Source organism: Streptomyces sp. NPDC017095, assembly GCF_044332325.1.
Lineage (GTDB): Bacteria > Actinomycetota > Actinomycetes > Streptomycetales > Streptomycetaceae > Streptomyces.
In genome coordinates, this window is the sequence record NZ_JBIROU010000004.1 from 57,154 (window position 1) to 171,457 (window position 114,304).

Annotated in this window: 97 protein-coding genes, 2 tRNA genes, 1 pseudogene and 1 riboswitch (1 of these 101 cut by a window edge); of the genes and pseudogenes, 42 read left to right on the forward strand and 58 right to left on the reverse strand. The window is 73.0% G+C overall.

The genetic code is table 11. From position 1 onward, the window contains the following. The first annotated feature begins 599 nt into the window (after nt 1-599). The 4 genes from ACH4OA_RS09425 to ACH4OA_RS09440 are packed head-to-tail and all read left to right on the forward strand — an operon-like array spanning nt 600 to nt 2,691. On the forward strand, nt 600-983 hold the full coding sequence (locus tag ACH4OA_RS09425; protein ID WP_365877379.1) for a hypothetical protein: 384 nt from the start codon (nt 600-602) through the stop codon (nt 981-983). Continuing rightward, on the forward strand, nt 980-1,795 hold the full coding sequence (locus ACH4OA_RS09430) for a transcriptional regulator (protein ID WP_397938025.1): 816 nt from the start codon (nt 980-982) through the stop codon (nt 1,793-1,795). The genes ACH4OA_RS09425 and ACH4OA_RS09430 overlap by 4 nt, the downstream gene beginning before the upstream one ends. A 31-nt stretch (nt 1,796-1,826) precedes the next feature. Further along, complete coding sequence (locus ACH4OA_RS09435) at nt 1,827-2,306, forward strand: roadblock/LC7 domain-containing protein (protein ID WP_397968405.1); 480 nt, start codon at nt 1,827-1,829, stop codon at nt 2,304-2,306. Between the two features lie 10 nt (nt 2,307-2,316). Further along, nucleotides 2,317-2,691 (forward strand): hypothetical protein, encoded by a 375-nt coding sequence (locus ACH4OA_RS09440; protein ID WP_365877373.1) that lies wholly within the window; start codon nt 2,317-2,319, stop codon nt 2,689-2,691. Between the two features lie 7 nt (nt 2,692-2,698). On the opposite strand, the gene ACH4OA_RS09445 is transcribed toward ACH4OA_RS09440, so the two are convergent. Both ACH4OA_RS09445 and ACH4OA_RS09450 read right to left on the reverse strand, forming a co-directional pair. Continuing rightward, a complete protein-coding gene (locus ACH4OA_RS09445; protein ID WP_397946043.1) occupies nt 2,699-3,286 on the reverse strand; it encodes a hypothetical protein in 588 nt (195 codons plus the stop codon). Nucleotides 3,287-3,489: 203 nt separating this feature from the next. After that, nucleotides 3,490-4,332, reverse strand: a complete 843-nt coding sequence (locus ACH4OA_RS09450) for a MurR/RpiR family transcriptional regulator (protein ID WP_365877369.1) — start codon at nt 4,330-4,332, stop codon at nt 3,490-3,492. Between the two features lie 130 nt (nt 4,333-4,462). Between ACH4OA_RS09450 and ACH4OA_RS09455 the strand changes: the two genes are divergently transcribed. Next, nucleotides 4,463-5,881, forward strand: a complete 1,419-nt coding sequence (locus tag ACH4OA_RS09455; RefSeq protein ID WP_397968408.1) for a purine-cytosine permease family protein — start codon at nt 4,463-4,465, stop codon at nt 5,879-5,881. A gap of 5 nt (nt 5,882-5,886) precedes the next feature. Beyond that, nucleotides 5,887-6,399: a hypothetical protein gene (locus ACH4OA_RS09460; protein ID WP_397968411.1), complete on the forward strand. Its 513-nt coding sequence runs from the start codon at nt 5,887-5,889 to the stop codon at nt 6,397-6,399. A 26-nt stretch (nt 6,400-6,425) separates the two neighbouring features. On the opposite strand, the gene ACH4OA_RS09465 is transcribed toward ACH4OA_RS09460, so the two are convergent. After that, nucleotides 6,426-7,187 (reverse strand): SDR family oxidoreductase, encoded by a 762-nt coding sequence (locus ACH4OA_RS09465; RefSeq protein ID WP_397968413.1) that lies wholly within the window; start codon nt 7,185-7,187, stop codon nt 6,426-6,428. Between the two features lie 148 nt (nt 7,188-7,335). Here ACH4OA_RS09465 and ACH4OA_RS09470 point away from each other — a divergent pair, with 148 nt between their 5' ends. Beyond that, nucleotides 7,336-8,172: a helix-turn-helix transcriptional regulator gene (locus tag ACH4OA_RS09470; protein ID WP_365877363.1), complete on the forward strand. Its 837-nt coding sequence runs from the start codon at nt 7,336-7,338 to the stop codon at nt 8,170-8,172. Between the two features lie 396 nt (nt 8,173-8,568). On the opposite strand, the gene ACH4OA_RS09475 is transcribed toward ACH4OA_RS09470, so the two are convergent. Further along, nucleotides 8,569-9,489 carry a transcriptional regulator gene (locus ACH4OA_RS09475; protein WP_397968416.1) on the reverse strand — a complete coding sequence of 307 codons (921 nt, stop codon included), beginning with the start codon at nt 9,487-9,489 and terminating at the stop codon, nt 8,569-8,571. 192 nt (nt 9,490-9,681) lie between these two features. Then, a complete protein-coding gene (locus tag ACH4OA_RS09480; protein WP_397968418.1) occupies nt 9,682-10,869 on the reverse strand; it encodes a helix-turn-helix domain-containing protein in 1,188 nt (395 codons plus the stop codon). A gap of 1,327 nt (nt 10,870-12,196) precedes the next feature. Between ACH4OA_RS09480 and ACH4OA_RS09485 the strand changes: the two genes are divergently transcribed. From ACH4OA_RS09485 to ACH4OA_RS09495, 3 genes are all read left to right on the forward strand, one after another. After that, complete coding sequence (locus ACH4OA_RS09485; RefSeq protein ID WP_397968421.1) at nt 12,197-12,658, forward strand: DUF6082 family protein; 462 nt, start codon at nt 12,197-12,199, stop codon at nt 12,656-12,658. A gap of 58 nt (nt 12,659-12,716) precedes the next feature. Beyond that, complete coding sequence (locus ACH4OA_RS09490) at nt 12,717-13,571, forward strand: radical SAM protein (RefSeq protein WP_397968749.1); 855 nt, start codon at nt 12,717-12,719, stop codon at nt 13,569-13,571. A gap of 67 nt (nt 13,572-13,638) precedes the next feature. Beyond that, a complete protein-coding gene (locus ACH4OA_RS09495; protein WP_397968424.1) occupies nt 13,639-14,379 on the forward strand; it encodes a protein kinase in 741 nt (246 codons plus the stop codon). A gap of 280 nt (nt 14,380-14,659) precedes the next feature. On the opposite strand, the gene ACH4OA_RS09500 is transcribed toward ACH4OA_RS09495, so the two are convergent. Beyond that, nucleotides 14,660-16,054, reverse strand: a complete 1,395-nt coding sequence (locus tag ACH4OA_RS09500) for a cystathionine beta-synthase (protein ID WP_397938004.1) — start codon at nt 16,052-16,054, stop codon at nt 14,660-14,662. 163 nt (nt 16,055-16,217) lie between these two features. Here ACH4OA_RS09500 and ACH4OA_RS09505 point away from each other — a divergent pair, with 163 nt between their 5' ends. The 3 genes from ACH4OA_RS09505 (at nt 16,218) to ACH4OA_RS09515 (ending at nt 19,777) form a co-directional block, all read left to right on the forward strand. Then, nucleotides 16,218-17,237 carry an SGNH/GDSL hydrolase family protein gene (locus tag ACH4OA_RS09505; RefSeq protein ID WP_397938002.1) on the forward strand — a complete coding sequence of 340 codons (1,020 nt, stop codon included), beginning with the start codon at nt 16,218-16,220 and terminating at the stop codon, nt 17,235-17,237. Nucleotides 17,238-17,462: 225 nt separating this feature from the next. Then, nucleotides 17,463-18,683, forward strand: a complete 1,221-nt coding sequence (locus tag ACH4OA_RS09510) for an acetyl-CoA C-acetyltransferase (protein WP_397938000.1) — start codon at nt 17,463-17,465, stop codon at nt 18,681-18,683. Between the two features lie 284 nt (nt 18,684-18,967). Beyond that, nucleotides 18,968-19,777, forward strand: a complete 810-nt coding sequence (locus ACH4OA_RS09515; protein ID WP_397937998.1) for a hypothetical protein — start codon at nt 18,968-18,970, stop codon at nt 19,775-19,777. A gap of 32 nt (nt 19,778-19,809) precedes the next feature. Here the strand turns inward: ACH4OA_RS09515 and ACH4OA_RS09520 are convergent, their stop codons facing one another. Then, on the reverse strand, nt 19,810-20,121 hold the full coding sequence (locus ACH4OA_RS09520) for a hypothetical protein (protein ID WP_365874626.1): 312 nt from the start codon (nt 20,119-20,121) through the stop codon (nt 19,810-19,812). 98 nt (nt 20,122-20,219) lie between these two features. Here ACH4OA_RS09520 and ACH4OA_RS09525 point away from each other — a divergent pair, with 98 nt between their 5' ends. Then, a complete protein-coding gene (locus tag ACH4OA_RS09525; protein WP_365874624.1) occupies nt 20,220-20,450 on the forward strand; it encodes a DUF4287 domain-containing protein in 231 nt (76 codons plus the stop codon). A 57-nt stretch (nt 20,451-20,507) separates the two neighbouring features. Here the strand turns inward: ACH4OA_RS09525 and ACH4OA_RS09530 are convergent, their stop codons facing one another. From ACH4OA_RS09530 to ACH4OA_RS09540, 3 genes are all read right to left on the reverse strand, one after another. Then, a complete protein-coding gene (locus ACH4OA_RS09530; protein ID WP_397968427.1) occupies nt 20,508-21,362 on the reverse strand; it encodes a Bax inhibitor-1/YccA family protein in 855 nt (284 codons plus the stop codon). Nucleotides 21,363-21,509: 147 nt separating this feature from the next. Beyond that, nucleotides 21,510-22,685 (reverse strand): 4-hydroxybenzoate 3-monooxygenase, encoded by a 1,176-nt coding sequence (locus tag ACH4OA_RS09535; protein WP_397968429.1) that lies wholly within the window; start codon nt 22,683-22,685, stop codon nt 21,510-21,512. A 311-nt stretch (nt 22,686-22,996) separates the two neighbouring features. Next, a tRNA-Leu gene (locus tag ACH4OA_RS09540) sits at nt 22,997-23,080 on the reverse strand. 411 nt (nt 23,081-23,491) lie between these two features. On the opposite strand from ACH4OA_RS09540, the gene ACH4OA_RS09545 reads away from it, so the two are divergent. Both ACH4OA_RS09545 and ACH4OA_RS09550 read left to right on the forward strand, forming a co-directional pair. Continuing rightward, nucleotides 23,492-24,262, forward strand: coding sequence for an ABC transporter ATP-binding protein (locus ACH4OA_RS09545; protein WP_397946051.1), 771 nt, complete (start codon nt 23,492-23,494; stop codon nt 24,260-24,262). Then, on the forward strand, nt 24,262-26,790 hold the full coding sequence (locus tag ACH4OA_RS09550; RefSeq protein WP_397968432.1) for an ABC transporter permease: 2,529 nt from the start codon (nt 24,262-24,264) through the stop codon (nt 26,788-26,790). The genes ACH4OA_RS09545 and ACH4OA_RS09550 overlap by 1 nt, the downstream gene beginning before the upstream one ends. 54 nt (nt 26,791-26,844) lie before the next feature. Here ACH4OA_RS09550 and ACH4OA_RS09555 read toward each other — a convergent pair whose 3' ends face one another. After that, a complete protein-coding gene (locus ACH4OA_RS09555; RefSeq protein ID WP_397968435.1) occupies nt 26,845-28,137 on the reverse strand; it encodes a class I SAM-dependent methyltransferase in 1,293 nt (430 codons plus the stop codon). 165 nt (nt 28,138-28,302) lie between these two features. Further along, a complete protein-coding gene (locus ACH4OA_RS09560; RefSeq protein ID WP_365874612.1) occupies nt 28,303-29,682 on the reverse strand; it encodes an NAD(P)/FAD-dependent oxidoreductase in 1,380 nt (459 codons plus the stop codon). Nucleotides 29,683-30,190: 508 nt separating this feature from the next. Here ACH4OA_RS09560 and ACH4OA_RS09565 point away from each other — a divergent pair. Both ACH4OA_RS09565 and ACH4OA_RS09570 read left to right on the forward strand, forming a co-directional pair. Continuing rightward, on the forward strand, nt 30,191-30,463 hold the full coding sequence (locus ACH4OA_RS09565; protein ID WP_397937989.1) for a type II toxin-antitoxin system Phd/YefM family antitoxin: 273 nt from the start codon (nt 30,191-30,193) through the stop codon (nt 30,461-30,463). Then, the gene (locus tag ACH4OA_RS09570; protein WP_365874610.1) at nt 30,460-30,729 is read left to right on the forward strand and encodes a type II toxin-antitoxin system RelE/ParE family toxin; all 270 of its coding nucleotides are present in this window, start codon (nt 30,460-30,462) and stop codon (nt 30,727-30,729) included. The genes ACH4OA_RS09565 and ACH4OA_RS09570 overlap by 4 nt, the downstream gene beginning before the upstream one ends. A 4-nt stretch (nt 30,730-30,733) precedes the next feature. Here the strand turns inward: ACH4OA_RS09570 and ACH4OA_RS09575 are convergent, their stop codons facing one another. The 12 genes and pseudogenes from ACH4OA_RS09575 to ACH4OA_RS09630 form a co-directional block, all read right to left on the reverse strand. Then, nucleotides 30,734-31,675 carry a Ppx/GppA phosphatase family protein gene (locus ACH4OA_RS09575; RefSeq protein WP_365874608.1) on the reverse strand — a complete coding sequence of 314 codons (942 nt, stop codon included), beginning with the start codon at nt 31,673-31,675 and terminating at the stop codon, nt 30,734-30,736. Next, entirely contained in the window at nt 31,672-32,265 is a 594-nt protein-coding gene (locus ACH4OA_RS09580) for a DUF501 domain-containing protein (protein WP_365874606.1), read from the reverse strand. Before ACH4OA_RS09580 ends, ACH4OA_RS09575 begins: the two co-directional genes overlap by 4 nt. Nucleotides 32,266-32,315: 50 nt before the next feature. After that, a complete protein-coding gene (locus tag ACH4OA_RS09585; protein ID WP_365874604.1) occupies nt 32,316-32,792 on the reverse strand; it encodes a septum formation initiator family protein in 477 nt (158 codons plus the stop codon). Between the two features lie 99 nt (nt 32,793-32,891). Beyond that, complete coding sequence (gene eno, locus ACH4OA_RS09590) at nt 32,892-34,172, reverse strand: phosphopyruvate hydratase (protein ID WP_365874602.1); 1,281 nt, start codon at nt 34,170-34,172, stop codon at nt 32,892-32,894. A 313-nt stretch (nt 34,173-34,485) separates the two neighbouring features. Continuing rightward, nucleotides 34,486-35,238: a transglycosylase family protein gene (locus tag ACH4OA_RS09595; RefSeq protein ID WP_397968438.1), complete on the reverse strand. Its 753-nt coding sequence runs from the start codon at nt 35,236-35,238 to the stop codon at nt 34,486-34,488. 5 nt (nt 35,239-35,243) lie between these two features. Continuing rightward, nucleotides 35,244-35,417: riboswitch (cyclic di-AMP (ydaO/yuaA leader) on the reverse strand. A gap of 183 nt (nt 35,418-35,600) precedes the next feature. Then, nucleotides 35,601-36,707: a transglycosylase family protein gene (locus ACH4OA_RS09600; protein ID WP_397968440.1), complete on the reverse strand. Its 1,107-nt coding sequence runs from the start codon at nt 36,705-36,707 to the stop codon at nt 35,601-35,603. A 191-nt stretch (nt 36,708-36,898) separates the two neighbouring features. Next, a complete protein-coding gene (locus ACH4OA_RS09605; protein WP_397937977.1) occupies nt 36,899-38,170 on the reverse strand; it encodes a cytochrome P450 in 1,272 nt (423 codons plus the stop codon). A gap of 128 nt (nt 38,171-38,298) precedes the next feature. Continuing rightward, nucleotides 38,299-39,375 carry a nucleoside triphosphate pyrophosphohydrolase gene (locus tag ACH4OA_RS09610; RefSeq protein WP_397968441.1) on the reverse strand — a complete coding sequence of 359 codons (1,077 nt, stop codon included), beginning with the start codon at nt 39,373-39,375 and terminating at the stop codon, nt 38,299-38,301. Nucleotides 39,376-39,605: 230 nt separating this feature from the next. Next, nucleotides 39,606-40,253 (reverse strand): SurA N-terminal domain-containing protein, encoded by a 648-nt coding sequence (locus ACH4OA_RS09615; protein WP_365874592.1) that lies wholly within the window; start codon nt 40,251-40,253, stop codon nt 39,606-39,608. 220 nt (nt 40,254-40,473) lie between these two features. Then, complete coding sequence (locus ACH4OA_RS09620) at nt 40,474-41,967, reverse strand: protein kinase (RefSeq protein WP_397938110.1); 1,494 nt, start codon at nt 41,965-41,967, stop codon at nt 40,474-40,476. A 38-nt stretch (nt 41,968-42,005) separates the two neighbouring features. Continuing rightward, nucleotides 42,006-42,656: a hypothetical protein gene (locus ACH4OA_RS09625; protein ID WP_397968443.1), complete on the reverse strand. Its 651-nt coding sequence runs from the start codon at nt 42,654-42,656 to the stop codon at nt 42,006-42,008. A 157-nt stretch (nt 42,657-42,813) separates the two neighbouring features. After that, nucleotides 42,814-43,984: pseudogene (locus ACH4OA_RS09630) on the reverse strand (N-6 DNA methylase); the annotation flags it as partial. Nucleotides 43,985-44,257: 273 nt separating this feature from the next. Between ACH4OA_RS09630 and ACH4OA_RS09635 the strand changes: the two are divergent. Beyond that, complete coding sequence (locus ACH4OA_RS09635) at nt 44,258-44,404, forward strand: hypothetical protein (protein ID WP_397937971.1); 147 nt, start codon at nt 44,258-44,260, stop codon at nt 44,402-44,404. Nucleotides 44,405-44,453: 49 nt separating this feature from the next. Here ACH4OA_RS09635 and ACH4OA_RS09640 read toward each other — a convergent pair whose 3' ends face one another. Further along, nucleotides 44,454-45,170 carry an HNH endonuclease family protein gene (locus tag ACH4OA_RS09640; RefSeq protein ID WP_397968446.1) on the reverse strand — a complete coding sequence of 239 codons (717 nt, stop codon included), beginning with the start codon at nt 45,168-45,170 and terminating at the stop codon, nt 44,454-44,456. Between the two features lie 194 nt (nt 45,171-45,364). On the opposite strand from ACH4OA_RS09640, the gene ACH4OA_RS09645 reads away from it, so the two are divergent. Next, a complete protein-coding gene (locus ACH4OA_RS09645; protein ID WP_397968448.1) occupies nt 45,365-46,141 on the forward strand; it encodes an SDR family NAD(P)-dependent oxidoreductase in 777 nt (258 codons plus the stop codon). Nucleotides 46,142-46,533: 392 nt separating this feature from the next. Here the strand turns inward: ACH4OA_RS09645 and ACH4OA_RS09650 are convergent, their stop codons facing one another. The 7 genes from ACH4OA_RS09650 to ACH4OA_RS09680 all read right to left on the reverse strand — a co-directional run bounded on the left by ACH4OA_RS09650 (nt 46,534) and on the right by ACH4OA_RS09680 (nt 59,943). Next, the gene (locus ACH4OA_RS09650) at nt 46,534-46,890 is read right to left on the reverse strand and encodes a MerR family transcriptional regulator (RefSeq protein ID WP_365883883.1); all 357 of its coding nucleotides are present in this window, start codon (nt 46,888-46,890) and stop codon (nt 46,534-46,536) included. Between the two features lie 28 nt (nt 46,891-46,918). Next, nucleotides 46,919-50,449, reverse strand: a complete 3,531-nt coding sequence (gene mfd, locus ACH4OA_RS09655) for a transcription-repair coupling factor (protein ID WP_365941542.1) — start codon at nt 50,447-50,449, stop codon at nt 46,919-46,921. Between the two features lie 262 nt (nt 50,450-50,711). Further along, nucleotides 50,712-53,291, reverse strand: a complete 2,580-nt coding sequence (locus ACH4OA_RS09660) for an ABC transporter permease (RefSeq protein WP_397968450.1) — start codon at nt 53,289-53,291, stop codon at nt 50,712-50,714. Then, on the reverse strand, nt 53,288-54,076 hold the full coding sequence (locus ACH4OA_RS09665) for an ABC transporter ATP-binding protein (protein WP_397937961.1): 789 nt from the start codon (nt 54,074-54,076) through the stop codon (nt 53,288-53,290). The genes ACH4OA_RS09660 and ACH4OA_RS09665 overlap by 4 nt, the downstream gene beginning before the upstream one ends. 953 nt (nt 54,077-55,029) lie before the next feature. Beyond that, nucleotides 55,030-55,917 (reverse strand): cellulose-binding protein, encoded by an 888-nt coding sequence (locus tag ACH4OA_RS09670; protein ID WP_397968451.1) that lies wholly within the window; start codon nt 55,915-55,917, stop codon nt 55,030-55,032. Nucleotides 55,918-56,108: 191 nt separating this feature from the next. After that, entirely contained in the window at nt 56,109-58,892 is a 2,784-nt protein-coding gene (locus ACH4OA_RS09675; RefSeq protein ID WP_397968452.1) for an SUKH-4 family immunity protein, read from the reverse strand. 10 nt (nt 58,893-58,902) lie between these two features. Beyond that, nucleotides 58,903-59,943: an SMI1/KNR4 family protein gene (locus tag ACH4OA_RS09680; RefSeq protein ID WP_365876307.1), complete on the reverse strand. Its 1,041-nt coding sequence runs from the start codon at nt 59,941-59,943 to the stop codon at nt 58,903-58,905. A 320-nt stretch (nt 59,944-60,263) separates the two neighbouring features. Here ACH4OA_RS09680 and ACH4OA_RS09685 point away from each other — a divergent pair, with 320 nt between their 5' ends. Next, the gene (locus tag ACH4OA_RS09685) at nt 60,264-60,779 is read left to right on the forward strand and encodes a YwqJ-related putative deaminase (RefSeq protein WP_365876309.1); all 516 of its coding nucleotides are present in this window, start codon (nt 60,264-60,266) and stop codon (nt 60,777-60,779) included. A gap of 46 nt (nt 60,780-60,825) precedes the next feature. Then, nucleotides 60,826-61,320 (forward strand): SUKH-3 domain-containing protein, encoded by a 495-nt coding sequence (locus ACH4OA_RS09690; RefSeq protein ID WP_365876311.1) that lies wholly within the window; start codon nt 60,826-60,828, stop codon nt 61,318-61,320. Between the two features lie 50 nt (nt 61,321-61,370). Here the strand turns inward: ACH4OA_RS09690 and ACH4OA_RS09695 are convergent, their stop codons facing one another. Beyond that, on the reverse strand, nt 61,371-62,684 hold the full coding sequence (locus ACH4OA_RS09695; RefSeq protein ID WP_365876313.1) for a histidine kinase: 1,314 nt from the start codon (nt 62,682-62,684) through the stop codon (nt 61,371-61,373). A gap of 217 nt (nt 62,685-62,901) precedes the next feature. Between ACH4OA_RS09695 and ACH4OA_RS09700 the strand changes: the two genes are divergently transcribed. From ACH4OA_RS09700 to ACH4OA_RS09725, 6 genes are all read left to right on the forward strand, one after another. Next, a tRNA-Gln gene (locus tag ACH4OA_RS09700) sits at nt 62,902-62,973 on the forward strand. Between the two features lie 115 nt (nt 62,974-63,088). After that, nucleotides 63,089-64,537: a bifunctional UDP-N-acetylglucosamine diphosphorylase/glucosamine-1-phosphate N-acetyltransferase GlmU gene (glmU, locus tag ACH4OA_RS09705; protein ID WP_397937950.1), complete on the forward strand. Its 1,449-nt coding sequence runs from the start codon at nt 63,089-63,091 to the stop codon at nt 64,535-64,537. A 154-nt stretch (nt 64,538-64,691) separates the two neighbouring features. Further along, nucleotides 64,692-65,672 (forward strand): ribose-phosphate diphosphokinase, encoded by a 981-nt coding sequence (locus ACH4OA_RS09710; protein ID WP_365876318.1) that lies wholly within the window; start codon nt 64,692-64,694, stop codon nt 65,670-65,672. A 206-nt stretch (nt 65,673-65,878) separates the two neighbouring features. Then, nucleotides 65,879-66,466 (forward strand): 50S ribosomal protein L25/general stress protein Ctc, encoded by a 588-nt coding sequence (locus ACH4OA_RS09715; RefSeq protein WP_397937948.1) that lies wholly within the window; start codon nt 65,879-65,881, stop codon nt 66,464-66,466. 69 nt (nt 66,467-66,535) lie between these two features. Further along, nucleotides 66,536-67,138: an aminoacyl-tRNA hydrolase gene (pth, locus tag ACH4OA_RS09720; RefSeq protein WP_365876322.1), complete on the forward strand. Its 603-nt coding sequence runs from the start codon at nt 66,536-66,538 to the stop codon at nt 67,136-67,138. A 120-nt stretch (nt 67,139-67,258) separates the two neighbouring features. After that, nucleotides 67,259-67,765, forward strand: a complete 507-nt coding sequence (locus tag ACH4OA_RS09725; protein ID WP_397937946.1) for a hypothetical protein — start codon at nt 67,259-67,261, stop codon at nt 67,763-67,765. Between the two features lie 69 nt (nt 67,766-67,834). On the opposite strand, the gene ppc is transcribed toward ACH4OA_RS09725, so the two are convergent. Then, nucleotides 67,835-70,567 carry a phosphoenolpyruvate carboxylase gene (ppc, locus tag ACH4OA_RS09730; protein ID WP_397937944.1) on the reverse strand — a complete coding sequence of 911 codons (2,733 nt, stop codon included), beginning with the start codon at nt 70,565-70,567 and terminating at the stop codon, nt 67,835-67,837. 302 nt (nt 70,568-70,869) lie between these two features. Here ppc and ACH4OA_RS09735 point away from each other — a divergent pair, with 302 nt between their 5' ends. Beyond that, complete coding sequence (locus ACH4OA_RS09735) at nt 70,870-71,877, forward strand: acyl-CoA desaturase (protein ID WP_397937942.1); 1,008 nt, start codon at nt 70,870-70,872, stop codon at nt 71,875-71,877. Next, nucleotides 71,874-72,551: a TetR family transcriptional regulator gene (locus tag ACH4OA_RS09740; RefSeq protein ID WP_397937940.1), complete on the forward strand. Its 678-nt coding sequence runs from the start codon at nt 71,874-71,876 to the stop codon at nt 72,549-72,551. The genes ACH4OA_RS09735 and ACH4OA_RS09740 overlap by 4 nt, the downstream gene beginning before the upstream one ends. Before the next feature lie 13 nt (nt 72,552-72,564). On the opposite strand, the gene ACH4OA_RS09745 is transcribed toward ACH4OA_RS09740, so the two are convergent. Beyond that, complete coding sequence (locus ACH4OA_RS09745; RefSeq protein WP_397946067.1) at nt 72,565-73,389, reverse strand: trans-aconitate 2-methyltransferase; 825 nt, start codon at nt 73,387-73,389, stop codon at nt 72,565-72,567. 89 nt (nt 73,390-73,478) lie between these two features. Between ACH4OA_RS09745 and tamR the strand changes: the two genes are divergently transcribed. Further along, nucleotides 73,479-73,976, forward strand: coding sequence for a MarR family transcriptional regulator TamR (gene tamR / locus ACH4OA_RS09750; protein ID WP_014673201.1), 498 nt, complete (start codon nt 73,479-73,481; stop codon nt 73,974-73,976). Between the two features lie 90 nt (nt 73,977-74,066). On the opposite strand, the gene ACH4OA_RS09755 is transcribed toward tamR, so the two are convergent. Continuing rightward, nucleotides 74,067-74,840 carry a response regulator transcription factor gene (locus ACH4OA_RS09755; protein ID WP_365876335.1) on the reverse strand — a complete coding sequence of 258 codons (774 nt, stop codon included), beginning with the start codon at nt 74,838-74,840 and terminating at the stop codon, nt 74,067-74,069. Between the two features lie 331 nt (nt 74,841-75,171). On the opposite strand from ACH4OA_RS09755, the gene ACH4OA_RS09760 reads away from it, so the two are divergent. Continuing rightward, complete coding sequence (locus ACH4OA_RS09760) at nt 75,172-75,612, forward strand: GNAT family N-acetyltransferase (RefSeq protein WP_397946068.1); 441 nt, start codon at nt 75,172-75,174, stop codon at nt 75,610-75,612. Between the two features lie 7 nt (nt 75,613-75,619). Here the strand turns inward: ACH4OA_RS09760 and galK are convergent, their stop codons facing one another. The 3 genes from galK to galT are packed head-to-tail and all read right to left on the reverse strand — an operon-like array spanning nt 75,620 to nt 78,794. Further along, nucleotides 75,620-76,774 (reverse strand): galactokinase, encoded by a 1,155-nt coding sequence (gene galK / locus ACH4OA_RS09765; RefSeq protein WP_397968454.1) that lies wholly within the window; start codon nt 76,772-76,774, stop codon nt 75,620-75,622. Continuing rightward, nucleotides 76,774-77,736, reverse strand: a complete 963-nt coding sequence (galE, locus tag ACH4OA_RS09770; protein ID WP_397968457.1) for a UDP-glucose 4-epimerase GalE — start codon at nt 77,734-77,736, stop codon at nt 76,774-76,776. The genes galK and galE overlap by 1 nt, the downstream gene beginning before the upstream one ends. After that, complete coding sequence (gene galT / locus ACH4OA_RS09775) at nt 77,733-78,794, reverse strand: galactose-1-phosphate uridylyltransferase (RefSeq protein ID WP_397937928.1); 1,062 nt, start codon at nt 78,792-78,794, stop codon at nt 77,733-77,735. Before galT ends, galE begins: the two co-directional genes overlap by 4 nt. A gap of 199 nt (nt 78,795-78,993) precedes the next feature. Between galT and ACH4OA_RS09780 the strand changes: the two genes are divergently transcribed. Beyond that, on the forward strand, nt 78,994-80,685 hold the full coding sequence (locus tag ACH4OA_RS09780) for a sodium:solute symporter family protein (RefSeq protein WP_365876343.1): 1,692 nt from the start codon (nt 78,994-78,996) through the stop codon (nt 80,683-80,685). 20 nt (nt 80,686-80,705) lie between these two features. Then, a complete protein-coding gene (locus ACH4OA_RS09785; RefSeq protein ID WP_365876345.1) occupies nt 80,706-81,038 on the forward strand; it encodes a hypothetical protein in 333 nt (110 codons plus the stop codon). Nucleotides 81,039-81,097: 59 nt separating this feature from the next. Here the strand turns inward: ACH4OA_RS09785 and ACH4OA_RS09790 are convergent, their stop codons facing one another. From ACH4OA_RS09790 to rsmI, 10 genes are all read right to left on the reverse strand, one after another. Further along, on the reverse strand, nt 81,098-81,784 hold the full coding sequence (locus tag ACH4OA_RS09790) for a LuxR C-terminal-related transcriptional regulator (protein WP_397937923.1): 687 nt from the start codon (nt 81,782-81,784) through the stop codon (nt 81,098-81,100). A gap of 174 nt (nt 81,785-81,958) precedes the next feature. Then, nucleotides 81,959-83,704 (reverse strand): PQQ-binding-like beta-propeller repeat protein, encoded by a 1,746-nt coding sequence (locus ACH4OA_RS09795; RefSeq protein ID WP_397968459.1) that lies wholly within the window; start codon nt 83,702-83,704, stop codon nt 81,959-81,961. A gap of 79 nt (nt 83,705-83,783) precedes the next feature. Then, entirely contained in the window at nt 83,784-85,709 is a 1,926-nt protein-coding gene (locus tag ACH4OA_RS09800; protein WP_397968461.1) for a PQQ-binding-like beta-propeller repeat protein, read from the reverse strand. A 200-nt stretch (nt 85,710-85,909) separates the two neighbouring features. Further along, entirely contained in the window at nt 85,910-87,718 is a 1,809-nt protein-coding gene (locus ACH4OA_RS09805) for an ABC-F family ATP-binding cassette domain-containing protein (protein ID WP_365941545.1), read from the reverse strand. A 217-nt stretch (nt 87,719-87,935) separates the two neighbouring features. Beyond that, a complete protein-coding gene (locus ACH4OA_RS09810) occupies nt 87,936-88,829 on the reverse strand; it encodes a 4-(cytidine 5'-diphospho)-2-C-methyl-D-erythritol kinase (protein WP_397968463.1) in 894 nt (297 codons plus the stop codon). After that, a complete protein-coding gene (gene rsmA / locus ACH4OA_RS09815; protein ID WP_365883045.1) occupies nt 88,826-89,695 on the reverse strand; it encodes a 16S rRNA (adenine(1518)-N(6)/adenine(1519)-N(6))-dimethyltransferase RsmA in 870 nt (289 codons plus the stop codon). Before rsmA ends, ACH4OA_RS09810 begins: the two co-directional genes overlap by 4 nt. 147 nt (nt 89,696-89,842) lie before the next feature. Further along, nucleotides 89,843-91,270: a ubiquitin-like domain-containing protein gene (locus tag ACH4OA_RS09820; RefSeq protein WP_397968466.1), complete on the reverse strand. Its 1,428-nt coding sequence runs from the start codon at nt 91,268-91,270 to the stop codon at nt 89,843-89,845. Between the two features lie 141 nt (nt 91,271-91,411). Further along, nucleotides 91,412-92,311 (reverse strand): TatD family hydrolase, encoded by a 900-nt coding sequence (locus tag ACH4OA_RS09825; RefSeq protein ID WP_365883047.1) that lies wholly within the window; start codon nt 92,309-92,311, stop codon nt 91,412-91,414. A 102-nt stretch (nt 92,312-92,413) separates the two neighbouring features. After that, complete coding sequence (locus ACH4OA_RS09830; protein WP_397968468.1) at nt 92,414-92,842, reverse strand: hypothetical protein; 429 nt, start codon at nt 92,840-92,842, stop codon at nt 92,414-92,416. 291 nt (nt 92,843-93,133) lie between these two features. Further along, the gene (gene rsmI / locus ACH4OA_RS09835; RefSeq protein ID WP_365941994.1) at nt 93,134-93,982 is read right to left on the reverse strand and encodes a 16S rRNA (cytidine(1402)-2'-O)-methyltransferase; all 849 of its coding nucleotides are present in this window, start codon (nt 93,980-93,982) and stop codon (nt 93,134-93,136) included. A gap of 118 nt (nt 93,983-94,100) precedes the next feature. Between rsmI and ACH4OA_RS09840 the strand changes: the two genes are divergently transcribed. The 3 genes from ACH4OA_RS09840 (at nt 94,101) to ACH4OA_RS09850 (ending at nt 99,350) form a co-directional block, all read left to right on the forward strand. After that, nucleotides 94,101-95,858 carry a phospholipid carrier-dependent glycosyltransferase gene (locus ACH4OA_RS09840; RefSeq protein ID WP_365875084.1) on the forward strand — a complete coding sequence of 586 codons (1,758 nt, stop codon included), beginning with the start codon at nt 94,101-94,103 and terminating at the stop codon, nt 95,856-95,858. 105 nt (nt 95,859-95,963) lie between these two features. Further along, complete coding sequence (locus ACH4OA_RS09845; RefSeq protein WP_397968470.1) at nt 95,964-97,598, forward strand: penicillin-binding transpeptidase domain-containing protein; 1,635 nt, start codon at nt 95,964-95,966, stop codon at nt 97,596-97,598. Between the two features lie 96 nt (nt 97,599-97,694). Further along, nucleotides 97,695-99,350: a penicillin-binding transpeptidase domain-containing protein gene (locus ACH4OA_RS09850; protein ID WP_365875088.1), complete on the forward strand. Its 1,656-nt coding sequence runs from the start codon at nt 97,695-97,697 to the stop codon at nt 99,348-99,350. Here ACH4OA_RS09850 and ACH4OA_RS09855 read toward each other — a convergent pair whose 3' ends face one another. Beyond that, nucleotides 99,351-99,689, reverse strand: coding sequence for an SsgA family sporulation/cell division regulator (locus ACH4OA_RS09855; protein ID WP_397937904.1), 339 nt, complete (start codon nt 99,687-99,689; stop codon nt 99,351-99,353). Nucleotides 99,690-99,838: 149 nt separating this feature from the next. Between ACH4OA_RS09855 and ACH4OA_RS09860 the strand changes: the two genes are divergently transcribed. The 4 genes from ACH4OA_RS09860 to ACH4OA_RS09875 all read left to right on the forward strand — a co-directional run bounded on the left by ACH4OA_RS09860 (nt 99,839) and on the right by ACH4OA_RS09875 (nt 103,688). Beyond that, the gene (locus ACH4OA_RS09860; RefSeq protein ID WP_365875092.1) at nt 99,839-100,888 is read left to right on the forward strand and encodes an energy-coupling factor ABC transporter permease; all 1,050 of its coding nucleotides are present in this window, start codon (nt 99,839-99,841) and stop codon (nt 100,886-100,888) included. 1 nt (nt 100,889) lies between these two features. Continuing rightward, entirely contained in the window at nt 100,890-101,651 is a 762-nt protein-coding gene (cbiQ, locus tag ACH4OA_RS09865; protein WP_365875094.1) for a cobalt ECF transporter T component CbiQ, read from the forward strand. Then, the gene (locus ACH4OA_RS09870) at nt 101,651-102,424 is read left to right on the forward strand and encodes an energy-coupling factor ABC transporter ATP-binding protein (protein ID WP_397937903.1); all 774 of its coding nucleotides are present in this window, start codon (nt 101,651-101,653) and stop codon (nt 102,422-102,424) included. Before cbiQ ends, ACH4OA_RS09870 begins: the two co-directional genes overlap by 1 nt. Nucleotides 102,425-102,518: 94 nt before the next feature. Continuing rightward, nucleotides 102,519-103,688, forward strand: a complete 1,170-nt coding sequence (locus ACH4OA_RS09875) for a serine hydrolase domain-containing protein (RefSeq protein WP_397968472.1) — start codon at nt 102,519-102,521, stop codon at nt 103,686-103,688. Nucleotides 103,689-103,719: 31 nt separating this feature from the next. Here ACH4OA_RS09875 and ACH4OA_RS09880 read toward each other — a convergent pair whose 3' ends face one another. The 4 genes from ACH4OA_RS09880 to ACH4OA_RS09895 all read right to left on the reverse strand — a co-directional run bounded on the left by ACH4OA_RS09880 (nt 103,720) and on the right by ACH4OA_RS09895 (nt 107,743). Next, on the reverse strand, nt 103,720-103,998 hold the full coding sequence (locus tag ACH4OA_RS09880) for a DUF1876 domain-containing protein (RefSeq protein ID WP_365875099.1): 279 nt from the start codon (nt 103,996-103,998) through the stop codon (nt 103,720-103,722). A 130-nt stretch (nt 103,999-104,128) separates the two neighbouring features. Continuing rightward, the gene (locus ACH4OA_RS09885) at nt 104,129-104,644 is read right to left on the reverse strand and encodes a YbaK/EbsC family protein (RefSeq protein WP_397968474.1); all 516 of its coding nucleotides are present in this window, start codon (nt 104,642-104,644) and stop codon (nt 104,129-104,131) included. 174 nt (nt 104,645-104,818) lie between these two features. Beyond that, nucleotides 104,819-107,038, reverse strand: a complete 2,220-nt coding sequence (locus ACH4OA_RS09890) for an MMPL family transporter (protein WP_397968477.1) — start codon at nt 107,036-107,038, stop codon at nt 104,819-104,821. A 102-nt stretch (nt 107,039-107,140) separates the two neighbouring features. Next, nucleotides 107,141-107,743, reverse strand: coding sequence for a TetR/AcrR family transcriptional regulator (locus ACH4OA_RS09895; protein WP_365875105.1), 603 nt, complete (start codon nt 107,741-107,743; stop codon nt 107,141-107,143). A 173-nt stretch (nt 107,744-107,916) separates the two neighbouring features. On the opposite strand from ACH4OA_RS09895, the gene ACH4OA_RS09900 reads away from it, so the two are divergent. Continuing rightward, nucleotides 107,917-111,330 carry a S41 family peptidase gene (locus ACH4OA_RS09900; RefSeq protein ID WP_397968480.1) on the forward strand — a complete coding sequence of 1,138 codons (3,414 nt, stop codon included), beginning with the start codon at nt 107,917-107,919 and terminating at the stop codon, nt 111,328-111,330. 110 nt (nt 111,331-111,440) lie between these two features. Here the strand turns inward: ACH4OA_RS09900 and ACH4OA_RS09905 are convergent, their stop codons facing one another. From ACH4OA_RS09905 to ACH4OA_RS09920, 4 genes are all read right to left on the reverse strand, one after another. Beyond that, the gene (locus ACH4OA_RS09905) at nt 111,441-111,641 is read right to left on the reverse strand and encodes a hypothetical protein (RefSeq protein ID WP_365875109.1); all 201 of its coding nucleotides are present in this window, start codon (nt 111,639-111,641) and stop codon (nt 111,441-111,443) included. An 87-nt stretch (nt 111,642-111,728) separates the two neighbouring features. After that, nucleotides 111,729-112,613, reverse strand: a complete 885-nt coding sequence (locus ACH4OA_RS09910; protein WP_397946083.1) for an SDR family oxidoreductase — start codon at nt 112,611-112,613, stop codon at nt 111,729-111,731. Further along, on the reverse strand, nt 112,610-113,545 hold the full coding sequence (locus ACH4OA_RS09915; RefSeq protein WP_397968482.1) for an alpha/beta fold hydrolase: 936 nt from the start codon (nt 113,543-113,545) through the stop codon (nt 112,610-112,612). Before ACH4OA_RS09915 ends, ACH4OA_RS09910 begins: the two co-directional genes overlap by 4 nt. Next, nucleotides 113,542-114,304: the 3' portion of a flavin-containing monooxygenase gene (locus ACH4OA_RS09920; protein WP_397968485.1), read on the reverse strand. The gene runs 758 nt beyond the window's last position; 763 of the gene's 1,521 nt are visible here — the last part of the coding sequence; its start codon lies off the right edge, out of view; the stop codon is at nt 113,542-113,544. The genes ACH4OA_RS09915 and ACH4OA_RS09920 overlap by 4 nt, the downstream gene beginning before the upstream one ends.

The following is a 114,304-nucleotide window of genomic DNA, read 5'->3' on the forward strand; positions in this document are numbered from 1 at the left end:
CCTGGCGGCTGCGCCGGACGAGCGCGGGGGCGCCGCCTTGGCGGCCGTGCGGCGGGCGGGCGCGGAGGCGTCGCGCTGGCGGGCCGTGCGCGAGGGGGGGCGACCTGGCGGCCTGCGCCGGATGGGCGCGGGTTGCCGCCCTGGCGGCTGCGCCGGACGAGCGCGGGGGCGCCGCCTTGGCGGCCGTGCGGCGGGCGGGCGCGGAGGCGTCGCGCTGGCGGGCCGTGCGCGAGGGGGCCCTGGCGGCCGTGCGCCGGACGGGCGCGAGGGGGTCGCTCCGGCGGTCCTGCGGTAGGCGCCGGGCCTCGCTGAGAGGGTGGCCCCTCGCCGACGCGGTGGCCGGAATCAGAGGGGCGTACGCGTCCGCGCTCGCTACCCTCGGCGCGCCCAGGCGCCGTCGACGCGCCCCGGGCGCCTGTCGGCCCAATGGACCGGGCGGCCGGGCGGGCGGCTCAACGCCCGGGGTGCACAGGCCAGTTGACCCACACTAGTACGACGGACGCATGTTCCACCGGAAAATGCCAAAGGCCTCACCCGTCGCGCACACGATGCGTAGTGTCGGCGTCACTCAGCCGGAGTCCGGCGGGAGGGGAGCCACGGTGCCCGGAATCGACGAGTGCTTACTGGAAGCGATGCGACTGCCCGGTGCCCGGGGGGCCGCGCTGGTGGACTGGACGAGCGGACTGGCCCTCGGCGCGGTCGGGGAGGCGCCCGGCGGCGACCACGAGACGACCGCCGCCGAGGCCGCCGAACTGGCCCGGATGGCCGCCGAGCACGGCACCTTCGCGGCGGCGGGCGAGGAGTCGCCGCCCGTGGAGGACGTGATCATCAGCAACGGTGACAGCTACCACCTGCTGCGTTTCGTGGACACGTCCTTCGACAGCAGCGTGTTCCTGCACCTGTGGCTCGGCCGTGAGGAGGGCAACCTCGCGCTCGCCCGGATCCGGCTCGGCGAGATGGCCGCCCGCCTGGTGCTGGGATGACCATGGTCAGGACTCCTCCCCCGGCCCTGCCGGTGCGGGACAAGCGGGCCCCGCGCGCCCTGTCCCCGATGCTGACCCGGCTCGCCGAGGAGCGGGCCACCGGCGTCCTGGTCCGCGAACACGGCGCCCTGCACCTCGCCGGGGGCCGGGTGGTGCACGCCGAGAGCCCGCTCGCCCCGGGCCTCGGCGTGCTCCTCACGGCCCACGGCACTCTCGCGGCCGCCGCCTGGCAGCGCGCCGCCGCCCGGTCCCCGACCCCGGCGCACACGGCCGGCCTCCTGCTGGGCTCCGGGGTGCTGCCCACCGGCGCGCTGGAGCTGTGCCACCTGGACGCGCTGTACGACGCCGGGTACTTCGCGCTGGCGCCGAGCAGCACCCCGGGCCGGTTCCGCTACGAGCCCGGGCCCCCGCCCGGCCCGCTGCCCTCGGTGCCGGTCGTCGCGCTGGAACGCGAGACGCTGCGCCGCCGGCTGCTGCTGCACCGGCTGTGGCCCGACCCGGCCGCCGACAGCGCCCCGCTGACCCGCGCCGACCCGGCCGTCCCCGGCCGGGGCCCCGCCGCGCCGGTCACCGCACGCCAGCGCGCCGTCCTGGACCGCGTGGACGGCGTCCGCACCGCCGCCGACATCGCCCGGGACCTGGGCCGGCCGGCCTTCCACACCCTGGTCGACGTCCGCCGGCTCACCGCGGCCGGCCGGATCGCGCCCGCGGCCCCCGCCCCGGCCGCGCCCGTCCCACCGCCCCGCCCGGTCACCACCGACCCCGACATCGCGCTGCTGAAGAGGCTCAGGGATGCGCTGGAGGCCCTTTGAACGGCACCGCCCCGCCGAGAGGAGACACCTGATGGTGGCCGAAGAGGATCTGCGCGCCGTCCTGGCGGAGCTGCACCGGCTGCGCACCCGGGTGCCGCAGCTCACCGGCGCCCTCGCGGCCGGCGTCGACGGCCTCGTCGTCGCCCACGACACGCCCGGCGTCGACCCGGACGGCCTGGCCGCGCTCACCGCCGCCGCGCTCGGCGTCGCGGTCCGGGTCAGCGACACCACCGGACACGGCGGCTTCCGGGAGCTGCTGGTGCGCGGCGAGCGCGGTTACGTCGCCACCTACGCGGCCGGCCGCACCGCCGTCCTCACCCTGCTCGCCCAGGACCGGGTCAACGTCGGCCGGCTGCACCTGGAGGGCCGCCGGGCCGGCGCCCGTATCGGGGAGCTGCTGGACGCCGCCGAGGCCGTGCGCCCGCTCCCCCGGACCGCACCCGTATGGCCCGCCGGCCACCGCGCGCCCCGTGCCGCGGCCGGCGGGGCGCCCACCGCAACCGACAGCTGAGAGGACCACCATGACCAACACCGAGACCGCGCTGAAGGACGCCCTCACCTCCATAGAGGGCGCCACCGGCGTCGCGCTGGTCGACTACACCAGCGGGATGGCGCTGGGCACGCTGGGCGGCGGCAAGGACTTCGACCTGACCGTGGCCGCCGCCGGCAACACCGACGTCATCCGCGCCAAGATGCGCACGATGGAACACCTGGGCCTCAAGAGCGAGATCGAGGACATCCTGATCACCCTGTCGGACCAGTACCACCTGATCCGGCTGCTCAAGGGCCGCGGCGGCAACGGCCTGTTCCTCTACCTGGTCCTGGACGGGGCCCGGGCCAACCTGGCGATGGCCCGGCACCAGCTCAAGCGGATCGAAGAGGACCTGGAGGTCTGACCGGACCTCAGACCAGCGCCGCGGTACGGCGGCGGGCCCCGCCCGGGGCCGCGTCGCCGGCCGCGATGCCCGTGCCCCGCAGGCCCTTCACGGCCTTGCCCGCCGGACGTCCGCCGCGCCGGTCGAGCCAGTCGACCCGCACCCACAGCAGCGTCTCGGCGGACCGCTCCAGCCGTCCGATCCAGGCGGCCTTCAGCCACAGCCCGGCGCCGAGCCCGGCCAGCAGCAGGCCGCCGGCCACGGGCACCGCGAAGGAGGAGCCGAGCGCGAGCGCCCAGCCCAGCAGCAGCCACCAGCGGTGGCCCCGGCGCCAGACGCGCGCGGTCACCGCGCGGTCCTGCAACACGTCGTACTTGCCCGCGCGGGCCGTCCCGCGGGCCAGGCCGGTGTACCGGCCGCGCCGGGCCAGCGTCACCGCCGCCGCGCCGGCCAGGAACAGCGCCGCCCCGGCCAGCACGCCGATCCGGCGCCCGGTCAGTCCCTGCGGTACGGCACCGATCCCGGCGGCGGCTACCCCGAGCCACCACAGCGGCGCGGCCCCCGCCCGTACGACGACGGCCACCCGCGCCAGTCCCTGTCCTCCTCCGCGCGCCACGTCTGCCTCCCGTGTCACGTGTCCACACAGCGCTCGCGTTCTTCCGGGAAAGCTAATAGCAGAACGTGAGACGAGTCTGAGAGAGGCCGGTCCGCAAAAAACGGGTCCGGGAGAGGGCGGTCCGCGGAAGGCGGGTCCGGAGAGGCCGGTGCGCTAACGGCCAGTCCGGGAACGGCGGGTCCGGGAGCGGGCGGGCGGCGGGCTCACTCCACGAACAGGCCGCGCGCCGCCGCCCTGGCGTCGAACTCCTCCAGCCGGGCCTGGGCATCCGGCAGGCCGTCGCAGAGCGCCTCCAGCAGCACCCGGCCGAGCAGCATCGGCGCGCACGCGGTGTCGAAGGCGAGCCCGGTGCCGACGGCGGCGGGCAGCAGCAGGTCGGAGTACTTGGCGACCGGCGCGAACGCCGAGTCGGCGACCGTGACCACGGTCAGGCCGGCGTCCTTGGCGTAGGCGAGGCTGTCCACGACCTCGCGCGGATGCCGGGGCAGCGCGAAGCACAGCAGGGCGGTGGCGCCCGCGCGGACGGCGGCGTCCACCCGGTCCTGGATCATCGTGCCGCCCTCGTTGAGCAGCCGGACGTCCGGGTGCACCTTGGCGGCGAAGTAGGCGAAGCCGTACGCCTGGGAGGCGGCGGCCCGCAGACCGAGCACCGGCAGCGGGCGGGAGGCGGCGAGGACCCGGCCGGCCCGCTGCACCGGGCGCGGGTCGGCGAGCAGCTCGGCCAGGTGGCGCAGGTTCTCGATCTCGGCCTCGACCGCCTGCTGGTACTCGTTGTAGGCGCCGGCGCCGGCGGCCGGCCCGGCCGGGACGACCTCGCGCAGGTGTTTGCGCAGGGCGGGGTAGCCGTCGAAGCCGAGGGCGACCGCGAACCGGGTCACCGACGGCTGGCTGACCCCGGCCAGTTCGGCCAGCTCCACGCTGGACAGGAAGGGCACGTCGGCGGCCCGGCGCACCATGCTGTGCGCGATGCGGCGCTGGGTTGGCGTGAGCCGGTGGCCCTCGAAGAGCGCCTGCAGCCGGCTGGCCGGGCTGTCGCTCCCGCTCATGGCGTACTCCCCCTCCGGATGTCCTCGACGCCCCGGGAGAGTACAGCGCCGGGGCATTGACAAACACCACCCGTCTATTCAGACAGTGTGTCGCTGCATACAGTTATACAGCCCAGTGTGGGGAGAACGCATGGCACAGCTCGTGGAACTGCGCTCCATAGACGTCGTTCCGGACGAGGAGCGGCACGGTACGGCGTTCAGCCAGTTCACGTTGTGGCTGGGGGCGAACCTCCAGATCACGGCCGTCGTCACGGGCGCCCTGGCCGTCGTCTTCGGCGGGGACGTGGTGGGGTCGGCGGCCGGCCTGCTGCTCGGCAACCTGCTCGGCGGCGCGGTGATGGCGCTGCACTCCGCCCAGGGCCCGCGCCTCGGCCTGCCGCAGATGATCCAGTCCCGGGCCCAGTTCGGGGTGCGCGGGGCGGTCGTACCGCTGCTGCTGGTCATCGTGATGTACGTCGGCTTCTTCGCGTCCGGCAGTGTGCTCGCCGGGCAGGCGGTGGGCGAGCTGACGCACACCGGCGACACCACCGGGATCATCGTCTTCGCGGCCGTCACGGCGGTCATGGCGACCGCCGGCTACCGGGTCATCCACGCCCTGGGCAAGGTGGCGGGCACGGTCTGCGCACTCGCCTTCGGCTATCTCGCCGTACGGCTCCTGGACCGCGCCGACGTCTCCGCGCTGCTGCACGACGCGCACTTCTCGCTGCCGCTGTTCCTGCTGGCGGTGTCGCTGTCGGCGTCCTGGCAGCTGGCGTTCGGGCCGTACGTGGCGGACTACTCGCGCTATCTGCCGCGCACGACGTCCACGAAGGCGACCTTCTGGTGGACCCTGTCCGGCTCGGCGCTCGGCGCGCAGTTCTCGATGACCTTCGGGGTGCTGGTCGCGGCCACGGCGGGCGAGGAGTTCCTGGACAGCCAGGTCGGCTATGTGGTCGGTCTCGGCGGCACCGGCCTGGTGGCCTCCTTCTTCTACTTCGTCATCGCGCTCGGCAAGCTCACCGTCAACGTCCTGAACACCTACGGCGGCTTCATGTCGCTGGTGACGAGCGTGAGCGGCTTCCGCGGGCAGCGGCGGCTGTCCCGGGCGGGCCGGGCCGCCTATATCGGGCTGGTGATGGCGGCCGGCACCGCGGTGGCACTGCTGGGCAAGGACAGCTTCCTGTCCTCCTTCAAGGACTTCCTGCTGTTCCTGCTGACGTTCTTCACGCCCTGGTCGGCGATCAACCTGGCCGACTACTACCTGGTCGCCAAGGAGCGCTACGACCTCGCGGCCCTCGCCGACCCGCACGGCCGCTACGGCGCCTGGCGCTGGGACGCGCTCGCCGTGTACGCGGCCGGTCTGCTGGCCCAGCTGCCGTTCCTGGCCACCGGCTTCTACACCGGCCCGCTGGTGGACCCGCTGGGCGGCGCGGACGTCTCCTGGATCGTCGGCCTGAGCGTGCCGGCGCTGCTGTACTGGCTGCTCGCCCGCCGCCGTGCGGTGGCGGTCCCGACCGCGGATGCGGGGGCTGGCCCCAGTGCGGACGAGCCCGCCGGCTTCCTAGGCTGACCGGTATGGACACCACCGACCCGCGCGGCACGGGCCCGGGGAAGGCCCCGGACCTCCGGAAGGACCCCGGCCCCCGGGAGGACCCGGGCCGCTGGGAGGACCCGGACTTCCGTGAGGACCCCGGTCTGCGCGGGGACCTCCACGCGACCGTGCGGGCCCGCGTGGAACTGGGCGAGGAGTACGACTCCGCCCTGGTGGACTCCTTCCTGGAGAGGGTCGGCGAGCGGATCGACGACACCGTGGACCGCCGGGTGCGCCGGCAGCTGGCCGAACAGCGGCTGGCCGAGGTGCGCGGGACCCGGCGGCCCGGACCGGCCGACTCCTGGGCCGAGCGGTACGGCTTCGCGCTGATCACGCTGGTGCTGGCGATCCCGCTGTCCGCGATCGCCGGCGCCCTCGCCCACCTGCCCGGCCTGCTGGTCGCCTGGGCCGGGCTCGTCGGGGTCAACGCGGTGCAGGCCGTACGGCTCAGCCCGGAACTCCTGGCCGGCCGCGGCCGCCGCACGCCCGGGGAGTGACCGGGGAGTGACCGGTCCTCCGCCGGTCACGCCTGCCGGGTCGGCAGCACCATGATCTGGCGGAGGTTGACGTGCCGGGGACGGCTGGCGGCGTAGGCGACTACATCGGCCACCTCCGTCGCCGCGAGCCCGCCGATCTCCCGGAACATGCCGTCCAGCTGCCCGGACAGCCCGGCGTCGGTGACGTGCCGCGCCAGCTCGGTCTCCGTCAGCCCCGGCTCGATGTTGGTGACCCGGACGCCCCGCGGGCCCAGCTCGCCGCGCAGGGACTGCGACAGATGGGTGACGGCCGCCTTGGTCGCCCCGTACACCGCGTAGTTCGGGAAGGACAGGTGGGCGCTGATGGAGGAGATGTGCACCAGGTCGGCGGCGCGGCCCCCGGCCGCGGCGGCGAGCAGGTCGGCGGTGAAGGCGCGCAGGGTCCGCAGCACTCCGGCCACGTTGGTGTCCAGCATCCGCAGCCACTCCCCGGACCGGCCCTCCTCGATGGGGCCGGGCAGCATGACGCCGGCGTTGCCGACGACGAGGTCGACGGGCCCGAACGCCTCGTGGATCCGGTCCCGGGCGGCGTCGACGGACGCGTCGGCGGTGACGTCGGCGGCCACGGCCAGCGCTTGGCCGCCGGCCGCCCGGATCTCGTCGGCCAGCGCGTCGAGCCGGTCGGTGCGGCGGGCGAGCAGCGCCACCCGGGCGCCCTCGGCGGCCAGCAGGCGGGCGACGGCCTCGCCGATGCCGCTGGCGGCCCCGGTGACGACGGCGGTACGGCCGGACAGGCTCTCGTACGGCATGGGTGCTCCCTCTCGGACTGCCGGCCGGGGCGGTCCCCGGCGGGTCGGGACCACTCTGGCCGCGCCCGGCCGCCGTACCCAGGGATGTGCTTTTCCTGGGTCTGCCAGTACCAGGATGCGCGGACCCCGGTCCCCTACGATCGGACGCATGGACGGGGACTGGACCGAAGCAGAGGTGGGCGGCTTCCTGCGCTCGCGCCGCGCCCGCATCCGGCCCGAGGAGGTCGGGCTGCCCGCGCACGGGCGGCGCCGGGTGCCGGGTCTGCGCCGCGAGGAGGTGGCCCAGCTCGCCGGGATGAGCGTCGACTACTACATCCGGCTGGAACAGGGCCGGGGTCCGAGTGTCAGCGACGCCGTGCTGGACGCGATCGCGCGGGTGCTGCGGCTGGACGAGACCGAGCACACGTACCTGCGCACGGTGGCGCGACCCCGCCGGCGGCGGAAGGAGCCGGCCGGCCCGTCCCGGGTCCGCCCCGGCCTCCAGGCCCTGCTCGACGGCATGGAGCGCAGCCCGGCCTTCGTGCTGGACCGCCGCATGGACGTGCTGGCCTGGAACGCGCTCGGCGACGCGGTGAACGGCTTCAGCCGGATGACACCGCGGGAGCGGAACATGCCCCGGCAGGTCTTCCTCGGCCCGGCCGCCCGCGAGGTGTTCCCCGAGTGGGCCGCGGTGGCCGCCCAGACGGTGGCCCAGCTGCGGCTGAGCGCCGGCCGGTACGCCGACGACCCCGTCCTGTGCGCACTGGTCGGCGAACTGTCGCTGAAGAGCGACGACTTCCGCCGGCTGTGGGCGGACCACGAGGTCCGCGAGTGCGCCTACGGCGTGAAGAGGATCCAGCACCCGGTCGCGGGCCTGCTGGCCCTGCCGTACGAGACCCTGACGGTGCCGTCGGACCCGGAGCAGACGCTCGTGGTGTACACACCGGAGCCCGGTTCCGAGACGGCGGAACGGCTGGCGCTGCTGGGGAGCTGGACGACGGTCTAGGAGCCCTCGCCGGGCCGTCGTACGCGCCCGGCGCGGGAAAGGCTTGCGCGGGGACCGCCGCACCCCCGTTGCCGGGGGGCGGGACGACGGCGGTCCCCGCGAGGGACGCGGGCCGGGTCAGGGCCGGGCTGGCGCGTCCGTGGCGTCCATGGAGGTCCGGGAGCCGCTCCGGAGTTCCTTGGCGCCGTTCGGGTGCCGGCCTGGGCGGGAAGCCTTCTCCTGCGCGAAGCCTGGGAGGCGCTTCCGTCGCCTTGCCGACACCCCTTACTGTGCCGGACGCGTGTTAAGCGGGTGCTGCGCGCACATGACGCGCTCGTACCACTTCCCCAAACCCCGCCCCCCGCCGGAGCCGGCCGGCCACTCGGCACCGCCCTCGGCGCGGACCGCGAGCTTCCGTTACCCGGCCGCGCGCTTCATCTGCCGCGCCCGGTCGTACAACGCGGCGGCCTGGGAGTGGCGAAGGTGGGGCCGGATGAGCCGACGCATATCCGCCATGCGTGCGTCGGCCCGTCCCGAGTGAACCAGCGGGTAGTCGTCGAGAGCCGCATGCCAGGTCGTCAGGGCCTCTTCGAGGCGTCCCACCTGAAGCTGACGCTCAGCGAGAAGCGCCCGCATGCGCACGTTCCCCCGGCGATAGACGGAGAACCGGACCCGGTTGCTTTCCTGTAGGGCTTCGATCGAACCGTTCACATCGCCCAGCTCGTACCGCACCTGCGCGATGTGGTAGTTCAGCGCGGCGGGATCGTAGGATCCGAGGGGCTTTCCCCGGCTTTCGGCCCGGTCCATAGCGGCCTCGGCTTCCCGGATGTACCGAAGGGCCGCCGTACGGTCGCCTTGCTGCGCGGCGGCATGCGCCTGTTGTCCGGTCAGGAAGGCAAGCATGCGCGGGCCGGCCTTCGGAGAGGCGGCGGCAGCGGAGTCGGCCAGACGCCATGCGTCCGGTCCGTGCCCCAGGTCGACGGCTTGAACGCTCATCCCTCGAAGCGTGGTGCAGTACGTCAGATGGTCGGCGGCGGCACCCGCGAGTTCGAGTGCCTTCAGGTAGTAGTTCTGCGCCAGGCCGTGAAGACCCTCGTCCACGGCCATGTATCCGGTGAGGTAGCACAGGTCGGACGCGGCCGACAGCATGGCCTTCCGCACGTTCTCGGGCGCGTCCGCCCGAAGGCAGGGCGCGACAGTGTTCACGAGAAACGACGCGGCCATAGGGCGCGCGGTGCGGCCCCCGAACTGGTCGTCCAGCTCGGACACCTTCTCGGTCATCTGAACCACCATGTCGACTTCGCCGAAGCCGATACGCAGCCCTTTGCCCTTCTTCACGGCCTCCGCCCGCCCCACGACGTCCGGCCACCCCGGGATCGTGAGCGCAACGGAGTACAGACCGGCCCCGAGAACGCTTCGGCGGGACGGATCCATGTCAGCCCTTCCGAGATCCACCAACCCCTCAACGCTACGCGGTAGGGGGGCTTTCTTCGTTCCGTGGAGCGTTTACACGCGCCCGCGGGCCCGGCACTAGAACTGGATCCGGGCCCGCTTCGCTAGCTTCGTAAGCCGAGGGTTGCTCCGCTTGTGCAGCGAAGTCAGTACGCGCAACAGCTCTTGCGCTGTGGGGTGCACGTTGGCCATCTGCGGGGCCAGGGACCACGCTTCTTCAAGCTCTTCCAGGGCTCCTTCCCTGTCGCCGAGAGCGAGCTTCGAGCGAGCAACGTTCATGTGCAGTGGGCTAGTACGAGTGGTGGGCAGGGTCAACTTTCCCTTTTTCTTTAGCCTTTCGAGGTCATTCATAGTGTCAATGGCGTCTTCGTGCCGCCCGAGGTCCGCCGAGGTCGCGACCACATGAACAGCCGTGTCCTGTGGGCCGAAGTGGATCCCAAGGCGGTTCACGTCCTGACCCAACTTCTCGGCTAGGCCCCACGCCTTCGCAATGTGCCGGTCCGCTGTGCGGCGGTCCCGAAGTCGTCCGGCCAGGGTGAGGCCGCGAAGGTGCAGGATGCCTAGGGCATACAACCGCTCGGCCCCCGTGGGGGCGTCCCGCTCGACGCGGACTAGGCCGCTGTCGACCACGGCAAGCCCGTCTTCAAAGTCGCCATGGTTCAGGTATAAGCCCGCTTCATCGCGGACCGCGATAGCGGCCGTCACGGGATCCGCCTGTTCGGCGGCGAGCTTCTGCTTCGTCGTCGCCAGGTCGGCGAGGGTCATCCAGCGGTGCCGCGCGGCGAGCCAATAGACGGTCGAGTACGCCTCGGCGACCCTGGCCCACGCATCGGGTGTGCCGGCCGCGTGCGCGTGGTTCGTGGCGGCAGATACCAGCTGTGGGAGCTTAGCCATTACGCCCCGCAGGTCTGCCCGCTCCCGAAGGGTGACCATCTGCTGAAGGCTGGTGATCAGGTCGGTTTCGGTCATCTCAGGATCGCGCGGGAGCCCGAAGCGGCGAATCGCGCGCGTGAGGTCCAGCAAGCGAGCTTCGTCGCCTTCGTGCACCGGGGCTTTGCCCAACAACTCGTCGAGCGTCACGCCGATGGCTTGCGCGATAGAGGCGGCCACACCCTGAGTCATCGGGCGTTCGCCCCGCTCGATCTTCCCAAGCAAGCTCTTCGAGATACCAGCGGCGGCAGCTAGCCGCTCCTGGCCCCACCCGCGTTCCTTCCGCAGGACGGCGACGCTCGCCCCTGGTCCGGGCACTTCGATGATCGCACTCACGGCGCTTCCCGATGATCGATGTTCCGTTGGTCCCATGCCCTCAAAACTCGGGTGCCCGCACTCTCGGGCTTGTGCACTTCTTGTGCACTTTCCCCACTCTCACCGCGCGTTAACTGGATGTCACAGTCGGTCAGCGACAGAGGGGCGGGGATGGAGACGCGGAAGCAGACCTTACCGGTGCAGGCTCCCCCGGCGCCGAATCTCGAACCAGTGCCGGTCCCGGGTTGCCGCGTGTGTGCGGCTCTGGCCAGGGGCCGCACGGCGGCCTCGGCTCTCGGTAGCTCGATCACCGTGCGCACCTACAGCGAGGAGATCCGGCACCATCCGCACCGACGGGCCACGGACTGGAAGGGGCCGCGGTGACCGAACCCCGGACGTACCCAGGGAAGGCGGTCGACCTGCCGCTGGATGCCTGGTTGTACGAGGCCAGACCGCAGCCCGGTTGCGGCAACTGCGCCGCCGAGAAGGCCAGGCTGGAACAGGCGAGGAAGGCGGGCGACGCCAACGCGCGGTTCGACGCGGCCCGGAACATCCGGATGTGCAGACACGGTGCCCACGCATGACCCCGGATGCGGAGCGTCCGAAGCGCCGGCCGCGTCGCCGGACGTTCTCCACCTTCAGCGCGTGGTGGGACTCCATCGCCGATCTGTGCGGCACCTGCTACGGGCACCGCGTTGTGCGGTGTCCAGGCTGTGCGGGCTTGGACGGTTGCGGCACATGTCAGATGAGGACACGGGTGCCTTGCCCCCAGTGCGCGGGCGGAAAGGTCGAGGCTTACAGATGGTGAAACACGCCCGGCGCAGGCGCACCCCGGGTTGGACCGTGTTCGCTCTCGTGGTCTGTGCCCTGTTGGGGTGGGCGCTCACGGCTGTCGCGACGGGGGGACTCCGGTGACCTTCCGGTGTTCTGCTACGGCCGAGTTGGAAGATGCCGTGCGGGCCGTCGCGGAGCTGATCAGATCTCCTTTCCCTGACCCGGACTGGTCGCCGGAAGCGCCGTCCCGGTGCATGGTCGAGGACGTACCTCACGACTTCCACGCGGCATGGCTGCGTACGGGTTCCTCGGTCCACTCGGATCTGTTCCTGTGCTGGCGAGACGGGTCACCTGATCAGTGGATCGCCGACTTCGTGTGCTGCATGAACCGGCGCACCGAGCTGAGCACCGGATGCACGATCTTCAAGTACCACCCGGGCAAGTGCGAGTGGGCGTATGTCGACCCCGAGCGAGTGGCCGTACAAGCGCAGGCCGACCAGCTAGCTCAAAAGCTGAACCTTCCACACGTCCGGGCGGATCGGAACGCCCCGCCCCACGAACAACCGGAGGAACCTTGAAGAACTCCCCCGCCGCGATGGGCTTGGGCCTGGTGGGCCTTTTCCTCGGATTCGCGCACCTGAAAAAGGCGGAGCGGCACCACCGCGAGATGAAGCACTTGGAGTTCACCCGCCTGCACGCGGAACTGCTCCGCGACACGGGCAAGGACACCGAGCTGTACGAGACCCTGGTTCCGGGTCTGGACGCGGACGACGCCGCGCGCGTGCTGCACGCGAACAGGTGCGTCACTCTCTGGTCGAGCATGGTGCGCCTGCGCTTCCTGCCGGCCGACTCGGTCGCCCGGATGCTCGAAGACTTCATGGTGGTCGAGTCCAACCGGAAGTTCTGGGCCCTCGCCAGGGCTCACCGCGCGGCCACGGCACGGGACGCCCACGACGCCGAGTTCAACGCCCTGGCGAACGCGGCGTACGACGCGGCCGTCCAGGAGGCCAACCAGACCCCTGTCCCGGCCCCGTGAACCCCCGTCCCGGCCTGCGCCCCCCTTCCCGGGCCGGGACGGGCCCGACCTCTTATGGCTGGACCTCACCCGGAAGTGCCAGCTCGACTGTGGGCACTGCCACAACGGCTCCGGGCCGGACGGGATCCACGGTTCCATGACCGTCGAGGACTGGACGCGCGTGATCGACCAGACCGGCGCAGCCGGCGTCCGCCACGTGCAGTTCACCGGGGGCGAGGTCACCATGCACCCCGACGCGCCGGCCCTCGTCGACCACGCCCTGGCCCTCGGCCTGGCCGTCGAGGTCTACAGCAACATGGTGCACCTGAATGCGGCCTGGTGGACGCTGCTTCAGCGACCGGGCGTCAGTCTGGCCACGTCCTACTACGGCTCCGAGGCCGCGCACAACGCGGTCACGCGCCGGAACAGCCATGTCCGCACGCGGGCAAACACCGAGAAGGCGGTGAAGACCGGCATCCCGATCCGCGTATCCGTGATCGTTCCCGATCCGACCGACGCCGGTGACGCCGCGCGGCAGGAGCTGACCTCGCTCGGCGTGAAAGACGTACGCGTTGATCACGTCCGGCCCTTCGGCCGTGCGGCAAACGGACAGAAGCCGTGCCCGGACGGCCTGTGCGGGCGATGCGGGGACGGGCGGGCGTCCGTCGCGCCGGACGGCAAGGTGTCGCCGTGCGTGTTCTCCACGTGGTTGGAGGTGGGAAACGTTCAGGCCGCACCGCTCGGCGCGATCCTCGCCGGCCCCCAAATGGCTGAGGCGAGCGCGTTCATCCGGCAGACGACGCGCGGAGCCGTCGTTTCCCGAAGTTGCGGTCCCAACAGCCCGTGCGGTCCGGACAACGAGAGTGACGAGGGACCCGGCAACGAGGAATGCAGTCCGGGTTTTCCGGGCAGCTCGTGTTCTCCGAGGAACTAGACGACACATGCACACCGACAGTCCAGCGGCCCAGATCCTTCCCCTGATCCAGCAGTACACGGGTCCAGTGGCCAGCATCGAGCGGACCGAGCGGGGGTTCAGTTCGGACCTGACAGCCCTTGTCGACTGTGACGAGGGCTGGTTCTTCGTCAAAGCGGCCCGCAACCATCATGGCGGGCGGCGGGAATCGCTCATCCGGGAACGGTTGATCAACGACTACACAAGCATGGTCGCGCCGCCCTTGCTCTGGGATGTGGAAGACGACGAATGGCTCATCCTGGGGTTCGAGGCGGTCAAGGCCCGGAGGGCGGTCGTCACGCCCGGCTCTCCGGACGTGCCCAAGGTGGTCGATCTCGTGCACCGCATCGGGGAGCTGCCCCTACCCGACGTTGCCAAGGAGTGGACGGAGACGCGGTGGGACCGTTACACCGCGGACCCTGCCGAGGCGTCGTTGTTCCGGGGTGACTCCCTGCTCCACACGGATATCAACCCGAACAACTTCCTGCTGGGAAGCAGGGATTGGGTCGTTGACTGGGCTTGGCCGACCAGGGGCGCGGGGTTCATCGACCTTGCCCTGTTGGTCGTGCAGCTCGTTGCGGCCGGCCACGGTCCGGCGCACGCCGAGCGGTGGGCCACCCAGTGTCCTGCCTGGCACCGGGCTCAGCCCGGAGCGGTCGATGCGTTCGCAGCGGCCAACCTGCGGATGCACCGGTCCTATGCGCAGCGGCACCCTGACGCCGAGTGGCTGAAGGCCATGGTCGACGCGTGCCAGGCATGGACGGACTATCGGGGGATCGCCGTGAGCTGAGGGCACCACGGCGAGAAAGGCCCCCCGCGACACACCGCATCCCCTACCCCGGGGTGACCTTGTACGCCTGCGCGAGTCAGGCCACCGAGTTCACCCCGGCCCCGACGCCCGGAGAACTCGCACCGGGCGTGTGACCGCCTCACCCCATCGGCTGGTCCCCCGCACAGACGCCCGAGAGCCCCGGTCCGTCTGCTGGGCCGGGGCTCTCGGGCGGGGACTCTTCAGTGATCCGAGGCAGGAGACTGCTCGGCTCTTGGGCGGTCCGCTCGTTCGGTCTGTGTCACCTGGTGGGGTTGGCGAGGAAGGCCAGGAGGTCCTGACGGGTGACGATGCCTGCCGGCTTGCCGTCCACCAGCACTACCGCGGCGTCTCGGCCTTCCAGGGCCGTCATGAGCCGTTCCACCGGTTCGCCGGACCCGACGACCGGAAGAGGATCGGACATGTACTTCTCCAGCGGAGCGTCAGAGGGAGCGCGGTCGGCCACCAGGGCGTGGAGCAGCTCCCGCTCCTCCACCGCACCGATGACCTCGCCCGCCATCACGTCGGGGTGACCCGCTCCAGGGGCCACCACCGGCATCTGCGACACCCCGAACTCCCGCAGCACGCTGATCGCCTCCGCCACGGTCTCGGAGGGGTGCACGTGCACGAAGCTGGGGATGCCACCCTCCGTCTCCGCCTTGTGCTCCAGCACCGCGCCGACGGTCTGGCCGGTCGAGGGCTGCTCGCTGAACCCGTGCTGGCTGATCCACTCGTCGTTGAAGATCTTGCTCAGGTAGCCGCGGCCGCTGTCGGGCAGGAGCACCACCACGACGTCGTCCGGGCCGAGCCGCTCGGCGACCTTCAGCGCCGCCACGACGGCCATGCCGCAGGAGCCGCCCACGAGCAGGCCCTCCTCCTTGGCCAGCCGGCGGGTCATCTGGAAGGAGTCCTTGTCGGAGACGGCGACGATCTCGTCGGCGACCTCGCGGTCGTAGGCGGTCGGCCAGAAGTCCTCGCCGACGCCCTCGACCAGGTACGGCCGCCCGGAGCCGCCGGAGTACACCGAGCCCTCCGGGTCGGCGCCGACGACCTTGACCGCGCCCTGGCTGGCCTCCTTCAGGTAGCGGCCGGTGCCGGAGATGGTGCCGCCGGTGCCGACGCCCGCCACGAAGTGGGTGATCTTCCCCTCGGTCTGCTCCCACAGTTCGGGGCCGGTCGAGTGATAGTGCGAGAGCGGGTTGTTGGGGTTGGAGTACTGGTCGGGCTTCCAGGCGCCCGGGGTCTCACGGACGAGCCGGTCGGAGACGTTGTAGTAGGAGTCCGGGTGCTCCGGCGCCACGGCGGTCGGGCAGACGACGACCTCGGCGCCGTACGCGCGCAGCACGTTGATCTTGTCGGTGCTCACCTTGTCGGGGCACACGAAGATGCACTTGTAGCCCTTCTGCTGGGCCACGATGGCCAGTCCCACACCGGTGTTGCCACTGGTCGGCTCGACGATCGTGCCGCCCGGCCGCAGCTCCCCGCTCTGCTCGGCGGCCTCGATCATGCGCAGGGCGATGCGGTCCTTCACGGAGCCGCCCGGGTTGAAGTACTCCACCTTCGCCAGGACGGTCGCCTGGATCCCCTTGGTCACGTTGTTGAGCCGCACCAGCGGGGTGTTGCCGACGAGGCTGATCATCGAGTCGTGGTATCGCACCGTTGTCTCCGGTCGCTGCATGAAAAGACATGTTCGTAGTGGTGCCGCCAGCCTAAGGCCAGCCGCGCGGCGGGCGCGGTCCGTTCACTCGCCGTCGAGATTGACGCACGGTCCGTACGGGGCAAGGAGTGGGTGTACGGCTATGAGGAGGTGGCGGCGGCGCATGACGAGCATGTCGAGGGCACGGGTGGCCCGGCGGATCGCGGCCGGAGCGGCGTACGGCGGTGGCGGGGCGGGGCTGGCCGGCGCGGCCGTCGTCGGGCTGGTGCTGGCGGAGATGCGGCTGGCGCGGCGCCAGGTGGGCAACGGGACCGGCGGCCGGGTGCCGGTGGCCGACGGCGGGTACGGCCGCGCGTACGACGTGCCCGGCGAGCCGCCCCTGCGCCTGACCATGCTCGGCGACTCCACGGCGGCGGGGCAGGGCGTGCACCGGGCGGGCCAGACGCCGGGCGCGCTGCTGGCCTCCGGTCTGGCGGCGGTGGCGGAGCGGCCGGTGGAACTGCGGACCGTGGCGGTGCCCGGCGCCCGGTCCGACGACCTGGACCGGCAGGTCTCCGTGGTGCTGTCGTCGCCCTCGCCCGTCCCGGACGTCTGCGTGGTGATGATCGGCGCCAACGACGTGACCCAGCGGATGCCGCCGACCCGTTCGGTACGGCACCTGTCGGCGGCGGTCCGGCGGCTGCGCACGGCCGGCGCCGAGGTGGTGGTCGGCACCTGTCCCGACCTCGGCACGATCGAGCCGGTGCAGCAGCCGCTGCGCTGGCTGGCCCGGCGGGCGTCCCGGCAGCTCGCCGCGGCGCAGACGATCGGGGTGGTCGAGCAGGGCGGGCGCACGGTGTCGCTGGGCGATCTGCTCGGCCCCGAGTTCGCGGCAAACCCGCGCGAGCTGTTCGGACCGGACCAGTACCACCCGTCGGCGGAGGGGTACGCCACCGCGGCGATGGCCGTCCTGCCCACGGTGTGCGCGGCGCTGGGCCTGTGGCCGGCGGAGGAGGAACGGCCGGACGTGTCGCGCCGCGAGGGCTTCCTGCCGGTCGCCCGGGCCGCGGCCGAGGCCGCCTCGGAGGCCGGTACGGAGGTCACCGCGGCCATGCCCGCCGGTCCGCGCGGCCCCTGGGCCCTGCTGAAGCGCAGGCGGCGGCGCCGGGTCCCGGAGGCCGAGCCGGCGGCACCGACCGGGTGACGGCGTGTGAAACCCGGGCGGCAGGAGACCCGGTCGGCCCGGGAGACCCCCGGAGGCCGCCCGGGACGGAGACCACCCGGGACCCCGGAGGCAGCCCGGGACCCCGGAAAAAGCAAGCGCTTAGAAAATTGCGGCCAGTGTCACACCCCGACACCGATGACCGCTCGGGTACGGACGGGTAACTTCCCAGACGGCCCTGCCCGACATCCTTCCCCTGGAGCCGTGATGCCCGAAGCCGTCATCGTCTCGACCGCCCGCTCTCCCATCGGCCGCGCGAACAAGGGCTCCCTGAAGGACCTGCGCCCCGACGACCTGACCGCCACGATCATCCAGGCCGCGCTCGCCAAGGTCCCCGAGCTGGACCCCGCGGACATCGACGACCTGATGCTCGGCTGCGGTCTGCCCGGCGGCGAGCAGGGCCACAACCTCGGCCGGGTCGTCGCCGTGCAGATGGGCATGGACCACCTGCCGGGCTGCACGGTCACCCGGTACTGCTCCTCCTCCCTGCAGACCTCCCGTATGGCGCTGCACGCCATCAAGGCCGGCGAGGGCGACGTCTTCATCTCGGCCGGCGTCGAGACGGTCTCCCGCTACGTCAAGGGCAGCTCCGACGGCCTGCCGGACACGCACAACCCGCTGTTCGCCGAGGCGGAGGCCCGCACCGAGGCCGTCGCCCACCAGGAGGGCACGACCTGGCACGACCCGCGCGAGGACGGCCTGCTGCCCGACCCGTACATCGCGATGGGCCAGACCGCCGAGAACCTCGCCCGCCTGAAGGGCGTCACCCGCGAGGAGATGGACGAGTTCGGCGTCCGCTCGCAGAACCTCGCCGAGCAGGCCATCAAGAACGGCTTCTGGGAGCGCGAGATCACCCCGGTGACGCTGCCCGACGGCACGGTGGTCGCCAAGGACGACGGCCCGCGCCCCGGCGTCACCCTGGAGGGCGTCCAGGGTCTGAAGCCGGTCTTCCGCCCGGACGGGCTCGTCACCGCCGGCAACTGCTGCCCGCTCAACGACGGCGCCGCCGCGCTCGTCATCATGTCCGACACCAAGGCCCGCGAGCTGGGCCTGACCCCGCTCGCCCGGATCGTCTCCACCGGCGTCTCCGGCCTCTCGCCCGAGATCATGGGCCTCGGCCCGGTGGAGGCCAGCAAGCAGGCCCTCCGCCGCGCCGGCCTGGGCATCGGCGACATCGACCTGGTCGAGATCAACGAGGCGTTCGCCGCCCAGGTGATCCCCTCCTACCGCGAGCTGGGCATCGACCTGGACAAGCTGAACGTCAACGGCGGCGCCATCGCCGTCGGCCACCCCTTCGGCATGACGGGCGCCCGCATCACCGGCACCCTCATCAACTCCCTCCAGTGGCACGACAAGCAGTTCGGCCTGGAGACGATGTGCGTCGGCGGCGGCCAGGGCATGGCGATGGTCATCGAGCGCCTCAGCTGACCCACCGTCCGTAGCGGACCGCGCACGCTTCGTCGCGGCAGTGCCCAGAACCGGGGAAACACCACGGTTCTGGGCCTTTCCGTGACCCAATCTCCCCCAGGATGTGACCTATCTCGCTCGCCGTGCGCATCGGTGCAGGTCAGCGCGGACCGGCCCGGCGTACGACGACGCCATGCGTCGCAAGTCATGCCCGATTCGTGACGTTACGCACTGACAGTTGGTTAGTCCACCCTTCAAGCTGATGTAGGAAGTCGGGGGGTCGACCTTGAACCGGGAGTACGTCAGTGAGCGCCATGCCGATCGCCCTGCTGCTCACCACGGCAGCCACCGGCGCCGTGGGCGTCGCCGTCCTGCGCACCGTGCTGAAGCTGCGCCGCCAGCTCGGCGCGTTGCAGCGGCAGCTGGCCGACGACCAGGCGGCCACCGCGCGGGCCCTGGTGCCGCACGCCCGGCCCGCCGTCGACGCCGACCGGATACGCGCGGCCGTGGCCGAGGCGCTCGCCGAGGAGCGGGAGCGCGAACTGGCCGAGGCGCGCGCCTTCTGGGCGGCGCAGGAGGCCCGTGACGCGGCCGACGCGCCGTCGCTGTTCGGACTGCCCGAGGCCGATCTGTTCCTGCCCCGGCAGGCGGACTTCGCGGGCCTGGAGCCGCTGGAGCCGGTGGCCGAGCCGTCCGGCGACGGCGACGAGTTCTCCGGGGGCGTCCCGTCCGCAGGAGAGTCCCCGGAACTGGCCGCCGCCCGCCGCCGGCACCCCTCGCACCCCGAGTTCGTCCCGGCGCAGCCGGCGGCCGTGAACGACCACGAGGGCACGGCGGCCACGCTGGAGCAGCTCGCCGAGGGACAGGTCCGGCTCTCCGACGTCCGCCCCGGCCCGCTGGGCACGCTCGACGTGTACGTCTTCGCCGACGGCACCACCCTGTGCATGACCCCGGGCCACCGCGAGCCGGCCGAACGCCTGGCCGTGGCCCTGGAGGCGGGCGAGACCCCCTATCTGCTGGGCGGTTCGGGCGTCTCCGGCGCCTACACCCTGACGTTCGCGTGCGGCGAGGACATGGTCTACGTCCTGGCCGACCGGGTCATCGCGTCCCTGTGACGCCCCTTCCTGTAGCCGGCGCCTCGGGGCCCTCACACCCCGGCCCGCTGCCGCGCCTCCTCCACCAGCCGCACGGCCTCGGCGACCTCCTCGTCGCTCTCCAGCAGCACGGCCAGGTCGTGCGCGGCCACGAGGATCTGGTCCGCCGCGGCGAACATGCCGGCGTCCGGCATCTCCCGCGGCGTGCGTCCGGGCTCCTCCCTCAACTGGGCGCGCCGGGACAGTTCCCGGGCCACGTCCAGCGCCTGGGCCGCGGCCCCGCGCTGGAGCCGGCTCTGCGGCGCGGCCCGCAACCGGTCGGCGAAGTGATCCACTGCTTGGGTCAGGGGCGTCGTATCAACCACCCGGCGAGGGTAGCGCGCGCACTGTTGCCAAGACGCGCACGCTCGGGCACGGTGACGTGAAGGACCGGCTTACATCCCCTTTGTGTACGGAGGCGCCGATGTCCCACGTCTTGTCCGAGGAGACCCACCGCAACCTGCTCGCCCGCATCCCGCGCTGCACCGGTCGTGAGGTCACCGACTGGCTGCGCGCCGTCGAAGAAGGCCCGGCCCTGTTCCGTTTCGAGGAGAAGGTCAGCTGGCTCCGGCACGAGTACCACCTGGCGTACGGCCACGCCAAGGCGATCGTGCACGAGTACGACCTGAGGAGGGCGGCGCGCAGGCTGCTCTGAACGGCACAGGGCCCCGGGCGGATCGCCCGGGGCCCTGCCGCGACGCGCGCCGGGGCGCTAGTCGTTGCTGCTGAAGATCGCCACCAGCCGCAGCATCTCCACGTAGATCCACACCAGGGTCATGGTGAGGCCGAACGCGGCGAGCCAGGACTCGTTGCGCGGCGCGCCGTAGGCGATGCCGTCCTCGATCTGCTTGAAGTCCAGGGTCAGGAAGAACGCGCCGAGCACGATCGCGAGGATGCCGACGATCGCGCCGAGCGGGCCGAAGCTGCGCAGACCGCCGTTCTCGGCGACGCCGAAGGCCACCAGCAGCAGGTTGACCGCCATGACCACCATGAAGGCGACCGCGATGGAGATGCCGATGCGGGCGTAGCGTGCGGTGACGCGGATCCAGCCGGCCTTGTAGACCAGCAGGGTCGCGGCCGAGACCGCCATGGTGCCGAGCACCGCCTGGAACGGGGCGCCGCTCCAGCGGCTGTTGAACATCTCGCTGAACACGCCCAGGAAGACGCCCTCGAAGGCGGCGTACCCGAGGATCAGCGCGGGCGACGGGGTGCGCTTGAAGCTCTGCACCATCGCCAGCACGAACGCGACCAGCGCGGAGCCGATCGCCAGGCCGTAACTGGTGCCGGAGACCGGCAGCAGCGCCCAGGCGAGGACGGCGCCGACGGCGACCGTGCCGAGCGTGAGGGCCGAGCGGACGACGACGTCGTCCATGGTCATCCGGTCGGCGGTGGCCGGGGCCTGGGTGCCGTACCGGGCGTCCGGCTGCGCGTACGGGTTCTGCGCGTACGGGTTCTGCGCGTGCGGGTCAGCCTGTGCGTACCCGGCCTGCGGTGCGGTGTTGAAGCCGGCGTAGCCGTTGTCTCGGCTGAAGCCCCGTCGCGAGAAGACCGGGTTGCTGCTCCTCATCTCACTCCTCCATGACTGCCGAATGCAGCCTTGGCTCAAGAGTAATGTATTGGCAAAAGATCCACATGCTACCTGAGGAGGATCTTTCCCCTGCCGTGCCGCACCACACGCTACGCGGGCGGGCGGTTCACGGCCATGGACGCGCGGCTAACCGAGCGGAAACCCCGTGTACGCCTCGGCCAGCTCGGTCTCGGCCGCGCGGGAGGAGGCGATCCGCTCCAGCCGGGCCCGCTGGAGCCGCGCGTCGAAGGCGTCGGCGTCCGGGGCGGTGTGCAGCAGGGTCGTCATGTCGTAGGAGAACCGTTCGGCCTGCCAGACCCGGCGCAGACAGGTCGCGGAGTAGGCGTCGAGGAGTTCCGGGGAGCCGGTCTCCTGCTCGTGGGCGAGGGCCCGGGCGAGGGTGACGACGTCGCCGACGGCCAGGTTCAGCCCCTTGGCGCCGGTCGGCGGCACGATGTGGGCGGCGTCGCCGGCCAGGAAGAGCCGGCCGTGCCGCATCGGTTCGTGCACGAAGGAGCGCATCGGCGTGACCGACTTCTGGGTGACGGGCCCGCGCTCCAGCCGCCAGTCGTCGTCCGTCTCCAGCCGCCGCTCCAGCTCGTCCCAGATCTCCTCGTCGCTCCACTGGCCGGCCTCGGTTCCGGCGGGCACCTGGAGGTAGAGCCGGGACACGGCCGGCGACCGCATGGAGAGCAGGGCGAAGCCGCGCTCGTGGCGGGCGTAGACGAGTTCGTCGTGGGAGGGGGCGACGTCGGCGAGGACGCCGAGCCAGGCGTACGGGTACGACCGCTCGAACACCCGTGAGACCTCGGCCGGGAACGCCTTCCGGGCCACGCCCCAGAAGCCGTCGCAGCCGACGACGTACGCGCAGTCCAGCACCTCCTCGCGCCCCTGGTACCGGAAGCGGATCCGCGGCCGGTCGCCCTGCGCGTCCTCCACCGCCAGCGCCTCGGCCTCGAACAGCAGCGGCCCGCCCTCCTCCAGCCGGAGCGCGATGAGGTCCTTGCAGACCTCGGTCTGGGCGTAGACGGTCACGGACCGCCCGCCGGTGAGCGCGGGGAAATCGACACGGTGCCGGCGCCGGCCGAACCGCAGCTCGATCCCGTCGTGCCGCAGCCCCTCCCGGTCCATCCGCTCGCCTGCCCCGGCGGCGCGCAGCACGTCGACCGTGCCCTGCTCCAGGACCCCGGCCCGCTGCCGCTGCTCGACGTAGGCGCGGTCCCGGCTCTCCAGCACGACCGAGTCGATCCCGGCGCGGTGCAGCAGCCGCGCGAGCAAGAGCCCGGCCGGACCGGCCCCGATGATCCCCACGGTGGTACGCATCGCCCGCTCCCTTCTCCGCCACCGGCTCCCGCTCTCGTTCGCCTGGTGAACTTTTCTTCACTATTGCGTGCGAGTTTCGGGCCGGGCACGCCCCTGTGTCAACGGTCGCCCGGGAACCGGACGCGCCCGGTGGGCCGGAGAGGAGCTGGGGAAGGAGGGGAAGACCGCCTCGGCACTGGGCGCGGGCCGCGGCCGGACCGGCCGGCCGCGCGTCGCCTCGGGGCGGAAAGCGGTGGGGATTCAGACGGGACAACCGGGGCAGGCTCGGCGGAAGAGCGGTGGCACGCCGGCCGGACGTCGTAGGCGGAAAGTGCCCGGAGCCGGACTTGAACCGGCACGCCCGCGAAGGGGCAGCGAGGTTTAAGCTCGCCGTGTCTGCATTCCACCATCCGGGCAGGCCATGGGCTCCGCATCGAGGATCCGAGCCTATCGGGACCCATCGCCCGGACAGCGGACGGGTGGACCGATGTTGTCTTATTTTATTGACGTCTGAGGGTGCATCAGCCGACGGAACGCGCCATCCGCACTTGCCAATAGCCTGGCGTGACAGGCGCGCGCGTGTACGTGAAATGACGGAATTTCACCGTCTGAACAAGGGCGGTCCACCGGTTCTGAACAAGCCGACGGCTGTCCCGCCCCCTCGCTCTCTCCGGGTCGGCCGTCCTCCCCAGGTATGACACGGCGCCCTCCCGTCCGACCGGGGTCGCCCTCCGGAACCGGAACAGCGGCTGACTTCACGCGCTGTTCACGCCGGGACGATGGAACGGTCCCCAGGAACTACGCCGTCCCGACAGGAGCACCACCCCGTGACCACCACACCCACCGCCGGCCGGACCACCGCCGTGGCCGCACGCGCCACGGAGTTGTCGAAGATCTACGGGCAGGGTGAGACTCGGGTGGTCGCTCTGGACCGGGTCTCGGTCGACTTCCGGGCCGCCGAGTTCACCGCGATCATGGGCCCGTCCGGGTCCGGCAAGTCCACGCTGATGCACTGCGTGGCCGGTCTGGACACCTTCTCCTCCGGGTCCGTCCGGATCGGTGACACGGAACTGGCCTCCCTGAAGGACAAGCAGCTCACCAGGTTGCGCCGGGACAAGATCGGCTTCATCTTCCAGGCGTTCAACCTGCTGCCGACGCTCACCGCCCTGGAGAACATCACCCTTCCGATGGACATCGCCGGGCGCCGGCCGGACAAGGCGTGGCTGGACCGGGTCATCGAGATGGTCGGGCTGTCGGGGCGGCTGCGCCACCGGCCCTCGCAGCTCTCCGGCGGCCAGCAGCAGCGGGTCGCCGTGGCCCGGGCCCTCGCCTCCCGGCCCGACATCGTCTTCGGCGACGAGCCCACCGGGAACCTGGACTCCCGCTCCGGCGCCGAGGTGCTCGGCTTCCTGCGCAACTCCGTGCGCGAGCTGGGCCAGACGGTGGTCATGGTGACCCACGACCCGGTGGCCGCCGCCTACGCCGACCGCGTCGTCTTCCTCGCGGACGGGCGGATCGTGGACGAGATACACGGCCCCTCCGCCGAGTCCGTCCTCGACACGATGAAGCAGTTCGACGCGAAGGGCCGTACCAGCTGATGTTCCGCACCGCCCTGCGCAACGTCCTCGCGCACAAGGCCCGGCTGCTGATGACCGTGCTCGCCGTCCTGCTCGGCGTGGCGTTCGTCTCCGGGACGCTGGTGTTCACCAACACCCTCTCCGACGCCTACCAGAAGAGCTCCGCCAAGGGCTTCGACCAGGTCGACGTGGCCATCCGGCCCGAGTACCAGGAAGGGAAGGGCGACCGGGTGGGCCGCCGGCCCGAGCTGACCCAGGCCCTGCTGGACCGGGCCGCCAAGGTGCCCGGCGCCGCCTCCGCCACCGGTGTAGTCACCGGCTTCACCGCCGTCGCCGGCAAGGACGGCAAGCTGGTCGGCGGCGACTGGCAGTCCGCCGGCGGCAACTACTGGGGCTCCGAGGACCCGCGCTATCCGCTGGTCAGCGGTCGTGCCCCGCACGGCCGGGACGAGGTGCTGCTCGACTCGGCGACCGCGCGCCGGGCCGGCCTGAAGACCGGCGACACCGTGCGCCTGTCCGTCGACGGCCCGGTCCTCACCCCCACCGTCAGCGGCGTCTTCACCACCGACGACGGCAACGTGGCCGCCGGCGGCAGCCTCGCCCTGTTCGACACGCCGACCGCGCAGTCCCTGTTCGGCAAGAAGGGCACCTACGACGAGATCGACGTGCGCGCGGCGGCCGGCACCAGCCAGAGGGCGCTCAAGGCCGCGCTGGACAAGGCGCTGCCCGCCGCGCCGGTGACGACCACCACCGGCGAGCGACTCGCCGACGACCAGGCGCGGGCGATCTCCGCGTCCATGAGCAGCATGAAGCAGGGCCTGCTGGTGTTCGCCGGCATCGCCCTGTTCGTCGGCACGTTCATCATCGCCAACACCTTCACCATGCTGGTCGCCCAGCGCACCCGGGAGCTGGCCCTGCTGCGGGCGGTCGGCGCCTCCCGCCGCCAGGTCACCCGCTCGGTGCTCGCCGAGGCGTTCGCCGTCGGCGCGGTGGCCGGCGTGGCCGGTCTGGCCGCCGGCATCGGCATCGGCGCGGGTCTGCGCTCGCTGCTGGGCACCTTCGGCGCGAGCGTGCCGGACGGGCCGCTGGTGATCACCCCCGGCACGGTGGTCACCGCCCTCGCGGTCGGCGTCGTCGTCACCATGCTGGCCGCCTGGCTGCCGGGCCGCCGGGCCGCGAAGATCCCGCCGGTGGCGGCGATGAGCAGTGTGCACGCCACCGCCACCGCCAAGTCCCTGGTGCTGCGCAACACGCTGGGCGCGCTGTTCGCGGCGGCCGGTGTCGCGGTGGTCCTCGCGGCGACGGCGATGGACGCGGACACCGGCCAGGGCGTGCTGGGGCTCGGCGCCGTCCTGCTGATCATCGGCGTGTTCGTGCTGACCCCGCTGCTGTCCCGCCCGCTGATCGCCGCCGCCGCGCCGGTGCTGCGCGCCTTCGGGATGGCCGGCAAGCTGGCCCGCCGCAACTCGGTGCGCAACCCGCGCCGTACCGCGGCCACCGCCTCGGCGCTGATGATCGGGCTGACCCTGATCACCGGGATGACGGTGATGGCCGGGAGCCTCCAGACGTCCATCGACAAGATGGCCGGTTCGGCGATCCGCGCCGACTACGTGGTCTCGATGGCCAACCGCGGCCCGCTCTCGCCGGACGTGGCGAGGAAGCTGGCCGCCGCCGACGGAGTCACCGCCAGCAGCCCGCTGCGCAACGGGGAGTCCCGGATCGACGGCGGCACCGAGTACCTGACCGGTGTCGACGGCGCCGCGATCGGCGAGCTGACGGACCTGGAGGTGACCGACGGCTCCTTCGCGGTGGGCGGCCCGCGGACCGTCGTGGACCGGGATCTGGCCGAGGAGCACGGCTGGCGGGCCGGTTCGCGGTTCACCGCGCACTTCGAGGACGGTACGGCGCGCCGGCTGACGGTCGCCGGCGTCTACGAGGGCAACGACCTGCTCCACGGCGTCATCGTGGACGACGAGATCCTCACCCCGCACCTGACCGACCCGGCCGACATGCAGGTCATGGTGAAGACGGCGGACGGCGCGTCGGACACGGCCAAGGACACGCTGCAGAAGGTCCTCGGCGACAACCCGGCGATCAGGGTCCAGGACAAGCGGGACATCTCCCAGGAGATCGCCAAGTCGTTCACGCTGATGCTGAACATGGTTTACGGCCTGCTCGGCATGGCGGTGATCGTCGCGGTGCTCGGCGTCGTCAACACGCTGGCCATGTCCGTCTTCGAGCGCGCGCAGGAGATCGGCATGCTGCGGGCCATCGGCCTGGACCGCGGGGCGGTCAAGCGGATGGTCCGGCTGGAGTCCCTGGTGATCTCGCTGTTCGGCGGGGTGCTGGGGATCGGCCTGGGCGTGTTCTTCGGCTGGGCGGCCGGCCAGGTGCTGGCCACCAAGATGCCGACGTACGAACTGGTGCTGCCCTGGGGCCGGATGGCGGTCTTCCTGCTGCTGGCGGGCGCGGTCGGCGTCCTGGCCGCCCTGTGGCCGGCCCGCCGCGCGGCCCGGCTGAACGTGCTGACGGCCATCAAGGCCGAGTAGCCGCGGGTGCCCAGGGCCTCGCTCCGCAGTGCGGGGCGGGGCCCTGGCGGTGTGTCATCCGTGCCAGGTGCGGGGCCTGAGCGGGAGCCCGGAGGCGCCCGACTCGGGGGTGCGGACCGCGAGGACCTGGTTGACGCCGATCCGGTTGTGTTCGAAGGCGAGCGCGGAGGCGGCCATGTACAGCCGCCAGACGCGGGCGCGGCCCGGCCCGGTGAGCGTGGCCGCGTGGTCCCAGCCGGCCTCCAGGTTGGCCACCCACTCGCGCAGGGTGCGGGCGTAGTGCTCGCGGATGGACTCCACGTCCCGGACCTCGAACCCGGCCCGCTCCAGCTGGGTGACGGTGGTGCCGACGGGGGCGAGTTCGCCGTCGGGGAAGACGTAGGAGTCGATGAACTCGTCCACCTCGTACGTTGTCTCGTCGCGCTGCGGACGGCGGGCGATCTGGTGGTTGAGCAGCCGGCCGCCGGGCTTGAGCAGGGCGTGGAGCTGGCGCGCGTACTCCAGATACCGTTCGGCGCCCACGTGTTCGGCCATGCCGATGGAGGAGATCGCGTCGTACGGCCCGTCCACGACGTCCCGGTAGTCCTGGACCCTGATCTCCACCCGGTCGGTCAGCCCCGCGTCGGCGACGCGCTTGCGGGCGTAGGCCGCCTGTTCCTGGGAGAGGGTGACCCCGACGACGCTCACCCCGTGCTCGCGCGCCGCGTGGATGGCCATGGAGCCCCAGCCGCAGCCGACATCCAGCAGCCGCTGGCCTTCACTCAGGCCCAGCTTGGCGCAGACCAGTTCCAGCTTGTCGCGCTGGGCGGTCTCCAGGGTGCCGGCCTCCTCCCAGTAGGCGCAGGAGTACACCATGGACGGGCCGAGGACCAGTTCGTAGAAGTCGTTGCCGACGTCGTAGTGGTGGCTGATGGCCCGCTTGTCGGTGCGGCGGGTGTGCAGGCCCCGGCGGGGCCGGCGGATCTCCTCGCGCGGCGGGGCGGGCGGGATCGGCGGGCCGGCCAGTTTCAGCAGGTCCCGGGCGGCGGCCCGGACGGCGGGGTCGCGCACGGCCTGGCGCAGGGTGCGGGAGTCCTCGCCGCGCTCCCAGACGAGGCCCGCCACCGCGTCGAGCGCGGTGTACAGGTCGCCCTCGATGTCCAGGTCCCCGGACACCCAGGCGCGGGCGAGGCCCAGTTCGCCGGGTTTGAACAGCATGCGGCGCAGGGCGCGGCGGTTGCGCACCACGAGCGCCGGGGCGTCGGGCGGTCCGGCCTCCGATCCGTCCCAAGCCCTCAGACGCACCGGGAGCGGGGCTCCCAGCAGCTGTTCGGCAAGACTCCTCAGCCGCGACGCGGCGTCGGCCATGGCGTACACCTCCAAGACGATCCCGGATGCCGGTCACCACATCAACACCGGCGGGTACCGCGCGTAGTCCCGCGAACGGCTGACCTTTTTCGGCCAGGAACGCCGAAGGACCTCCCGCACCACGGATGGCGGGAGGTCCTTCGGTCCGTCGGGTGACCGCGAGGGTCAGGAGGCCTTGGCCTTCTCCTCGGTCTTGGCGGCGGCGACCGGCGCCGGCTTGGCGGCCTCGTAGAACTCCTCGCGGGGGTTCTCCATGGCGCCGAGGGAGACGACCTCGCGCTTGAGGAACATGCCGAGGGTCCAGTCGGCGAAGACGCGGATCTTGCGGTTCCAGGTCGGCATCGCCATGCCGTGGTAGCCGCGGTGCATGTACCAGGCGAGGCGGCCCTTGAGCTTGATCTTCATCTTGCCCATGACGATCATCGCCACGCCCTTGTGCAGGCCGAGGCCGGCGACCGCGCCCTTGTTGGCGTGCTCGTACTCCTTCTGCGGGAAGCCCCGCATACCGGAGATCACGTTGTCGCCGAGGACCCTGGCCTGGCGCAGCGCGTGCTGGGCGTTCGGCGGGCACCAGGCGTTCTCGTTGCCCGCCTTGCGGCCGACGAGGTCCGGGACCTGTGCGTTGTCACCGGCGGCCCAGATGTAGTCCGTGCCCTTCACCTGGAGCGTGGGCTCGCAGTCGACGTGGCCGCGGGGGCCGAGCGGCAGACCGAAGCGGGAGAGGACCGGGTTCGGCTTGACGCCGGCGGTCCACACGATCGTGTTGGCGTCGACCTCGAGGCCGTTCTTGAGCACCACGTGGCCGTCGACGCAGGAGTCCATCGAGGTGGAGAGGTAGATCTCCACGCCGCGGCTCTCCAGGTGCTCCTTGCCGTACTGGCCCAGCTTGGGGCCGACCTCGGGCAGGATCTTGTCGGCGGCGTCGACGAGGACGAAGCGCATGTCCTCGCGGGAGACGTTCTTGTAGTACTTGGCCGCGTCCCGGGCCATGTCCTCGACCTCGCCGATGGTCTCCGCGCCCGCGAAGCCGCCGCCGATGAAGACGAAGGTGAGCGCCTTGCGGCGGATCTCCTCGTCGGTCGTGGAGTCGGCCTTGTCCAGCTGCTCCAGCACGTGATTGCGCAGGCCGATGGACTCCTCGATGCCCTTCATGCCGATGCCCTGCTCGGCGAGGCCGGGGATCGGGAAGGTGCGGGAGACCGCGCCCATGGCGATGACCAGGTAGTCGAAGGGCAGCTCGTACGCCTCGCCCACCAGCGGGGCGATCGTGGCGACCTTGCGGTCCTGGTCGATGGTGGTGACCCGGCCGGTGAGGACCTCCGCCTTCGGCAGCACGCGTCGCAACGGGACGACGACGTGGCGAGGGGAGATGCTGCCGGCGGCGGCTTCGGGGAGGAAGGGCTGGTAGGTCATGTACGACCGGGGGTCGACGACCGTGACGGTCGCCTCGCCGTAGCGCATCTTCTTGAGGATGCGCCGAGCTGCGTACAGGCCTACGTACCCACCGCCTACTACGAGGATCCTGGGACGCTCCGTGGTGCTCATGCCATCGAGTATCCACCCGCTCCAGGGGGGTGGCTCGTGCGCCCCTTCACAAGCTCCGAGGGGGCCTGTGTTAAACTCCGCGGCCCGCGTGGCCCAGGTCATGAGCGGGGAAGGGAACCGAGGGGCGGTTCGCCCCGTTGTCAATGCCGCGTGAGCTGCCTCTCCGGTACACCGGGGTGGCCGTGAGGGCACCGTGACACCCTCGGAACAACCCCTTCCGGGACCCTTCCACGCCCCTCGTCTGAACATGTTCAACGACGCTTCGGTCCCCCGGAAGGGCCAATGGGCCCGGTTCCGGGGACCGCCGGGAGGGATTTCCTTGTGAAGAACTTCACGAAGGTTTCCGCCGGACGATGACCAAGGACCCCTCCCGGGGCCCTTGGCACCGCTCAAACGTTATCCACCCTGCTCAGCAGGTGGCTACCCAGGAGTAACAAAAGAGAGCTACGCCACCGGCCGAGCTACGCCACCGGCCGCGCGTGTACACGGTGGCGCGTACACTGGCTTCATGACTGAGAACACCGTGACCGTACGGGAAGCCCGCGCGCACCTCGCCGACCACATCAACAGGGCTGAGGAAGGCGTTCCGACCGTCATCACGCGCAACGGCGCTCCGGTGGCCGCCGTGGTCCCGATCGCGGACTTCGAAGCTCTGGAGGAAGCGGCCGACGTCATGCTGGCGCGTGAAGCCGAAGCTGTCCTGGCCGAGGACGGCCCCACGGTGACGATGGCGGAACTGCTGGCCGACCTGTTCACCGAGCGGGACGGCGGGGCGGCGTGAAGTACGCCTTCAGGTTCACCACGGCGGCGCAGCGGCAGCTCCGGGCCATCAGCCGGCCCGACGCCATGCGCATCCTGACCGCGCTGACCGCGCTCGGCGAAGACCCGTACCGCGAGGACGCCGACGTCAAGAAGCTCACCGGCCCGTCCGGGTTGTACCGGCTCCGGGTCGGCAGCTACCGGGTCGCCTACCAGGTCAACGATGGTGAACTCGTCATCCTCGTGGTCAAGGTGGGCGACCGGCGAAACGTCTGTCGCAACTTGTAGGCGGTCAGGCCAAGGACCAGCCGATGCCGTCGAGGATGTCGTGTTCGCTCACCACGACCTCCTGCGCGCCGGTCCGCTCCATGATGGCGAGCAGTACGAGGGCGCCCGCGCCGATGACGTCGACCCGGCCGGGATGCAGGGAGGGGATGGCGGCGCGCTCGGCGTGCGTGGAGCGCAGCAGCCGCTCGGTGATCTCGCGGACCCGGTCCCGGGAGACCCGGGAGTGGTGGATGCGCGCCGAGTCGTAGGCGGGCAGTTCCTGGGCGATCGCGGAGACCGTGGTGACCGATCCGGCGAGGCCCACCAGGGTGCGCGCCTCGCGCAGCGGGACCGTCCGTCCGGCCAGGTCCAGCGCGGCCTCGATGTCGGCCCTTATCGCGGCGATCTGCTCCTCGGCGGGCGGGTCGCCCACCCGTCCCTCGCGCACCAGGTGACGTTCGGTCAGGCGCACACAGCCGATGTCCACCGACCGCGCGGCGCGCACCCGGTCGTCGCCGACGACGAACTCGGTGGAGCCGCCGCCGATGTCCACGACGAGGTAGGGCCGGGCGAGGCCGGTGTCGCCGGTCAGCTCCTTGGTGGCGCCGGTGAAGGAGAACTCGGCCTCCTGCTCGCCGGTGATGACCTCCGGCTCCACCCCCAGGATGTCCCGCACGCCGCGCACGAAGTCGTCCCGGTTGCGGGCGTCCCGGGAGGCGGAGGTGGCGACGAAGCGGACGCGCTCGGCGCCGTGCTCCTTGATGACGGCCGCGTACTCGCGGCAGGCGGCGAAGGTGCGCTCCAGCGCCTCGGGGGCGAGCCGGCCGGTGCGGTCGACGTCCTGGCCGAGCCGTACGATCGTCATCCGGCGGTCCAGCTCGACGAGCTCGCCGGTGTCCGGGTGCGCGTCCGCGACCAGCAGCCGGATGGAGTTCGTACCGCAGTCGACGGCGGCGACACGGGTCACTGCTCGCCCTCCTCGACGGGCCGGGCCGCGAGGTCGCCCGTGCCCTCCTGCGGGGTCACCGCCTGGTCCGGCGGTCCGGCCGGGGTCACGCACGTGCCCTTGCGCCACCACTCGGGCAGCATCGCCAGGGCCTCGTCGCCGAGCGGGTTCACGCCCGGACCGGCGGCCAGCGAGTGGGCGACGAGCACGTGCAGGCACTTCACCCGGTCCGGCATGCCGCCGGCGCTCGGGAAGCCCTGGAGGACCTCGATCTCGTCCCGGCGCCGGATGTAGTCCTCGTGCGCGGCCCGGTAGGCGGCGGCCAGTTCGGGGTCTCGCCCGAGCCGTTCGGTCATCTCCTTCATCACGCCGTTCGCCTCCAGCGTGCCGATGGCGGAGGACGCCTTCGGGCACGTCAGGTAGTAGAGCGTCGGGAAGGGCGTGCCGTCGGGCAGGCGCGGCGCCGTCTCCACGACGTCCGGCTGGCCGCAGGGGCAGCGGTGCGCGATGGCCCGCAGGCCCCGCGGCGGACGGCCCAGCTGCTGCTTGAAGGCCGCTACGTCCGCGTCGGTGGGCTCGGTGCGCGAAGTGGGCGGCGGAGGCGTTTCCATGACTGCTTTCCGTGTGGCTTTCTGGTCGGTGTGCCGGTCTTCGCACCGGCTCACTGGTCGGACGCGTCGGACTTGTCGACGCCGTCCCAGAGGTTCGCGTACCAGGGCCGGCGGGCGGCCCCGAGGTCGGCGCGGGACTGCCTGGCCGCGCCGGGGTCCACGACCACGTACCCGGTCTCGCCGGGCCGCACGTAGTGCAGCCGGCGGCGGATCTGCTGCTCGGCGTAGGCGTCGTCCTGCCAGCGCGCCTTCAGGTCGCGCAGTTGTTCGACGCGATGCCGGGCCTGCTCCTGCCGGCGCTGGACGTCGGCGATCTCCGCGCGCTGGGAGACGTACTGCCGCATCGGGTAGGCGAGGGCGACGACCATCGAGCACAGCACCAGCGCGAGCAGCGCCGCGCGGCCGGTGAGCCGGGAACGGCGGGCCTGCCGCCTGGTCTGGGAGCGGTAGACCCGGGCAGCCGTCTGCTCGCCCAGCAGCCGCAGTCTGGTCGCGGTGGAGAACCGGTCCCGGTCCCTCACGGCCATCGTCCCCGCCTTCCGTCATACGCGCGTACGTCCCCGGACACGGTACGGGACCGGGTCCGGGGACGTACGGACGACTGGCTCGGGCGCGGCCGGGTCGGGTCAGCCCTTGAAGCGCGGGAACGCGCTGCGGCCGGCGTACACCGCGGCGTCGTCGAGGATCTCCTCGATGCGCAGCAGCTGGTTGTACTTGGCGACACGCTCGGAGCGGGCCGGGGCGCCGGTCTTGATCTGGCCGCAGTTGGTGGCGACGGCCAGGTCGGCGATGGTGACGTCCTCGGTCTCGCCGGAGCGGTGGGACATCATGCACTTGAAGCCGCTGCGCTGGGCCAGCTCGACGGCGTCCAGCGTCTCGGTCAGCGAGCCGATCTGGTTGACCTTGACCAGCAGGGCGTTGGCGGCGCCCTCCTCGATGCCGCGGGCCAGGCGCTCGGGGTTGGTGACGAACAGGTCGTCGCCGACGAGCTGGACCTTGTCGCCCAGCTTGTCGGTGATGGTCTTCCAGCCCGCCCAGTCGTCCTCGAACAGCGGGTCCTCGATGGAGACCAGCGGGTACGCCTCGACCAGGTCGGCGTAGTAGTCGGTCATCTCCTGGGCGGAGCGGGTCTTGCCCTCGAAGAGGTAGGAGCCGTCCTTGTAGAACTCGGACGCGGCGACGTCGAGCGCCAGGGCGATCTGCTCGCCGGGGGTGTAGCCGGCCTCCTTGATCGCCTCCAGGATGAGGTCGAGGGCCTCGCGGTTGGAGCCGAGGTTCGGGGCGAAGCCGCCCTCGTCGCCGAGACCCGTGGACAGGCCCTTGCTCTTCAGGACCTTCTTCAGGGTGTGGTAGACCTCGGTGCCCCAGCGCAGCGCCTCGGAGAAGGACTCCGCGCCGATCGGGGCGATCATGAACTCCTGGATGTCCACGTTGGAGTCGGCGTGCGAGCCGCCGTTCAGGATGTTCATCATCGGCACCGGCAGCAGGTGCGCGTTCGGGCCGCCCAGGTAGCGGAAGAGCGGCAGGTCGCTGGCCTCGGAGGCGGCGTGGGCGACGGCGAGGGAGACGCCGAGGATGGCGTTGGCGCCCAGGGAGCCCTTGTTGTCGGTGGCGTCCAGGTCGAACATGGCCTGGTCGATCAGGCGCTGCTCGGTGGCGTCGTAGCCGACCAGCTCCGGGCCGATCTGCTCGATGACGGCGAGGACGGCCTTCTCGACACCCTTGCCCTGGTAGCGGTTCGGGTCACCGTCGCGCAGCTCGATGGCCTCGAAGGCGCCGGTCGAGGCGCCGGACGGGACGGCGGCACGACCCGTGCTGCCGTCGTCGAGGCCGACCTCGACCTCGACCGTGGGGTTGCCTCGGGAGTCCAGGATTTCCCGGGCTACGACGACGTCGATGGACGGCACGAGCATCTCCTTCTTGGATGTGACGCTGGAAGTGCGGGGCTGGTGTGCCTTGCGCCTAGAGCCTAACCGTCCCGGGGCCGCCGGCCCGCGACCGACCGTCCCGTGGACAAGCCGACCGTACCCTTTGTTTCTTTTCGAAACAAAGGGTTCCGGGGAACCTCCGCGCGCGGCGGGCACGCAAAAGCCCCGCCCCGGTGCGTACGGGGGAACACGCACCGGGGCGGGGAGCCCGTGGGGACGGGGGTGGTCCGCACGGGCCTTCAGTGTGGTCCGCGGGATCTACGGGCGCGGCGGTCCGGCCGGGCGCCTGAGGTCACTTCAGGTGCAGCTGCTGACCCGGGTAGATGAGGTCGGCGTCCTGGACGATGTCCTTGTTCAGCTCGAACAGCTTCTGCCAGCCGCCCGCGACCTGGTGCGCCGCGGCGATGGTGCTGAGGGTGTCGCCCTGGGCCACCTTGTACTCGCCGTCGCCCTTCTCGACCTTCTTGCCGGTCGGGGTGGTGACGGTCTTGCCGGTGCTCTGGCCCGCGGACGCGGCCGGGCGCTCGGCGGAGCGGGAGGCGGCCTGCTGGTCGGCGGAGCGGGTGGTGGTGCCCGAACCCGAGGTGGAACCCGAACCGGAGGTGGAGCCGGAGCCGGAGGTCGAGCCCGAGCCGGAGGTGGACGGGGTGCTCGGGGCGGAGCCGTTGTACGGGGTGCTCGACAGGCCCGTGCCGCAGACCGGCCAGGCGCCCTTGCCCTGCGCCGCGAGGACCTTCTCGGCGACGGCGATCTGCTGCGACTTGCTCGCCTTGTCGGCGGTGGCCGCGTACTGCGTGCCACCGTAGGCGGCCCAAGTGGAGGCGGAGAACTGCAGGCCGCCGTAGTAACCGTTGCCGGTGTTGATGGCCCAGTTGCCGCCGGACTCGCACTGGGCGACCGTGTCCCACTGGGAGTCGGTGGCGGCGGAGGCGTTGCCGGCCGCCATCAGCGGGGCGGCGACGGCGGCGCCGGTGACACCGGCGAGCGTGATGGCGCGGACGGCCTTGGACGGACGACGGTGCTTGCCCTTACCGGTAAACAGCATGGATCGATTCCCCTCACCGACGCCTACGAGGTGAGCTGTCGGGTTCGGGCCGGTTGAGTTGCCCGGCCGCACCCCCGCTTGCGCGGTGTGCGGCTTCACCCCCAGCCGGTGCCGGCCTCAAGTGCCGGTTCCGGCGCCTACCTTGGTTCCCCCGCTCCTGCCTACGGCGCATGACGCGACGACTGTTCCCGGGCAACCACTGGCAGGATTCGGCGTGGCGGTTGCCGGGGCTCGTGGTGACGAGCGGCCTCGACCGTAGACACGGGATCCGGCGAATTTCAAAGACGATCAGGGCTTCTGAGACTCATCCCACACTTTCGCCAAACCGGACATTAGGGCGCTAAGCGGGGCGTCAACTCCGCCTACTTACCGCCCGTTTCGCCCCCTACTTCCAGGGTCTGACCGGCGGTGATGCGGTTCGGGTCGGCGCCGATGGCCTTCTTGTTGCCGGCGTACAGCGCGTGCCATCCGCCGTCGACGTCAAGGGAGTCGGCGATGGAGACGAGGGAGTCGCCTTGGCGGACGGTGTAGGTGTCCGCCTCCCGGGTGGCATGCCGGCCGGACAGCGTGGCGTCCTGACCGTTTGTCACGGTTTCGTCCGCACTCGCGCCCCGGTGGCGTCCACCCGACGCGACGGCTCCGGTGTCGACGAGGCTCCAAGAACCGGCGGCCCGCTGCGGGTTGCTCTCGACCCCGGCGTCAGGGGCCGAGCTGGGCGCACTGTCGGCACCCTGGGGGTTTCCGGCGTCCGCGGCGGGGGACTTGTCGGACTTGGGGGTGTTGGTGCCGGTCGGACCGGTGGTACCGCCCGTGCCCTTGGCCGCGTCCTCGTCCGCTTCCTTGCCCTTGTGCCTGCCCTTGCCCTTGCCCGGCTTGGTGTCCGGCGTGCCGCCGGCGTCCGGGGAGGAAGGGGTGCCGGAGCCGCTGTCGGAGCCGGCTTCCGTGGAGGGCGAGGGATCCGGCCGGCCGGACGGGGTGCCGGAGCCGCCCGGGGTGTCCGAAGTGCCGGAGCCGTCCGCCGGTGCGGACGGTTCGCCCGTACGGCCGTCCTGCCCGGGTTCGCCGACGCCCGTGTCGACGTCCACGGAGCCCGAGTCCGGCGTCAGGCCGGACAGCAGGGCGCAGGTGGCCCAGGGCGTGGTGCCCCGGTCGGCCAGGATCTTCTCGGCGACGGCGATCTGCTGGAGCCGGCTGGCCTGGTCGGCGCTGTCCGCGTACTGGGTGCCGCCGTAGGCGTCCCAGTCGTCCTGCGAGATCTGCAGGCCGCCGTAGTACCCGTTGCCGGTGTCCGCGCTCCAGGAGCCGCCGCTTTCGCACTCGGCCACCTTGTCCCACGTGGTGGCGTCGGCCGCGTGCGCGCCGGCCGCGCCGAGGAGCGGGAGGGCGATGGCGGAGCCGGTCACGCCGGCCGCGACGAGGAGGGCCGGAGCCTGGCGGGGGCGACGGTGTCGGCCGTTCCCGGAGAGCATGCAGAAGCCTTTCGAGCGACAGCAGGACCGGCGCGGCGGAGTGGTGCCACCCGTCGCGCTGATGGGTGAACGTATCGGCAGGCGATCACTTGTCACAAGTTCATGCCGCACAGATCACATGAAGATCACAGAGTTGAGTTTCTGTCATCTCCCCCGGGAGGTCCGGTGATCAGGCCCGGGAGGCCCGGTGATCAGGCCGTGGGCGTGAACTCGACCGGCAGGGTGCGCAGGCCACGCATGATGAGCCCGCCGCGCCAGCGCAGTTCGGCCGGGTCGGCGGCGAGCCGCAGGCCGGGCAGGCGGGTGAACAGGGTGGCCAGCGCGGTCTGGCCCTCCAGCCGGGCGAGCGGCGCGCCGAGACAGTAGTGGATGCCGTGGCCGTAGCCGAGGTGCTGGTTGTCGCGGCGGCCTAGGTCCAGCACGTCCGGGTCGGCGAACCGCTGCGGGTCCCGGTCGGCGGCGGCCAGGACGACGAGCACCGGATCGCCCGGCGCGATCTCCTGCCCGCCGAGCGTGAGCGGCTCGGTGGCGAACCGCCAGGTGGCCAGCTCCACCGGGCCGTCGTAGCGCAGCAGTTCCTCCACGCCGGTCTCCAGCAGGTCCCGCTCCCCGCGCGCCAGGGACTCCTCGAGGCGCCGGCGCTGTCCGGGATGGGTGAGCAGGGCGTAGGTGCCGTTGCCGATGAGGTTGACGGTCGTCTCGAAACCGGCGAACAGCAGGATGAACGCCATGGCGGCGGCCTCGTTCTCGGTGAGGTGTTCGCCGTGGTCGGAGGCCCGGATCAGGGCGGAGATGAGGTCCTCACCCGGTGCGGGCGTGGCGGACAGCGCCTCGCGCTTGCGGTGGATCAGCTCGGCGAGGTAGCCGCGCATCTTCTTCACCGACCGGGCGACCCCGCCCCGGGGTCCTCCGCCGTGCCGGATCATCATGCCCGCCCAGTCCCGGAAGTCGTCCTGGTCCTCGGCCGGGACGCCGAGCAGGTCGCAGATGGCGTAGATGGGCAGCGGGAAGGCGAAGTCGTGGATGAGGTCGGCGGAGCCGGCCGCCGCGAAGCGGTCGATGAGCCGGTCGGCCAGCTCCTGCACCCGGGGCGCGAACTCGGCGACCCGGCGCGGTGTGAACGCCTTGCTGACCAGTTTCCTGAGCCGGGTGTGGTCCGGCGGGTCGATGTTCAGCAGATGGGTCATCAGCTCGGCCTTGCGCTCGCCGGGGATACCGGTCTTGCCCCTGGCGTGCGCGGGCTCGTCGTGGTGGGCCGGGTTCTTGCTCAGCCGCTGGTCGGCCAGGGCCTGCCGGGCATCGGCGTACCGGGTGACCAGCCACGCCTCGACACCGCTCGGCAGCCGGGTCCGGTGTACGGGGGCGTGCTCGCGCAGCCAGGCGTAGGCGGGGTAGGGGTCGGCGGCGAACTCCCACGTGAAGAGGGCGGGGGCCGGCTGGTCGGGGTGGGGCTGCTCGGTCACCTCTTGACGGTATCCGGACCTCCGGGACGGCTCCGCCACACCCTGGCGAGGGTCCGCGTGGTTCTCCTGGTCCGCTGCTTCTCCTGGTCCGCCTGGTGCCACTGGTTCTCTTGGTCCCCCTGGTCCTCCTAGTTCTCCCAGTCCTCCTGGTCCTCGGCGTCCTCGGTGTCCTCGGTGTCTCCCCCGGCGTCCGTCGCGTGCGGGTTCTCCGCGTTCCTGATCGCGTCCCGGTACGCCCGGGCCGCCGCCCGCAGGGCCGCCTCCGGGTCGACGCCGTCCGCCTCGGCGCCGGCCGCCAGCGCGAGGAGCCGGTAGCCGATCCCCTCGCCGCGCGGCACGGGGACCTCCAGGCCCGCCGTACGGACGCGGGAGGCCAGCTTCGCGGCGAGGGCCAGGCCGGGCTGGCCGAGCGGGACGCCGTCCGTGACCGACGTACGGCGCTTCTCCTCGGCCTTGGTGCGCAGCCAGTGCTCCTTGACGTCCTCCGGTGTCTCCGCCTCCGCGTCGCCGAAGACGTGCGGGTGCCGGTGGATGAGCTTGGCGACGATGCCGCCGGCCACGTCGTCTATGGAGAACGGCTCGTCCGGGTGCTCCTCGGCGATCCGGGAGTGGAAGACGACCTGGAGGAGGACGTCGCCCAGCTCCTCGCGCAGCTCCGCGCGGTCGCCGGCCTCGATCGCCTCGACCAGTTCGTACGCCTCCTCGATGCCGTATTTCGCCAGGCCCTCGTGGGTCTGCCGGGAGGACCAGGGGCACTCGGCGCGGATGCGGTCCATGACCTGCACGAGGTCCAGCAGGCGGGCGCCCGGCAGGTCGTACGACGCGGGGAGCAGCTCCAGCTCCGGCATGGCGATCCGGCCGGAGCCGGCCAGCCGGGCGAGGCCGTCGGTGAGCGCCGGCTCGCCCTCGCCGGTCGCCACGACCACCACGGTCCGTCCGCCGGCGCACGCCGCGACCAGTTCCTCGGCGGTCGGTGACGCCTCCGCGACCGCTGTCCCGGCCTCCCGCAGATACGGCAGCTGCGGATGCGCGCCGTCCGCGCACAGTACGGTGTCGGCGGTGCGCAGGGCCTGCCAGGCGGGCCAGGACAGCAGGCCGGGCGCGACGCGGTGGCTGGTGGTGAGCAGGACGATGCGGCCGGGGGCGGCTTCCGGACCGGCTTCGGCACGGGGTGCGGAGTGGGCTGCGGCGCTGGATTCGTTCACGATCCGAACGTAACCCACGGCGCGAGGACGCGGATCGGGTTATCCACAGGGCGGAGGAGTCGTGTGATCGTATGACTCGGCCGCGCATCCGATGACCCGGTCGTGCATCCGGCCCGTGACGACCCCGGGACGACCCCGTGGCGGCCCCATGGCGGCCCCGTGGCGAGTCCCGGTCTCGCTTCCCGCCCCGGCCGCGTCCCGTCCCCGGGACCGGTTACGTCGTGGCCCGGTTACGTGGTGATCGGCTGGCCGGCCTGCGCGGTGACCTCCCGGACCCAGGGCGTCTTCGCGTCCACCCGGCTGCTCTTCTGCACGTCCCAGGCGCCGTAGCGCGGGTTGAGGTCGACGCGCAGTTCCGCGGACGCCTTGGACAGGGCCTGCCAGAAGGCGGGCCGGGTGGTGTCGGTGCCCAGCTTCGCGGCCAGCTTCTGGGCCTCCAGCTGCAGGCGCAGGTTGTCGTCGAGGCGGGCCGGCGCGATGCCGTACTTCTGCAGCCAGGCCGTCTCCAGGCCCTTGCCGCCGCCGGCCTGCCGCGCCAGCTCCGCGCGCATCTGCTGGATCTCCTTGGGGGTGACCGTGACGCCCTTGTCCCGGGCGGCGCGGTGCAGCACCCGGTCGAGCACCATGTTGTGCAGGGTGTCGCGGGTCAGGCTGCTGGTGGACGAGACGACCTGCTGGTACTGCGTGTCGTCCGGCACCGCGGCCCGCTGCGCCCGGCGGACCTCGTCGACCCGGCTCTGCAACTGCGCGACGGTGATCCGCTGTCCGCCGACGACGGCCGCGGCGCCCGGGTGCGCCTCGCTTCCGCAGGCGGTCAGCAGGGGGGCCGCGGCGGCGATCGCGGCGGTGAGGACGAGCGCGGTGCGGCGGCGGTGCAAGGAGACCTCCCGAGGAGAGTGCAACGACAGGTGCGGCGCGCCAGCGCCTCCGCCGGGGGTGGTGGTCGGGCGACGGTCGGGCGCACCACGTCTTGCGGTGATCGATGGTAGGCAGTGGGCAGGCCGCGGCCAACCCATTCGACCAACGATTCACGCGCGCTTCGGGCACCGCCGCGCCGCCGCGGGAGGGACGGGGCCGCCGCCGGCCAGCCGCCGGGACCTATCCGTGCACCTGTCCCAGCCACTGGAGGGTCCGCCGTACCTCCACGGCCAGCGGATGACCGGGGCCGTGCAGCCGTTCCACGTCCAGGACCAGCCGCACGAGCGTGTCGTGGGCGGCCGGCCGGTCGCCGAGGGCGAGCAGCAGATGGCCGACGCGCCGGCGCACCTCGTGGGCGAGCTGCGGGTCCCCGGAGACGTACTGGTTCTCGTAGTACGGCAGCAGCGCGCGGTACTCGGCGAGCGCCGCCGCCGGTTCGCCCAGTTGCTCCAGGCACTGCGCGGCCTCGTAGCGGTAGCGCAGGGCCTGCGGGTCCGCCTGGCCCGCCTGGGCGGCGTGTTCGTCGGCGAGCCGGCGCAGTTCGGGCAGCGCGCGCCGGTACTGGCCGTCGTCCATGAGGGTGGCCGCGTACTGCTTGCGCAGGGTGCGCACCACCGGGGAGTGCTGGCCGTGCTGCTCGGCGGCGGCCGGCAGGATCGCGCCCAGGATGTCCACGGCCTGCGTGATGCGGCCCTCGCCCAGCAGCCGCTTGACCTCGTCCACGGCGGCCGCGACATCGGGCTTCTCCGCCACCGGCGGCGCCGGCGCGACCGGGGCGGGCTGCGGCGCGGGAGTGCGCGCGCGGTCCGGCCAGGGGGCGTGCGGACGCAGGAAGGGGCGCGTGGGATCCAGTGGCGCTCCGGTGGGCGTCCCGCGCGCCGGCAGCAGCAGGGACAGGTCCTCGTACACCTCCTGCGCGGACGCCGGCCGGTGCTGCGGGTCCTTGGCGAGCAGCCGCAGCACCAGGGTCTCCAGTGCCTCGGGGACCTCCGGGCGCGTCCGGCGCACGGGCAGCGGCGGCTCGTACAGGTGCCGGTGGAGCACGCCGAGGGCCGTGGAGCCGGCGAACGGCACCTCGCCGCTGAGCAGTTCGTGCATCAGCACACCGAGCGCGTACAGGTCGGTGTACGGGCCGACCGCGCCGCCCATCGCCTGCTCGGGCGCCATGTAGGCGGGCGAGCCGATCGGGGAGCCGGTGTGCGTGAGCCGGGTGGTGTCGGTGTCCATCACCGAGGCCACGCCCAGGTCGAGGACGGTGATGGTGCCGTCCTGCTTCACCATCACGTTGCGCGGCTTGAGGTCGCGGTGCACGATCGGCACGGCGTGCACGGCGCTCAGCACGGCGCACAGCTGCGCGGCCACCGCGACCGTCCACGGCCATGGGTACGGGTCGTGCTCGGCGAGGTGGTCGGAGAGGTCGGCGCCGTCGACGTACTGCATGACGAGGTACAGCTCCTCGCCCTCGCTGCCCGCGTCGTGCACCGTGACCAGGCCGGGGTGGTCCACCTGCGCGGTCACCCGGCACTCGCGCAGGAACCGGCGGCGCAGTTCGTCCGCCTCCTGGCCCGCCACCTTGTCGGGGCGCAGCAGCTTCACCGCCACGCGCCGGTCCAGCCTGCGGTCGTACGCCGTCCAGACCTGGCCCATGCCGCCCTGCCCGATCAGCGTGGACAGTTCGTAACGGCCGGCGACGACACGTCCCGTCGCCACGCTCACCGTCCGCCCTCGTGGCCGTCCCGCTTGCGCAGGTAGTCGCTCAGTTCGTCCAGCTCGGCCCGTACCTGGTCGATGCGCGCGGGCGCCGGACGCGCCGGCGGCGGGAGGTGCGGGACGGCGGGCGGGAGGAGTGGTGCGGCGGGCGCGGGGCGGGCGGCCGGCGGGGCCGGTGCGGTCGCGCCGTACGGCGTCGCGGGGCCGGCGGACAGGACGAGGCCGGCGGATACGGCGGGTCCGACTGGTCCGGCCGGTCCGGCGGGCGTCTGGTAGCCGTACGCCGGCGCGGGGGCCGCGTACGCCTGCTGCCGTATCAGGAAGTGGCGGACGTCCGCGGCCAGGTAGTACGCGATCGTGGCCGCCAGCGTGCCCAGCACGAGCAGGGCGCCCGCGTAACCGCCGGGCGTGTGGACGTCGTCGCCGGGCTCCAGGGCCAGCAGGGTCATGCCGAGGACGTCGGCGACCAGCACCGCCACGAACAGCGCCCAGTCCAGGGAGCGGCGGGTGACGGCCGCCAGCCGCAGCAGCATCGTCCAGGCCAGGAAGCCGATGCTGAGGATGCCCAGCGCCACGAACAGCACACGCACGAGAACCAGCCACGCGGTGTGCGGTGGCTGCTTCACCGGCTGTCCGTAGCCGTGGCCGTGCATGGCTGCTCCCGATCCTGGATGTGGGCGTGCCCGTCCGGCCGGCATGCGTCCGCGCGGGACGGACAACGCCGGCCGGGGATTGTCGCTTCGAGCATATGGCCCGGCACGGACAAGTGATCAGCGTTGTACCGAACCGTTGTCCGGGCGCCCCGCGGGGTCAGTCCGGTGCGACCGTGCCACCGGTGAGGCCGTCGTACGTCCCGCGCACCAGTTGCTCCCCGAGCCCGCTCGCGTGCCTGAGCGCCCGCTCGAACTCGTCGAGCGCGCGGAACCGCTCGCCGTAGCGCCGCTGCTGCGCCAGCGGGAGCCGGGGCAGTTGCAGCCGGCGCACGTCCAGCCGGGTCGCCGTGGAGGCGTAGCTGCTGGCCTGCCGGTTGTTGGCGGTACCGCGCAGGAACCCGGCGAGGAACCACGGATCGAGCGCCGTGGGGTCGGGACGCAGCAGCATCAGGTTGCGCCCCAGGGCGGCGCCCTTCGTCGCCTCGTCGATCACGCGCGCCACCGAGCCCCCGCCGAGCACCGGTACGACGACGTCGCCCGGTTCGGTCGGCACCGCCTCCTCCTCGCTCTCGGGCAGCGTCCCGGACTGCGCTGTTCCGGCGAGGACGTCGTGGTCGGTGAGCACCGGCACGCGCGCGTGGCCGTCGTTTCCGCCGGTACGCAGCACCAGCGCGCCCCCGCGCGCGAGTTCCCCGACCGTGGTGAGCGGCCAGTGCGCGGGCGGCGCCGGATCGGCGGGCGGCGGGGTGAGGCCGGCGGCCAGGCGCAGCGTCGCGCCCAGGCGTTCGCGGACCTGCGTGAGCTGCTCCACGCCGCCGGCCGCCGCGGCCGGCGGCAGATGACGGGCCGGCGCGAGATCGACGTCGTCGCCGAGGAGTCCGATGACCGGCACCGAACGCGCCAGGCCCGGCCGCTCCGTCAGCCGCCCCGCGCGCGAAGTCCCGCCAGGCGTCCAGCGCGGCGTCCCGTACCGCCGCCCAGTCCGGCCCGCCCCGCCCCTCACCGGCGAACCTCCCGGTGTCCACGAGCAGCACCTCCGGCGCGGCCGGCATCCGGCCGGGCCGGCCCAGCACCCACAGGTGCAGCGGGATGTTGTACGGCGGGGCCGCGCCGACCGGCAGCGCGACCACGGCCCGCAGCGCGCCCCGGCGCAGCAGATCGGCGCGGATACGGCGCCCGGAGCGGCGGGAGGCGGCGGCCGGCGGCATCAGCAGTACCGCCGTGCCGCCGTCGGCCAGCCGGGCCAGAGCGTGCTGCACCCAGGCCAGCTCCGATTCCGTACGCGCCGGGAAGCCGTACTCCCAGCGCGGGTCGTAGGCGAGTTCGTCAAGTACGACGAGAAGTGCCTGCGCGCCCAGAGCGAGGGCGAGTCCGCGGAGGACACCGACGCGGCCGTGGCGATGCTGGCCGGGAAGTGGACCAAGATGGCCGTCAAGGGCCAGGGCGCCAAGGACCTCACGGGCTTCTGCGACCTGGACTCGATGCCCGGCGACGTCAGCGGTGAGGACACGGCGGCCACCCGCGGCAAGACCACGCGGATCGACGGCAGGCCCGCGATCACGCTGCACGAGGAGGACGGCAAGGAGCGCTACACGGGGTATGTGGCGACCGAGGGCAAGCCGTACCTGCTGCGGATCGACAGCGCGTCCGGCGCCAAGGAGCCGGAGCACCTGAGCTTCTCCGACTACGGCGTGCCGGTTGCCGCCAAGAAGCCCACCAGGAAGATCGTGGACCTGGACGCGCTGTAAGGACTTTGGCCGGCGCGGGGCCTGCGGGGCGGCCCGGCCGGGGCGCGGGTCACCGGGCGCGGAAGCGCTCGGGTGCCTTGGTCGGGTTGCCGCCGGCGGGCAGCCTCTGGTCCGGGCAGCCGCGCAGGACCTTCTTCATGGCGGCCTGTTCGGCGGCGGTGACCCACAGGCCGTACTTCTTCTTCACGGCGACCTGGCCGGCGACGTACGCGCACCGGTACGACTTGTCGGGCGGAAGCCAGGTGGCCGCGTCGCCGTCGCCCTTGCCGCGGTTGGTGCTCGCGTCGACCGCGAGGAGGTTGAGCGGGTCGTTGGCGAGAGCGATGCGCTTGCTCGGCTCCCAGTACTTGGCGCCCTTCTGCCAGGCGTCGGAGAGGGCCACGACGTGGTCGATGTCGACCTGGCTGCGGCCCCGCCGGTAGGTGATCTCCTTGCCGGAGTAAGGGTCGTGCTCCAGCAGGCCGTAGGAGACCTTGCAGGTGCCGCCGGTGAACCTCACGTGGGTGAGGTCGCGTTTGAGGATGTCGTCGCGGGTGTCGCAGGAGTTGGAGTCGGTGTCCGCCCAGGCGGTGCCGAACCGGTCCCGGGAGTAACCGGTCTTCGGCGCACGGCCCTTGACGGTCAGTGAGCCGACGGCTGTCAGGGCCGCGCCCGCGCGTCCGGTCTCCCCGGGTCCGGCGGAACCCTTGGTCTGCTCGGCCGTGCAGCCGGTCACGGCGACCAGCATGGCCATGGCGGTGACCGTTCCGCCCCTCAGACGCGTCACGCTGCGTCCCTCCCGCTCGCCCTGGCCCGCCCTCGGGTACGGGCGGATCGTTCCGCTTCCACGGTAACGTCCGGCCGCCGACCGCCATATGGGGCACAGTCACGACATCCACTGACAAGTCCGGTTTCCCGCACGGCATTTCCGGCGGCCGGAGTTGACCTTGTCACTGGCGTCAGGGTCCGAGTATCCCGGGCATGAGCGAGAACAGCCACCGCCAGGACAGCCACCGCGACGGTCCCCGTACGGTCCTCGTGACCGGCGCCGGCACCGGGATCGGCCGGGCCACCGCGCGCGCGTTCGCCGCCGGGGGCGCCCGGGTCGTCGCCGTGGGCCGCCGGGCCGCACTCCTGGCAGAGACCGCCGAGGGCCACCCCGGGATCACGCCCCTGCCCGCCGACCTGACCGCCGAGGACGGGCCCGAGTCCGTCGTACGGGCCACGCTGGAGCGGTACGGCCGGCTCGACGTGCTCGTCAACAACGCGGCCGTCGTCACCACCGACTCCCTGCGCACCTGCACGCGCGCGTCGGTACGGCCGCTGCTGGACACCAACCTCCTCGCGCCCGTGCTGCTCACCCAGGCCGCGCTGCCCGCACTGGAGGACAGCCGGGGTGTCGTGGTGAACGTGACGACGTCGGTGGGGCAGCGGGCCTGGCCCGGCAACTCCCTGTACGCGGCGGGCAAGGCGGCCCTGGAGGTGCTCACCCGCAGCTGGGCGGTGGAACTCGCCCCGCACGGCATCCGGGTGGTCGCCGTGGCCCCGGGCGCGGTCGAGACACCGATCGCCGAGCACTCCGGGTACGACCCCGAGCAGCGCGCGGCCCTCCGCGCGTGGCAGCTCGCCCACACTCCGCTCGGCCGGATCGGCCGCCCGGAGGAGGTCGCCTGGGCCATCACCCGGCTCGCGTCCCCGCGCGCGTCGTTCGTGACGGGCGTGGTGCTGCCCGTGGACGGCGGAGCGGTGGTCGCCTGACCGGCGAACCCGGCCGGAAAGCGGCCCCCGGCCCCAGCCAGGCAGCGACCCGCGGACCCGGCCGGAAAGCGACCGGCGGACCCGGCCGGGGAGCGGCGGGCGAACCCCGCCGGGAAACGACCGGCGGGCCCGACCGGGAAGCGGCCCCCGGCCCCAGCCCGGAAACGGCCCGCGGACCGGGCCAGGCAGCGACCCGCGAACCCAGCCAGGAAACGGCCCCCGGCCCCAGCCAGTCAGCGACCCGCGAACCCGTCAGGGAAACGGCCCGCGAAAGCCGTTCCCGGAGACGTTCCCCGCCGGGCGGCCCTCGCTCGCGGGGCCGTCCCGGGTCACCGCCACCGTGGGCCCGGGGCCCGTGCCCGAGGCGGCCGTCGTGGAGCCCGGAGCCGGCGTCAGGCCGGTTCGCCCGCCTGGCGCAGTGCCGCCGCCAGCCGGTCCCGTACCGCCGTCTGGGCCGCGATGCGGGCGTCGAGCACGGCCAGCCGGTCCCGGGCGACCTCCAGCGCCCGGGCCGAGGCGGGACCGGCGGTGACGTCGCCGTCCAGGCAGGGCAGGAACACCCGGACGTCGTCCAGGGTGAGGCCCGCCGCCAGCAGCCGGCGGATGTTGCGGACCCGTACGGCCGTACGGTCGTCGTAGGCGCGGTAGCCGTTGGCGGCGCGCGCGGAGGCGATCAGGCCCTGCTGCTCGTAGTGGCGCAGGGCGCGCGGGCTGGTCCCGGTCGCCTCGGCCAGTTCACCGATCCGCACGCGCGCCCCCGCCTCCTTGTTCCGTCCGCTAGCCCAGGATCGAGGTGAGGAACTCGCCGACCCAGGCCAGCAGTTCCCGGCCGACCAGCGGCCTGCCGCCCACCTTCGCGGTCTTCGGGCGCGGGACCAGCACCTGGTGCGCGCTCGCTTTGATGACCGTGCCGGGGTAGAGCCGCTTGAGGCGCAGCTCCTGCGACTCGCGCAGCTCGACCGGCGCGAAGCGGATGTTGCTGCCCTGGAGGACGATCTCGCCGACGCCGCAGGCGCGCGCGAGCATCCGGAGGCCGGCCACCAGCAGCAGGTTCTCCACCGGTTCGGGCAGCTTGCCGTAGCGGTCGGTGAGTTCCTCGCGGACGGCCCTGACGTCCTCCTCGGAGTTGGCGGAGGCGATCGAGCGGTACGCCTGGAGGCGCAGGCGCTCGCCCGGCGCGTAGTCGTGCGGCACGTGCGCGTCCACGGGCAGCTCGATCTTGACCTCCAGCGGCGCCTCCTCCTCGGCCCCGCCGGTCTCCAGCTGGCGCCGGTAGTCGGCGACCGCCTCGCCGACCATGCGGACGTACAGGTCGAAGCCGACGCCGGCGATGTGCCCGGACTGCTCGCCGCCGAGCAGGTTGCCGGCGCCGCGGATCTCCAGGTCCTTCATCGCGACGTACATGCCCGCGCCCATCTCCGTGTGCTGGGCGATGGTGGCCAGGCGCTCGTGCGCGGTCTCCGTCAGCGGCTTCTCCGGCGGGTACAGGAAGTACGCGTACCCGCGCTCGCGGCCCCGGCCGACCCGGCCGCGCAACTGGTGCAGCTGGGACAGGCCGAAGGTGTCGCCGCGCTCCACGATCAGCGTGTTGGCATTGGAGATGTCGATGCCGGACTCCACGATCGTGGTGGACACCAGCACGTCGAACCGCTTCTCCCAGAAGTCGACGACCACCTGCTCCAGCGCCGATTCCGACATCTGGCCGTGGGCCGTCGCGATGCGCGCCTCGGGGACGATCTCGCGGAGCCTGGCCGCCGCGCGGTCGATGGACTCGACGCGGTTGTGGATGTAGAAGACCTGGCCCTCGCGCAGCAGTTCGCGGCGGATGGCCGCGCCGATCTGCCGCTCCTCGTACGGCCCGACGAAGGTGAGCACCGGGTGGCGCTCCTCGGGCGGGGTGGTGATCGTGGACATCTCGCGGATGCCGGTGACCGCCATCTCCAGGGTGCGCGGGATCGGGGTCGCGGACATCGTCAGCACGTCGACGTTGGCGCGCAGCTTCTTCAGCTGCTCCTTGTGCTCGACGCCGAAACGCTGCTCCTCGTCCACGACGACCAGGCCCAGGTCCTTGAACTTGGTCTCGGAGGAGAACAGGCGGTGGGTGCCGATGACGACGTCCACGGAGCCTTCCTTGAGGCCCTCCAGGACGGCCTTGGCCTCGGTGTCGGTCTGGAAGCGGGACAGGGCGCGCACAGTGACCGGGAACTGCGCGTACCGCTCGGAGAACGTCCCGAAGTGCTGCTGCACCAGCAGGGTGGTCGGCACCAGGACGGCGACCTGCTTGCCGTCCTGTACGGCCTTGAAGGCGGCCCGCACCGCGATCTCGGTCTTGCCGTAGCCGACGTCGCCGCAGACCAGGCGGTCCATCGGGACCGTCTTCTCCATGTCCTCCTTGACCTCGGCGATGGTGGTGAGCTGGTCCGGGGTCTCGGCGTACGGGAAGGCGTCCTCCAGTTCGCGCTGCCAGGGCGTGTCGGTGCCGAAGGCGTGGCCGGGGGCGGCCATGCGCGCGCTGTACAGCTTGATCAGGTCGGCGGCGATCTCCTTGACGGCCTTCTTCGCGCGGGCCTTGGTCTTCGTCCAGTCGGCGCCGCCGAGGCGGTGCAGGGTGGGTGCCTCGCCGCCGACGTACTTGGTGATCTGTTCCAGCTGGTCGGTCGGGATGTACAGCCGGTCGCCGGGCTGGCCGCGCTTGGCGGGCGCGTACTCCACCACCAGGTACTCGCGGGTGGCGCCCTGCACGGTGCGCTGGACCATCTCGATGTAGCGGCCGACGCCGTGCTGTTCGTGGACGATGTAGTCGCCCGCTTCCAGGGTGAGCGGGTCGATGGTCTTGCGGCGGCGGGCCGGCATCCGGGCGCCGTCTCGGCTGGCGGTGCGCTGGCCGGACAGGTCGGTCTCGGTGAGCACGGCCAGTTTGCGCGCCGGGTCCACGAAGCCGTACTCGACCGAGCCGCAGGAGACGTGCACCACGGACGGGCTCAGCTCGCCGAGGTCGTTGTCCAGGCGGGCCGCGATGCCCTCGCCGCCGAGCACCTCCACGGTGCGCGCGGCCGGCCCGTGGCCCTCGGTGATGTAGACCGCGCGCCAGCCGTCGGCGAGCCAGCCCTTGGTGTCGGCAAGGGCCCGGGCGGTGTCGCCGCGGTAGCTCTCGGGCGCGCGCATGCCCAGCTTGAGGGTGTCGGCGTCCAGTTCCTCGTCGGCGGCGAACGGCGACACCGACCACCACATCATGTCCAGCTCGCGGGCGCGGTCGCGGACGTCGGCGATGGACCACAGGGAGGCGGCGCCGACGTCGATCGGGGCCTCGCCGCCGCCGGCCGTGGCCGCCCAGGACGCCTGGAGGAACTCCTGGCTGGTGGCGACGAGGTCGGCGGCGCGGGTGCGGACCCGCTCCGGGTCGCAGACGACGGCCATGGCGCCCTTGGGCAGCACGTCGAGCAGCAGCTCCATGTCGTCGACGAGGACCGGGGCGAGGGACTCCATGCCCTCCACCGCGATGCCCTCGGCGATCTTGCCGAGCAGTTCGCCCAGTTCGGGGTGGTCCTCGGCGAGGGCACGCGCGCGGGCGCGGACGTCGTCGGTGAGCAGCAGCTCGCGGCACGGGGGTGCCCACAGGCCGTGTGCGGCGACTTCGAGGGAGCGCTGGTCGGCGACCTTGAAGTAGCGGATCTCCTCGACGTCGTCGCCCCAGAACTCGATGCGCAGCGGGTGTTCCTCGGTGGGCGGGAACACGTCGAGGATGCCGCCGCGCACGGCGAACTCGCCGCGCTTCTCGACCAGCTCCACGCGCGCGTAGGCGGCGGCCGCGAGGGCCGCCACGACGTCGTTCAGGTCGGCGTTCTGGCCGGTCCTCAGGGACACCGGCTCCAGGTCGCCGAGGCCCTTGACCTGCGGCTGGAGCACGGAGCGCACGGGTGCCACGACGACGGAGACGGGGCCGGTCTCGGGGTCGTCGGGGCGGGGGTGGGCGAGGCGGCGCAGGACGGCGAGGCGGCGACCGACGGTGTCGCTGCGCGGGCTGAGCCGTTCGTGCGGCAGGGTCTCCCAGGAGGGGTACTCCACGACGCCCTCGGGCGGCAGGAGGGAGCGCAGGGCGGCGGCCAGGTCCTCGGCCTCCCGGCCGGTCGCCGTGACCGCCAGCACGGGGCGGCCGGCCTCGCGGGCCAGGGCGGCGACGGCGAAGGGCCGGGCCGCCGGCGGGCCGACGAGGTCGACGTGCGGGCGGTTGCCGTCCGCGGCGGCGGCGATCGCTTCCGCGAGGGCGGGGTCCTTGACGACGGCGTCCAGCAGACCGTGCAGGCTCATGGAGGGGCTTTCCGTCCGGGGGGTCGGCAACACGAAGGGCCCGACTCGTGGGACGGGCCGGGGCTGTCCAGCGTACGACGGTGGCGGCGACGGCGCGGGAAGGCTGTGGACAACCTCCGTGCCCGCGGCACGGAAACCCGGCGCGGTGCCTTGCGGCCATGGGCACGGCAAACCGGCGCCGGGGAGTCCTGACAGGACTCCCCGGCGCCGGGTGCTCCTCCGCAACCCCCGTGTGCGGAGGACGCCGGGCCCGCGGGGGCGGCTAGTCGGTCGCGATCGCGTTCAGTACGTTCATGCGGCCGGCCCGGAACGCCGGGACCAGGGCGGCGAACAGGCCCACGAAGGCCGAGCCGATGAAGACGCCGGTGATCGTCGGCCAGGGGATGTCCAGGACCTTCAGGCCCTCCAGGGCGAGGAGTTTCTGGGCGGCGCCGCCCCAGACCATGCCGAGGCCGAGGCCGAGCAGGGCGCCGAAGACCGCGATCACCACGGACTCCAGGCGGATCATGCGGCGCAGCTGGCGGCGGGAGAGGCCGATGGCCCGCATGAGGCCGATCTCCCGGGTCCGCTCGACCACGGACAGCGCCAGGGTGTTCACGACTCCGAGGACGGCGACGATGATCGCGAGGGCCAGCAGGCCGTAGATCATGTTCAGCAGCTGGCCGATCTGGTCCTTCAGCGCCTTCTTGTAGTCGGTCTGGTCGCGCACGGTGTACTGCGGGTACTTGTGCAGGGCCGCCTTCAGGTCCTGGTAGGCGGTCTTCTCCCGGCCGTCCTTGGCGGTGACGAAGAGCAGGTCGTCCAGCGGCATCCGGTCGGCGGGGACGTACTTCGCCACCGTGGCGATGGACGCGTACATGGCGCCCTTGTCGATGACGACCTCGTCGCTGGTGATCGCGCGGACGGTCAGCTTCGCCGTCTGGCCGTCCGCGAAGTGGACGGCGACCGTGGAGCCCAGTTTCACGCCGTGCTCCTTGGCGAAGCCCTCGAAGACGGACATGGAGTCCGGCCGGTAGGCGTCGGCGAGGGCGCCGGCCACGGTCTTGGTGCGCACGTCCCGCGCGTACGTCGGGTCGGTCGCGTTGATCGTCTCCTTCTTGGTGGTGCGGCCGTCCGGCGTGGTCAGGGAGGCGTCCAGGAGCTTGTACTCGGTGACCCGCGCCAGCCCCGGCGTGGCCTTGACGGCCGCGACCGCCTGCGCGTCGATGACCTGGCCGTTGTCGTCCCGGATGATGAAGTCCGTGCCCACGGTCTTGTCCAGCTGGTCGGTGGCGGAGGCCACCATGGAGGAGCCGACCACCGACAGGCAGGCCACCAGGGCGAGGCCGATCATCAGGGCGGCGCCGGTGGCGCCGGTGCGGCGCGGGTTGCGCAGCGCGTTGCGTTCGGCCATCCGGCCGACGGGTCCGAAGATCCGCAGGATGACCACGCCGAGGACGCGGACCAGGCCGGCGGCGAGCAGCGGGCCGATGACGACGAACCCGATCAGGCTGAGCACCACGCCCAGGCCCAGCCAGCCCGAGCCGGTCGTGGCCTTGTCGGCGGTGGCGGCGACGTACAGGCTCCAGCCGCCGGCGGCGGTCAGCAGCAGCCCGAGGACGGCGCGGACGGCGCCGGCCCGGGCGTCGGCGGGGGCGCCGGCCTCGCGCAGGGCGGCCATCGGGGAGACCTTGCCGGCGCGCCGGGCGGGCAGGTAGGCGGCGAGGACGGTGACGACCACGCCGAGGAGCAGACCGAGCGCGGGCGTGGTCCAGGCGACGGTCAGGTCGCTGGTGGACAGGTGCATGCCCATCTGGCCCATGAGCTTCATCAGGCCGACCGCGATGCCGACGCCCGCGCCGACCCCGAGGACGGAGCCGAACACGCCGAGCAGCAGCGCCTCCACCAGCACGGACCGGTTGACCTGCTTGCGGGAGGAGCCGATGGCGCGCAGCAGGCCGATCTCGCGGGTGCGCTGGGCGACCAGCATGGAGAAGGTGTTGATGATCAGGAAGATGCCGACCAGGAAGGCGATCCCGGCGAAGCCGAGCATCGCGTACTTCATGACGTTCAGGAAGCTCTCGAGCTCCTTCTGGTTGGCGTCGGCGACCTCCTTGGCGGTCTGCACCTTGTAGTCGTGTCCGAGGGCGGCGACGACGTTCTTCTTCAGCCGGGCGTCGCTCACCCCGGCGGCGGCGGTGACGTTGACGTCGGTGTAGACGCCGGTCCGGCCGACCAGGGTCCGCTGGGCGGTCGCGGTGTCCAGGTAGAAGATGGCCGCGCCGGGGTTGGTGACCTTGAAGGCGGCGATGCCGGACACGCGCGCGTGGTGGGTGCCGAGGGCCGTGATCACACCGATCTCGTCGCCCAGTCCCAGGCCGTGCTTGTCGGCGGTGTCGGCGTCGATCATCACCTGGTCCGGGCGCCTGGGCGCCGTACCGGTGGTGATCTCCATGGTGCGGGCGTCGTTGCCGTTCCAGCTGCCGACGATGGTGGGCGCGCCGCTGGTGGGCGACAGCTTGTCGTTGTCGGCGTCGACGACCGTCACCGCGGTGGAGAACACCGTGCCCTCGGCCGACTTGACGCCGTCGGCGCTGCGGACCGCGCCGAGCACGGCGGCCGGCAGGACGGGCGGCTTGCCGGTGCGGGAGGTGGTCTCCCCGCTGCCGGAGGCGGCCTTGGCGCTGACCGTGACGTCCGAGGAGGTCGCCTGGAACAGCTTGTCGAAGGTGGTGTTCATCGTGTCGGTGAACACCAGCGTGCCGCACACGAACGCCACCGACAGCAGCACGGCGACCGCCGACAGCGCCATGCGCCCCTTGTGCGCGAGGAAGTTGCGCATCGAGGTCCTCAGGACGGTCATGACGTGCGTCCCCGGGCGTCGAAGTCCTTCATGCGGTCCAGCACCTGTTCGGCCGTCGGCTGGTGCATCTCGTCGACGATCCGGCCGTCGGCGAGGTAGAGCACGCGGTCGGCGTAGGAGGCGGCCACCGGGTCGTGGGTGACCATGACGATGGTCTGGCCGAGTTCGTCCACCGAGCGGCGCAGGAAGCCCAGGACCTCCGCGCCCGCCCGCGAGTCGAGGTTCCCGGTCGGCTCGTCCCCGAAGATGATCTCCGGGCGGGCGGCCAGGGCGCGGGCCACGGCGACGCGCTGCTGCTGGCCGCCGGAGAGCTGGGTGGGGCGGTGCTTGAGTCGTCCGGCGAGCCCGACGGTCTCCACCACCCGGTCCAGCCAGGCCCGGTCGGGCTTGCGGCCGGCGATGTCCATGGGCAGCGTGATGTTCTCGATGGCGTTCAGCGTGGGCAGCAGGTTGAACGCCTGGAAGATGAAGCCGATCCGGTCCCGGCGCAGCTGGGTGAGCTTCTTGTCCTTCAGGCCGGTGATCTCGGTGTCGGCCAGGTGTATCTGACCGCTCGTCACCGTGTCGAGGCCGGCGAGGCAGTGCATCAGGGTGGACTTGCCGGACCCGGAGGGGCCCATGATCGCGGTGAACCGGCCGCGGGCGATGTCCACGTCGACCCGGTCCAGGGCGACGACCCGGGTCTCGCCCGACCCGTACGCCTTCACGACCTGCCGCGCCCGCGCGGCAACGGCCGTACTCCCTCCAGTGCCCCCGTGCCTGGGAATGGTTACAGCCGATGTCACGGTATGTCTCCTATGTCGGTTGGCAAGTCGGTGCGGACCGCCCGGGTCGGCCGGGTGTCGTCTCGGGTACGTCTGAGTCTCGCGGTCGGCGAGGGTGGGCGCGCTGGTGCGGAGCCCCGTCTTTCCGGGGGGGTAAACCCCACCCCCGCCGGTGCGGTCCGCCGCCCCCCAGCGGCGTAAAGCCAGGTTAAGGAGCCACCCGGGCCGGGCTCGTCCTCCGCCGGGACGAACCCTCCCCGAGCCGCAGTACGGAGGAACCCCTAGGGGTCCTCCACCGCCGGGTGGAGCGGTTCTCGGGGCCGCCTCCCTCCTTCGGCGCGGGAAGCCTGCGGCGGCCATCAGGGAAAGCCCGCCGTACGGGAGATGAATGCAAGGGGCACGCGGCAGCGTCCGCTGGAACCACGGAGGGGTGCGCAGCGGGGAGTACGACACCGGCGCTACACGACGGCACGGCGGGGCGACGCGAGGACCGACCCTCCCGGGGCCGACGCCCGCTCCCGGCGGGGGCGGCCGGGGGGCGGCTGCCGCGGAGCACGCGTGCGCGGCGGTGCCGGGTCTGTACGCCGTGGCGTACGCGCGTATGCGGCGGTGCCGGGGGGTCCGTGCACCGTGGCGGCCGGCGGCCACGCCCGGCTGGGACGGCCGCCCGCCCAGGCGCGGACCGGCCAATTCCGGGGCGGCCGCCGCGCGGCACGCGTGCGCGGCGACGCCGGGTCTGTACGACCCGGCGGCCGGCGGCCACGCCCGGGCCGGGACGGCCGCGCGCCCACGCCGGACCGGCCAATCCCGGAATGGCCACCCCTCCCGGCCGGGGCAGGCCCCTGCTCCTGGCGAGGGCAGCCGAGAGCGGCCGCCGCGCGGCACGCGTGCGCGGCGGTGACGGGTCCGTGCACCACGGCGTACGTATGTGCCGGCGGTGCCAGGTCCGTGCGGCGCCGGGGCCGGTGGGCGGGTTACTCCGTGACTGCCTGGCCGGTCAGGGAGATGAGGCGGTCGCGGGCCGAGTCCATGTGTGCCTGGACGTCGTCCCAGGCGTCGCCGTGCTCGCGCAGCACCCGTTCGGTCTCGCGGGCGATGCGCTCCTCCCGTACGTGCGCGTCGGCGACGATCTCCACGGCACGCGCGCGTGCCTCCTCCGCACAGCGGCGGGCGTACTCCTCGGCTTCCGCGAGGGCCCGTCGGGCTTCCGTCAGCGCGGCCTCGGCCCGGCCCGCCCGTTCGGCGTGCCGGGCGTCCAGCGCGGCCGCCCGCTCCGCCTCCTCGCGCTCGACCGCGGCCCAGCGTTCGGCGTGCTCCCTGGAGTGCCGGGCGAGCAGCCCGGCGCCGCGCTGGCGTGCCTCACGCACCGCGGCGAGCACCTCCGCGCGCCCCGCACGCACCTCGCGCCGGGCTCCGACCCGGATGTCACCCGCCTCGGCCCGCGCGGCGCCGAGCCGCCGGCCGGCCCGTTCGTCGGCCTGCGCGCGGACCGCGTCCGCCTCGGCCTGCGCCGCGCGGCGGATCCGCTCGGCGTCCGCCTCGGCCCGCGCGATCTGCTCCCGGGCCGCGCACCGCGTGCGCTCCCCGAGGTCCGCGGCCTCCTCCCGTACGAACTGGAACAGCCGCCGCGCGCCCTCCCCGAGCGACTCGTACGTCTGCGGCGCGAGGTGGGCGACCACCTCGCGCAGCCGCACGGCCTCCGCCTCCATGTCCTTGGCGAGCACGGTCAGCCGGGCGGCCCGCTCCCAGGCGGCGTCCCGGTCCCGTGACAGCGCCTCCAGGTACGCCTCGACCTGGTCGGGACGGTAGCCGCGCCCCCGGACGGTCATGAAGCCGTGCGGCGGCATCGATGCGCTGCTCACCCTGGGGACTCCTCTCCACCGGGCATACACGACAGAATGATTTCGTGCATATCTTGATGGATCGGACGTAAACGGTCCTCAACCGACACTCCGCAGAACACACACGGGCCAGGAACGCGCCGGGGCCCTTCACGCGTGCGCGCGAAGGGCCCCGGCAGCGTGTCCCATCCGTGCGGCGGGCGGCGGGTGCGCTACAGCAGCCCGTCCCACATCTGTTCGAGCAGCACCGACCACCAGCTCTCCGGGGACCCGAGGGCCGCCGGGTCCAGGGCGGCCAGCTGCGCCTGGAAGTCGACGGTCCAGCGGCCCGCCTGCTCCTGGTTCAGCCCGTACCGCAGCCGCCACATCCGGCCCAGCAGCGCCAGGCACCGCACGAACTCCGGCAGCCCGGTGTTCACGAACTGCGGCGGCACCGGTGCGCCGCCCGGCCCCGCCTCCACCGGCACGGCCACGATGTTCGCCGTGCCGTACTGCACGCAGACCGCCTTGCCGAAGTCGGTGCCCATCACCAGGTACGACCCGGCGTCCGGCGCCGCCGCCACCCCGCGCTCGGCCGCCAGCTCCGCCAGCGTCGGCACCGGGCGGCCCGGCTGCGCCTGCGCCCAGAAGAACGGGCCCATGTCCAGCGGCAGTCCGGCCATGACCAGCGTGTGCGCGACGACCGGCGGCACGCCCTGCCGGGACACCGCCTGCTGCCCGAACCGGAAGACACCCGGACCGAACGCCGCCGCCAGCTCCTGCGCGACGGCCTCCGGCGGCACCGGCGGCGCGGCCGGCACCGGCGGCAGCGGCGCCCGCACCGGCGCCGGCCGCGCGGGACCGTCCGCCACCTGGTGCAGCTCGCCCTGGTGGGCCAGCAACTGGTGCATGCCCTGCTGCCGGCTCGCATGGTCCGTGCCGTACGGCGCGATGCTCGTGATCCGGGCCTGCGGCCACTGCTCACGGATCATCCGCGCGCAGTAGGCGCCCGGCAGCTCGCACGACTCCAGCTCGGTGTGCAGCTCCAGCACCTGGTCCAGCGGCACGTTCATGGCGCGCAGCTCGTGGAAGATCTGCCACTCCGGGTGCGGGGTGCCCGGCGCCGAACGCCGGATCAGCTGCTGCTCGGAGCCGTCCTGCGCGCGGTAGCGGAGCACGGCCTGATAGCCCGGTCCGACCGTCGGCTGCCCCTGCTGCGGATACCCGTACGCCTGCCCCGGACCCGGCACGGGCGCACCCGGCGGGGGCATGGCACCGGGCGGCATGGCACCCGGCGGCGGCATCGCGCCGGGCGGCATCGACGGCGGGACACCCGGAGCGCCCGGCGGCATACCGGGGGCGCCGGGCAGGGGCGGCGGAGGCGCGCCCGGACCGGCCACCGGCGGAGCGGACAGCACGGTCGCGGCGTGGTGCACGGCACCGGGAGCCCCGCCGGCCGGGGCGTTCGGGCCCTGCGGCGCGTGCGGAGCCGCGGGCGCCCCGGGGGCGCTCGGGGGCTGCGGTGCGCCGCCGCCCGGCCGGTTCGGGTCGGCCAGCATCGTGGCCGCCTGGTGCACGCCGCCCGGCGGCGTGGCTCCGGGCGGGCCCGGCGGCGCGGCGGGCGGGTTCGGTGCGCCCGGCGGCTGCGCTCCGCGCGCGCTCCCCGGACCGGCCGGCGCGTCCGCACCGCCCTGCTCCTCGGGCCCCGGACCCTCCGGTCCGAGCGCCGGCACGAGCCGCGTCGGCACATACCCGCCCGCGGGCGCGCCCGGCGCGGGCGGCGGACTTCCCGGACGCGCGCCCGGCGTGCCCGGGGCGCCCGGCGGCGGGGGCGGCGTGCCCGCGCCGCCGCGCGCCTTCCTCGGCGGCGGTGCCGCCTTGCTCGTCGCGGCGTCCGCGATGTCGCCCGCGTGCGGCGGGAGCGGCCGTCCCGGCCCGGCCGGGCCCGCGGGCGGCTGCGGCCCGCCCGGCGCCGCCTGCGGATAGCCCTGCGGAGCACCCGGCCCCTGCGGAGAGCCGTACGCCGAAGCGGGCGGCGCCGGCGGTGCGGGCCGCGCGGTGCCGTCCCGGCCGTCCTGGGGCGGGGGCGGCGTGCCGGGCAGGGGCGGCGGCGGAGTCGGCGGAGTGCCGTGCGCCGGAGGGTACGCCGGTGCGCCCGGCGGCGGTGTGGGCGTGCCGCCCCGGCCGGCGCCGTCCCGCGCGCCCGGCGCGGCGTCCAGGCCGCCGGGCGCGTCGAGCGCCGGTGAGACCGCCGTCGGCGGCAGTTGGCTGCCGCCCGGCAGCAGCGCCGTCGGCGCGTCCGCGCCGACCGCGGGCGGGCGCGGCGCGTCGTCCGCGTCACTCAGCGGCGGCGCGAACACCGTCGCGGGCAGCGGCACGGAACGGTCGTCCTCACCGGCGCCCGCGTTCGTGTCGGTCCCGGCCCACGGCGTGGCACCCGCGGGCACGTCCGCCCCGGTCGGCGGGGCGGGCGGGGCCGGCGAGGCCGACGAGGCCGACGGAACCTGAGCATGCGTATCCGCGCCCGGCGCGGCCGTACCCGGTGCGGCCGGACCCGGTGCGGCCGGACCCTGCCCCTCAGCGGCCGGCGAGACCGCCGGCCCCGGCCCCGGCGCCGTGTCCTGCGCACCCCGGCCGCCCACGCCCCGCTTGTCCGCGGCCTCCTGCAACCACTCCGGCGGAGTCAGCAGGAACGACGTCTGGTTGAGGTCCAGCCGGGCGGACGCGGGCGCCGGTGCCGTGTCCCGCGGCTCGTCGGCGCGGCCGTACTCCTCCTCGTACCGGCGGATCACCTCGCCCACCGGCAGCGCCGGCCACAGCGTGGCCTCCCCGCTGTCCCGGGCGATCACCAGCCGCTGGCCGCCCGCGTCCGAACGCGGCCCCTCCGCCCGGTCCTCGCCCCACACCACGAAGCCCAGCTCGAACTCCCGCACCCGCACCTCACGGTGCTGGTACACCGGCACGTCGCCGTTGATCCACTCCTCGGCGCGCTCCTGCGCCTGCGCGTAGGTCACCATCGCCGACAGCTCACTCCCCCGCCGGGCCGGACGACACCGGGCCGGAAGACACCGGGACGACACGGGCGAACCCGCCGTCCACCATCAGATCGGCCACCGTCTCCAACTCCGGCGGGCTGCCGGCCAGCCGGGACAGGAACGCGTCGAAGTCGTCACCGCACGGCAGCAGCAGACGCTCCACCCGCTCCGCCGGCGCCCAGGACGGATCCACGTCCCGCACGTCGTCGTACGCGCAGAACCACACCGAACCGAGCCGCTCGCCCTTCACCTTCACCGCGAGCAGCCCGCCCTGCACGAACGCCACCCCGAGGTAATCCTTCGTCAGGTGGTCGCGCAGACACTTGTTCACGTACACCAGGTCGTTCACCGCCGCCTCGTCCCGCACCGTGAAGAACGGCTGGTCCAGCAGCAGTCCGAGCCCGGCGTCCAGCGCCGTGCCGGCCGGCGCGCAGCCGCCCGCCGCCTTCAGGAACGAGCGGTAGGCGCCCGGCAGCCGGTACCCCAGGTCCTCCTCGGCCCCCTGCACCTGCGCTTCCGTCACCGCCACACCCGACTTCGGCAGCCCGAAGTGCGCCGGCCGCGACTCCTGCAACGGCCGCGTACCGCGCCTGGCATGGTCCACCGGCGCCGTCGCCACGCCGCCGTGATGCCTGAGCAGCGCCTTCACCTCGACCGGGACCAGCTCCAGCCGCCGCGTGCCGGCCACGTGGTGCCACGTCCAGCCGTGCGGGGTCGCCACGTCCGGCACCGTGTCCCACAGCTCGTGGCCCGCCGCCGCCAGCGCCGCGTTCGCCGACACGTAGTCCGTCAGCCGCAGTTCGTCGACGCCGAAACCCGCCGGCGGCTCGGCGATCTCCACCGCCACCCGCGCGTACGGCGAGAAGTCCGGGTAACCGTGCTCGTCGACCCGTACCCCGCGCGGGTGACGTGCCGCCCGGACCGGATCCGGGAAGTGCACGACCTGCCCGGCGTAGGCCGCGTTCGGCGGCGCGGCTCGTCCCCCGGCCCGGTGGCTGGGCGGTGCCCCCAGCCCGAGCCCACCTGTCGTCATGGCGGATGCCCCCTGCGGCGTTCTCTCTGGCCCGGGGGCCTGTCCGACAATTCCCGTCCGCCGCGCGACGCGAATTATCAGACAGGCCCCAAGCGGCGATGTCGGTCGCGGACGGCGACAGCCTATGCGGTACGCGCACCCCGGTCACCGGCCCACCACGGCCCCGCCCCCGCCCGGCCCGCACCACCGTGACCAGCCGTCACCCTGCCGTCACACCGTGCCCGGAACGGGCGTGTCGCACCGCCCCAGCTTCCCCACCAGCCACGGCATTTGGCACCCTGTGTCCTTCGGGGGGATGCCCGGGGAGGGAAACAACGACCATGAACGCCTTGCAGACCGGAGGTGGCGACGTGCGGGCCGGCGACCCTCGCATCGACTGGAGCGGCAGCGACGCGCCTCCCACCCCCGTCCTCCGGCACCGCCGCGACGGCATCCTGCCCGCCGTCGCCGCCGCCCTCTCCGTCCGCGGCGCCACCCTCACCTGTACCGCCGCCCGCGGCGACCAGCCCCCCGCGCTGCACCCCCTCGTCCAGGACTTCCTCGACACCCTCACGAGCGCCCAGCGCGACCGCTTCACCGGCCGCTGCGCCGAGACCATCCTCATCTCCCGGCACCTGACCACCGCCGACGCCGCCCGCAGCAAGCGCGCCGCCCGCAGACCGATGACCAACGGCGAGGCCCGCAGAGCCCTCAAGCACGCCAAGCTCACCGCCCGCCGCATACGGGAGGACGGCGACCCGCTCCACGGCAGCTTCGCCGCTCCCTGCCGGGCCTGCACCGCCCTCAGCGCCCACTTCGGCGTGCGGATCGTCGACCCCGCCCCGGCCGACGCCTGAACCACCCGCCCCACCCCACCCACCCGGCTCGACGAACGAAGGGCAGATGCACCCCGACCGCGCCTCCACCACCCGGTTTCCCGTCCCGGTCGACGCCGCCCTGCGCGCCGCCGGCTGGCAGCCCGGACGCTGGGACATCAAACAGGCCGAGATCTGGGCCGACGCCCTGCGCGCGCACACCTCGCCCGCCGGGCACCGGCACACCGTCTTCCCGGCCGCCGTCGAAGCCTGGGCCGAGTTCGGCGGTCTCACCCTCGCGCCCACCGGGCCCGGCCGCCAGATCGCCCCCGCCGCCCTCCGCCTCGACCCGCTGCACGGCCTCCACCTCGCCCGCACCCTCGGCGACCTCGGCCGCGCCCTCGGCACCGAGCTGTGCCCCCTCGGCGAGGAGACCGACACCGCGGGCCTGCTCGCCATCGACGCCGAAGGCCGCGTCTACACCATCGACCACACCGGCGACTGGTACGTCGGCCCCGACATCGACCACGCCCTGACCACCTTGGTCACCGGCATCCGGCCGGTACGGCTCACCGCCGGCTGACCACCGGCGCGGGCACCCCGGCCGGCGGCCCCGGGAGAGCACCCCGCCCCCTACGCCGCCGGAATCACCGCCGACACCCGGAAGCCGCCCGCGTCCGTCGGCCCCGACACGAAGACACCGCCCAGCGCCACGACCCGCTCCCGCATCCCCACCAGGCCGTTCCCGCCCGACGGCAGCCCCGCCGCCGACGCCGACGCCGGCTCCGAGGGCGGCTCGTTCTCCACCTGCATCGCGATCTCCGACACCCGGTGCGCCAGCCGCACATGCGTCTTCGCACCCGCCGCGTGCTTGTGGACGTTCGTCAACGCCTCCTGCACCACCCGGTACGCCGTCTGCTCGATCTCCGCCGGGTACGACCGCACCTCGCCCTCGACCGACAGATCCACCACCATGCCCGCGGCGGCCGACTGCCCGAGCAGTTCCTCCAGCTCCGACAGGCACGGTCCGTCCGCCGCCCGCTCCGCCTCGGCCACCCGGGAAGCCGCCGCGGCCGCGGCCTCCCCCACCGCCGCCAGCGGCACCGCCGCCGGCCGCCGGCCCGCGGCCTCCCCCATCCGCAGCACCCCGAGCATCTCCCGCAACTCGGTCAGCGCCTGCCGGCCCATGTCCCCCACCAGTGCGGCGTTGCGCACCGCCTTCTCCGGGTCCTTGCGCGCCACCGCCTGCAACGCCGCCGCGTGCACCACCATCAGGCTCACCCGGTGCGCGACCACGTCGTGCATCTCCCGCGCGATCCGCGTGCGCTCCTCGTTGCGCGCCCATTCGGCGCGCTCCTCCGCCCGCTCCGCGAGCAGCTGGAGTTCCCGCTCCAGCGAGTCCGCCCGCTCCCGCAGGCTCTCCATCAGCCGCCGCCGCGCCCCCACGTACAGCCCCAGCAGCACCGGCGGAGCGGTCAGCCCCAGCGCCGTCGTCACCGCCGCGAACGGCACGAACCAGTCGCCCAGGGTCAGGTCCCCGCGCGCCATGTCCTGCCGCACCCGCACGAACGTCACCACGGCCGTGCCCAGCAGCGACATCCCCGACAGCGCCCCGATGACCCGGCGCGGCAGCTCGCACGCCGCCAGCGTGTACAGGCCGACGACCCCCAGCAGGAAACCCATCTCGGCCGGCGTGATCGCGATCGCCACCAGCACCACGGCGACCGGCCACTTGCGGCGCACCAGCAGCACCGAACCGGCGATCAGCCCGAACGCGACGCCCGCGGCCACCGGGATCCCCGCCTCCCGGGCGAACGGAATCCCCTCCGCCGCGCACTCCGCGGCGGACAGCGCCGCGAGGCCGCCGTCCAGTGCCGCGCTGCGCCACCTCGCCCACCACCATGGGCCGGTCAGAGCCCTGGCATGGTCTTCCCCCGTCGTGGTCATGTCTCCAGCCTACGGGCGGCGGGTGCGGCATTTCCGGTGACTTTCACCGACCTCCACACACCATGCCCGGCACCGGAGAGGCCCCTCGCGGCCGTCCGGTGGCCGACGTCCCGCGGGGCACCGGCTCCTGCCGTCGCATCGAGGGCTGGTGGTGCGGCATAGTAGGTGCCGCGGTCTTTGCGGACTGACTGAATGTCCGTTCAGGTCGCTTGCACACTCCCCTGTGGTGTAATCGGCAACACGGGTCACTTTGGATGATTTGTTCCAGGTTCGAGTCCTGGCAGGGGAGCTGCACGCCACCGGGTCCCGGCACCACCGCCGGGGCCCGCGCTCATTTCGCACGCGACCCACCCCGGTATCCTGCGGCTGTCACCCCCACCCACCCACAGCCGAAGGGCAACTCCGTGAGCGCCATCCGCCCGGCAGCCGTCGTCGTTCTCGCAGCGGGTGAGGGCACCCGTATGAAGTCGGCCACACCCAAGGTCCTGCACGAGATCTGCGGCCGTTCCCTGGTCGGCCATGTGCTGGCCGCCGCCCGCGCGTTGGACCCGCAGCAGCTGGTCGTGGTCGTGGGCCACGCCCGGGAGCAGGTGGGCGCCCACCTCACCGCCGTCGACCCGGAGGCCAGGACCGCCGTACAGGCGGAGCAGAAGGGCACCGGACACGCCGTGCGCATGGGCCTGGAGGAGCTGGGCGGGGCCGTGGCCGGCACCGTGGTCGTCGTCTGCGGCGACACGCCCCTGCTGACCGCCGGCACCCTGGCGCGGCTCGCCGAGACGCACGAGGCGGACGGCAACGCCGTGACCGTGCTCACGGCCCAGGTGCCGGACGCGACCGGTTACGGCCGGATCGTGCGGGACGAGGCGACGGGTGCCGTCACCGCGATCGTGGAGCACAAGGACGCCACCGACGCCCAGCGGGCCATCCGCGAGATCAACAGCGGTGTGTTCGCGTTCGACGGGGAGCTGCTGGCGGACGCGCTGAAGAAGGTGCGGACGGACAACAGCCAGGGCGAGGAGTACCTCACGGACGTGCTCGGCATCCTGCGCGAGGCGGGGCACCGGGTCGGGGCGTCGGTCGCGGAGGACCACCGGGAGATCGCCGGGATCAACAACCGGGTGCAGCTGGCCGAGGCCCGCCGCATCCTGAACGACCGGCTGCTGACGCGGGCGATGCTGGACGGGGTCACGGTGGTGGACCCGGCGTCGACGTGGGTGGACGTGACCGTCACCTTCGAGCAGGACGTCCTGGTGCACCCGAACACGCAGCTGAGCGGGTCGACGCACCTGGCCGAGGGCGCCGAGGTGGGCCCGAACAGCCGCCTGAAGGACACGCACGTGGGCGCGGGGGCCCGGCTGGACAACACGGTGTCCGACGGGGCGCGGGTCGGCGCCGGGGCGAGCGTGGGTCCGTACGCGTATCTGCGGCCGGGCACCCGGCTGGGCGCCAAGGGCAAGATCGGCACGTACGTCGAGACGAAGAACGCGTCGATCGGGGAGGGCACCAAGGTGCCGCACCTGTCGTACGTCGGGGACGCGACGATCGGGGAGTTCACGAACATCGGCGCGGCGAGCGTCTTCGTGAACTACGACGGCCAGGACAAGCACCACACCACGATCGGGTCGCACTGCCGGACCGGCGCGGACAACATGTTTGTGGCTCCTGTCACGGTCGGGGACGGCGCCTACACCGCCGCCGGGTCGGTGATCACCAAGGACGTGTCGCCGGGTTCGCTGGCCGTGGCCCGTGGTCAGCAGCGGAATATCGAGGGCTGGGTGGCCCGGAAGCGGCCGGGGAGCCCGGCGGCGAAGGCGGCCGAGGCGGCGTCCCGGCCCGCCGGGAGCGAGGACTGACCGGAAACGTGTGCGCCAAACACGGCGTACCGTGATAAGTGCACATCCGCACATGTGCACCCCGCACCCTTACCAGCTGATTCGGCCTCTCCTGCCCAGCCGAGAGGTCGCCGAGCAGCCGGCTGGCTGAGACAACCTCTGAGGAGACTGTGCTGTGACCGGGATCAAGACGACCGGCGAGAAGAAGTTGATGTTCTTCTCCGGCCGCGCCCACCCCGAGCTTGCCGAGGAGGTCGCCCAGCAGCTGGGTGTCGGGGTCGTCCCGACGAAGGCCTTCGACTTCGCCAATGGTGAGATCTACGTCCGCTACCAGGAGTCGGCTCGCGGTGCGGACTGCTTCCTGATCCAGAGCCACACGGCTCCGATCAACAAGTGGATCATGGAACAGCTGATCATGATCGATGCGCTGAAGCGCGCTTCGGCGCGGTCGATCACCGTCATCGTGCCGTTCTACGGTTACGCCCGGCAGGACAAGAAGCACCGGGGCCGTGAACCGATCTCGGCGCGTCTGATCGCGGACATGATGAAGACGGCCGGTGCCGACCGGCTCCTGACGGTCGATCTGCACACCGACCAGATCCAGGGCTTCTTCGACGGTCCGGTGGACCACCTGTTCGCGCTGCCGCTGCTGGCGGACTACGTGGGCCGGAAGGTGGACCGGGCCAAGCTGACGGTCGTCTCGCCGGACGCGGGGCGCGTGCGGGTGGCGGACCGCTGGTGCGACCGGCTCGGCGCGCCGCTGGCGATCGTGCACAAGCGGCGTGACAAGGACGTGGCGAACCAGGTGACGGTCCACGAGGTCGTGGGCGAGGTCAAGGGCCGCGTCTGCGTGCTGGTGGACGACATGATCGACACGGGCGGCACGATCTGCGCCGCCGCGGACGCCCTGTTCGCGCACGGCGCGGAGGACGTGATCGTGACGGCGACGCACGGCGTGCTGTCCGGTCCGGCGGCCGACCGGCTGAAGAACTCGCGCGTGAGCGAGTTCGTGTTCACGAACACGCTGCCGACGCCGGGCGAGCTGGGCCGGGACCTGGACAAGATCACGGTGCTGTCGATCGCTCCGACGATCGCGAGCGCGGTGCGCGAGGTGTTCGAGGACGGCTCGGTGACCAGCCTCTTCGACGAGCAGTGAGGTTTCTGCGGGTCCCTGATACGGGCCCGCGGTAGATCGTTTTGGGTACGGCCTCCCGGTCCGAGTAGACTGCTGAAGTTGCTCGGCGAGGGAGGCCGTACTCGCGTTCGCGAATACGGCGGTCCGTTATCGACGCGCTCTTCGTAGCAGGCCGTTCGTGGCCGGGTGACCACGTCCGCTCTAGTTCTCTACGAGGAGTGATCCCCATGTCCGAGGTAAAGATCGCCGCCGAGACCCGCACCGAGTTCGGCAAGGGTGCGGCCCGTCGCATCCGCCGTGACAGCAAGGTCCCGGGTGTCCTGTACGGCCACGGCTCCGACCCGCTGCACCTGACCCTGCCGGGCCACGACCTGCTGCTGGCGCTGCGCACGGCGAACGTCCTGATCTCTCTGGACATCGACGGCAAGTCCAACGAGCTGGCGATCCCGAAGGCCGTGCAGCGCGACCCGCTGAAGGGTTACCTGGAGCACGTCGACCTGCAGCTCGTCAAGCGCGGCGAGAAGGTCACGGTCGAGATCTACGTGCACACCGAGGGCGAGCTGGCGCCGGGCGGCAACCTGCTGGAGCACGTGCTGAACTCGCTGCCCGTCGAGACCGAGGCCACGCACATCCCCGAGTCGGTCACCGTCTCCGTCGAGGGCCTGGGGGCCGGCGCCTCCATCCTCGCCAAGGACATCCCGCTCCCGGCCGGCACCACGCTGGCCGTCGAGGAGGACACGGTCGTCCTCCAGGTCCTGGCCGCGCAGGCCGAGGAGTCCGCGGGCGAGTCCGAGGGCGAGTCCGCCGAGGCCTGAGCCTCGTAGCCGTCGTTTCGCCAGCCGCTGTTCCCTCCGGGGGCAGCGGCTGGCGCGTATCAAGGAGGCATGGACGTGACCACTCCCGCCAGCGGCCCCTGGCTGATCGTCGGGCTCGGCAATCCCGGGCCGGAGTACGCCATGAACCGGCACAACGTCGGCTTCATGGTGGCCGACCTGCTCGCGGAGCGGATCGGGGGGAAGTTCAAGCGGGCGGGCAAGGCGCAGGCGCAGGTGCTGGAGGGGCGGATCGGGCCGGCCGGGCCGGGCAGCCGCCGGGTGGTCCTGGCGAAGCCGACGTCGTTCATGAACCTCTCCGGCGGCCCGGTGAACGCGCTGAGGGACTTCTACAAGGTCCCGGTGGGCAACATCGTGGCGGTCCACGACGAGCTGGACATCGACTACGGCACGCTGCGGCTGAAGCTGGGCGGCGGCGACAACGGGCACAACGGCCTGAAGTCGATGACGAAGGCGATGGGGCCGGACTACCACCGGGTGCGGTTCGGGATCGGCCGGCCGCCGGGGCGGATGCAGGTGGCCGACTTCGTGCTGAAGGACTTCTCCTCTGCGGAGCGCAAGGAGCTGGACTACCTCGTGGACCGCGCGGCGGACGCGGTGGAGTGTCTGGTGACCGAGGGGCTGGAGCGGGCGCAGAGCGCGTACAACTCCTGAGCGGGCGCGCTGGGCGGGCGCAACTCCTGAGCGGCGAGCGTGTCGTACATCGGACGGCTTTGTCCGCCCGGGATGACCGGGGACGCCCCGCGGAGTTGACCGGCCGTGGGGATATGGCCAATGATCCCGGCCATGCCTGCCACAGCCAGTACCGCTCGCCAGGCGTCCGGGTCCGCGCTGCGGTTCGGGCGGGTCGCGGCGACGGGCGCGCTCGCCGCGCTGATCCTGTTCGCCGGGGTGTGGGGTTCCTGGGGGACCGCACAGCACGTGATGCTGTCCCAGGGGCGTGAGCGGGGCACGGTCCGGGTGACGCGGTGCGTGCGGGAGGTCTGCGCCGGGCCGTTCACCCCGGCGTCGGCGGGGGCGCGGCCCCGCGCGCGCGTGGAGATCGAGAAGTCCGTCGCGGTGCGGGCGGGCGCCACCTACGACGTGGTGCTGAAGCCCGGCACGGCAGAGGCGGTGCGGTCCGGTGCGGCGGGCGTCCTGCTGGCCTGGGTGCCGCTGGGCGGGGCGCTGCTGCTGGCCTCGGTGGTGGTCGCGGGCGGGATGCGGCTGAGGCGTCCGGCGTGGGTGCTGGGGCTGGCCGGGGCGGCGCTGCTGACGGCGGTGTTCGTGGCCGTGCAGTGACGTGAGCGGAGAAGAAAAGGGGGTGCCCCCGGGGTCGTACGACCCCGGGGGCACCCTTTTTCCGGCGGGTCAGCCGGTGTTGCGCAGGCCGGCGGCCACGCCGTTGACGGTGAGGAGCAGGGCGCGGGCGAGCAGCGGGTCGGGGTTGACGCCCGCCGCGGCGGCGTCGCGCTGCCGCTTGAGCAGGGCGACCTGGAGGTAGGAGATCGGGTCGAGGTAGGCGTCGCGGATGGCGAACGTCTGCTTCAGGACGGGCTGGGCGGCCAGCAGTTCGTCCTCGCCGGTGATCCGCAGGACCTCGCGGACGGTCAGCTCGTGCTCGGCCTTGATGGTGTCGAACACGTGCTTGAGTTCGTCGGGGACGAGGGTGTCGACGTAGTGCTGGGCGATCCGCAGGTCCGTCTTGGCGAGAGTCATCTCGACGTTGGAGACGAAGTTGCGGAAGAAGTGCCACTGCTGGTGCATCTCGTCGAGCACGGAGTCCAGGCCGGCCTCGCGCAGCGCCTGCAGACCGGAGCCGACGCCGAACCAGCCCGGGACGATCTGCCGGGACTGGGTCCAGCCGAACACCCACGGGATGGCCCGCAGCCCGTCGAGACCGGCGCCGGAGTCGGGCCGGCGGGAGGGCCGGGAACCGAGGTGCAGGTCGGCGAGCTGGTCGACGGGGGTGGAGGCGAAGAAGTAGGACGGCAGGTCCGGGTCCTCGACCAGGCGCCGGTAGGCGGCGTGGGCGGCGTCCGAGGCGACGTCCATGGCCGCGTCCCAGCGGGCGAGGGCCTCGTGGGACTGGCGGGGCGCGGTGTGCAGGGCGGAGGCCTGGAGGGTGGCCGCGACGGTCAGTTCCAGGTTCTCCCGGGCGAGGGAGGGGATGAGGTACTTGTCGGAGATGACCTCGCCCTGCTCGGTCACCTTGATCTCGCCCTCCAGGGTGCCCCAGGGCTGGGCCAGGATGGCGTCGTGGGAGGGGCCGCCGCCGCGGCCGACGGTGCCGCCGCGGCCGTGGAAGAGGCGCAGCCGGACGCCGTAGCGGTGGGCCACGTCGCGCAGCCGGCGCTGGGCGCGGTGGATCTCCCACTGGCTGGTGGTGATGCCGCCGAACTTGGAGGAGTCGGAGTAGCCGAGCATGACCTCCTGGACGTCGCCGCGCAGCGCGACCAGGCGCCGGTAGGACGGGTCGGAGAGCATGTCCTCCAGGATGGTGTCGGCGGCCCGCAGCTCGTCCGTGGTCTCCAGCAGCGGGACGATGCCGATCTTCGCCCAGCCGGCGTGCAGGTCGACGAGGCCGGCCTCGCGGGCGAGGACGGCGGCGGCGAACACGTCGTCGGCGCCCTGGCACATGGAGATGATGTAGGACTCGACGACCTCGGGGCCGAAGACCCTCAGGGCCTTCTTGACGGTCTCGAAGACACCGAGGGTCTTCTGCCCGGCGGCGTCGACGGGCGCCGGGGTGGGGGCCAGCGGCCGCCTGGACCTGAGCTCCTTGGCGAGCAGCTTGGCGCGGTACTCGCGGGGCATGTCGGCGTAGCGCCAGGACTCCTCGCCGAGCCGGTCGAAGAGCTGGCCGAGGGCGTGGTGGTGGGCGTCGGCGTGCTCGCGGACGTCCATGGTGGCGAGCTGGAGGCCGAAGGCGGCCAGGGTGCGGATGGTGCGGGCCAGGCGGCCGTCGGCGAACAGGCCGCCGCGGTGGGCGCGCAGCGAGGTCTGGATGATCCTGAGGTCGTTCAGCAGCTCGCCGGTGCCGAGGTAGTCGCGGCCTTCCTCGTGCGGGGTGCCCTTGGCGAGGCGCTGCTTGGTGTTGACCAGCTTCTGCCGGATGCAGGTGGCCTTCAGCCGGTAGGGCTCCTCGGCGTTGAGCCGCTTGTAGCGGGGGCTGATCTCGGGCAGCAAGGCCAGGTCGGCCTTGAGGGAGTCCAGCAGCTCTTCGGTGGCTCCGGTGTAGCGGACGGAGTTGGAGAGCAGGCCGCGCAGCTCGTCGATGGTCTGCAGGGCGTCGTTGATGCCGTGTTCGTGCTGGAGGATGAGGACGTCCCAGGTGACCTGGGGGGTCACGTTGGGGTTGCCGTCGCGGTCGCCGCCGATCCAGGTGCCGAAGGTGAGCGGACGGGTGTCGTCGGGCAGCTTCACGCCGACGCGTTCCAGCTCGGCGGTCAGGTCCTCCAGGACGTCGCCGACGGCTTCGGCGTGCAGTTCGTCCAGGTAGTAGATGGCGTTGCGGGCCTCGTCGGCGGGCTCGGGGCGTACGACGCGCAGCTCGTCGGTCTGCCAGACGAGGTCGATGTTCTCGGCCAGACGGGTGTCGTGGCGGCGGCGGTCGGCGTCGAGGACGGGGGTGTCCAGGAGCGCGGCGATGCGCCGGAGCTTGTTGAGGACCGAACGGCGGGCGGCCTCGGTGGGGTGGGCGGTGAAGACCGGCCGGACGTTGAGGTTCTGGACGGTCTGCCGCAGATGCTCCGGGTCGGCGTCCTTCAGCCGGTCGGCGGTGCGGGCCAGCAGGCTGCCCTCGGCGGCGCGCCGGGCGCGCAGCTCGCGGCCGCGGTGCACCTGCTCGGTGATGTTGGCGAGGTGGAAGTACGTGGAGAAGGCGCGGACCAGCTTGGCCGCGGTCTCCAGTTCCGTGCCGCGCAGCAGCTCGGCGGCGGCGTCACCGTCCTCGCGGGTGAGACGGCGGACCTTCTCCACGAGGTCGAGGAGTTCGGGACCTTCCTGCCGGACGAGGGTCTCCCCCAGGAGATCACCCAGCCGGCGGATGTCGGCGCGCAGCTCGCTGCTGGTCGTGGTGGTCTGGTCGTCGGCACTGCTCACAGGTGCGGCTCCTTGCAGTGTTGAAGCTCGGCTGGAGGGGAACCCGGCCGGCCTGCCGCGCGGCGGGTGCCGCATACGGGCCGGAGCGTCCGGGAAGGAAACTTCAGCGGACCGCGCTGTCCGACCGGTTCCAAGGATAGGTGGCGATGTGGACGCACACGGTCTGGGGCTCTTGCCGAGGCGTGACACGCTGCCATACTTACGACGCCGTAGGTTACGGAACCGTAGGGAAGCGCCGTCGAGGCCCCTCCGGTCCCGCGGCCCGGTATTCCTCTCGACCCTCGACCCCACAGGGGACGCGTATGACCTCAAGTTCCGATGTGATCGACGAAGCCCGCACGGCCAGCGACACACCTCCTCCCGCCGCCACTCTGGGCGGTGAGCGCAAGCGGTCGATCGAACAGATCACGCTGCTGCTCTTCATCATCGTCCCGTTCCTGGCGCTGGTGGCGGCGGTGCCGCTGGCCTGGGGCCGGGGAGTGAGCTGGCTCGATCTGGGCCTGCTGGTGTTCTTCTACTTCCTCGGGTGCCACGGCATCACGATCGGTTTCCACCGGTACTTCACCCATGGCTCGTTCAAGGCCAAGCGGCCCCTGCGCATCGCGCTGGCGATCATGGGTTCGATGGCGGTGGAAGGCCCCCTGGTGCGCTGGGTGGCCGATCACCGCAGGCACCACAAGTTCTCCGACGCCGAAGGCGACCCGCACTCCCCGTGGCGGTTCGGCGAGACGATTCCGGCCCTGATGAAGGGCCTGTGGTGGGCGCACATCGGCTGGATGTTCGACGAGGAGCAGACCCCGCAGGAGAAGTACGCGCCGGACCTGATCAAGGACGGGGCGATGCGGGCGATCTCCCGGCAGTTCGTCCTGTGGACGCTGGTCTCGCTGCTGCTGCCGCCGCTGATCGGCGGGCTGGTGACGATGTCCTGGTGGGGCGCGTGCACCGCGTTCTTCTGGGGTTCACTCGTCCGAGTGGCACTGCTGCACCATGTGACGTGGTCCATCAACTCGATCTGCCACGCGGTCGGCAAGCGGCCGTTCAAGTCGCGGGACCGCTCGGGCAACGTGTGGTGGCTGGCGATCCTGTCCTGCGGCGAGTCGTGGCACAACCTGCACCACGCCGACCCGACGTCGGCGCGGCACGGCGTGATGCGCGGCCAGCTCGACTCCTCGGCGCGGTTCATCCGCTGGTTCGAGCAGCTGGGCTGGGCCTACGACGTGCGCTGGCCGTCACGCTCGCGCATCGATTCGCGCCGTGACACCGGGGAGGACGGCTCTCGCGGCCGGAGGGAGACCGCCGAGGCGGCATGATGGACGCCGTGGCGACCGACTCCAGCAGCACTCCAGGCCCCGACAAGCAGCGGCGGACCCGCCGGACCCGCATGACCGGCGCCGAGCGCCGCCAGCAGTTGCTGGAGATCGGTCGCACCCTGTTCGCTGCGAAGGGCTTCGAAGGCACCTCGGTGGAGGAGATCGCGGCCAAGGCCGGGGTGTCCAAGCCGGTGGTGTACGAGCACTTCGGCGGCAAGGAGGGGCTGTACGCGGTGGTGGTGGACCGGGAGATGCGGCGCCTGCTCGACATGGTCACCGGTTCGCTGACGGCCGGCCACCCGCGGGAGCTGTGCGAGCAGGCGGCGTTCGCGCTGCTGGACTACATCGAGGAGTACACGGACGGCTTCCGCATCCTGGTCCGCGACTCCCCCATCCCGCAGTCCACGGGCTCCTTCGCCTCGCTGATCTCCGACATCGCCACGCAGGTGGAGGACATCCTGGGCCGGGAGTTCAAGTCGCGGGGCTTCGACCCCAAGCTGGCCCCGCTCTACGCCCAGGCGCTGGTCGGCATGGTGGCGCTGACCGGGCAGTGGTGGCTGGACGTGCGCCGGCCGAAGAAGGCGGAGGTGGCGGCGCACCTGGTGAACCTGGCGTGGCACGGCCTGGACGGGCTGGAGCAGAAGCCGCGCCTGATAGGCCACCGCAAGGCGTGAGCCGCGCCTTTCCCTACGGCTCCCGCTTCCCCGTCTTCACGGCCACGGCGAACAGCCGACGGAACGGCAGGACCGTGCCGTACGGAGCGCTTGGATAGGCCGTGCGCAGCAGGTCCCGGTAGGCGGCGAGGAACGCCTCGCGCGCGCCGGGATCACCGGCGAGCGCGGTGAGGACGGGCCGCAGGGCGGTGCCCTTCGCCCAGTCGAGCACCGGGTCCTCGCCGTGCAGGACGTGCTGGTACGTGGTCTGCCACACGTCGGCCGCGCAGCCGAGGCGGCTGAGGCGGTCCAGGTAGAAGCCGGGCGGGTGCACGGAGTCCGTGCGGCGCGGCAGGCCGGCGAGCCGGGACCGCCAGCGGGGTGCGGCGGCGAGGTCGCGCAGCAGGGCGTGCAGCGGGGCGTCGAGGTTGTCGGGGACCTGGAAGGCGAGGGCGCCGCCGGGTTCCAGGGCGGCGATCCAGTCGCCGAACCGGTCGGCGTGGCCCGGCACCCACTGGAGGGTGGCGTTGGAGACGATCAGGTCGTACGGCTCGCCGGGCGTCCAGGTGCGGACGTCGGCGTGGGCGAAGGCGAGGTGACCGCCGCCCGCCGTGGGTCCCGCGTGGCCGGTGCGGGCCCGGTCGAGCATCGCGGGCGAGTTGTCGTAGCCGGTGACGCGGGCGGCGGGCCAGCGGGCGGCGAGCAGGGCGGTGGCGTTGCCGGGACCGCAGCCGAGGTCGGCGATGCGGGGCCGGTCCCGGGGCGGGTCGGGAACGCGGGCGAGCAGGTCGGTGAAGGGGCGGACCCGGTGGCCGGCGTGGCGGAGGTACTGACCGGGGTCCCAGGCGGGAGTCGTCATGCTCCCCACCCTTCCCGAGAATTCCTCTCGACGTCAAGAGACTCGACATCAAGAGACTTCACGTCGACACAACCACTACACTGATCTCCATGGAGGACGAGGTCGATCGGCTGGTCGCAGCGTGGCGCCGGGAGCGCCCGGACCTCGACGTGGAGCCGCTGGAAGTACTCAGCCGGGTGAGCCGACTCGCCCGGCACCTGGACCGCGCCCGCCGGCTCGCCTTCGCCGAGCATCAACTGGAGCCCTGGGAGTTCGACGTGCTGACCGCGCTGCGGCGCGCGGGCACGCCCTACCAGCTCTCCCCCGGCCAGTTGCTGACGCAGACCCTGGTCACCTCGGGCACGATGACCAACCGCATCGACCGGCTTGCCAAGAAGGGTCTGGTGGAGCGGCTGCCCGACCCGAGCGACCGGCGGGGCGTGCTGGTCCGGCTGACCGACGAGGGCCGGGACCGCGCGGACCAGGCGCTGGCGGGCCTGCTGGAGCAGGAGCGGGCGATCCTCGCCGAACTGTCCCGGGCCCAGCGGGCGGAGCTGGCCGGGCTGCTGCGCCAGCTGACCGCGCCGTTCGACAACATCCCCGGCTGAGGCGTTCGGTCAGGAACAGGCCGGACCAGGCAGGACCAGGCCGGACGGGGAGCGGCGCCGGGGCCCGCGAGCGAGCGGTCCGGGCCGCGTTCAGACCACGCCCCGCGAGCCCGGTCCGACCTGGGCGAGGGTCCCGAGGTCGGCCGGTCCCACGCCCGCGCGCCGGGCGAGCGCCACCGCGGCCAGGGTGGAGTGGACGCCCAGCTTGCCGAGGACGTTCTGCATATGGGTGCGGACGGTGTGCGGGGAGAGGAACAGCCGTTCGGCGACGGCCTTGCGGCCGAGTCCGGCGACCATACAGCGCAGCACCTCCCGCTCCCTCGGGGTCAGGGACTCCACCAGCCGCTCGCTCTCGGTGCGGTGCCGGCGGGCCGCCGTCAGCTCCCTCAGCACCCCGGTGAGCAGCGCGGGCGGCAGATGCGTCTCGTCGCGCAGCACGCCCCGTATCACCGACAGCAGCCGGGACAGCGAACAGTCCTTGGCGACCCAGCCGGAGGCGCCGGCCTGGAGCGCGAGGGCCGCGCGGCGCGGGTCGTCCTTCTCGGCGAGGACGACGGTCCGTACGGCGGGCTGGGCGACCCGGACCCCGGCGACCAGGGAGATGCCGTCGACCAGGCCCTCCTCGTCGCCCTCCCGCACCGCCACGGCGGGCCGCGCGGCGGGCGGGGCGCCGCCCAGGTCGGCGTCGACCAGCAGGACGTCGTAGCGCCGGCCCTCGCCGGCCGCCCGCTCCAGACAGCGCAGCGCGGCCGGGCCGCTGCCGGCGGCGAGCACGTCGACGTCGGGCTCCGCGGCCAGCGCGGCGGCCAGCGACTCGGCGAAGATGCGGTGGTCGTCGACGACCAGGACTCGGATACGAACCACGAAACCCCCTTCCCCGGGCTCCGCGCGGAGCAGGGGATACAGGTCCGGAAAGCTCCGGATAGGCCGGCTTGGAAATACCCGGAAAAGGTCCGGAGAACGAAGACCGGCGCGGGTACGACACCCGCGGCTGGGGAAAGCGCGCCGCCCGGCCGCCGCCGTAGCGGAGACTGCTGCCCCACCGCGGGCGCCGTACCCGCCTGTCTCGCCCCCTGAGCGGCACCGGCCCCCACCGGTGCTAGTTCCACAGAGTACGCATGGGAGCACGCAGCGGAAGGAGATTTGCAGAACTGGCCGTCCGGGGGCGTGACCCCGGGCCGTTAGGGTGTGCCGCATGGTCCGGATCGAGGCGGCAGTCGACGCGGCCCGGCACGCGCTGCTCCGCTCGCGGCTGCGGGAGACCAACACGGCGGCGTCCCCGGTCCTCGCCGCGCTGCGCGGCACGCCCGGCGACCGCGAGGACCCGCTCCAGGTGTGGGCGCTGGACGCGGCCGGCGGCCTGGCGGGCGGTCTGACCGGCCATACCTGGGCGGCCTGGCTGCACGTCGGCTGCCTCTGGGTCGACGCCCGCCACCGCGGCACGGGCCTCGGCACCCGTCTGCTCGCCGAGGCCGAACGCCTCGCCGCCGCCCGCGGCTGCACGGCGTCCCGGCTGGAGACCTGGGACTTCCAGGCACCGGACTTCTACCGCGGACAGGGCTACGAGGTGGCGGGCGTGATCCCCGGCTATCCGCCGGGGATCACGGAGTACATCCTGACCAAGCGGCTGGTCTGAGACGGCGTCACAGAAGCCGCCGGGCCCCCGCCGAAGGGACCGCCTCGAAGACGCGGGGGCTCTGGAAGCCCGCTGCCGTGAAGGCCTCCCCGACGGCCTTGGTGAGGGTGTCCACGTCCGCCGTCTCGGCGAGGACGATCGCCGAGCCGCCGAAGCCGCCGCCGGTCATGCGGGCGCCGAGGGCGCCGTTCGCCAGGGCGGTGTCCACGACCAGGTCCAGCTCCGGGCAGGAGATGCGGAAGTCGTCGCGCAGGGAGGCGTGGCCCTCGGTGAGGACCGGGCCGATGGCGCGGGGGTCGCCGGCGCTCAGCAGGGCGACCGTGCGTTCGACCCGCTCGTCCTCGGTCACCACATGGCGGACCAGCCGGACGATCTCCTCCTCGTCGCCGAGCCGGGCCAGCGCCGCGTCCAGCCCGGCGTACGGGATGTCCCGCAGGGCGTCGACGCCGAGCAGGGCCGCGCCCTTCTCGCAGCCGGCCCGCCGCTTGCCGTACTCGCCGCCGCTGTGGGCGTGCTTGACCTGGGTGTCCACGACCAGCAGCCGCAGCCCCCCGGCCGCGAGGTCGAAGGGGATCTGCCGCTGGGACAGGTCGCGGGTGTCCAGGAAGAGCGCGTGACCGGGCTCGCAGCAGGCCGAGGCCGTCTGGTCCATGATGCCGGTGGGCGCGCCGACGTAGACGTTCTCGGCGCGCTGGCACAGCCGGGCCAGCTTCCAGCGCGGCAGGCCGAGGCCGTACAGGTCGCTCAGCGCGAGCGCGATCACGACCTCCAGCGCCGCGGACGAGGACAGGCCGGCGCCGGTGGGGACGGTGGAGGACAGGTGGACGTCGGCGCCGGTGACCGCGTGGCCCGCCTCGCGCAGCGCCCAGACGACGCCCGCCGGGTACGCCGTCCACCGCGGGTCGCCGCCCGGGGCGAGGTCGTCGAGCCGGAGTTCCACGACCTCGTCCTCGACGTCCGCCGAGTGCAGCCGCAGCAGGCCGTCGGCGCGGCGGGAGACCGCGGCGAGCGCCTGGTGCGGCAGCGCGAACGGCATGACGAAGCCGTCGTTGTAGTCGGTGTGCTCACCGATGAGGTTGACCCGCCCCGGTGCCGCCCAGACGCCCTCGGGCCCGGCGCCGTACAGCTCGGTGAAGCGCTCCGCGACCTGCTGTGCCCCCACTAGTGCTCCCTTGTGATGCTCTGCGCGAACTCCCAGGCGTCCGCGACGATGCCCGCGAGGTCCGCGCGGGTCGGGTTCCAGCCCAGTTTCTCCCGGGCGGTGTCCGCGGCGGCGACCAGGACCGCCGGGTCGCCGCCCCGGCGCGGGGCGGACACCTCGGGGACCGGGTGGCCGGTGACCTCGCGGACGGTCTCGATGACCTCGCGGACGGAGAAGCCGTTGCCGTTGCCGAGGTTGCAGATCAGGTGCTCGCCCGGGGCGGCGGCGGCCAGGGCCAGCAGATGGGCGTCGGCCAGGTCGGCCACGTGGATGTAGTCGCGGATGCAGGTGCCGTCGGGCGTCGGGTAGTCCTCGCCGTAGACGGAGATCGCCTCGCGGCGGCCCTGGGCGACCTGGAGGACGAGCGGGATGAGGTGCGACTCGGGGTCGTGGCGCTCGCCGTACGCGCCGTAGGCGCCGGCCACGTTGAAGTAGCGCAGCGACACCGCGGCCAGCCCGTGCGCGGCGGCCTCACCGGTGATCATGTGGTCGACGGCCAGCTTGGAGGCGCCGTAGGGGCTGGTGGGCCGGGTCGGGGCGGTCTCCCGGATCGGGGTCTGCTCGGGCTCGCCGTAGGTGGCCGCCGTGGAGGAGAAGACCAGCTTGCGCACACCGGCCTCGCGCATCGCGGCGAGCAGCGCCATGCTGCCGCCGACGTTGTTGTCCCAGTACTTCTCCGGCTTCACCACCGACTCGCCGACCTGCGAGAACGCCGCGAAGTGCAGCACGCCGTCGTAGGAGGCGTCGAGCCACTTGGCGGCGTCCCGGACGTCGCCCTCGACGAAGGCCGCGCCGGCGGGCACGCCCGCGCGGAAGCCGGTGGAGAGGTTGTCCAGGACCGTGACCTCGTGGCCGGCCTCCAGCAGGTGCTGGGCCACGACCCCGCCGACGTATCCCGCGCCGCCCGTCACCAGGTACTTCATGAACTCGCTACCTCTCGCAGTCGCTCGGCCGCGCGTTCCGGCGGCACGTCGTTGATGAACACGTTCATGCCGGACTCGGAACCCGCGAGAAACTTCAGCTTGCCGGAAGTACGGCGGATGGTGAAAAGCTCTAGGTGGAGCGCGAAGTCGTCGCGCGTGACACCGTCGAACTCCTCCAGCGTGCCGAACGGGGCCTGGTGCCAGGCCGCGATGTACGGCGTCGGAGGCTCCCCCTCACCGAAGATCCGGTCGAAGCGCCTCAAGAGTTCCAGATAGACCTGGGGGAATTCTGTGCGGGCCGGCTCGTCGAGGGCGAGCAAATCGGGCACGCGGCGCTTGGGGTACAGGTGGACCTCGTACGGCCAGTGCGCCGCGTACGGCACGAAGGCCGCCCAGTGTTCACCCTCAAGGACGACCCGCTCCCCGGCCAGTTCCCGCTCCAGGACCGCGTCGAACAGGTTCTCCCCGCCGGTCGCCTCCGAGTGGGCGGCGAGCGAGCGCAGCATCTGCGCGGTGCGCGGGGTGGTGAACGGGTAGCCGTAGATCTGCCCGTGCGGGTGGCCCAGGGTCACGCCGATCTCGGCGCCGCGGTTCTCGAAGCAGAACACCTGCTCCACCGCGGGCAGCCGGGACAGCTCCGCGGTGCGGTCCGTCCAGGCGTCGAGCACCAGACGCGCCTGCTCGGGACCTAGGCCGGCGAAGGAGGCGTCGTGGTCGGAGGTGAAGCAGACGACCTCGCAGCGGCCGGAGTCGCCGGCGAGGGAGGGGAACCGGTTCTCGAAGACGACGACGTCGTACGAGGAGTCCGGGATCTCGCTGAGCCGGTCGCCGTGCGTGGGGCACAGCGGGCACTCGTCGGCCGGCGGGTGGTAGGTGCGGCCCTGGCGGTGGGAGGCGATGGCGACGCCGTCGCCGAGCAGCGGATCGCGGCGGATCTCGGAGCTGGTGACCGTGCGGTCCAGCGGGCGGCGGTCGGCCGCGTCCCGCACGGTGTCGTCCCGGAGGTCGTAGTAGATCAGTTCACGACCGTCGGCCAGCCGGGTCGAGGTCTTCTTCACGCCGGACTCCTTGTTCAAGCACCCCGCGGAGGGTGTGTCCCGCACCCATGTACTCAACACAATCAAACATAACAGATCACAACCCGACAGCTCACCGCTCGATCACAATCAAACAAAGAACACCAGTCAACGTGTTCAAATACCGAACATAGCGGCGTAGGTTCCGCTTGGATCAGTTCGCGCGACGAAGCGAGTTCTCATGCAAACCCCCCCATACGCCCCCACCTATCTGGCGGCGGAGCTACGGCTCCCCACCAACTGGCTGGACTACACGATCCTGGCGATCTACTTCATCGTCGTCCTCGGCATCGGATTCGCCGCCCGCCGCTCGGTGAAGACCAGCCTCGACTTCTTCCTCTCCGGACGCTCGCTGCCCGCCTGGATCACCGGCCTCGCCTTCATCTCGGCGAACCTGGCGGCCACCGAGATCCTCGGCATGGCCGCCAACAGCGCCCAGTACGGCGCCTACACCGTGCACTGGTACTGGGTCGGCGCCATCCCCGCCATGGTCTTCCTCGGCCTGGTGATGATGCCCTTCTACTACGGCAGCAAGGTCCGCTCGGTCCCCGAGTTCCTGCTGCTGCGCTTCGACCGGGCCGCCCATCTGCTCAGCTCGGCCCTGTTCGCGTTCGCCGCCGTCCTCATCGCCGGCGTCAACCTCTACGCCCTCTCCATCGTCGTGGAAGCCCTGCTCGGCTGGCCGAAGTGGGTCGCCATCCTCGTCGCCGGCGCCCTGGTGCTCGGCTACATCACCCTGGGCGGCCTGTCCTCGGCGATCTACAACGAGGTGCTCCAGTTCTTCGTCATCCTCGCCGCGCTCATCCCGATCACCGTGCTCGGCCTGAAGAAGGCCGGCGGCTGGAACGGGCTGACCGACAAGCTCACCGCGCAGCACGGCGCCGACTTCACCACGGCCTGGGGCGGCACCGGCATCGGCCACGGCAACCCGCTCGGCGCCAACTGGCTCACCATCGTCCTCGGCCTCGGCTTCGTGCTCTCCTTCGGCTACTGGACCACCAACTTCGCCGAGGTGCAGCGCGCCCTGTCCGCGAAGAACCTCTCCGCCGGCCAGCGCACCCCGCTGATCGCCGCCTACCCGAAGATCTTCATCGTCTTCCTGGTGATGATCCCGGGCCTGGTCGCCGCCGCCCTGGTGCCCAAGATCGGCACCCCCGGCTCCGGCCTCCAGTACAACGACGCCATCCCCTACCTGATGCAGGAACTGCTGCCCAACGGCGTCCTCGGCATCGCCGTCACCGGTCTGCTGGCGGCCTTCATGGCGGGCATGGCGGCGAACGTGTCGTCGTTCAACACCGTGTTCACCAACGACATCTGGGCGAAGTACGTGGTCCGGGACCGCGAGGACGCGTACTACGTGCGGTTCGGCCGTCTGATCACCGCGATCGGTGTCTGCGCCTCCGTCGGCACGGCCTTCCTGGCGTCGTCGTTCTCGAACATCATGAGCTACCTCCAGACGCTCTTCTCCTTCTTCAACGTGCCGATGTTCGTCGTCTTCATCGTCGGCATGTTCTGGAAGCGGGCGTCCGCCAAGTCCGGTTTCTGGGGCCTGCTCGCCGGCACCGTGACCGCGATGGTCAACTACTTCGTGTTCTACAAGAAGGGGATCATCTCCATCCCCACCGACCAGGGCGCCAACTTCGTCTCCGCGATCGCGGGCTTCGTCGCCGGCGCGGTCGTGATGGTCGCGGTCTCCCTGTTCACCAAGCCGAAGCCGGCGGAGGAGCTGCGGGGCCTGGTCTACGGCACCACGTCCCCCGGCATGACCGAGCCGCCCGCCGCCGGCGACGACGCCTGGTACCGCAAGCCGGCCCTGCTGGGCTGGGGCGCGGTCGTCCTGGCCGCCGCCTGCTACATCCCGTTCTCGTTCTGACGCGGGAGGATCGAGGAACCATGAGCGAGCACCCTGAGCACCGTCCGCCGCACACCACCGAGCACGACGTCCAGCAGGAGGTCTCCCGGCTGGAGAGCGAGTCCGCGACGGCGGCACGCATCTTCGACCTGCGCCGCATCATCGGCGGACTGTTCGTGGTCTACGGCGTCATCGTCACGGTCACCGGCATCACCGACTCCCAGGCCGCGATCGACAAGGCCGAGGGCGTCAACATCAACCTGTGGACCGGCATCGGCATGCTGCTGCTGGGCGTCTTCTTCCTGGCCTGGCTGAAGCTGCGGCCCACCCCGCCGCCGCTGCCCCCGGAGGGGCTGCCGGAGGAGGAGAAGTAGCAGCGCGGGCGCGCGGGGATCCGTCGTACGGTTCCCCGCGCCCCTTCCGGGGCGCCGCCCTACCCGAGGCCGGTGTTCCTGAAGGAGCCCGCGCGGTCCAGCAGCCCGGTGCGCGCCGCCAGTGCCGCCGCCTCCAGGCGGGAGCCCACGCCCAGCTTCATCAGCACCCGCTGCACATGCGTACGCGCCGTGCTGGGCGCGATCCCCATGCCCGCCGCGATCCGCCGGGTGTCCTCCCCGTCGGCCACCCGGACCAGCACCTCCACCTCCCGGGGTGTGAGCACCGCCAGCAGCCGCTGCGCCTCGTCGTCGGGCTGCGCGGCCGGGTTCAGCAGCTCGCCGAACGCGCCCTGGAGCAGTTGCGGAGCCACCGCGGCCTCCCCGGCGCGGGCCTTCACCAGGGCCCGCTCGACGCCTTCGATCCGCTCGTCGTGCCGGACGTACCCGGACGCGCCCGCGGCGAAGGCCGCCGCGATCCCGCGCGGCGACGGCACCGGGCCCAGCACCACCACCGCCACCTGCGGACGCTCCCGCTTGATCTTCACCACCGGGTCGAAGGTCCCGGGCGCGGCCGGTGCCGCCGTGCCCAGCAGGCACACCTCGGGCGCCCGCGCGATCACCAGGTCCGCCGCGCCCGCGGCCGGTGCCGCGGCGGCGAGCACCCGGTGCCCGCGCAGCTTCAGCGCCGACGCCAGCGCCTCCGCGAGCAGGCGATGGTCGTCGACGACCATCAGCCGCACTCCCATAGAGCAACCCCCCAGTCCCCGCGGCCTCCCCGCCCTGTCATGCCCCCGGAAGCTACACGCTTGTTCGACGTCGCGCTGCCCCTCCGATGAGAAGTGCCCCGGATCGATGAAATCCGGGGCACTTCTTTGCACATCACTCGTCCGGGTGGGACCGGCGGCGGCGCCGGCGGCCGGTCAGCCGTCCGTGCCGAACGCCATCACCAGGTACTCCTTGGTCCCCACCGAGCTGGGCTTGTGGGCGAACACGGCCGACATGTACAGCCGGCCCTTGCCGAACAGGATCTCCGCGTACTCGGGCAGCAGGCCGGTCTCCGCCTCGTGCACCTCGCGGGTGGCCGGGTTCTCCAGCAGCTTGGTCACCTTCAGGGTGCCGCCGTCGACGGCGACGACCTGCCCGCCCTTGTTGTACGGCGGTGCGTTGTAGGCCAGCAGGCTGCCGCCGTCCATGCGCAGCGGGGAGAGCGTGTAGCCGTCGCCGGCCTCGGCGCGCCCGCCGGCCGGCTTGCCGGTCCGCAGGTCGAACGCGACGATCTCGTTGGTCTTGGTGTACTCGCCCTTGCCGTCGTGCTCCTCGGTCGGCAGGTAGAGCCGGCCGCCGCCGGCGACGACCTGCTTGCAGCCCTCGATACGCGAGATCCCGTCGCAGCGGCCCCCGTAGGTGTCGCCGGGCGCGGGGATGCGGGCGAGCAGCTTTCCGGTCCCGGCGTCGAGGGAGAAGTAGTCCGAGACCCCGCTGCCGTCGCCCGCGGCGTCGCCGACGTCGGCGGCGACCACCAGCGGATCGGTGGAGACGACGGCCGCGTACTCGACGCCGTCGGGCATCGCGTAGTCGGAGATCACCTTGCCGCTCTTCGGGTCGATGGTCTGGATCTGCAGCTTGCGGTTGTCGTAGGAGCCGCACTTGCGCACCGCGACCAGGCGGTCGCCGCCGCCGTACCCGGCGTCGTAGCAGGTGTCGTCCGGTTTCGGCTGCCACAGCACCTTGCCGGAGCCGATGTCGAACGCGGCGCCGCCGTCGGTGCTGCCGACCGCGACGGTGTTCTGGGCGACCGTCACGTTCTGGAAGGTGATCGGGAAGTCACCGGAGTTGATCGACTTCGTCCACAGCTTCTTGCCGGCGCCGAGGTCGATGGCGGCGACCTGGCTGCAGCCGGCCGTGGAGTTCTTCGCCGGCATCCTCGGCTGGAAGACGACGGCCGTCAGACCGTCCTTGTTGACGTGGGCGGCGGCCGAGCAGACCGGTCCGGGCAGCTTGACGGTCCACCGCTCGGTGCCCTCGGCCGGGTCGTAGCCGACGATCTCCGCGATGCCGCTCTTGGCGTAGACCGTGTCCGTCAGCCAGGAGCCTGAGGTGACGACCGTGTCGTCCGTCCTGGGCAGCGGGACGTCGAAGAGCATCCTGGCGGCCGGGTCGTCCGGGGCCTTCTCCTTGCCGCCACCGCCGCCCGTGCCCCCGGAGCCGCCGGTGCCGCCGGTCCGCCCGGCGGAGGAGACGGGGCCGTGGGTCTTGCCGTCGTCCCCGGAGGACCTGGCGTACCAGACGCCGCCGCCGACGATCAGCGCGATGGCGGCGACCGCCGCCACGACGATGAACAGCGCGGCCCTGTTCCGGCCGCCACCCGGTCCCGGCTGCGGCTGCATCGGCACGGTCGGCGGCTGTCCCTGGCCCGGATAGCCGTACCCCGGCTGCCCGCCCGGCAGGGGCTGCGTGGGCTGGGCGTAGGGGTGGGGCGGCGGGGCGCCGTAGCCGGCGGGCTGCGGGGCGCCGTAGGCCGGCGGCTGCTGGGCGTACGGGTTGTGCTGGGCGCCCGGATAGCCGTAGCCGGGTCCCGGCGGCGGGGGCGGCGGGTAGCCGTAGCCCGGCTGCGGGGACGGCGGCTGCGGGGGCTGGTTCGGGGGCGGCGGGGGCGGCTGGGTCATGGGGCGGTTTCCTCGGTGGCGCCGGGCGGGCCGGACGGCGGACGGGACGCGGGGGACGGGCTGGGGCCGGGCGCCCGGCTCAGTTGCCGAAGGCCATGATCAGCTTCTCCTTGGAGTCGTCGTCGCCGGACAGCCGGCCCGAGGAGATGAAGAGCCGCCCGCCGGTCCAGTCGACGACACCGTCGTAGAAGGTGTTCTCGGCGCCGGCGGCGCCGCGCGGGTTGCGCAGCAGGGCGGCCGCGGTGTGAGAGGAGCCGGTGACCGGCATCGCCACCACCTGGCCGCCCGTGTCGTACGACGGCTGCACATACGCGACCAGCTTGCCGTCCTCCAGCTTCACCGGCGTCATCGGCCGGTCCCCCGGGGACTTGACCCGCCACTTCTCCTTGCCGTCGGAGAGACTGATCGCGACGATCTCGTTGGCGCTGACGGAGGCGTCGGTGGGCAGGTAGAGCGTGTCGGCGTCGGCCACCACGCCCTGGCAGCCCTGGAGGTCGCGTTCGAGGACCGCCCAGCCGCAGCGGGGGGCGAACTTCCCGTCCACCTTGACCTCGGAGCGGAAGGTGCCGTCCTTGGTGAAGGCGGAGATGTTCCAGGTCTTCTTGTCCCGGTTGACCAGGTAGACGACGAGCGGGTCGACCGAGTACGTCCGGCTGACCTCCCAGCCCTTCTTCACCTGCCGGGTCCAGCGGACCTTGCCGGTGGCCGGGTCCAGCTCCTGGATCTCCTCGTGCTCGGTGCCGGTGCCGACGCCGCAGGAGGCCACCTGGACGAACTTGCCGGTGCCGCCCGCGTACGCCTCCGGGAAGCAGGCCGCGCCGTAACGCTTCTTGTCGTACAGCTTCCTGCCGGTGTCGATGTCGTAGGCCGTGCCCGACTGCGAGCGGCCCACCATCAGGGTCCTGCCGCTCACGGACAGTTCGATGGTGAGGGCGCTGTCGAACAGGCCGCCGTCGGCGACCTCGCCCCGCCAGCCCTTCGCGCCGGTGCGCAGGTCGATCTGCTGGAGCTGGTTGCACTTGGCGCGGTCGCCGCCGCCGCTCATGTACGCCACGACGATCTTGTCGTCGGCGGACTTCCGCGTGGTCACCGCGCATATCTTCTGCGGGAAGCCGACCGGTCCCCAGGCGGTGCCGCCGTCGGCGGCGGTGAAGGCGAAGACCTGCTTGTACGCCGCCTTCACCACCGTGTCGCCGCTGAACCACATGCCGGGCGCGTCGGCGCCGGACGCCGGGGCGTCGGGGGCCGGCTTGTACCAGAGCGCCTTGGCCTCGCCGGCTCCGCGGCCCTCGTTGAGGTGGTCCGGGTCCTCGCCGCCGGAGGTGGTCGGCGAGGCGGTGGCGGAGTGCGCGGGACCGTCGCTCCGCCCGGCGACGGGCTTCTTCCCGTCGTCGCCGCCGTCACTGCCACCATCGCCGCCGCCCAGCGCGAACACCGTGCCGCCGACGACGAGCAGCGCGGCCACCGCGGCGCCGATGACGAGCGCCGTCTTCTTCCGCGCACGCGGTGCGCCGGCGGGACCGCCGGGCGCGGCGCCGGGCATGCCCGGGTACGGCGGCTGCGGCGGGTGGCCGTAACCGGGCTGCGGGCCGCCGCCGTACGGGCCGGGCTGCTGGGGTGCGCCGTAAGGACCCGGCTGCGGCTGAGCGCCGTAGGGGCCGGGCTGCTGGGGTGCGCCGTAGGGGCCCGGCTGCGGCTGAGCGCCGTAGGGGCCCGGCTGCTGCGGGTGGCCGTAGGGGCCGGGAGCGGCGCCGTACGGGCCCGGTGCGGGCTGCTGGGGGTAGCCGTAGCCCGGCGGGGGCTGCTGCGGGGGCCCGGCGGGCGGCTGCGGCGCGCCGAAGCCGCCCTGTCCCGGCGGGTTCTGCGGAGCCTCGGACGCGCCGAACGCGCCCTGGGCCGGCGGCTGGTGCGGGGCCCCGGGCCCGCCGGAGCCCGCCGGCTGCGGAGGCTGGTCCTGCGGTGGGCCGAACCCACCGTGCGGCGGCCGGCCGGGCGGCTGAGTCATCAGCGCTCTTCCCCCTCGTTCACTGACTTTTAGCCACGCCCCGAGGTACGCGACGGACCCAAGGTCGTTTCTCGGACGGCTCTTTCTATCACCCGGCACAGACAGCACACGGGGCCGTGCTCTCCCCTGTTCCCAAGGGAGAACCGGCCCGTGATGCCGTCGTTACGCGCCTTCACGCCCCCTTCACGCGGCGCGCGGGATCAGGCGTCCTCCGCCAGTTCCAGCCAGCGCAGCTCCAGTTCCTCGCGCTCCCCGGCGAGGTCCCGCAGCCGGGCGTCCAGCTCGGCCACCTTCGCGAAGTCGGTGGCGTCGTCGGCGATCCGGGCGTGCAGCGCGGACTCCTTCTCGGAGATCTTGTCCAACTGGCGCTCGATCTTCTGGAGTTCCTTCTTCGCGGCGCGCTGGTCGGCGGCGCTCTTCTCCTGCGTGTCCGGCCGGGGCGCCGCGGCGGCGGTCTGCGCGGCGGCCGCCTCCTCCATGCGCCGGCGCCGCTCCAGGTACTCGTCGATGCCGCGCGGCAGCATCCGCAGCGCGCCGTCGCCGAGCAGGGCGAAGACCCGGTCCGTCGTCCGCTCCACGAAGAACCGGTCGTGGGAGATGACGATCATCGAGCCGGGCCAGCCGTCGAGCACGTCCTCCAGCTGGGTCAGGGTCTCGATGTCGAGGTCGTTGGTGGGCTCGTCCAGGAAGAGGACGTTGGGCTCGTCCATGAGGAGGCGCAGGAGCTGGAGCCGGCGCCGCTCACCGCCGGAGAGGTCGCCGACCGGCGTCCACTGCTTCTCCTTGCCGAAGCCGAACGTCTCGCACAGCTGCCCGGCCGTCATCTCGCGCCCCTTGCCCAGGTCGACGCGCTCCCGGACCTGCTGCACGGCCTCCAGCACCCGCCAGGTGGGGTCGAGTTCGGCGACCTCCTGGGAGAGGTAGGCCAGCTTGACGGTCCGGCCGACCGCGATCCGGCCGCCGGCCGGCTGCTCCTCGCCCTCGGTGCGGGCCGCGGCGGCCATGGCCCGCAGCAGCGAGGTCTTGCCGGCTCCGTTGACGCCGACCAGACCGATCCGGTCGCCCGGTCCGAGCTGCCAGGTGAGGTGCTTGAGCAGCACCTTCGGCCCGGCCTGCACGGTGACGTCCTCCAGGTCGAAGACCGTCCGGCCGAGCCGCGAGGAGGCGAACTTCATCAGTTCGCTGCTGTCCCGGGGCGGCGGCACGTCCGCGATCAGCTCGTTGGCGGCCTCCACGCGGAAGCGCGGCTTGGACGTGCGCGCGGGCGCGCCGCGCCGCAGCCAGGCCAGCTCCTTGCGGACCAGGTTCTGCCGCTTGACCTCCTCGGTGGCCGCGATCCGCTCGCGCTCGGCGCGCGCGAAGACGTAGTCCGAGTAGCCGCCCTCGTACTCGTACACGGTGCCGCGCTGCACGTCCCACATGCGGGTGCACACCTGGTCAAGGAACCACCGGTCGTGCGTCACGCACACCAGCGCCGACCGCCGGGTGCGCAGGTGCTCGGCGAGCCAGGCGATGCCCTCCACGTCGAGGTGGTTGGTGGGCTCGTCCAGGACGATGAGGTCCTGCTCCTCGATGAGCAGCTTGGCGAGCGCGATCCGGCGCCGCTCGCCACCGGAGAGCGGTCCGATGACGGTGTCCAGGCCCTTGGGGAAGCCCGGCAGGTCCAGCCCGCCGAACAGCCCGGTCAGTACGTCCCTGACCTTGGCGTTGCCGGCCCACTCGTGGTCGGCCATGTCACCGATGACCTCGTGGCGGACGGTGGCCCCGGGATCGAGCGAGTCGTGCTGGGTGAGCACGCCGAGCCGCAGGCCCCCGGAGTGCGTGACCCGCCCGGTGTCGGAGTCCTCGACCTTGGCGAGCATCCGGATGAGGGTGGTCTTGCCGTCGCCGTTGCGTCCGACGACCCCGATCCGGTCCCCTTCCGACACGCCGAGCGAGACGCCGTCCAGCAGGGCACGGGTGCCGTACACCTTGCTGACGTTCTCGACATTGACCAGATTGACGGCCATTTCACTCCTGTGCACGGGGCTGACTCGACATGCGGCTCCGCCGCGTGGCTCAGCCTTCTAGCGTAGGGCTTCGCAGAGGACACGCGGAGGTGAGGCCCCGGTCACTCCCTGTGATGACGTGACCGGGAACCGGCCGGCATCTACCACGACCACGTCAAGGTCGGCGTGCCGTACGGCATCGACATCGATCTGACCGCCATCGACGGGCTCTGATTTCTCAGAGGAGCGTGGCCCCCGGTACCGGGCCCGCCGCCGTGCGTACCGTCCGGCAGGTTCCCGACGTCCGCAGCGCCTCGGCGGTCTTCCGCGCGGACTCGGCGTCGCGGGCGAGGAACGCGGTCGTCGGGCCGGAGCCGCTGACCAGCGCGGCGAGCGCGCCGGCCGCGCGGCCCGCCGCCAGGGTGTCCGCCAGTTCCGGGAAGAGGGACAGCGCCGCCGGCTGGAGGTCGTTGGAGACGGCCGCGGCCAGCGCGTCCGCGTCCCCCTTCGCGAGCGCCTCCAGCAGCTCAGCCGAGGCCACCGGCTCCGGGATCCGCCGTCCCCGGGCCAGCCGGTCGAACTCGCGGAACACGGCCGGCGTGGACAGGCCCCGCCCGGCCATCGCGAACACCCAGTGGAAGGTGCCGCCGGTCTCCAGGGCCGTCAGCCGCTCACCGCGCCCGACACCGAGCGCCGCCCCGCCGACCAGGCTGAACGGCACGTCGCTGCCCAGCTCGGCGCAGAGGGCGAGGAGGTCCGCGCGGGAGGCGCCGGTCCCCCACAGCGCGTCACACGCGAGCAGCGCCCCCGCGCCGTCCGCGCTGCCGCCCGCCATGCCGCCGGCGACCGGGATGTCCTTGGCGATGTGGATGTGCACGTTCGGCTCGACGCCCGCCCGGCCGGCCAGCGCGAGGGCCGCGCGGGCGGCGAGGTTGGTGCGGTCCAGCGGGACCTGGCCGGCGTCCGGGCCGGCGCAGGTGATCCGCAGCTCGTCCGCGGGGGTCACGGTCACCTCGTCGTACAGGCCGACCGCGAGGAAGACGTTGGCCAGGCCGTGGAACCCGTCCGGGCGGGCGGCGCCCACCGCGAGCTGGACGTTGACCTTCGCCGGCACCCGGACCGTGACGCTCACTCGCCGCTCCCCTTGTGTTCCGCGATCCGCGCGAACTCCTCGACCGTCAGCGACTCCCCGCGCGCCTGCGGCGAAACCCCGGCCGCGACCAGGGCCGCCTCCGCGGCGGCGGCCGATCCGGCCCAGCCGGCGAGCGCGGCCCGCAGCGTCTTGCGGCGCTGCGCGAAGGCCGCGTCGACCGCCGCGAAGACCTCGCGCTTGGAGGCGGTCGTCTTCACCGGCTCCGTGCGCCGGACCAGGGAGACCAGCCCGCTGTCCACGTTCGGCGCGGGCCAGAAGACGTTGCGGCCGATGGCCCCGGCCCGCTTCACCTCCGCGTACCAGTTGGCCTTCACGGACGGCACGCCGTACACCTTCGAGCCGGGCGGGGCGGCGAGCCGGTCGGCGACCTCGGACTGCACCATCACCAGCGTCCGTTCGATGCTCGGGAAGGTGTCGAGCATGTGCAGCAGCACGGGCACGGCGACGTTGTACGGCAGGTTCGCCACCAGGGCCGTCGGCGCGGGGCCGGGCAGCCCGGCGACGTGCATCGCGTCGGAGTGGACCAGCGCGAACCGGTCGGCGCGCTCCGGCATGCGCGCGGCGATGGTCGCGGGCAGCGCGGCGGCCAGCACGTCGTCGATCTCCACGGCGGTGACCCGGTCGGCGGCCTCCAGCAGCGCCAGGGTGAGCGAGCCGAGCCCCGGGCCCACCTCCACCACCACGTCGTCGGGGCGGACCCCGGCGGTACGGACGATACGGCGGACCGTGTTGGCGTCGATCACGAAGTTCTGGCCGCGCTGCTTGGTCGGACGGACACCGAGCGCTGCTGCCAGCTCACGGATGTCGGCGGGGCCGAGGAGGGCGTCGGGGGTGGGGCTGCTCACGGGACAAGGGTACGGGGAGGCGACGGCCCCGGTTCCCGCCGTCCCCGCGGCGCACCGGAAGCCGCCGCCGGGCGGGACCCGAAGCCCGGGACGGCACCCCTACGGTCTTTCGTCCGGATCGGCCCGGCACGATCCGAACGAGAGGCCCTAACCGCGCAGTCGCGCTCCGCAGTGCGGCCAGGGGCTCGCCCCGCGCCGTACGTACAGCTTCTTCGCGCGGTAGGTCTGCTCCTGCGCGGAGGCGTCCTGGGGCCGGCCCGTGCCGCCGAGGCTGTGCCAGGTGCGGGTGTCGAACTGGTAGAGCCCGCCGTACGTCCCGGACGGGTCGACCGCGTCCGGCCGGCCGCCGGACTCGCACAGCGCGAGGGCGTGCCAGTCCAGGTCGTCGGCGCCGTGCACGGACGCGGGCCGCGGCTTCGTGCCCACCCGCACCACCTGGCTGAGCGGCGCCTGCACCACCTCGGTGCCCACCGGGCGCGGCCGCTGCCGGACCCCGTTGACGATGCGCACGTAGGAGACGGTGCGGCGCACTCCGGGCCGGCCAGGCCGTGCGACGACCTCGATGCCCCGCAGGAGCGTGGGATCGGCGGTGCGCTCGACGGCGTACGGGACGGGCTCGTCGTACACCTCCCGCCGACCGCTCACCCGCAGCACGGTCACCGTCTGTCCGTCGCGCGGGAAGCTGTCCGCCGGGACGGAGAGGGTGTCCTCGCCGCGCAGGGTGATCCCGGCCTCCGCGACCGCCTCCCGGACGGTGGCCGCGTTGGTGCGGACGGTGCGGGCCCGGCCGTCCGCCATGACCGTGACCGCGCGTTCGGTGCGCACGTCGAGCGCGAGCCCGGCGCGTCCGATGCGCTGGGAGCGCGAGGCGGACAGCCGGGCGCCCTCGGCGCGGACGCCCAGCTGTTCCAGCGCGCCCGCCACGGTGTGCGCCGTCGTCCACACCTCCTGGCGGCGGCCGTCCAGGGTGAGCCGCACCGGGCGACCGTAGCGCACCGCGACCTCGTCGCCGCTGGTGAGCGCCGCACCGGGGGCGGGCGCGACCATGTCGTGCGCCCCGACGCGTACGCCTTCCTCGGCGAGCAGCTCGCGCACGTCGTCGGCGAAGGTGTGCAGCGTGCGGGGCCGGCCGTCGACGCTCAGCTCGACCGCCTTGTCCTCGGCGACGAAGACGGTGGTGCCGCCGGCGAGGAAGGCCACGACCAGCGCCTGCGGCAGCAGCCGGCGCACGGCGGACTCCGGGCGCTCGGGGTGGCGGGCCCTGCGCCGGCGCGCGGACCGCCCGCTCATCGCCTCGGGGCCGTCCCCGGTCTGGCGCGGCAGCACCGGCGCGGGGGCGGGCATCGGCGCGGGTGCGGGCGCCGGGGTCTCCGGCCGCGTGTTCCTCCCGTGCCGGGGCCGGTACAGGGTGTCGGCGTACGGGGCCTCGGCGTACGGGATGCCGGCGTACGGGGTGTAGGCCGGGGTGCCGTACGCCACCGTCCGCCCGTCGCGCGGGCCGCCGGGCCCGGGGCCGCCGGGTGCTGCGGCGCCGGGGCCGTACGCCTCCCACGTCTCGTACTGCGACTCGCTCACGCCGACACGCTCCAGAGGGCCAGGGGGTCCGGATCGGGCCCCAGAACCTAGCGGAGCGCCGGTCACCCGCCAAAGTGACGCGGCTACGCAGCGTGTCGGACGGACGATCGGCGTGCGGCGATGGTTACTTTCCGTGCACGCTCAGTAGGCGAAGGCGCGGGCCGTGTTGGCGGCCAGGGCCGTCGCCAGCGCGTCCTCGTCGATGCCGCGCACCGCGGCCATCGCACGGACCGTCACCGGAACGAGATACGGGGCGTTCGGCCGTCCGCGGTACGGCGCCGGGGTCAGGAACGGCGCGTCCGTCTCCACCAGCACCAGCTCCAGCGGGGCGACGGCGAGGGCGTCCCGCAGGTGCTGGGCGTTCTTGAAGGTGACGTTGCCGGCGAAGGACAGGAAGTAGCCCTCGCGGGCGCAGACCCGGGCCATCTCCGCGTCACCGGAGTAGCAGTGGAAGACGGTGCGCTCCGGGGCGCCCTCCTCCTTCAGCACCCGCAGCACGTCGGCGTGGGCGTCGCGGTCGTGGATGACGAGCGCCTTGCCGTGCCGCTTGGCGATCTCGATGTGGGCACGGAAGGAGCGTTCCTGGGCGTCCTTGCCCTCGGGGCCGGTGCGGAAGTAGTCCAGGCCCGTCTCGCCGACGCCCTTGACCTGCTCCAGCGCGGCCAGCCGGTCGATCTCGGCCAGCGCCTCGTCCAGGGCCGCGTCGCCGCCCGCCGTCCGGGCGCCCTGCCGGGACCAGTTGTCGGGATCGCCGTGGACGATGCGCGGGGCCTCGTTGGGGTGGAGGGCGACGGCGGCGTGGACGGCGGCGTGCGCGGCGGCCGTCTCGGCGGCCCACCGGGAGCCCTGGAGGTCGCAGCCGACCTGGACGACCGTGGTGACGCCCACCGAGGCCGCCTTCGCCAGGCCCTCTTCGACCGTGCCGGACTGCATGTCGAGGTGGGTGTGGGAGTCGGCGACGGGCACCCGCAGGGGGGCCGGGAGCGGCGGCGCCGCGTTCTTGTCGTCGCCCTTGGGGCTCTGGCCGGCGTTCGAAGGCATGCCCCGATCCTACGAAAGGGGCCCGCCGCCGAACGCCGCCGGCCGGTGGCCCGGGGACCGGCGGCCCGGGGGCCGGTGGCCCCGGGGACGCCGGCGGCCGGGTCAGCCCGCCTTGCGGTGGAAGGGGTGCAGCAGATCGGACAGGTGCCAGTGGTGCGGCTCCCCGGCCGCCCCGCCCGGCACCGGCGCCTCGACCGGGCCCGCCGGCGGCACCGGCGCCTCGGCCGGGCCCGTCTGCGGCACCTGGTGCCGGCCGGTCCCGGCGCGCGCCGAGGAGACCTGGCCGGCGCGCATGATCCGCAGCACGCGGCCCTCGCAGTTCTGGCAGCGCGGCCGGCTCAGCGGCGACGGCACGATCCGGCCGTCCGCCACATAGAGCACGAACTCCTCCCCCTGGGCGTCCGTGTGGTGCTCTATCGCGTACGACTGTTCCCAGCCGTGCCCGCAGCGCATGCAGGCGAACGCGTACGACTCGTGAACGACGGCCGCGGCCGTACGACGGAGACCGGTCTGCCCTGCTATGTCACTCATGCCAGCTCCCTGTTGGACGGTTGCGTCCCGGTCGGGGCGGGTGCGTCCCGTCACCCAGTGGACGCCCCGCCCGGCGGGAACGCATCCGTCCTGTCGAGTGTTGGAGCCGATTTGGTCATCGCTTGCCCCGGGGGCGCGAATGAGACAGCTGGGCTTTGCCATCGGTGACAGCCTTTTGCCCGTCCATGGGGCGCGCGGGGGCGCCTCACGGGGGCGCGGGGAAGGGCCCCGCGCGACCGGCGCCGGGTGGCCGGCCACCCGGAGCTGCTTGCCGGGCCGGCGGCGCCCGCCTCAGCCGGCCGAGCGCTTGGCCGCGACGACGGCGTCGAACACGACCCGCTTGGGCAGGCCCGCCTCCGCCGCCACCGCCGCGATCGCCTCCTTGCGGCGCTCGCCGGCCTCCTCGCGCACCTGGACCCTGCGCACCAGTTCCCCGGCGTCCAGGTCCTCCGGTCCGGCCTCGGGCGCGCCCTCGACCACGACGGTGATCTCGCCGCGCACACCGTCCGCGGCCCACCGCGCCAGCTCGGCCAGCGGACCGCGCCGTACCTCCTCGTAGGTCTTGGTCAGCTCGCGGCAGACGGCGGCCCGCCGGTCCGCGCCGAAGACCTCGGCCATGGCGGCGAGGGTGTCGTCGAGCCGGTGCGGGGCCTCGAAGTAGACGAGCGTGCGCCGTTCGGCCGCGACCTCGCGCAGCCGGGACAGCCGCTCGCCGGCCTTGCGCGGCAGGAAGCCCTCGAAGCAGAACCGGTCGACGGGCAGCCCGGACAGGGCGAGCGCGGTGAGCACGGCGGACGGCCCGGGTACGGCGGTGACCCGGACGTCCTGCTCCACGGCGGCGGCGACCAGCCGGTAGCCGGGGTCGGAGACGGACGGCATGCCGGCGTCGGTCACCAGCAGCACGCGCGCGCCGCCGAGCAGCTCCGCGACGAGTTCGGGGGTGCGGGCGGCCTCGTTGCCCTCGAAGTAGGAGACCACGCGGCCCTTGGGGGTGACGCCGAGCGCCTGGGTGAGCCGGCGCAGCCGCCGGGTGTCCTCCGCGGCGACCACGTCGGCGCCGGCCAGCTCCTCGGCCAGCCGGGGCGGCGCGTCCGCGACGTCGCCGATGGGGGTTCCTGCGAGGACAAGGGTTCCAGTCACGCCCCCATCCTCGCAGGGACCGCCCGCGGCCCGGGAAGACGCCCGCGCCCCGGCGACCCGTGCGGCCCGGGCGGTCCGTGCGCGGGACTCGCACAGCACGGTTCCCTACGATGGCGCGGTGACCGATACCGCGTCCTCCATGGACCTCCGGCAGGACCGGCCGCCGCACGACCGGCAGCCGTCGTGGCAGCAGCGGCTGCGCCGATTCGGGTACGCGCCGGACCGGGACGCGCCCGCGGCCGACGTGCGCGACCGGCTGGTGCCGCCGTACGCGCGGCCGGGCGACCGGCTGTGGCGGGTGCTCGGCGCCTCCCCGGTCCTCGCCGAGCGGATCACGCGCTGGTCGGGCTGGGGCGGGCCGCTGCTGGTGACGCTGCTGGCGGGCCTGATGCGGTTCTGGCACCTGGGCAGCCCGCACGCGGTGATATTCGACGAGACGTACTACGCGAAGGACGCCTGGGCGCTGGTCCACCGCGGCTTCGAGGTGAGCTGGGACCAGTACGGCAAGAACGCCAACGACCTGGTGCTGCGGCAGCACGGCCACCTCGCGGTGCCGACGGACCCGGCGTACGTGGTGCACCCGCCGGTCGGCAAGTACGTGATCGGGCTGGGCGAGCTGGTCTTCGGGTTCGACCCGTTCGGCTGGCGGTTCATGACGGCGCTGCTCGGGACGCTGAGCGTGCTGCTGCTGTGCCGGATCGGGCGCCGGCTGTTCCGCTCGACGTTCCTGGGCTGTCTGGCGGGCGCGCTGATGGCGGTGGACGGGCTGCACTTCGTGATGAGCCGCACGTCGCTGCTGGACGGCGTGCTGATGTTCTTCGTGGTGGCCGCGTTCGGCGCCCTGGTGGTCGACCGGGACCGGGCGCGGGAGAGGCTGGCCGCCGCGCTGCCGGTGGACCCGGACGGCCGGGCCCGGCCGGACGCGTCCGTGGCGGACGCCTTCCGGTTCGGGTGGCGGCCCTGGCGCTGGACGGCCGGGGTGATGCTGGGCCTGGCCGCCGGCACGAAGTGGAACGGCCTGTACGTGCTGGCGGCGTTCTGCGTCATGACGGTCCTGTGGGACGTCGGCACCCGCAAGGTGGCCGGCGCGTCCCGCCCGTACACCGCCGCCCTGAAGTACGACACCGGTCTCGCCTTCGTCGCGACGGTGCCGGTGGCGCTGGTGGTGTACGTGGCCTCCTGGACCGGCTGGATCCTCTCCCCGGCCGACGGCACGGGCGGCTACTACCGCAACTGGGCGGCCACCGACGGCAAGGGCGGCACCTGGGCGTTCCTGCCGGACTGGCTGCGCAGCCTGTGGCACTACGAGCACGAGGTGTACAAGTTCCACGTCCACCTCGACCAGCCGCACACCTACCAGTCCAACCCGTGGAGCTGGCTGGTGCTGGGCCGCCCGGTGTCGTACTTCTACGAGTCGCCGGCCCCGGGCACCGACGGCTGCCCGGCGGACGCGGGCCAGAAGTGCGCCCGGGAGGTGCTGGCGATCGGCACGCCGCTGCTGTGGTGGGCGGCCTGCTTCGCGCTCGTCTACGTGCTGTGGCGCTGGGCGCTGCGCCGCGACTGGCGGGCCGGCGCCATCGCCTGCGGGATCGCGGCGGGCTATCTGCCGTGGTTCCTGTACCAGGAGCGGACCATCTTCCTCTTCTACGCGGTCGTCTTCCTGCCGTTCCTGTGCCTGGCGGTGGCCATGATGATCGGCGCGATCGTCGGACCGCCGGGCTCCGGGGACACCCGCCGGGTGATCGGCGCGACGGGGGCGGGCGTCCTGGTGCTGCTGATCGCCTGGAACTTCATCTACTTCTGGCCGCTGTACACGGGCACCGCGATCCCGATCGACTCCTGGCGGTCGCGGATGTGGCTGGACACCTGGGTCTGATCACGGTTGCACAACTCCCCTGTGGCGGGCACCGCAACCGCTTACAGTGCTCCCCGGCACAACTGTTGAACACGTTCAACAGGCCGAACGGGAGGGGAACCCGCGATGCGCAACGGGGTCAAGGCGGCCGTCATCGGCGGCGTGTGCGTCACACTGCTGGGCGGGGCCGGCTACGGGGTCTACAACATCGCGTCCGCGCTGAACGGCGACGGCGGCACGGCGGGCCCGGCGCCCGCGCGGACCGGGCCGCCCGACGGCGCCGAGGTGCGGCAGGCGTCCCGCGCGTTCCTCGCCGCCTGGGAGAAGGGCGACGCGGCCACCGCGGCGGCGTACACGAACTACCCGCAGGCCGCCCGGGAGCTGCTGGCGGCCTACGGCACGGACGCGCACATCGGCAAGGTGCGGATCACCCCCGGCGAGGCCACCGGCGCCACGGTGCCCTTCACGGTACGGGCGACGGTGTCCTACGAGGGCGCGGCCAAGCCCCTGTCATACCGCGGCAGCCTCACCGTCGTCCGCGGCGAGACCTCGCACCGGGCGCTGGTCGACTGGCGGCCCTCCGTCGTCCACCCGCGACTGCGCACGGGCGACACGCTGGCCACCGGCGCCTTGGCCGCCCCGGAGATCGAGCCCGTGGACCGCGACGGCAAGGTGCTGACCCGACGGCGGTACCCCTCGCTCGGTCCGCTCCTGGACGAGCTGCGCCGGCGGTACGGCGCCAAGGCCGGCGGCCGGCCCGGGGTGGAGCTGGTCATCCGGCACCAGGCCGCGGCGGACGGCGGCCAGACCGCGGACACCCCGCTGCTCACCCTGGCCGAGGGCCGGCCAGGCAGACTCCCGACGACGCTCAGCGCGAGCGTCCAGGCGGCGGCCGAGACGGCCGTGCTGAAGTACCCCGAGTCCTCCGTGGCGGTGGTCAAGCCGAGCACCGGCGAGATCCTCGCCGTCGCCAACAACCGCCGGGACGGCTTCGACGCGGCCCTCCTCGGCGAACGCGCGCCCGGCTCCACCATGAAGATCATCAGCGCGGCGACCCTCATCGACAAGGGCCTGGCCACGGCGGGCGGCCCGGCGCCCTGCCCGCCCTCGGCCGTCTGGCAGAGCCAGACCTTCCACAACCTCCAGGGCCTGGCACCGGACGAGCACGCCACCCTCGCCGACAGCTTCGCCCGCTCCTGCAACACGGCGTTCGTGAAGTTCGCCGACGAGGTGAAGGCCGACTCCCTCACCCGGGAGGCCGAGGACCGGTTCGGGCTCGGGCGGGACGACTGGCGGATCGGGGTGCCGTCCTTCGACGGGCGGGTGCCCGCCGCCGGCGGTCCGGACACCGCGGCCGCGCTGATCGGCCAGGGCCAGGTCCAGCTGAGCCCGCTGAACATGGCCTCGGTGACGGCGACCGCCACGACCGGCGCCTTCCGCCAGCCGGTGATCGTGCCACTGCGCCTGGACGGCCGGGAACCGGCCCGCGCGCGGGGGCTGGCGCCGGGCACGGTGGCGCAGTTGCGCGCGATGATGAACCGCACCGCGCGCAGCGGCACCGCGGCCACGGTGATGGCCGGGCTCGGCGGGGACGTCGGCGCCAAGACCGGTTCGGCGGAGGCCGACGGGGAGGCCAGGTCGGACAGCTGGTTCACCGGGTACCGGGGCGATGTGGCGGCGGCGGCCATGGTCCAGGACGGCGGGCACGGCGTCGACGCGGCCGGTCCGATTGTCGCAAGCGTGCTACGGAACGCGGGTTGAGATCACCCGTGGAGACGGGGACCTTAAGGTGAGTGCCGTCGTTGGGAGTGTGAGGGCTGTGGAGAGCCTGGGCGAGGCGCGGAGGAACTGAGGGCTGTGGGCAAGAGAAGGCGCGTCGCCGAGCGGCGCAGGACCCGGCCCGCCCTGCTCGGCGGGGCGCTCGCCGTGGCCGTAGGCGCCGGGGCCGGGCTGTACGCGCTGTACGGCGGAGCCGCGGCCGACGAGCGCGCCGCGGCCGGCCACAAGACCGTGCGGACCGGACCGCCCACCGCGGCCGAGATCCGCACGACCGCGGCCCGCTTCCTCACCGCCTGGCAGCACGGCAAGGTCTCCGCGGCGGCGGCCGCCACCGACGACCCGGCCGCCGCGGACCGGCTGCTGACCGGTTACACCAAGGACGCGCATCTGACGGACGTCACGGTCACCGCCCGGCCGCCCAAGGGCGCCCGGGTGCCGTTCGCCGTGCGGGCGACGATCGCCTACCGCGGCCTGAGCAAGCCGCTGGCCTACGACAGCTCGCTCACCGTGGTGCGCCGCGCGAGCGACGGCCGGCCGCTGGTCGACTGGCGCCCGGCCGTCGTCCACCCGGACCTGACAGACGGCGACCGGCTGGTGACCGGCGCCTCCGGCACCCCGCCGGTCAAGGCGCTGGACCGCGACGGCGGCGAGATCACGGCCGCCCGGTACCCGTCCCTGGGCACGGTGCTGGACGGGCTGCGGGAGAAGTACGGCAAGACGGCCGGCGGCACGGCGGGCATCGAGCTGCGCGTGGTGCGCGGCAAGGCGGCCAGGGACGCCAAGCTGTCCGACAAGACGCTGGCGGAGCTGAGCCGGGGCACGCCGGGCACGGTGCGCACGACGCTCAGCCCGGAGTTCCAGGCGGCGGCCGAGCAGCAGGTGGACAAGCGGGCGCGGGCCTCCGTGGTGGTCCTGCGGCCCTCGACCGGGGAGATCCTTGCGGCCGCCAACAGCGGGCACGGCTTCAACACCGCGTTCCAGGGCGCCCTCGCGCCCGGCTCCACCATGAAGATCATCACCTCGTCGCTGCTGCTCGACAAGGGTCTGGCCGCGGCGGACAAGCCGCACCCGTGCCCGAAGACGGTCACCTTCGGCGGCTGGAAGTTCCACAACGACGACGACTTCGAGATCAAGGGCGGCACCTTCAAGGCCAGCTTCGCCCGGTCCTGCAACACGGCCTTCATCAGCCAGGCGAAGAAGCTGGGCAACGACGACCTGAGCCGGCAGGCCCAGCAGGTCTTCGGACTGTCCCGGAACGACTGGGCGATCGGCGTGCCCAGCTTCGACGGCTCGGTGCCGGTGCAGTCGGCGGCGCAGATGGCGGCCGAGCTGATCGGGCAGGGCGGGGTGCGGATGAACCCGCTGAACATGGCCTCGGTCGCGGCCACCGTGCAGTCGGGCTCCTTCCACCAGCCGTATCTGGTCCCGCCCTCGGTGGACCACCGGACGCTGGCCACCGCCTCGCGGACCCTGCCGGCCAGGACGCTGTCCCAGCTGCGCGAGCTGATGCGGTACACCGCCGCGTCCGGCACGGCGGCCGAGGCGATGTCGGGGCTCGGCCCGGACTACGGCGCGAAGACCGGCTCGGCGGAGGTCGACGGCCAGAAGAAGCCGAACGGCTGGTTCACCGCCTACCGCGGCGATCTCGCCGCCGCGGGTGTCGTCCAGGCGGGCGGGCACGGCGGCGACACGGCCGGGCCGATCGTGGCGGCACTGCTGAAGCGCGGGAGCTGATCAGCCGCGCACCGGCTCGGCGGTGTACGTCCGCCGCAGGAACCGCAGCAGGGTCTTGGACTCGAACTGCACCACTTCCACGCCCTGGTCGGTGTGGAACTCCACGACGGCCTGGACCCGGCCGCAGGGCCACACCCGGACGGAGCCGCTCCCGGCCGGCGCCCGCAGTCCCCGTTCGAGCAGCGCGCGGGAGAAGGTCCACTCGTGCGGGCCGGGCAGGCCGACCCGGACCGACCGGGGATCGCTGTCGGGGTCGTACCGGAGCAGGACGGGTACGGCCCCCGGGTCGTCCTCGTCCGTGACGATATGAGCGCGCGCGTACTGTTCGACCACAGACATCGGACCGCCCTCTCACGCACCGTGACCCGAGTGAAAGCCATTCCTCCGCTTTCCCTCAAGAGTCGCACACTTCGCCCCGTCTGCCCCGGCGGGAGACGAGAGGGCGTCTCTCTTGCAAGTACTTCGCAACAAGGGCCTAAAATCGTCGGGTGCATGTACCTGACGGATTCATAGACGCCCCGACCTCCGCGGTCACCGGAGTGCTCGCCGCCGGCGCCGTGGCGGTGAGCCTGCGCGGTGCCCGCCGTGAGCTGGACGAACGCACCGCGCCGCTGGCCGGTCTGGTCGCGGCGTTCATCTTCGCCGTGCAGATGCTGAACTTCCCGGTGGCCGCCGGGACCAGCGGACATCTGCTGGGCGGAGCGCTCGCCGCGATCCTCGTCGGCCCGTACACGGCGGTGCTGTGCGTGTCGGTGGTGCTGCTCATGCAGGGCGTGCTGTTCGCCGACGGCGGGCTGACCGCGCTGGGCGTGAACATCACCGACATGGCGATCGTCACCACCGTGGTGTCCTACGCCCTCTTCCGCGGTCTGCTCGCCGTGCTGCCCCGCAAGCGGCGCTCGGTGACGGTCGCCTCGTTCGTCGCCGCGCTGGTGTCCGTGCCCGCCGCCGCCGTCGCCTTCACGCTGATCTACGCCGTCGGCGGCACCACCGACGTCTCCCTCGGCAAGGTCGCCACCGCGATGATCGGCGTGCACGTGCTCATCGGCATCGGCGAGGCCGTCATCACCGCGCTGACGGTCGGCGCCGTCATCGCCGTACGCCCGGACCTGGTGCACGGCGCGCGCGGGCTGCGGCAGCGGCTGAGGCTGCGGGTGAACGGCGAGCTGGTCGACGCCCCGGCCGCGGTGCCCGCGGCGCCCGCGGTGGCGCGCACCTCGCGCCGGACCCTGTGGGTGACCGGCCTCGTCACCTCGCTCGTCCTCGCCGGCTTCGTCAGCTTCTACGCCTCCGCCGCCCCGGATGGCCTGGAGAAGGTCGCGCACGACAAGGGGATCGACAAGAAGGCGGAGCAGCACGCGGCCGCCGACTCGCCGCTGGCCGACTACGGCGTCCGGGACATCTCCGACGCGCGGCTGTCCGGCGGACTCGCGGGCGTGATCGGCGTCGGCGTCACCGTCGTCGCGGGCAGTGCCGTGTTCTGGACGCTGCGCAGGCGGCGCGCCGACGACGTGTCCCCCGCGAACACGGGTCTGTGAGGTGGGCGCCGGACACGCGCACAGGCTCTACCGGCACGGGCACTCGCCCGTGCACGGTCTGCCGCCGCACACCAAGCTGGCCGCGGCGTTCCTGTTCGTGGTGGTCGTCGTGTCGACACCGCGCGAGGCCATGGGGGCGTTCGCGGTGTACGCCGTGCTGCTCGCGGCCGTCGCCCGGCACGCGCGCGTGCCCGCCGGCTTCCTGCTGCGGCGGCTGCTGATCGAGGTGCCGTTCGTCGCGTTCGCCGTGCTCATGCCGTTCGTGGCGGAGGGCGAGCGGGTGCACGTGCTGGGGCTCTCGCTCAGCGTGAACGGCCTGTGGGGCGCCTGGAACGTGCTCGCCAAGGGCACGCTCGGCGTCGCCGCGTCGGTGCTGCTGGCCGCCACCACCGAGCTGCGGGAGCTGCTGCTCGGGCTGCAGCGGCTGAAGCTGCCGCCGCTGCTCGTGCAGATCGCGTCCTTCATGATCCGCTACGGCGACGTCATCACCGACGAGATGCGGCGGATGCGGATCGCCCGTGAGTCGCGCGGCTTCGAGGCGCGGGGCGTGCGGCACTGGGGCGTGCTCGCCAAGTCCGCCGGCGCGCTGTTCATCCGCTCCTACGAACGCGGGGAGCGGGTGCACCTGGCCATGGTGAGCCGGGGCTACGCCGGTGCCATGCCGGTCATCGACGAGGTGACCGCCTCCGGCGCCCAGTGGCGGCACGCCCTCGCCCTCCCCGGTGCCGCCCTCGTCGTCTGTCTGCTGGGATGGGTGCTGTGATGGACGCTGTGACAGCTTCTCTGGAGGTCTCCGGCCTCGCCTTCGCCTACCCCGACGGGCACCAGGCCCTGTTCGGTGTGGACTTCTCCCTCGCCCGCGGTGAACGGGTCGCCCTGCTCGGCCCGAACGGCGCCGGCAAGACGACCCTGGTGCTGCACCTGAACGGCATCCTGAGCGGCGGCACCGGCACGGTGACCGTGGCCGGGCTGCCGGTCGGCAAGCGGCACATGGCCGCGATCCGGCAGAAGGTCGGCATCGTCTTCCAGGACCCGGACGACCAGTTGTTCATGCCGACCGTGCGGGAGGACGTGGCGTTCGGGCCGGCCGCCGCCGGGGTCAGGGGCGCGGAGCTGGAGGAGCGGGTGCGCGGCGCGCTGGAGCGGGTCGGCATGCGGGACTTCGCCGACCGGCCGCCGCACCACCTGTCCTTCGGGCAGCGCCGGCGCGTCGCGGTGGCCACCGTGCTCGCCATGGAGCCGGAGATCCTGGTCCTGGACGAGCCGTCGTCCAACCTCGACCCGGCCTCCCGCCGCGAACTCGCCGACATCCTGCGCTCGCTGGACGTCACCGTCCTCATGGTCACGCACGACCTGCCGTACGCCCTGGAGCTGTGCCCGCGCTCGCTCGTCCTCAGCGACGGCGTGATCGTGGCGGACGGCCCGACCGGCACGCTGCTCTCCGACGAGGAGCTGATGCGGGCGCACCGGCTGGAGCTGCCGTTCGGCTTCGACCCGAAGACCGTGCCCACGGGCGCCCGCGGCACGACGGCATAACGATTCCGTCAGGCCGCTCCCACCGAGGAATCGCAGGCGTACGTCCGCTGTTGCACCCGCTGTCGCAGGCAAGGGAACGAGGGGACGGCGGACCGTGGACGTGAACGGCACTGTGGCCGAGGGCTTCGAGCCGGTCAGGGAGGCGTTCGCAGCGAACTTCACGCTGCTCGGCGAGCGCGGCGCGGCCGTCGCCGTCTACCGCGACGGGCACCGGGTCGTGGACCTGTGGGCCGGCGTCCGGGACATCGACGGGGCGGTCGGCGCGGCGCCCTGGGAGCGCGGCACCGCGCAGATCGTACGCTCGGCGACCAAGGGGATCGCCGCCGCCGCGCTGCTGCTCCTGCACCAGCGCGGCGTCCTCGACCTGGACGCCCCGGCCGGCGTCTACTGGCCCGAGTTCAAGGCGGCCGGCAAGGAGCGCACGCGGGTACGGCACCTCCTGGCGCACCGCGCGGGCGTGCCCGTGCTGGACCGCCCGCTGACCCCGGCCGAGGCCGCCGATCCCGAACTCGGGGCCGCCGCGGTCGCCGCCCAGGCACCGGTGTGGGAGCCGGGCACCGACCACGGCTACCACGCCCACACCTACGGCTGGCTCACCGGCGAGCTGCTCCGCCGGGTCACCGGCCGCCCGGTGGGCGAGTGGGTGGCGGAGGAGATCGCCGGGCCGGCCGGCGCGGAGCTGTGGCTCGGTCTGCCGGCGGCGGAGCGCGGGCGGGCCGGCCGGGTCGGCCCGGCGGACGTGCCCGAGTCCGCGGGCGGTCTGCGGATACGGCCCAAGCGCGCGGTGGCCGAGGCCTACGCCGACCCGGACTCCCTCACCCGCCGCGCGTTCGCCGCGATCACCCCGGTGGCCGACGAGAACGACCCCGGCTACCGCGCCGCCGTCCTGCCCGCCTCCAACGGCATCGCCACCGCCGACGGGCTGGCCCGCTTCTACGCCGCGCTGATCGGCGAGGTGGACGGCGGCACCCGGCTGTTCACGCCCGAGACCATGGAGCTGGCCCGCGCCGAGCAGTCCGCCGGGCCGGACCGGGTGCTCGTGACCGGCACCCGCTTCGGCCTCGGCTACATGCTGCACGGCGCCGCGTCGCCGCTGCTCGCGCCCGGCTCCTTCGGCCATCCCGGCCGTGGCGGCGCCCTCGGTTTCGCCGACCCGGAGCACGGCATCGCCTTCGGCTATGTGACCAACGGCTTCCGGCCGGGCGTGACCGCCGACCCGAGGGCGCAGGCGCTGGTACGGGCCGTCCGCACGGCGCTCGCCTGACCCCGGGCGACACCGCGGGCGCCGGTGGGGCTCACACGTGGATCGGGTGCGAGGTCCGCCCGGACTCCGCGTCGATCTCCTCGTGGGCCTTGGTCAGCAGCCGCATGGCCAGTTCGTTCAGGGCGCGGGCGCCGGCGATCTCCTCGCCGACCCGGGGCTGGTTCGCGTCGACCTGGTGCCTGCTGGCCCGGCCGTGCGCCCGCACCTCGGTGCCGTCGGGCAGGCGCACCAGGGCCGCCGCGCGCGTGTGCTGGTCGTCCTCCTCCCTGAACTCCAGCTCGACGTGCCATCCGACAGCGGTGTGCATCATGACGACCACCTCCGAGAATCCGTGCTTCCAGGGTGCGCCACGGCACCCGGACCGTCATGTCGGCGGGCCGCGTTCCGCGCGTGCACCGTCCGGGTCCCGGCCGTCACCGGCGCCGCCGCGGCGAGCGGGGTCAGGCGGTCCGCTCGCGCACGTGCACCGCTGTCGCGCCCGCGTGGACGAGGAGGTCCCGCGGCCCGATCGGGAAGACGGCGTGCGGGGTGCCGGCCGCCGCCCACACCACGTCGTGCGCGAGCAGCGAGCGGTCGGCGAGGACACGGGTGCGCGTGCGGTGCCCGAAGGGCGGTACGCCGCCGATGGCGTACCCCGTGGCCTCCCGGACCACGCGGGCGTCGGCCCTGCCGACCTCCCCGGCTCCCAGTTCCGCCCGCACCCGCTCGACATCCACGCGCCCGGCTCCGTCCATGAGCACCAGCACCGGCTCGCCGTCGGCGGCGAAGACCAGGGACTTGCAGATCTGGCTCAGCTCGCACCCGATCGCGGCGGCGGCCTCGGCGGCGGTCCGGGTCCCCGCCGGGAAGCGCCGGGTACGCGCGAGCACCTCCTCCAGACCGAGCGTCCGCAGCGCTTCGGCGAACCGGGGATGGGCCCCGGACCCTTCGGCATCGGTGGGGGTGGTCGTCGTCATGGGGGCACGGTACGGCACGGCCCGGACCGCGCTCACACGGTTTTTTCCCCCGTGGCCGCCGGAGCGATGCACCTCGACCGGCACGCGGAAGGCCGGTGAGGGCGCGGTCCCGTCCCCGGGTCCCGCCCTCACCGGCCGTGTCCCGCAGGACGCGGGAGTGCCGGACGCGGTACGTCAGGCGCGTACCAGTTCCTTCTCACCGTCGGGGTCGGTGTTGCCGTGGCCGGCGGCAGTGCGCAGGCCCTCGCCCTCGACGTCCACGTTGGGCAGCGCCCGGTCCAGCCACGTCGGCAGCCACCAGGCCCGCTTGCCGAGCAGCGCGAGGACCGCCGGGACGATGGCCATGCGGACCAGGAACGCGTCGAAGAAGACGGCGATCGCGAGACCGAAGCCGATCATCTTGACCATGGACTCGCTGGAGCCGATGAAGCCGGAGAAGACGGCGATCATGATGACGGCGGCGGCGGTCACGACCCGCGCGCCGTGCCGGAAGCCGGTCACCACGGCCTGGCCGGGCGTCTCGCCGTGGACGTACGCCTCGCGCATCCGGGTCACGAGGAACACCTCGTAGTCCATCGCGAGACCGAAGACGACACCCACCATGAAGATCGGCATCATCGACATCACCGGGCCGGTCTGTTCGACGTTCATCAGGCCGGACAGCCAGCCCCACTGGAAGACCGCGACGACGGCGCCGAGCGCGGCGAGCACCGACAGCAGGAAGCCGAGGGCCGCCTTCAGCGGCACCAGCACCGAGCGGAAGACCACGATCAGCAGCAGGAACGCCAGGCCGACCACGAGCGCCAGATACGGCAGCAGGGCGTCGTTCAGCTTCTGCGAGACGTCGATGTTCATCGCCGTGGAGCCGGTGACCAGCACGGTGGAGCCGGTCTCCCGGGCGATGTCCGTGCCCTTGTCGCGGATGGCGTGCACCAGGTCCTCGGTGGTCGCCGAGGACGGCTTGGACCGCGGTACGACCGTGATGGTCGCGGTGTCGCCGGCCTTGTTGGGCGCGGCCGGGGTGACCGTGACGACGTCGTCCAGGTCCTTGATCCGGGCGCGGACCTCGGCGAAGGCGGCCTTGGGCGCGGGGCTGTCCTTGGCGTCGACGACGACCATCAGCGGGCCGTTGAACCCCGGTCCGAAGCCCTCGGAGAGCAGGTCGTAGGCGCGGCGCTGGGTGGTGGAGACGGGCTGCGAGCCGTCGTCGGGCAGGCCCAGCTCCAGGGAGGCGGCCGGGACCGCCGCCGCGCCGAGGCCGACCACGCCGAGCAGCAGGACGGCGACCGGGCGGCGGACGACGAAGCTGGCCCAGCGGGTGCCCATGTTCGGCCGGCCGGGCCGCTTCGGCGTCCGGCCGCCGCCGAGCAGCCTGCTCTTCTGGCCCGCCGGCTTGACCTTGCGGCCGGCGTAGCCGAGCAGCGCCGGGATCATCGTCAGGGCGATGAGGACGGCGATGGCGACGGTGCCCGCCGCGGCGACGCCCATCTTGGTCAGCATCGGGATGTTGACCACGGACAGGCCGACCAGGGCGATGACGACGGTGAGGCCGGCGAAGACCACCGCCGAGCCCGCCGTGCCGACAGCGCGTCCCGCGGCCTCCTCGCGCTCGCGCCCCTCGGCGAGTTCGGCGCGGTAGCGGGAGACGATGAACAGGGCGTAGTCGATGCCGACGGCGAGGCCGATCATCGTGGCCAGGGTGGAGGTGGTGGAGCCCAGGTCCAGGGCGCTGGCCAGCGCGGTGATCGAGGAGACGCCGATGCCGACGCCGATGATCGCGGTGAGCAGCGGCAGCCCGGCGGCCAGCAGGGAGCCGAAGGTGATGACGAGGACGACGGCGGCGATCGCGATGCCGATGATCTCGCTGGAGCCGGTCTCGGGCGTCGCGTTCAGCGCGTCACCGCCGACCTCGACGGTCAGCCCGGTGTCCCGCGCGTGCTGCGCGGCCTCCTTCAGGGCGTCCCGGGTGGAGTCCTGAAGCTCCATGCCGGAGACCTTGTACTTCACCGAGGCGTAGGCGACGGTGCCGTCCTTGCTGACGGCGTGCCCGGTGTAGGGGTCGGCGACGGAGGCGACCTCGGAGCCGTCGGCCAGCTCCTCGACGGTCTTCTCGACGGCCCGCTTGTGGCCGGCGTCGGTCATCTTCCCGCCGCCGGGGGCCTTGAAGACGACCCGGGCGGTGGCGCCGTCGGCGCTCATCCCGGGGAAGCGCGCCTCCAGCAGGTCGAAGGCCTTCTGGGCCTCGGTGCCGGGGATGGAGAAGGAGGTGTTGCCGGCGGCGGGCGCGGAGGCGGCGCCCACCCCGGCGAGGGTGAGCAGCGCGACCCATATCAGGGCGACGAAGTGCCGTCGCCGGAAGGCGAGCCGGCCGAGTTTGTAGAGGAACGTGGCCACGGAGGCGTACTCCCGGTCAGTCGTGGGTTCAGCTGGGCAGGGGTGATCAGCCCGACGACGTGAGCGGTGACGTCAGGTGGTGGGCTTGCCGGGGAAGGGCTGTCAGTCGGTGGGGGCGCCGAGGGCGGGGAGGACCACGGCGTCGATGTACGACAGGAGGAACGCCTGCGTCGGCGGCTGTTCGTCGATCAGGGTGCGGGCGGCGAAGGCGCCGATCAGCATGTGCATCACGAACCCGGTCGCCGGGTTGTCCGCACGGACCTCGCCCCGCTCGACCGCCCGCCGCAGCACCCGGCGGAACTCGCCCAGCTCCGGCTCGACGAGATGCTCCCGGAACGCCTGGAGCAGGTCCGGGTTGCCGTGCACCGCCATGGCCAGGGCCCGCATCAGCGCGGAGTTCTGCTCCATCTCGCAGTCGTCCGCGCGCAGGGTGAGGGCGTGCAGGTCGCCCTTGAGCGACCCGGTGTCGATCTCCGCGGTCCGGCCGGGCTTGGTGTGCCGGACGGCTTTCGCCACCAGCTCGGCCTTGCCGCCCCACTGGCGGTAGAGCGTGGCCTTGCTGGACCGGGTGCGGGCGGCGACGGCGTCCATGGTCAGGGCGTCGTAGCCGACCTCCCGGAGCAGGTCGAGCACGGCCTCGTACAGCTCGGCCTCGCGCTCGGGCGTGATCCGGCTGCGGCGCGCGGCCGCGACGGCGTCGGTCATGCCCGTCACCTTCCCCCCTCCGGAGGCTTCTTCCTCGTACACCTGAGAAGATACCCCGCCCCGTTTTCGAAACGAAACCGTTTCGTACGTGTGTTGGGTCACGAAGGTGAAGACGCCATAAAGCGGCGCGGCCGCCCGGCCACGAGTTGCTGGCGCCGGTCGACCGGAAAAGCATGGGGAGGGTGAGCTATCTGCGCTTCCCCCACCTCAGCGGCGACCTGCTGTGCTTCGTGGCCGAGGACGACCTGTGGCTGGCCCGCCTCGACGCCCCGGACCGCGCCTGGCGGCTCACCGCGGACCGCACCAAGGCGGGCCATCCCCGCTTCTCGCCGGACGGCCGCCGGATCGCCTACACGTCCTGGCGCAGCCTCGTCCCCGAGATCCACCTCGTCGACGTCGCGGGCGGCGGTCCGGCCCGCCGGCTGACGTACTGGGGCAGCGTCGACACCCAGGTGTGCGGCTGGACCCCGCCCGACGAGCAGGGCCACACCGACATCCTGGCGGTGGCCTCCCACGGCCAGCCCTTCTCCTACTTCACCTGGGCCTACAAGGTCCCGCCCGACGGCGACCCGGGCGGCCGGCTGCCCTGGGGCCCGGTCGCCGACATCCAGGTGGCCGACCTCGCCGGCGAACACAAGACCCTGCTGCTCACCGGCACCCCGCCGCACGAACCGGCCTCCTGGAAGCGGTACCGCGGCGGCGCCACGGGCCGGCTGTGGCTGCACGGGCAGCGCCTCCTGCCGGACCTCGGCGGCCATCTGGCCTGCCCGGTGTTCGTCGCCGGCCGGATCGCCTTCCTCTCCGACCACGAAGGCGTCGGCAACCTCTACTCCTGCGCCCGCGACGGCACCGACCTGCGCCGCCACACCGACCACGACGCCTTCTACGCCCGGCACGCGGCCGGCGACGGCAGCCGGGTGGTGTACCAGTGCGGGGGCGACCTGTGGCTGGTGGACGACTTCTCCCCGGACGGCGAACCGCGCCGGCTGGACATCCGGCTCGCCGGGCCGCGCACCGGCCGCCGCCGCTACCAGGTGCCGGCCGCGCAGAACATCGACGGCGTCTCCGTGGACGAGACCGGCCGGGCCAGCGCGGTCGTCGTGCGCGGCAGCCTGTACTGGCTGACCCACCGGGACGGCCCGGCCCGGACGATCACCGACCCGCCCGGCGTACGGGTGCGGCTCCCGGAGATGCTGGGCTCCACCGGTCAGGTCGCCTACGTCACCGACGCGCCGGGCGCGGACGCGATCGAGATCGCCCACCTCCCGCGCGCCAGCGGCGACCGCGCGCCGCGCCGGCTGGCCTGCGGCGCCCTGGGCCGCGTCCTGGAGCTGGCCGCCGACCCGCTGGGCGAACGGCTGGCGGTCGCCTCGCACGACGGCCGCCTGCTGCTGATCGACGTGGGACAGGAGACGGCGGCGCAGGACGGACCCGACGCCACGGCGACCACGGGCGACGACGCACAGGACGCACCGGACGCCGCCGCGACCACGGGCGACGCGCAGGACGGACCCGACGCCACGGCGAGCGCGGCCGGTGCCGGGCCGCGGGAGTCCGCCGGGCCGAGCGGTGTGACCGAGCTGGTCCGTTCCGTGAACGGTCCCGTCCGCGACCTCGCCTTCTCCCCCGACGGCTGCTGGCTCACCTGGTCGCATCCCGGCATCGGCCGCTCCCTGCGCCAGATCAAGCTGGCCCGCATCACGGACGGGCTGACCGTGGACGTGACCAACGGCCGCTTCGAGGACGAGAACCCGGTGTTCACCCGCGACGGCCGCTACCTCGCCTTCCTCTCCTGGCGCGGCTTCGACCCGGTCTACGACGTGCACACCGGCGACCTGTCCTTCCCGCTCGGCTGCCGCCCGTACCTCGTCCCGCTCTCCTCGGCGACCCCGTCGCCCTTCGCCCTCAGCCCGGAGGGCCGTCCGGCCGCCGGCGGTCTCGATCCGCTGGAGGACGAGGAGAGCGGCGAGGCCGGCACGGTGACGGTCGAGGTGGAGGGGCTGGCGGACCGGGTCACGCCGTTCCCGGTCATCGCCTCCAAGTACTCCGCGCTGCACCCGGTCGCGGGCGGCGGCCTGGTCTGGCTGCGCTGGCCGATCTCCGGCGCGCTCGGCGAGACCTTCGTCAACCCGGCCGACGTCAGCGGCCGTCCGACGCTGGAGTACTTCCACATCAGCAAGGCGAAGAAGTCCGAACTGGTCGACCACCTGGACTGGTTCACGGTGAGCGGCGACGGCACCCGGCTGGTCGTGGTGGACGAGGGCGACCTGCGGGCGGTGCCGTCGACCGAGCCGGGCGACGGCGACACCACCGTCTGGATCGACGTACGCCGCATCCTGCACGAGGCCGACCCGCCCGCCGAGTGGCGGCAGGCGTACGACGAGGCGGGGCGCCTGATCCGCGCCTACTTCTGGGACCCGGGCATGTGCGGCATCGACTGGGAGGCGGTCCTCGCCCAGTACCGCCCGCTGGTCGAACGGGTCGCCTCGCCCGACGAGTTCGCCGATCTGCTGCGCGAGGTGCTCGGCGAACTCGGCACCTCCCACGCCTACGTCAGCGCCGCCCGCCGCAACGAGGGCCCGCCGCACTACCAGCGCCCGCAGGGCCTGCTCGGCGCCAACTTCGTGCGCCGGGACGGCCGCTGGGAGGTCCGGCGCATCCTGTCCGGCGACTCCTCCGACTCCCGGGCCCGGTCGCCGCTGGCCGGCACGGGCATCCGGGAGGGCGCCGTCCTCACCCACGTCGACGGCCGCCCGGTCGACCCGGTGACCGGGCCGTACCCGCTGCTGGCCGGCTCGGGCGGCACCACCGTGGAGCTGACCTTCGTCTCCGCGGCGGGCGGCGCCGGGCGGCCCCGGCGGGTCGCCGTCGTCCCGCTCGTCGACGAACGGCCGCTGCGCTACCAGGACTGGGTGGCCAAACGCCGGCAGGTGGTCCGGGAGCTGAGCGACGGCACATGCGGCTATCTGCACATCCCCGACATGGGCGGGTCCGGCTGGGCCCAGTTCAACCGCGACCTGCGCATGGAGGTGTCCCGGCCCGCGCTCATCGTGGACGTGCGCGGCAACGCCGGCGGCCACATCAGCGAACTCGTGATCGAGAAGCTGACCCGGACGATCCTCGGCTGGGACCTGACCCGGGACGCGCAGCCGGTGTCGTACGCCTCGAACGCGCCGCGCGGACCGGTGGTGGCCGTGGCCGACGAGGCGACCTCCTCCGACGGCGACATGATCACCGCCGCTTTCAAGCTGCTGTGCCTCGGCCCGGTGGTCGGCCAGCGCACCTGGGGCGGAGTCGTCGGCATGACCGGGCGGCACCGGCTCGGCGACGGCACGGTCATCACGGTTCCGATGAACGCGGCCTGGTTCGACGCCTACGGCTGGTCCGTGGAGAACCACGGCGTCACCCCCGACGTGGAGGTCCTGCGCACCCCGCTGGACTGGGCCGAGGGCCGCTATCCCGTGCTGGGCGAGGCGGTCCGGCGGGCCCTGGAACTGCTGGAGTCCCGTCCCGCGGCCGTCCCGCCGGACCACAGCGACGTACCCGACCGGACCCGGCCGAAGCTGCCGCCGCGGGCGACCGGATGAGCGGCCCGGCGGCGGTCGTGCCGCAGGGTGCCCTCCGCACGGGAGGGCACCCCGGCCCGCTTCGGCCGTGAGCGGGCGCGTCAGCCCGCCTCAGCCCTCGTCAGTGCGCGTCAACCCTCGTAGTCCTGGTCGAAGCGGTCCCGCACCTGCTGCTCCGTGTCCTCGATGTCACGGTGGTTCTGGCCGCCGCGCTCGCGCTGCGGCTGGCCCGGGCGGCCCTGCCGACCACCCTGGCCGGCCTTGTCACGGGCCTGGTCCACCTTCTCCTTGGCCTGGCGGGACTTGTCCTGGAACTGGTCCTTCATACCCATGTGGGTTCACTCCCGTAGTGGGGGGGAAGCGGCCCCTCGCTGGGGCCTCGACCAGATTCACACGGGCCAACACGCTGCGCATGTCGATCAGTTACGCTGCGTGGCCCGGGCCGCCTCGTCGGCCGCCCCGCCCGCGCCGACGAGCCCGGAGCGCATCCCCTGCAGCCGGGGCGCGAACCGCCGCATCTCGCGCTGGCCGACCGTCCCGATGAGCGCCGGCAGCGAGCCGCGCACGCCCTGCATGCCGCGCAGCCACCACTGCCCGTAGACATGCGCCGAGCGCCGCTCGATCCCGGCGACGATCCGGTCCGCCGCGGGACCCAGCGGGTAGGTCTTGTTCGACGGCCAGGGCAGCCGCTGCCGCAACTCCCGCATCACGTCGTCCTGGTCGGCGCCGCGCACCATGTCGGTGTCGGTCCAGGACAGATAGGCGACGCCGACGCGCACGCCCTGGTAGCCGACCTCGGCCCGCAGGCTGTGCGCGTAGGCCTCCACGCCCGACTTGGAGGCGCAGTACGCCGTCATCATCGGCGCGGGCGTGAGCGCGGCGAGCGAGGCGACCTGGAGCAGATAGCCCCGGCTCTCCACGAGCACCGGCAGGAACGCGCGCGCGGTCACGGCCGAGCCGATCAGGTTGACCTCGATCACGCGCCGCCAGGCCACCGGGTCGGAGTCCGCGAACGGACCGCCCGTCGCCACCCCGGCGTTGGCGACCACGATGTCGACCTTCCCGAAGCGTTCCTTCACCTCCCGCGCGACCCGGCTCATGGTCTCGTGGTCGGTGACGTCGGCGTACCAGTGGGCGCTGTCGCTGTGCAGCCGCCCGGAGACCTCCTTGAGCGCCTCCTCCTCCAGTCCGACCAGCGCGACCTTGGCCCCGCGCGCGGACAGCTTGCGCGCCAGCAGTTCGCCGACGCCGCGCGCCGCTCCCGTGACGACCGCGACCTGCCCTTCGAGGCTGACCCTGCTCATGCGCCCTCCTTCATCCGCACGGGGCCGGCCCCCGTGACGTACGTGCCGACGAGTTCACGGATGCGGCCGGTCACCGGCTCCGGCGCCTCGATGGGGGTCATGTGGCCGATGCCGGGCAGTTCGGTGACGCCGGCGCAGTGCGGCAGCGCGGCGGCCAGCGCGCGGGCGTGCACGGGCGGCGTGAGCCGGTCGGACGCGCCGTGCAGCACCGCGGTGGGCACGCCCAACCGCCGTACGCCGTCGTCGAGATCGAGCGTGTCCAGGACGACCGACCAGGCGTGGCGCACCGCGCGCGGACAGGCGTGCACGATCCGCGCGCACGCCTCCACCCGGTGCGGGGCGGAACCGGCGCCCATGGTGGCGTACTTGAGGATGCTCTTGGCCACCGGTGTGACGGGCCCGAGCGGGGCGCGCGAGCCGAGGACGCGAGCGGTGATCCAGTTGCGCACGCGCCCGGCGCGCAGCGGCACCACGCGCGCCTCGGCGACCAGCCGTGAACTGCCCGTGCTGCACAGCAGGACGGCGGCGGCGTGCTCCCGGAAGCGGGGGCGCCCGGCGGCGGCCATGACCGTCATGCCGCCCATGGAGTGGCCGGCTATCAGCGCCTTCTCACCGGGTGCGAGCGTCTCGGCGAGCACCGCTTCGAGATCGTCCGCCAGCGCCCGGGTCGTGCACGCGGGGCTCGCGGGACTGCGCCCGTGCCCCCTCTGGTCGTAGGCGATCACCCTGTGGTCGGCCGCCAGGTCCCGTATCTGGGCCGCCCAGAACGCCGTGGAGCAGGTCCAGCCGTGGGAGAGGACGACGGCGGGCGCGTCCTCGGGGCCGTGCACCTCGACATGCAGCCGGGCGCCGTCGGCGGAGACGGCGGTGAGGGTGCGGGCGGGAACGGGCGGGGTCCAGGCGCCGGTGCGGACGGAGCGGGACCGGCTCATGCGGTAGCCCGCCCCGGCTCGCCGGCCACCGCGGTCCGCCGTGCCGCCGGCCTGCGGACGACCTCGTACTCCGCGAGGTCCACCCGCCGGGTGGCGCGCCGGAACTCGGTCGTCGTACCGGGCCAGATGGTGGTGTTGCGGCCGCTCGGGTCCAGGTACCAGCTGGTGCAGCCGCCGGTGTTCCACACGGTGCGCTTCATCCGCTCCTGGACCCGGTCGTTCCAGGAGTCCACGGCGCCGGGCCGGGCGTCGAGGGCGGCCCGGCCGCCGAGGACGCGGAGCTGGCGCAGATAGTCGGCCAGGTAGTTCAGCTGGGACTCGATCATGAGGATCATGGAGGAGTTCCCGAGGCCGGTGTTGGGCCCGATGATGGTCAGGAAGTTCGGGAACCCGGCCGCCGAGGCGCCGCGCAGCGCCCGCATGCCGTCCTTCCAGGACTCCGCGAGCGTGACGCCCTCCGCGCCGACCACGCGCTCGGCGATCGGCATGTCCGTGACGTGGAAGCCGGTGCCGAAGACGATCACGTCGGCCTCGGCCTCGGTGCCGTCGGCCGCCACCAGCGTCGAGCCGCGGACCTCGCCGAGGCCGCTCGCGACGACGTCCACGTTGGGCCTGGCCAGCGCCGGGTAGTACGCGTTGGACAGCAGGATCCGCTTGCAGCCGATGCGGTAGTCCGGGGTCAGTCTGGCGCGCAGCGCCGGGTCCTTGACGGCGCGGGCCATGTTCCGCCGGGCGAGCTGTTCGACGAGGCCGAGTTCC

Excerpts from the sequence above, each read along its gene's own strand:
- ACH4OA_RS09430 (WP_397938025.1), top strand. The coding sequence starts at position 980 with ATGACCATGGTCAGGACTCCTCCCCCGGCCCTGCCGGTGCGGGACAAG.
- ACH4OA_RS09435 (WP_397968405.1), top strand. The coding sequence starts at position 1,827 with ATGGTGGCCGAAGAGGATCTGCGCGCCGTCCTGGCGGAGCTGCACCGG.
- ACH4OA_RS09440 (WP_365877373.1), top strand. The coding sequence starts at position 2,317 with ATGACCAACACCGAGACCGCGCTGAAGGACGCCCTCACCTCCATAGAG.
- ACH4OA_RS09450 (WP_365877369.1), bottom strand. The coding sequence starts at position 4,332 with ATGAGCGGGAGCGACAGCCCGGCCAGCCGGCTGCAGGCGCTCTTCGAG.
- ACH4OA_RS09455 (WP_397968408.1), top strand. The coding sequence starts at position 4,463 with ATGGCACAGCTCGTGGAACTGCGCTCCATAGACGTCGTTCCGGACGAG.
- ACH4OA_RS09460 (WP_397968411.1), top strand. The coding sequence starts at position 5,887 with ATGGACACCACCGACCCGCGCGGCACGGGCCCGGGGAAGGCCCCGGAC.
- ACH4OA_RS09465 (WP_397968413.1), bottom strand. The coding sequence starts at position 7,187 with ATGCCGTACGAGAGCCTGTCCGGCCGTACCGCCGTCGTCACCGGGGCC.
- ACH4OA_RS09470 (WP_365877363.1), top strand. The coding sequence starts at position 7,336 with ATGGACGGGGACTGGACCGAAGCAGAGGTGGGCGGCTTCCTGCGCTCG.
- ACH4OA_RS09505 (WP_397938002.1), top strand. The coding sequence starts at position 16,218 with ATGACGAGCATGTCGAGGGCACGGGTGGCCCGGCGGATCGCGGCCGGA.
- ACH4OA_RS09510 (WP_397938000.1), top strand. The coding sequence starts at position 17,463 with ATGCCCGAAGCCGTCATCGTCTCGACCGCCCGCTCTCCCATCGGCCGC.
- ACH4OA_RS09525 (WP_365874624.1), top strand. The coding sequence starts at position 20,220 with ATGTCCCACGTCTTGTCCGAGGAGACCCACCGCAACCTGCTCGCCCGC.
- ACH4OA_RS09530 (WP_397968427.1), bottom strand. The coding sequence starts at position 21,362 with ATGAGGAGCAGCAACCCGGTCTTCTCGCGACGGGGCTTCAGCCGAGAC.
- ACH4OA_RS09535 (WP_397968429.1), bottom strand. The coding sequence starts at position 22,685 with ATGCGTACCACCGTGGGGATCATCGGGGCCGGTCCGGCCGGGCTCTTG.
- ACH4OA_RS09550 (WP_397968432.1), top strand. The coding sequence starts at position 24,262 with ATGTTCCGCACCGCCCTGCGCAACGTCCTCGCGCACAAGGCCCGGCTG.
- ACH4OA_RS09555 (WP_397968435.1), bottom strand. The coding sequence starts at position 28,137 with ATGGCCGACGCCGCGTCGCGGCTGAGGAGTCTTGCCGAACAGCTGCTG.
- ACH4OA_RS09560 (WP_365874612.1), bottom strand. The coding sequence starts at position 29,682 with ATGAGCACCACGGAGCGTCCCAGGATCCTCGTAGTAGGCGGTGGGTAC.
- ACH4OA_RS09565 (WP_397937989.1), top strand. The coding sequence starts at position 30,191 with ATGACTGAGAACACCGTGACCGTACGGGAAGCCCGCGCGCACCTCGCC.
- ACH4OA_RS09580 (WP_365874606.1), bottom strand. The coding sequence starts at position 32,265 with ATGGAAACGCCTCCGCCGCCCACTTCGCGCACCGAGCCCACCGACGCG.
- ACH4OA_RS09585 (WP_365874604.1), bottom strand. The coding sequence starts at position 32,792 with ATGGCCGTGAGGGACCGGGACCGGTTCTCCACCGCGACCAGACTGCGG.
- ACH4OA_RS09595 (WP_397968438.1), bottom strand. The coding sequence starts at position 35,238 with ATGCTGTTTACCGGTAAGGGCAAGCACCGTCGTCCGTCCAAGGCCGTC.
- ACH4OA_RS09600 (WP_397968440.1), bottom strand. The coding sequence starts at position 36,707 with ATGCTCTCCGGGAACGGCCGACACCGTCGCCCCCGCCAGGCTCCGGCC.
- ACH4OA_RS09625 (WP_397968443.1), bottom strand. The coding sequence starts at position 42,656 with ATGCACGGCCACGGCTACGGACAGCCGGTGAAGCAGCCACCGCACACC.
- ACH4OA_RS09645 (WP_397968448.1), top strand. The coding sequence starts at position 45,365 with ATGAGCGAGAACAGCCACCGCCAGGACAGCCACCGCGACGGTCCCCGT.
- mfd (WP_365941542.1), bottom strand. The coding sequence starts at position 50,449 with ATGAGCCTGCACGGTCTGCTGGACGCCGTCGTCAAGGACCCCGCCCTC.
- ACH4OA_RS09660 (WP_397968450.1), bottom strand. The coding sequence starts at position 53,291 with ATGACCGTCCTGAGGACCTCGATGCGCAACTTCCTCGCGCACAAGGGG.
- ACH4OA_RS09675 (WP_397968452.1), bottom strand. The coding sequence starts at position 58,892 with ATGGTGACCTACGCGCAGGCGCAGGAGCGCGCCGAGGAGTGGATCAAC.
- ACH4OA_RS09680 (WP_365876307.1), bottom strand. The coding sequence starts at position 59,943 with ATGACGACAGGTGGGCTCGGGCTGGGGGCACCGCCCAGCCACCGGGCC.
- ACH4OA_RS09685 (WP_365876309.1), top strand. The coding sequence starts at position 60,264 with ATGAACGCCTTGCAGACCGGAGGTGGCGACGTGCGGGCCGGCGACCCT.
- ACH4OA_RS09690 (WP_365876311.1), top strand. The coding sequence starts at position 60,826 with ATGCACCCCGACCGCGCCTCCACCACCCGGTTTCCCGTCCCGGTCGAC.
- ACH4OA_RS09695 (WP_365876313.1), bottom strand. The coding sequence starts at position 62,684 with ATGACCACGACGGGGGAAGACCATGCCAGGGCTCTGACCGGCCCATGG.
- ACH4OA_RS09715 (WP_397937948.1), top strand. The coding sequence starts at position 65,879 with ATGTCCGAGGTAAAGATCGCCGCCGAGACCCGCACCGAGTTCGGCAAG.
- pth (WP_365876322.1), top strand. The coding sequence starts at position 66,536 with ATGGACGTGACCACTCCCGCCAGCGGCCCCTGGCTGATCGTCGGGCTC.
- ACH4OA_RS09725 (WP_397937946.1), top strand. The coding sequence starts at position 67,259 with ATGATCCCGGCCATGCCTGCCACAGCCAGTACCGCTCGCCAGGCGTCC.
- ACH4OA_RS09735 (WP_397937942.1), top strand. The coding sequence starts at position 70,870 with ATGACCTCAAGTTCCGATGTGATCGACGAAGCCCGCACGGCCAGCGAC.
- ACH4OA_RS09740 (WP_397937940.1), top strand. The coding sequence starts at position 71,874 with ATGATGGACGCCGTGGCGACCGACTCCAGCAGCACTCCAGGCCCCGAC.
- ACH4OA_RS09745 (WP_397946067.1), bottom strand. The coding sequence starts at position 73,389 with ATGACGACTCCCGCCTGGGACCCCGGTCAGTACCTCCGCCACGCCGGC.
- tamR (WP_014673201.1), top strand. The coding sequence starts at position 73,479 with ATGGAGGACGAGGTCGATCGGCTGGTCGCAGCGTGGCGCCGGGAGCGC.
- ACH4OA_RS09760 (WP_397946068.1), top strand. The coding sequence starts at position 75,172 with ATGGTCCGGATCGAGGCGGCAGTCGACGCGGCCCGGCACGCGCTGCTC.
- galE (WP_397968457.1), bottom strand. The coding sequence starts at position 77,736 with ATGAAGTACCTGGTGACGGGCGGCGCGGGATACGTCGGCGGGGTCGTG.
- ACH4OA_RS09780 (WP_365876343.1), top strand. The coding sequence starts at position 78,994 with ATGCAAACCCCCCCATACGCCCCCACCTATCTGGCGGCGGAGCTACGG.
- ACH4OA_RS09785 (WP_365876345.1), top strand. The coding sequence starts at position 80,706 with ATGAGCGAGCACCCTGAGCACCGTCCGCCGCACACCACCGAGCACGAC.
- ACH4OA_RS09790 (WP_397937923.1), bottom strand. The coding sequence starts at position 81,784 with ATGGGAGTGCGGCTGATGGTCGTCGACGACCATCGCCTGCTCGCGGAG.
- ACH4OA_RS09795 (WP_397968459.1), bottom strand. The coding sequence starts at position 83,704 with ATGACCCAGCCGCCCCCGCCGCCCCCGAACCAGCCCCCGCAGCCGCCG.
- ACH4OA_RS09800 (WP_397968461.1), bottom strand. The coding sequence starts at position 85,709 with ATGACTCAGCCGCCCGGCCGGCCGCCGCACGGTGGGTTCGGCCCACCG.
- ACH4OA_RS09805 (WP_365941545.1), bottom strand. The coding sequence starts at position 87,718 with ATGGCCGTCAATCTGGTCAATGTCGAGAACGTCAGCAAGGTGTACGGC.
- ACH4OA_RS09825 (WP_365883047.1), bottom strand. The coding sequence starts at position 92,311 with ATGCCTTCGAACGCCGGCCAGAGCCCCAAGGGCGACGACAAGAACGCG.
- ACH4OA_RS09830 (WP_397968468.1), bottom strand. The coding sequence starts at position 92,842 with ATGAGTGACATAGCAGGGCAGACCGGTCTCCGTCGTACGGCCGCGGCC.
- ACH4OA_RS09845 (WP_397968470.1), top strand. The coding sequence starts at position 95,964 with ATGCGCAACGGGGTCAAGGCGGCCGTCATCGGCGGCGTGTGCGTCACA.
- ACH4OA_RS09855 (WP_397937904.1), bottom strand. The coding sequence starts at position 99,689 with ATGTCTGTGGTCGAACAGTACGCGCGCGCTCATATCGTCACGGACGAG.
- ACH4OA_RS09870 (WP_397937903.1), top strand. The coding sequence starts at position 101,651 with ATGGACGCTGTGACAGCTTCTCTGGAGGTCTCCGGCCTCGCCTTCGCC.
- ACH4OA_RS09880 (WP_365875099.1), bottom strand. The coding sequence starts at position 103,998 with ATGATGCACACCGCTGTCGGATGGCACGTCGAGCTGGAGTTCAGGGAG.
- ACH4OA_RS09885 (WP_397968474.1), bottom strand. The coding sequence starts at position 104,644 with ATGACGACGACCACCCCCACCGATGCCGAAGGGTCCGGGGCCCATCCC.
- ACH4OA_RS09895 (WP_365875105.1), bottom strand. The coding sequence starts at position 107,743 with ATGACCGACGCCGTCGCGGCCGCGCGCCGCAGCCGGATCACGCCCGAG.
- ACH4OA_RS09900 (WP_397968480.1), top strand. The coding sequence starts at position 107,917 with ATGGGGAGGGTGAGCTATCTGCGCTTCCCCCACCTCAGCGGCGACCTG.
- ACH4OA_RS09905 (WP_365875109.1), bottom strand. The coding sequence starts at position 111,641 with ATGGGTATGAAGGACCAGTTCCAGGACAAGTCCCGCCAGGCCAAGGAG.
- ACH4OA_RS09910 (WP_397946083.1), bottom strand. The coding sequence starts at position 112,613 with ATGAGCAGGGTCAGCCTCGAAGGGCAGGTCGCGGTCGTCACGGGAGCG.
- ACH4OA_RS09915 (WP_397968482.1), bottom strand. The coding sequence starts at position 113,545 with ATGAGCCGGTCCCGCTCCGTCCGCACCGGCGCCTGGACCCCGCCCGTT.